This window comes from Streptomyces sp. CB02414 (assembly GCF_001905385.1).
Classification (GTDB): Bacteria; Actinomycetota; Actinomycetes; order Streptomycetales; family Streptomycetaceae; genus Streptomyces.
On record NZ_LIPF01000014.1, the window covers coordinates 1 to 110,840 of the forward strand.

Sequence of the window (110,840 nt, forward strand, 5' to 3'; positions counted from 1 at the left end):
GCCAGACACCAGCCAGCCGTGTCACCAACCTGTCCGGTCAACACACCTAGGGCCTGTCCGGCGGCGTGGCCCGGGCGATCAGCAGGGCCACGTCGTCGGAGTTGTCCGGCTCGTGCAGGGTGCGCAGGAGCAGGTCGCACACCTCTTCCAGCGGGCGGTCCGGGCCCTCCAGCAGCGCGAGGAGCGCGTCCAGCCGCTCGTCCAGCGGATGCCTGCGGGTCTCGACGAGACCGTCGGTGTAGAACACCAGCCGGTCGCCCGGTTCCAGGTCCACGGTGGTGGTCGAGAACGGGACGCCGCCCACCCCCAGCGGCACCCCGGTGGGCAGGTCCAGCAGCTCCGGCGGGCGGCCCGCCCGCAGCCGGACCGGGGGCAGGTGGCCCGCGTTGGCGATCCGGCACTGCCGCAGGTGCGGGTCGTGGACGGCGTAGACGCAGGTGGCGATGGCCTGGTCGAGGCCGGCCGTGGTCCGGTCGAGGTGTTCGAGCAGGAACGCCGGATCGAGGTCGAGGGCGGCCAGGGTGTTGGTCGCGGTGCGCAGCCGCCCCATGGACGCCGCTGCCGCGATGCCGCTGCCCATCACGTCGCCCACCACGAGCGCCGTCTTGCAGCCCTCCAGTTCGATCACGTCGAACCAGTCGCCGCCGACCTCGCTGGTGGCCTCGGCCGGCTGGTAGCGGGAGGCGACCTCCAGCCCGCCCGTCACGGGCGGATGACTGGGCAGCAGGCTGCGCTGGAGGGTGAGGGCGGCGTCGCGGGCGTTCTGGTACCAGCGGGCGTTGTCGATCTGCAGCGCCGCCCGGACCGCCAGCTCCCGGGCGAGCAGCAGGTCGTCCTCGCCGAACGGCAGCGGGTTGCGCATCCGCTTCAGGTCCAGGGCGCCGAGCACCTCGCCCCGCGCGATCAGCGGCACGGCCAGGTAGGAGTGCACGCCCGCCCGGCGCAGCAGCTCTGCCGCCTCGGGGGAGCGGGCGATCCGCGGCAGGTCCTCCTCGGTCACCCGCTCCACCATCACCGGCAGCCCCGTGCGCACGCACTCGGTGACCAGGCGGTCCGGCCCGTACCGGGCGACCTGACCGGGCCGGTCGGCCGCCCGCAGCGCCTCGGGGGCGTCCTGGGCCTGCACGGCCAGCGCGCGGATCACGGCCGGCTCGGCCGGGCCGAGAGTGCTGCGCCGGCCTTTCACCACCGTCTCCAGCAGGTCCACGGCCGCGATGTCCGCGAGGCCGGGCACGGCCACGTCGGCCAGTTCGTGCGCGGTGCGGTCCAGCTCCAGCGTGGTCCCGATCCGGGCCGAGGCGTCCGCCACGGCGGCCAGCCGGCGCCGTGCGGCCTCCGCCTCGACGCCCGCCTCGTACTGCTCGGTGACGTCCGCCACCGACACGGCCACCCCGAGCACGGCACCGACGGCGTCCTCCAGCCGGTACAGCGAGACCGACCAGGTGTGGTGCCGGTCCGGGTCGGCGGGGGTCCGCCCGGTCGCCGCCCGGTCGACCACCGGCCGTCCCGTCTCCAGCACCAGGCGCGCCGCCTCCTCCAGCGGAGCGGCGTCCACCAGCGGCAGCACCTCGCGGACCGTCCGGCCGATGTGCTCCTCGGCCGGCAGGCCGTTCATCCGCTCCAGGGACGGGTTGACCGAGACGTACCGCAGCTCCGTGTCCATGACGGCGAGCCCGATCGGGGACTGCCGGATCACCCGCGTGGACAGCGCCACGTCCTGCTCCAGCCGGCGCACCGTCGACCGGTCGACGGCGAGCCCCAGCGCGTAGACGTCCCCCCGGTCGTCCAGCAGGCGCATGTTGCGGAACTCCACCAGCCGCGTCCCGCCGTCCTTGCGGCGGATGGGGAACGCCCCGGCCCAGCTCCGGCCCGTGCTCATGACGTCGGCGAACAGCTTCACGACCAGGTCCAGGTGGCGCTCGTCGACCATGATGCGGGCGGCGTACTGCCCCAGCGCCTCCGGCGCCGAGTAGCCGAACAGCTCCTCGGCCTGCGGGCTCCACAGTACGATCCGGCCCTCGGTGTCCAGCACCACCGAGGCCACGTTCAGCACGTCGAGCAGACCGCTGGGCCGCACCGGCCCGCGCGACACGGCGTTCCCGTCGAAACCGGCAGACCCGGCTGCACTCATCCCACGCCCCGCCTTCGCCGTTCCACGCGGCACGCCCTGTCGATGCCGACTCCCTTGTTCTACCGCGTTCCACCGTGCACAGGGCCGATTCGCCGAGGCCCGCTGCCGTCTCCTTCCAGCATCACCCGGCGCGGGGGCGACCGCCGCCGGACGGAGTACGGGCGGGGGCAGTTCCGGGCCGGCACCGGGGCCGGAGTTGGTCTGTACATGACTGCGAGGTGCGGACAGACTGTCCGCCGAGTGCGTACCCCCCGCCCCCACCAAGGAGCGCCCGCCCATGCCCCTGCGCGCCCGGCAACGTTGTCTCACCGCCCTCGGCGGACTCGCCGCCCTCACCCTCACCCTCGCCGGTGCCTCCGCACAGGCGGCCCCGGCCGCCGGCACCTGGACCGAGGTGGGCTCCGACCGTGCCGACCCGCTGACCGAGAGCCAGGGCCTGGCCTCCGTCGAGGTCCCGGCCGGCAGCCCGAACCGCTACACCGGCGTCGGCACCATCCCCCTCGGCCTCAGCGCCCGCGGCTGGAACCACGTCGGCGACCCCGACGCCTCCTCCGACGGTCACTACGTCGAGCCGTACCAGCGGGACGACGGGAACACGAAGATGTTCCGCGTGCAGGCACCCGACGGCCGGTGGTCGGAGTACGTGCACACGCTGAGCCCCGGGGAGGCGCGGAACAACTCCTGGTCCGCGATCTCGCCCGACGGCCAGTGGATGCTGTCCGGCGAGTGGGGCACCATGAACCGGCTCCTCGTCTTCCCGACGCCCGGCGTCAACCCGGCCACCTCACCGTCGGCGAACCTGCCGCAGGCGGCCACCGTCCACCTGGACCACGCCGTGCGCGACGTCCAGGGCTGCGACTTCCTCGACGCGACGACGCTGCTCTGCTCCTCCGACGACCCCGAGGGGACCCTCTTCGGCGTCACGAAGCCCCTGCTGCGCATCGACCTGTCCGCCGCCCCGAACGGCACCGCGGACGTCACCGGCCACGTCACCGCCCTGCGGCAGCTGCCGCTGCGCAGCGCCTGCTCCGGCTCCTTCGAGGCGGAGGGCATCGACTACGACCGCCGCACCGGCACCCTGCGCGTGATCGTCGTGTCGCCGGGCTTCTGCGTGCTCACCGACAGCAAGACCTACCGCTTCACCCGGGGCTGACCCGCGCCGGTAGTGCTCGGCCCCGGGTGGTGCTTTTCTGGGGATATGGGCCACGAGTACGGGCCACGAGAGGAGCGATGACGATGGACGGTGAGCGACTGCACCCGGAGTCCGTCTCGGTGGAGCTGAGCGGGTGCAGCAAGGAGGACGCCCGGACCGTGTTCGACGCGCTGTGCGCGTGCTACTCGTCCGACCGGCGCTCGGACGAGGTGCCCCGGGACTACCACGAGGTGCGCCCCACCGTGTGGCTCGGCACGTTCGACGTGGCCGACGCCCACGGCGAGTGCGACCCCGCCCGGCTCGCGGCGTCCGTGGACGCCGACGTGCAGGGCGGCTACTGGGCGATCGAGCGTTTCCGCACCACCCTGGACTCCCTGTTCACCGTGCACGACCTGAGCACGGCCTCCGGGGATCAGGAGCGGGAGCTGCACGTGAGGCTGGAAAGTCACTGACGCGAGCCCGCCGGCGCGGCGGTGTGGTGTGCGCCGCCTCTTTGTGCAACTAGTTGCACAAAGAGGCGGTGGTCCTCTACAACAGAGGCACCACACCGCGCACGGAGGGCCCGATGAGCCGATACCCCCACCTGCTGAGCCCGCTGGACCTGGGCTTCACCACGCTGCCGAACCGGGTCCTGATGGGTTCCATGCACGTCGGTCTCGAAGAGGCTGAGCGCGGCTTCGAGCGCATGGCCGCCTTCTACGCCGCCCGTGCCCGCGGCGGAGTCGGCCTCATCGTCACCGGCGGCATCGCCCCCAACGACGAGGGCCGCCCCTACCCGGGCGGCGCCAAGCTCACCACCGAGGCGGAGGCCGAGCGGCACCGGACCGTCACCGAGGCCGTGCACCGCGAGGGCGGCCGCATCGCCCTGCAGATCCTGCACTTCGGCCGGTACGCCTACCACCCCGACCTCGTCGCCCCGAGCCCCCTCCAGGCCCCGATCAGCCCGCAGGTGCCCCGCGAGCTGACCGACGCCGACATCGAGCGCACCGTCGACGACTACGTCCGCACCGCCCGCCTCGCCCGCGAGGCCGGGTACGACGGCGTCGAGATCATGGGCTCCGAGGGCTACCTCATCAACGAGTTCATCGCCGCGCGCACCAACCACCGCACCGACCGCTGGGGCGGCTCGTACGAGAACCGCATGCGCTTCCCCGTCGAGATCGTCCGCCGGGTGCGCGAGGCGGTCGGCGAGGACTTCATCCTGATCTACCGGCTGTCCATGCTGGACCTGGTCCCCGGCGGCTCCACCCTCGACGAGGTGATCGCCCTCGCCAAGGCCGTCGAGACCGCCGGAGCCACCATCATCAACACCGGCATCGGCTGGCACGAGGCCCGCATCCCCACCATCGCCACCTCCGTGCCGCGCGGCGCCTACACCTGGGTCACCAGGCGCCTCATGGGCGAGGTCACGGTGCCGCTGGTCACCACCAACCGCATCAACACCCCCGAAGTGGCCGAGCAGCTGCTCGCCGAGGGCACCGCCGACATGGTGTCGATGGCCCGCCCGATGCTCGCCGACCCCGACTTCGTCGCCAAGGCCGCGGCCGGCCGCCCCGAGGCGATCAACACCTGCATCGGCTGCAACCAAGCCTGCCTGGACCACACCTTCAGCGGCAAGATCACCTCCTGCCTGGTCAATCCGCGCGCCTGCCACGAGACCGAGCTGGTCCTCACCCCGACCCGGCGACGCAAGCGCGTCGCGGTCGTCGGCGCCGGACCCGCGGGCCTCGCCTGTGCGGTGAGCGCCGCCGAGCGAGGCCACGAGGTCACCCTGTACGACGCCGCGAGCGAGATCGGCGGCCAGCTCAACGTCGCCCGCAAGGTCCCCGGCAAGCAGGAGTTCGACGAGACGCTGCGCTACTTCCGGACGCAGCTGGCGGCGCACGGCGTCGACGTGCGCCTGAACACCCGGGTCGGCGCGGACGACCTGGACGGCCACGACGAGGTCGTCGTCGCCACCGGTGTCACCCCCCGCACCCCCGACATCCCCGGCGTCGGCCACCCGAGCGTCGTCGGCTACCTCGACGTCCTGCGCGACGGCGCCCCCGTCGGCGACCGGGTCGCCATCCTCGGCGCGGGCGGCATCGGCTTCGACGTCGCCGAGTACCTCACCGACGGCGGCGACAAGGCGCACGAGGACCCTCAGACGTACTTCCGCCTCTGGGGCGTCGACACGGAGTACCGGACCGCCGGCGGCCTCGCCGCCCCCGAGCGCCCCGCGCCGCCGCGCACCGTCCACCTTCTCCAGCGCAAGACCACCAAGGTCGGCGCCGGGCTCGGCAAGACTACCGGCTGGATCCACCGCACCGAGCTGAAGCACCGCGGCGTCACCATGGTCCCGGGCGTGCGCTACGACCGGATCGACGACGCCGGACTGCACGTCACCGTCGACGGCGAGTCCACGGTGCTGGAGGTCGACACGGTGGTCCTGTGCACGGGCCAGGAGCCGAGCCGCGGCCTGTACGAGGAGCTGGTCGCCGCCGGCCGCAGCGTCCACCTCATCGGCGGTGCCGACGTGGCCGCCGAACTGGACGCCAAGCGGGCCATCAAGCAGGGCACCGAGATCGCGGCGGCGCTGTAGGCGATGCGGGGGCCGTCCCTAGGATGAGCCCATGTCACTCCCGCACGCGATCCTCACCGCCCTGGTCGAAAAGCCGTCGTCGGGGCTGGAGCTGACCCGCCGGTTCGACCGGTCGATCGGCTACTTCTGGTCGGCCACGCACCAGCAGATCTATCGCGAGCTGGGAAAACTGGAGGCCGACGGCCTGATCCGGGCCGTGCCGGGGCAGCAGCCGGCCCGCGGGCAGAAGAAGTCCTACGAGGTGCTGCCGGCGGGCCGGGAGGAGCTGGCCCGCTGGACCGCGGCCCCGCAGGACCCCAAGCCCCTGCGGGACGCGATGCTGTTGCGGCTGCGGGCGGCGGCCGTGGTCGGCACCACCGGCATCGAGGCGGACCTGCGCCGCCATCTGGAGCTGCACGAGCGGCAGTTGGCCGAGTACGAGGAGATCGAGGAGCGGGACTTCCCGCCGGAGCGGGACAGCACCGAGGACCGGCTGCGGCACCTGGTCCTCCGGGCGGGCATCGACCTGGAGACCTTCTGGACCCAGTGGCTCAGGCACGCGCTGGCAGGTGTCGGCGAACTGCCGGGCGAGGGCGAGCGGGCCTGAGCGCGCACCGGCCCAGAACCGTCCAGGCTCAGAACCGGTACGGCTTCGAGCGCCGGCGCAGGAACCAGGCCGCCGCGATGACTCCGGTGCCGACGAGCGCGCCGCCCGCCACCAGGGTGGCCGTGCCGTAGTCCTGGACGGCCCCGCCGAGACCGCCCAGCACGCCGCGCGACGCGGACGCGGAGGGCGAGGGCGACGGGGAGGCGGAACGGCTCGGCGAAGGAGAGGGCGCCGCCGAGACGATGACGGTCTGGGAGCCGGCGGTGCTGTTGTTGGAGCACATGACGATGACGGTGTAGGTGCCCGGGCTGATCCCCGACCAGCTGGCGCCCTGCCCGGTGCTGTTCCCGGTCAGCGCCACCTGGCGCCCCTGGGCGAAGTCCCCCTGACTGCCGGTGATCAGCGAGGCGGTGCCCCAGCTGCCGTTGAGCTGGGCGCAGGCGGTGGTGGTGACCGACACCGTGGTCCCGGTGGTGCTCACCGAGATGCCCGGGCCCGCGGCGGCGGGCCCGGCGGTCAGGGCGACGGGCAGCGCGGCGGCTGCCACGGTCAGGCCGGAGCGGAGGAGTGGCGAAGAGATGCGCATGTGGACTGCCCTCCGGCGGCACGGTCGGCGGTACGTCCCATGCGCCGCCGCGATCGGAAACGCCCGTGCTGCCTCACGGGAAGCCAACAGCGCGGCGCCCGCGCCCGCATGCGGAGCGCGACCGGCCAGGTGACGCGCTCTCCACCCCTGCGCACGGCCGCACGTCCGTCACCCGCCCGCGCCCGTCGTCACCTCCCGCTCCGCCGAGAAGCCGCCCCAGGTGCCGTCCGGCAGCCTGGCCCGCAACCGCACCCGGTGCGTGACGCCGGACTCCCGCCCCGCGTAGAAGCTGTACTCGGCCCGGTCGCGCGGTGCCTCGTCGCCGTAGACGAGGGACGTCGCCGGACGGCCGTCCAGGTGGACCTGGTACTCCGTCACCACCCCGTCCGTGCGCGGCGGGGTCCAGGTGAGGTCGATGTAGTAGGCCCCGTCGGCGTGACGGGAGGACGCGCGCAGGGCCGTGGGCGCGGTGGCGCGGCCGTCGTCGGAGCCCGGTGTGGTGAGCCGTACGACGGCGCCGGCGGGGGAGACGTTGTCGGCGGCGTCCCGCGCCCGGACCGTGAAGGAGTAGCGGGTGCCCGGACGCAGCCCCGTGACCACGGCCGCCGTCTGTCCGCCGCCGACGCTGTGCACCTTCGCCCCGCCCTGGTACACGTCGTACGACGCCACCGCGCGGTCGTCGGTCGCGGCGGACCAGGTGAGCCGGACCGCCCGGCTGCCCACCGCCCGGCCGCGCGTGTCCCCCGGACGCGTCGGCGCCGAGTCGTCGGTGACCGCGGCGGGGGTGGTCGCCCGCACCTCCCGGCTGGGCGGCCCGAGCCGCCCGTCGGCGTCGCGCGCCCGCACGGTGAAGGCGTAGGCCGTCGAGGGGGTCAGCCGGGTGACGTCCACCATGCGGTCGGCGGCGGGCACCTCCTCGGCCAGTGCGCCGCCGCGGTACACCTCGTACGCCTCGACCCCGTCGACCGCGTTCCACATCACGTGCACCGTCGTCGCGCTGCCCGCGTCGGCGGTGACGCCCGTCGGCGCCCCGGGCAGCGGGCCGTTCTTCCCGCCGTCGTCGCCCGTGCCCCAGCCGCAGGAGGCGACCAGGGCGAGGGTTGTGCAGAGCAGGGCGCAGCGGCGCAGGAGGGGGGAGGGGGCGGCGGGGACGGGGACGTCTCGCACGGGCGCTTCCTCCAGGGGGCTTCGGACGGAGACAGGCCGGGTCGGTCGGGCCGGCTCGGTCGGCGGCGGCATGACTGCAATGGTCCGGACCAATATGGCGTCAGTGACGCGGCCACATCAAGAGGGTGTGCCCCGTCCGGCCCACAAAAGGTGGCAGCGTGAGTGATTCGGGGACAGATGTGGCCGAGTGACCGTCCATGTCCCCCAGGAGAGGCCTCAACGTGCGTGTCCAGTCGCTGACACTGGTCGCGGCCAGCGCCGCCCTGCTCGCCCCCACGACGTTCCCCGACGCTCCGCCTCTGCCCCGGCCCGGCCCCCAGGCCCCGTTCAGCCCCGGTCACCAGCCCCACGGCGGACCGGACCGCGCGGACCGGTCCGCTCGCCGGATGGGGCCGGTGCCGCTGCCGCCGGACGCGCCGGTTCCGGAGGCCGCCGTGCGCCCCGAGTACGAGGCCGCGCCCGGAGCGGGCGCACGGAGCGAGGGACCCGTCCGCGCCGCCGACCTGCTGGCCAAGGTGCGCGACTGCGCCCCCGTCTCCAAGGGCCGCTACCGCAGCGACGCCGGCGCGCCGGCCGACATCCCGGTCTGCGGCGCGAAGGGGGCCGTGTACTGGAAGGCCGACCTGGACGTCGACTGCGACGGCCGGCCCGGCGACCGCTGCAACAGCCGAACCGACCCGCACTTCACACCCGCCACCGCCTACACCCAGTCGGACGGCCGTCCCCTGGACGCCGAACGGCTGCCCTACGTCGTGGTGCCGCAACCCAGCGACATCTGGGACCACCGCGCCGACGACGTCCGGGGCGGATCGGTCGCGGCCGTCGTCCACGGCGACCGGGTCCGTTACGCCGTCGTCGGCGACGTCGGCCCGCGCGAGCTCATCGGCGAGGCCTCCTACGCCGCCGCCGAATCTCTCGGCATCCCCGCCGACCCGCACGCGGGCGGCACCGACTCCGGCGTGACGTACATCGTCTTCAAGGGCAGCGAGGTCGAGCCGATCGAGGACGTGGCCGCCGCCGAGAAAACGGGGGAGCGGCTCGCGCGGGAGTTCGTGGACGGCGGGTGAAGCGCGCGCGTTCCGGCCGCGGGGCGGGGAGCGTGCCCGCCCCGCCGCCCGCCGCACGCGGCGTGCGCTTCCGGGTCACGCCTTCCGGTAGGAGTACGCCTCCGCGGCGGCCGCCTCGACGGCCTCCAGGCCGGCGCCCGTCGAGGCCGTGACGACCGCGGCCACCGCGCCCTCGACGAACGGAGCGTCCACCAGCCGGGTGTTCTCCGGGAGTTCGTCGCCCTCCGCGAGCAGCGCCTTCACCGTGAGCACCGCGCTGCCCAGGTCGGTGAGGACGGCGACCCCGGCGCCCCGGTCCACGGACGCGGCGGCCGCCGAGACCAGCTCGGAGCTGGTGCCGAACTCCCCGGAAGCGGTCCCGCCCGCCGGGGCGACGGGCACGGCGGCGCCGCCGCCCGACAAGGCCTTCGCCAGTTCCGCCACCGAAGCGGCGACCTGTGCGCTGTGCGACACCAGCACGATCCCGACCAGCTTCTCGTCACTCACCGGCCGCCTCCTCCAGTGCGGCGAACAGCAGCGCGGCAGAAGTGGCGCCGGGGTCCTGGTGCCCGATGCTGCGCTCGCCCAGATAGCTCGCCCTGCCCTTGCGGGCCTGTAGCGGAGTGGTCGCCTCGGCCCCCTCCTGCGCCGCCGCGCGGGCCGCGGCGAACGAGTCGCCGAGGGCGTCCACGGCGGGCACCAGCGCATCGATCATGGTCTTGTCGCCCGGCTGGGCGCCGCCCAGCGTCCGGACCGCGTCCACGCCCGCCCGCAACGCCTCGGCCAGCTGCGCCGGGCTCACCTCGGCGCCGTCCCCGAGCGCCTTGCCGCTGCGGCGCAGCAGCGTCCCGTACAGCGGACCCGAGGCGCCGCCGACCGTGGAGATCAGCTGCCGCCCGGCGACGGTGAGGACCGCCCCGGGCGTGCCGGGCGCTTCCTTCTCCAGCGTGGCCGCCACAGCCGTGAAACCCCGCTGAAGGTTGCTGCCGTGGTCGGCGTCGCCGATGGGTGAGTCGAGGGCGGTGAGCCGTTCCGCCTCACGGTCGACCAACGTGGCGGCCGCCGTCATCCAGCGGCGGAAGAAGTCGGCGTCGAGCACAGGATCTCCTTGCCTGGTAGGTACGTACCGGTCCTTTCCCCGTCCACCGTCACATGCCCCACCTCAGACCCGGCGTCCGCACCGGCGCGTCCCACAGTCCGAGCAGCTCCTCGTCGATCTCGCACAGGGTGACCGAGGCGCCCGCCATGTCGAGCGAGGTGACGTAGTTGCCGACGAGGGTGCGGGCGACGGCGACACCGCGCTCGCCGAGCACCCGCTGCACCTCGGCGTTGAAGCCGTACAGCTCCAGCAGCGGCGTGGCGCCCATGCCGTTGACCAGCACCAGCACCGGGTTGCGCGGGCTGAGGTCGGCCAGTACCGCGTCGACGGCGGCCTCGGCGATCTCGCCCGAGGTCATCATCGGGCGCCGCTCCCGGCCGGGCTCCCCGTGGATGCCGACGCCCAGTTCCAGCTCACCGGCCGGCAGGTCGAAGGTGGGGCTGCCCTTGGCGGGCGTGGTGCAGGCACTGAGCGCGACGCCGAAGCTGCGGGAGCTGTCGTTCACCTGACGGGCGATCGCCTCCACCCGCTCCAGCGGCCGGCCCTCGTCCGCCGCGGCCCCGGCGATCTTCTCCACGAACAGCGTCGCCCCCGTGCCGCGCCGCCCGGCCGTGTAGAGGCTGTCCGTCACCGCCACGTCGTCGTCGACCAGCACCTTGGCCACCTGGATGCCCTCGTCCTCGGCCAGTTCGGCGGCCATGTCGAAGTTGAGCACGTCACCGGTGTAGTTCTTGACGACGAACAGCACTCCGGCCCCGCTGTCCACGGCCGCCGCGGCCCGCACCATCTGGTCCGGCACCGGCGAGGTGAACACCTCACCCGGACAGGCCGCCGACAGCATCCCGGGCCCCACGAACCCCCCGTGCAGCGGCTCGTGCCCGGAGCCCCCGCCGGACACCAGGGCCACCTTCCCGGCGACGGGAGCGTCCCGCCGCACGATCACCCGGTTCTCGACGTCCACCGTCAACTCGGGATGGGCGGCCGCCATACCGCGCAGCGCGTCCGCGACCACGGTTTCGGGAACGTTGATCAGCATCTTCATCGGTACCTCCTGGGAAGGACGGCAGACGGCCTCAGTGGTCCTCCCGGAAGTATCGGCCTTGCGGCAGCGAAGGTCACGTGCGAGACCGCCACGGGCGCGCCCCGGTCCCCACGCCCGCCGTCCGCGGTACCCGTGCCGAGTCCCTCTCAGAAAGCTCCCAGGAATCACTCCGAAACCGGTCAAAAGCAGGTGCGACTCTTGCCCCGTTCAGATGGTCGGCAACATGACCGGGGGCCGCTCGTGGCTGCATTCCTCTATAAGACTGGCAAGTTCTCCTTTCGGTGGAGGTGGTGGGTCACCGTCCTGTGGGCGGGGCTGCTCGTGGCGGCAGGGGTTCTCGCCGCCCGCGCCGACGCCGCGCCGCCGAACGACTTCGCCATGCCGGGGACCGAGGCCCAGCAGGCCTACGACCTCCTGGAAGAGCGCTTTCCGGAGGTGAAGGCGGACGGCGCGACGGCACGTGTCGTGTTCAGGTCCGACGACGGCAAGGTGACCGCTCCGGACCGCAAGCGGGCCGTCGAGGACGCCGTTCGGGCGCTCGGCGAGGCGCCGCAGGTGGAGCGGGTGACCGACCCCTTCAGGACGGGATCCGTCAGCGACGACGGGACGACCGCCTACGCGCAGGTGTCGTACGGCGTGACGGTCGGCGAGCTCGCGGACACCTCGCGCGAGGCGCTGACGGACACGGTGGAGGAGGCACGCGCCAGGGGTCTCACGGTCGAGGCCGGCGGCAACGCGGTCTCCGAGGCGCCGACGGGCGGTCATTCCTCGGAGGCCGTCGGGCTCGCGGTGGCCGCCCTGGTGCTGGTCATCACCTTCGGCGCACTGATCGCGGCGGGGCTGCCGCTGCTCACCGCACTGCTCGGCGTCGGCGTCGCGACGTGCGTGATCAAGGTCCTGGCGGCACCGCTCGAACTGGGCGGGACCACGCCCGTACTGGCCTCCATGCTGGGCCTGGCCGTGGGTATCGACTACGCGCTGTTCGTCGTCTCCCGTTACCGCGACGAGCTGGCCCACGGCAGGAGCCGTGAGGACGCCGCCGCGCACGCGGTGGGAACGGCGGGCTCCGCCGTCGTCTTCGCCGGCCTGACCGTGGTGATCGCGCTCGCGGCACTGCCCGTCGTCGGCATCCCGGCACTGTCGCAGATGGGCCTCGCCGCGGCCGGAACCGTCGCGCTGGCCGTGCTGATCGCCGTCACGCTGATTCCCGCCCTGCTCGGCATCGCCGGCAAGCGCGTCCGGCCCGCCCGTGCCCGCGGGAGCCGCGTGCGGGACGGGAAACGCCGTGCGCGGGAGGGAGTGTCCGCCACCGTCGGACCGCGTCCCGGCGTGAGCGCGCGCTGGGCTTGGTTCGTCACCCGGCGCCCGCTCGCGGTGCTGCTCGTCGGCGGTACGGCCCTCATCGCCGTGGCGGTCCCGGCCGCCTCGCTCGAGCTCGGTCTGCCCGGCGACGAGTCCAAGCCGACGTCCACCACCCAGCGTCGCGCCTACGACCTGCTCGCCGACGGCTTCGGCCCCGGTCTCAACGGCCCGCTCACCGCGGTCGTCCGGGCCGACGACGGAGGGGACGCCCAGGCCGCCGCACATGACGCCGCCACCCGGATCCGGGCCACCGACGGCGTCGCCACGGTGTCGCCACCGCGATTCAACGACAGCAAGGACACCGCCGTCCTCACCGTCGTCCCCACCATGGCGCCCGGCAGCGAGGAGACGACCGACCTCGTCCACACCCTGCGCGGCCCCGAGGTGGCGGGCGAGGACGCCGAGGTGCTGATCGCGGGCACGACCGCGATGAACATCGACGTGTCGCAGAAGCTCGCCGAGGCGCTGGTGCCCTACGTCGCCCTCGTCGTCGGTCTGGCGTTCCTGCTGCTGATCGCCGTGTTCCGCTCGATCCTGGTGCCGCTCAAGGCCGCCCTCGGCTTCCTGCTCTCCATCGCCGCCGGGCTCGGTGCGGTGGTCGCGGTCTTCCAGTGGGGCTGGCTGGGCGCGCTGTTCGGGGTCGCGGTGCCCGGCCCCGTGATGTCCATCATGCCGATCTTCATGGTGGGCGTCGTCTTCGGCCTCGCCATGGACTACGAGGTCTTCCTGGTGACGCGGATGCGCGAGGCGTACCTCGAGGACCGGCAGCCCGTACGGGCCGTGGTCAACGGCTTCGAGCACAGCGCCCGGGTCGTGACGGCGGCCGCGATGATCATGATTGCGGTGTTCGCCGGATTCATGGGTTCTGACGAGCAGATGGTCAAGACCATCGGGTTCGGCCTGGCGATCGCGGTCCTCTTCGACGCCTTCGTCGTCCGCATGACGCTGGTCCCCGCGGTGCTCGCCCTGCTCGGCCACCGCGCATGGCGGCTGCCCCGGTGGCTGGACCGCTGGGTACCGCACGTGGACGTCGAGGGCCAGGGCCTGCACGCGCCGGCGCGGCCCGGTGCCGCGCCGGCCGGCACCGTCGTTCCCGCCGAGCCGTACGAGGTGCGCTGACGCCATGAGCCGTACATCCACGACACGGCCGACGACACGGTCGGCACGAGCGACCCGGGCCGAGGGACCCGCTACGAGGCGAGGGACCGGCCCGGACAGGGCGGGAGCCTCACTCAGGCCGGCCGGAGGCGCCGCACGCCACGCGATCGAAGGAGCCCTCGCCGTCACGGCCGCCGTCGCGGTCATGGCGGGCGCCGCGCTTGTGGCGTTGCTCGCCCTAGGCGCCGACGCCGTCGCACCGCTGTCCCGGCTCGTCCCGGCGGTCGTCAGCCTGGCCTTCGGCGGCGGGATCGACCTGTCGGCCGACCTCGCCGCGAAGGGCGACGCCGGAGGCCTGCTCGGCATGTTCGGCGGTGGCGGCGGCATGGGCCTTGGGGTAGCCGGTCAGGTGTCGGCGATGCCGCTGATGCTCACGTTCCTGGGAGCGGCCGTGCTGGGCTGGTCCTTCTTCCGACCGCTGCGCCGCCGCACTCGCCCGGCTCCCGCACTGCTGATCGCCCGCACCGGCGGGGCGCTCGGCGCCGCCGCGGTCGTCGTGCCCGTACTGGCGGCCCTGGCCCGTGGCTCGCTGAGCCTTCCCGAAAGCGTCTCGGAAAGGCTCGGCGAGGGCGGCGGGCCGGGCGGAGGACTCGGCAAGCTGACGGGCGGGGGTGGAATCTCCTCCGTCGACTTCGCCGCGGACGTCGCGCTGACCGGCTTCCTCGCGGTGGTCGAAGCGGCGCTCGTCATCGGCCTCGGCTGCGTGGCGGCACGCCGTACGTCGCTGCCCGGCCCCGTCGCGCTCAGCCGGGCGCGCCTCAAGTGGAATCCGGTCGCCTCGACCCTGACCGGGATCTTCACCGCGCTGTGCACCGCCGCCCTGCTTCTGGCGCTGCTCGCCGGAGGGGCCGCGGCCGCCGGACGCGCTCAGGCCGCGAAGGCCGCCGGAGCGCTGCTCCTGGCCGCCCCGAACCTGATCTCGGCCGTCCTCACCTCCGGGCTGGGTGCGTCCTGGCAGGCCGGTCTGGAGCGCCGGCAGCCCGAGGGCGGCGGCATGATGGGCGGCCTGGGCGGCTTCGGACGCACGGGCGGTGCCGGTGGCCTCGGCGGCGCGACCGGCGCCGGATCCCAGCAGACCGACCTGAGCGGCAAGGCCGTGGCCGGTCTTCCCCTGTGGCTGATCGGCCTGACCGTCCTCATGTGTCTGCTCGTGTACGCCGGACACCGGACCGCCGCCCGCACTCCGTCGCGAACGGCCCGCGAAGAGTCCGACGCCCTCCTCGGCAGGCACCTGGAACTCGCGCTGCGCGCCGGTGTGGCCGTGGGCCTGTGCGTCCTGCTCCTCGGCCTGGTCTCGCAGGTCTCGGTGGGGATCGGCTTCTCCCTCATGGGCAGCGAGATGGGCGGGATGGACGCCGGCCTCGACGGCTCCGTGCGGCTGCCGGCTCTCACCGGCTTCCTCCTCGCGGGCCTCGCCTGCTACGCGGGCAGCAGGCTCCACGCGGTCCGGACGGGTGCGGGCCCGGGCAGGGGCGGCGACCGCACACAGGTTCGTGGGGTTTCCTCGAGGACGACGAGCTCCCGTCCTCGCGAGTGAGACGAGGACACGACCTCCTCCCGGGGCGGGTCCGGCCGGCCCACCGCCGCCGGACCGGCCCCGGTCACCCAGTACAGCGAAGCGGAACGGCCAGCCATGACAACAGACCGGGCAGCACACCGCGGCTCCTCGCCCAAGGGCCGCCTGCTCGTCGTCGACGACGAACCGACCGTCCGCGATCTCCTGCCGGCCGCCCTGCGCTACGCGGGATTCGACGTCGACGTCGCGGCGGACGGGCGAGAGGCCCTGGAGACGGCCGCCCGGCGCCCACCGGACCTGGTGCTCCTGGACGTGATGCTCCCGGACATCGACGGTTTCGAGGTGATCCGCAGGCTGCGCACCCAGCCCCGCAGGGCCGGCCCAGGGCTCGGCGGCGACGTGCCCGTCCTGTTCGTCACCGCCCGGGAGACCCGGCAGGACCGGATCACCGGCCTCACCCTGGGCGGCGACGACTACATCACCAAGCCCTTCGACCTCGAGGAACTGATCGCCCGCATCCACGCCGTGCTGCGCCGTACCAAGGGTGAAGCGTCCGGCTCGCTGACCGTCGGCGATCTCGACCTGGATCCCGACGGCCACCTGGTCACCCGGGCCGGGCAGCCGGTGCGCCTGTCCCCCACCGAATTCCGTCTGCTGCACTTCCTGATGGCCAACGCCGGGCTCACCCTGTCCAAAGCCCAGATCCTCGAGAACGTCTGGCGCTACGACTTCGACGGGGACCCCAGCATCGTCGACACGTACATCAGCTACCTGCGCCGGAAGGTGGAACGGGCCGGCCCCAAACTCATCCACACCGTCCACGGCATCGGGTACGTACTGCGGGGACCGCGGGCATGAAGGCACCACGAACGCTCCGGAAACCGCGCTTGCCGCACGGAGAGGCGCGGCGCGCCCTGGCGCGTGTGTCCCTGCGCACCCGCCTGCTGTGCCTGGCCACCGCCCTGGTCGCGACCGGCCTCCTCGCGGCGGGCCTCGTCGTCAGCATCGCTCTCCACGACTACCTGGAGGGACGTGTCGACGCCCGCCTGCACACCACGGCACAGATCGCCGCCCGCGTCACACCGCCGCCGGGCACGGACCACCCGCAGAACGTGCGCGTGCTGAGCTCCTTCGAGGACACCACCGTCTCGTACGTCGACGACGCGGGCGTCCACCGGAACACCTTCGACTCCACCACCGCCGCTCCAGGGGGCGGGCCGCAGTTGCCCGAACTCGGCCGGCAGGCCGTGCTCGACCGTGCGGGACGGCCCTTCACCGTTCCGGCACGCGAAGGAGACCACACCTGGAGGGTCGTCGCACTGACCCGGCCCGACCAGTCGTTCGTCCCGGCCGGCACACCGACCGGCCGCGGCAGCGTCGTCGTGGCGACGTCACTGGACGAGGTGGACCGCACCGTCCAGAAGACCCGGACCGTCTCCCTGACCGCCGGCGGGGTACTGCTCGGCGTCCTCGCCCTGGCCGGGCTGTTCGCGGTACGTTCCGGCCTGCGGCCGCTGACCCGCATCGAGGAGACCGCCGAGGCCATCACCTCGGGCGACTTCTCGCACCGGATTCCCGAGACGGCCGGTGCGCAGACCGAGGTGGGACGGCTGACCACCTGCCTGAACCGGATGCTCGACCAGATCGACACCGCGTTCCGCGCCCGCGCGGAAGCGGAGTCACGGATGCGGCGTTTCTTCGCGGACGCCAGTCACGAACTGCGCACTCCGCTCGTCGGCATCAAGGGGTACACCGACCTGTACCGCATGGGCGCCTCGCCGACCCGGCGGGAGACCGACCACCTCATGACACGGATCGCCCAGGAGTCCGAGCGGCTGACCCGTCTGGTGGGGGACATGTTCCTCCTGGCGCGCCTGGACGAGGCGGCTCAGGGCCCCGTCACCGGGATCGGCCCGGCACCCGCCTTCCCGCTGGAGTGCGCCCCGATGGACCTGCGCACTCTCGCCGCCGACGCCCTCCACGACGTGCGGGCCCTGGACGCCACCCGCCCCGTCACGCTCACCGGGCCGGGCGGCGGCAGGCCCGCCACGGCCCAGACGCTCGCGGACGAGGAACGCCTGCGGCAGGTCGTCACGAACCTGGTCGGCAACGCCGTCGCACACTCGCCCGGCGGGACACCCGTCCGCATCGGAGTGGGCGTGGAGGACGGGCTCGCCGTGCTGGAGGTGGCCGACCAGGGACCGGGCCTCTCGCCCGAGGAGCGGCGGCGGGTCTTCGAACGGTTCTACCGCGCCGACGCCTCGCGCAGCCGGGCCACCGGAGCCGGTGCCGGACTGGGGCTGTCGATCGTGCGCTCTCTCGTGGCGGCCCACGGCGGCGACGTCCAGGTCGACACCGCCCCGGGCCGGGGGTGCACCTTCAGGGTGCGGCTCGCTCTCCTCGAACAGATGGACTGAGGGCAGACCACGCCGCACCGATACGCTCCGGGTGTGTCTCAGCAACCCGTACCCGACGAGCGCCGCCCGCCAACGACGGGCGCAGGGTGGCCGGCCGCAACCGGGCCGCTCTCGTCATCGCCGCCCGGGAGATCTACGCGGCGCACGGCCTCGGCGCACCGCTGTCCGCGATCGCGCGTCGAGCCGGAGTGGGGCAGGGCGTCCTCCGCCGGTCCCCCCACATGACGAACTCGCAGGCTCCTTCCCCGGACGCCCTGGCCGAGCTCAGGCGCCGCTTCCGCCTGGAGAGGGAGCGGCGCGTGCGCCCCGACGGCACCCGGCAGTACCGCGCCGCCGACGCCGGGTTCGGCTACCACGCCGACGATCCGTACGCGGCGGAGGCGGAGGCGGTGGAGCGCGAGCCCCTGCGGGACCGGGTGGACGTCGCGGTCGTCGGCGGCGGGTTCGGCGGCATCCTGGCGGGCGCGCCGTTGCGCCGGCGGGGCATCGGACGGGTCCGTGTCCTGGAGAAGGGCGGCGACTTCGGCGGGACCTGGCGCCGGGCTGCCGGCCGACGACGTACGGCCCGCCATCCGGGCCGCCATGCTCAACGCCGCGCTCCGTGCGGCGGTCGAGCACCACGCCTACCGGACGGCCGAGCCGGGCACCGATCCCGCGACCGCCCGGGCCGATCTAGCGGCGACCCTGCGCACCGCCCTGGCCGTCACGGCGGCCGGACTGACCTGAACGCCGCGGCGCCGGTGAGCGCGGGAGCGGCCGTCAGCGACCGGCGGGGGGCGGCGCCGCCACGAGGGGGCGCCGGGCGGACAGGAGGCGAGTGGCATCCCGAGCGACGCCGAGCAGCGTCCCCTCCTCGTGCGGGCGGGCCACGATCTGGAGGCCGACGGGTGCGCCTCGCGGGGTGAACCCGGCCGGCAGACTGAGCGCCGGATGCCCGCTGATGTTGAACGCCCAGGTCAGGGCGACACTCATCCGATCACCGGGGCCGTCATGGCCGTGCGGCGGATGCGGGGTGGTGGGCGTGAGGATGAGGTCGGCTTCCTCGAAACACCGGCGCAGTAGCCGGTCGTTGGCGGCGACGCCGGCCACGTCGGTACGGTCGCACGCCCCCGCGCGGAGCGAGGTCCACGCATCGGCGGGGTCGACCAGCGCGAGGCCGGCAGAGCCCGTCAGCGTGATCAGCCGGCCGCGGGCCAGTCGCACAGCCGCCCGACGGGCGACCGCGGTGACCGCGGGGTCGGTGTCCGCATGGCCCAGGTCGGCCGACCAGACCGCGGCGAGCGGGTAGGCCGGACGCCCGGCCGGCTCCGGCGCTTCGCCGACCGCCCGGAGGTAGGCGAGGGCGTCCGCCGGATCGCGGACGAGTACGCCCGGTGAGTTGAGGCCCGCCCGGTCGCGGGAGGGCAGCCGGCCGTTGGTGGGTTTGAACCCGATGACGCCGCACCAGGCGGCGGGTATGCGCACCGATCCGGCGCCGTCGGATCCGCTCGCGAGAGGAACGAGGCCGGCGGCGACCGCGGCCGCCGAGCCCGCCGACGAGCCGCCGGGCGACCACGCCGCGTGGAACGGGTTGAGGGTGGGGCCCCGCCCGGTGTGCCCGTAGGTCTGCCAGCCCTTGCCGGTGCGCGGAACCGCGGTGGCGCCGACCGGTACGCAACCGGCTGCCGCCAGCCTGACGTTCTGCCAGGAGCCGGGACCCTCGCTCGCCTTGACGCCGATCGGCACGCCCGCGAGCGGCAGGCGGTCACCGCGGGCGAGCAGCGCGTCGACGTCGCGGGCCCGGCGGAGGGCTTGCGCACGCCATACCTCGGTGAACGCCCGGACACCGTCGTCGCGTTCCTCGATGCCGGCCAGGGCCGCCGTGACGACGCCGACGGCCGTCACGTCGCCGCGCCGCACCAGCCCGGCGATCTCCACGGCGGACAGGGCCGAGTACGCGTCCGTGCTCATCATCAGTGCGTCAACTCCATGGCCGGAAGTCTTCCGGCCCCGCGAACCGGCGTACAGCGGATATCGGTTGGGTGCGGCTGTCAGACGGGCTGCCAGACCTCGGCCAGTGCCGACGTGGTCAGCACGGCGTCGGGGTGCCCCTGTCCGGCCAGGCGGCCGTCACGGAGCAGGAGGCACGCGTCCGCCGAGCGGGCGGCATGAAGGTCGTGGGTGGCCTGGACGACGGTCACGCCGTCGGCGACCAGTTCCGTCAGCAGCGTCGCGATGCGCTCCCTGGCCTCGGGGTCGAGCCCCGTGGTCGGTTCGTCCAGCAGCAGGAGGTCCGAGTCCTGGGCCAGCCCCTGGGCGACGAGGACGCGTTGGCGCTGACCGCCCGACAGTTCCCCGAGCTGGCGTCCGGCGAGGTCGGCGACGTGCAGCCGGTCGAGCGCCGAGTCCACGCGCGCGCGGTCCTCGCGCGTCAGCCGGCGCCACGGGCCGCGCTCGCCCCAGCGTCCCATCTCCACGGTCTGCCGGACGGTCAGGGGCAGGGCGTCCGCGACGGCACCGCGCTGCGGCACGAAGGCCGGCGGCCGGTCGCCGTCGTGGTGCACGTCTCCCGCTGTCGGCCGGATCACACCGGCCAGGACGCCGAGCAGCGTCGACTTCCCGCTGCCGTTCGGGCCGACGAGGGCCGTGGTGGCCAACGCCGGTATCTCGGCGGTTATTCGGTGGAGCACCGGACGGCCCGGATAGCCGGCGCTCAGCCGACTGAAGCGGACGCGTGTCGTCCGTCGGGTGGGAGGGACCGGCGAAGGGCGCGGTTTGGTGAACATGATTTTCATTGTAGTGTCCTCGCATGGAGTGGTTGACAGCCCCGTTCGAAGTGACGTTCGTCCAGCGCGCCCTGTGGGGCGGCATCCTCGTGTCCGCCATCTGCGCGCCGGCCGGTACCTGGGTGGTGCTCAGGGGGATGGCCTTCCTCGGGGACGCCATGTCCCACGGGCTGCTGCCCGGCGTCGCGCTGGCCGCGCTGCTCGGCGGCAGTCCGCTGGTGGGCGCGGTGGCGAGCGCGGCCGTCATGACGGCGGGCGTCACCGCGCTCGGACGCACGCCGAGGCTGTCCCAGGACACCGGGATCGGGCTGCTGTTCGTGGGCATGCTGTCGCTGGGCGTGATCATCGTCTCGCGCTCGCAGTCCTTCGCCGTGGATCTGACCGGCTTCCTCTTCGGCGACGTCCTCGCCGTCCGGGAACAGGACCTCCTTCTGCTGGGCGCCGCCCTGCTGGTGGCCCTGGCCGTCTCGGTCCTCGGCCACCGCGCCTTCCTCGCCCTCGCGTTCGACCCGCGCAAGGCCCGCACCCTCGGCCTGCGCCCCCGTCTCGCACACGCGGTGCTGCTCGGCCTGCTGGGCATGGCGATCGTCGCCTCGTTCCACATCGTGGGGACCCTGCTGGTCCTGGGACTGCTCATCGCCCCGCCGGCGGCGGCCCTGCCCTGGGCGCGCGGCGTCCGCGGCGTCATGGTCCTGGCCGCGCTCCTCGGCACCGCCGCCACCTTCGGCGGCCTGCTCCTGTCCTGGCACCTGGGCACCGCCGCCGGCGCGACCGTCTCGGCGCTCGCGGTGAGCCTCTTCTTCCTCTCCCACGTCGCGTCCGGCCTCCGCCACCGCCGCGCGCGCCCCGCAGCCGTTCCCGCTCCGGCACCAGTCGACTGAAGGAAAAAAGGAAAAGCAGACGCGATGGCCCTGACCCTCCGAAAGAACACCACCACGCGGGCATCGACCGCACTCGTCCTCACCGCCCTCCTCGCCGCGGGCTGCGCCCAGGGAGCCGACGACACGTCCGCCCCGCCCGGCAACCCGCCGACCGCCACCCCGCACGGATACGTCGAAGGGGCGAAGGAGTCCGCCGAGCAGCAGTCCCGTCTCCTGCTCGGCGACCCCGGCAGCGGCGACACCCGGGTCCTCGACCTCATCACCGGCGGGGTGCACAGGACGGCGGACGTGGCGGGCGCGACCCGGCTGGCCTCCGACGGCCGCTTCGGCTACTTCGACACCCCCCGCGGGACGCACGTGGTCGACACCGGCGCCTGGATGGTCGACCACGGCGACCACGTGCACTACTACCGGGCGGCGATACGCGACGTCGGCGACCTCCCCGTGGGCCCGCACGCCGAGGTCCGCAGCGACGCCACCGTGACCGCGGTGACCGGCCGGGACGGCCGGACCAGGCTGTACGACCGGACGGAGCTGGAGGACGGCGAGGTCCCGGCCGCCCGGACCCTCGACGGGGTGCACTCCGGCCCGGTGGTGCCCTACGGGGAACACCTGCTCGCGTTCACCGGCGACGGCCGCTCCAAGCAGCTCACCGTGTACGACCGCGAGGGCGGGCGCGTCGCCTCGCCGGACGCGGAGTGCGAGGAGCCCCGCGGCGACGCGGTCACCCGGCGCGGACTCGTCCTCGGATGTGCCGACGGCGCCCTGCTCGTCAGCGCGGACGACGGCGCCTTCACCGCGGAGAGGATCCCGTACGGCGAGGAGGTGCCCGCGAAGGAACGGGCCACCGCCTTCCGGCACCGGGCCGGCAGCGACACCCTCACGGCACCGGCCGGCGATCGCGCCGTGTGGGTCCTGGACGTCACCGACCGCACCTGGAAGCGGGTGGAGACCGGGCCGGTCGTCGCCGCCAACACGGCGGGGGAGGGCTCCGCGCTGCTCGTCCTGGAGACCGACGGCGCCCTGCACGGGTACGACATCGCCACGGGCAGGGAGGCTTCCGCCACCGAGCCGCTCCTGGCCACGCCCGGGAAGACCGGCGCCGGCGGACCCGTCGTCGAGGTGGACCGCAGCCGCGCGTACGTCAACGACCCCGCGGGCAAGCGGGTGTACGAGGTCGACTACAACGACGGCCTGCGCATCGCCCGCACCTTCGACCTGGACATCGAGCCCCGCCTGATGACGGAGACCGGCCGATGAGGGGCACCAAGCGCGCCCGGGTCGGCGTCGCCCGGCTGCGCAGCCTGCTGATGGGCCTGCTCGCCCTCACCACGGCGGCGGCCGCCACCGCGTGCGCCACCACCGACGACCGGGCCCGCATCGTCGTGACCACCAACATCCTCGGTGACGTCACCCGGCAGATCGTCGGCGACGAGGCCGAGGTCACCGTCCTGATGAAACCGAACGCGGACCCGCACTCCTTCGGCCTGTCGGCGGTGCAGGCCGCCGAACTGGAGGCCGCCGACCTGGTGGTCTTCAACGGCCTCGGCCTGGAGGAGAACGTACTGCGGCACGTTAACGCCGCCCGCGAGGCCGGCGTGGCCACCTTCGAGGTCGGCGAGGCCGTCGACCCGCTCACCTTCCGCGCGAGCGACGACGGCGGCCCCGCCGACGGGGCCGGACAGCCGGACCCGCACTTCTGGACCGACCCGGACCGGATGCGCAAGGCGGCCGGCCTCATGGCCGACCAGGTGGTGGAGCACGTGGACGGCGTGGACGAGACGGCGATACGCGCCAACGCCGCCCGCTACGACGCACGACTCGCGGAGCTGTCCACCTGGATGGCGGACTCCTTCGACCGCATCCCCGACGACGAGCGCGCCCTGGTCACCAACCACCACGTCTTCGGCTACCTCGCCGAACGCTTCGGCTTCCGCGTCATCGGCGCCGTGATCCCCAGCGGCACGACGCTGGCCTCGCCCAGCTCCTCCGACCTGCGCTCGCTCACCCGGGCCATGGAACGGGCCGGGGTGCGCACCGTGTTCGCCGACTCCTCCCGGCCCAAGCGGCTGGCCGAGGTGCTGCGCACGGAACTGGGCGGCGACGTACGGGTCGTCGAGCTGTACTCGGAGTCGCTGACCGCGAAGGGCGAGGGCGCCGACACCTACCTGCGGATGATGCGCGCCAACACCACCGCCATGACCGACGGCCTGACCGCCTCCCCGGCCGGCGGCTGACTCCGCCTCGCCTTCCCCCTCCACCAGTTTCCGGCCGACCGGCCGGCCCCCTCCCGCATCACACGCCGCCCAGCGCGGCCCGGAAAGGAACACACCGGTGAACAAGTCGATACGCAACAGAACCCTCACGGGGACGGCCCTCGCCCTCGCGGTGTCCACGGTGCTGACCGCCTGCGGCGGCGACGGGGCCTCGTCCTCCTCGTCCGACGCGAAGGCGAAGGACACCGCGAGCGCCACACCCGCCGCCACGGTCACGGACCCGCTGGTGGCCACCTTCGACGGCGGCCTCTACATCCTGGACGGCAAGAGCCTGAAGCTGACCCGGACCATCGAGCTGCCCGGGTTCAACCGGGTCAACCCGGCCGGGGACGACGACCACGTCATCGTCTCCACCGACAGCGGCTTCCGCGTCCTGGACGCGGCGGGCCAGACCCTCACCGACATCGAGTACCCGGGTGCCAAGCCCGGCCACGTCGTACGCCACGCCGGGAAGACGGTGCTCTTCACCGACGGCACCGGCCAGGTCAACGTCTTCGACCCCGCCGACCTCGCCGCCGGCGAGAAGCCGCGGGGCCGCACCTACACCACGGCCGAGGCCCACCACGGCGTCGCCATCGAACTGGCGAACGGCGAGCTGCTCACCACCGTCGGTGACGAGGAGAAGCGCACCGGAGCCCTCGTCCTGGACGAGAACGGCAAGGAGATCGCCCGCAACGAGGACTGCCCCGGCGTGCACGGCGAGGCGGCGGCCGAGGGGGAGGCGATCGCCGTCGGCTGCGAGGACGGAGTACTGCTCTACAAGGACGGCGAGTTCACCAAGGTGGACGCCCCCGACGACTACGGCCGGATCGGCAACCAGGCCGGCAGCGACGCCTCGCCCGTCCTGCTGGGCGACTACAAGACCGACCCGGACGCGGAGCTGGAGCGGCCCACGCGGGTGTCGCTGATCGACACGGAGAAGGCGGAGCTGCGCCTGGTCGACCTCGGCACCAGCTACTCGTTCCGCTCGCTGGCCCGCGGACCGCACGGCGAGGCACTCGTCCTCGGCACCGACGGCGCGATCCACGTCATCGACCCGGTCAGCGGCAAGGTCACCCAGAAGATTCCCGCCGTGGGCGCGTGGCAGGAACCGCTGGACTGGCAGCAGCCGAGGCCCACGCTCTTCGTCCGCGACCACACCGCCTACGTCTCCGAGCCGAGCACGAAGGGCCTGCACGCCATCGACCTGGAGTCGGGCGAGAAGGTCGGGTCCGTGACGCTCCCGAAGGGCACCAACGAACTGTCGGGCGTCGTCGCCGGGCACTGACCCCGCACTCCCGCGCGGCCACCAGCGCGGCGGGCCGCCCGGCCTCCGGGCGACCCGCCCCCGTGCGTAGGGCACACTCGGACGGAGGGGGGCCGTCCCTGCGGATCACTGCGAGGCCCGCATGCTCGATGTGCCGTTCTGGCTCTGGACCGTCTTCGCCGCGACCGTGGTCGTGTCGCTCGTCGTCGACCTCCTGGCCCACCGCAGCGCCCACGTCATCGGGTTCAAGGAGGCGGCGGCCTGGAGCGGACTGTGGGTGGGACTCGCCCTCGTCTTCGGGGCGGTCGTCTTCCTGGTGCTCGGCGGGACGGCGGGGACCGAGTACACCACCGCGTGGCTGCTGGAGAAAAGCCTCTCCGTCGACAACCTCTTCGTCTTCGCCCTGATCTTCGCCTATTTCAAGGTGCCCCGCGAATACCAGCACCGCGTCCTGTTCTTCGGGGTCATCGGCGCCCTGGTGTTCCGCGGCCTCTTCCTGGCCGCGGGTGTCGCCGTGGTCAGCCGGTTCACCGCCGTCCTGTTCGTCTTCGCGGCCATCCTCTTCTACAGCGTGTACAAGATCCTCAAGGGGGAGGAGGAGAGCTTCGACCCGGGCCGGAGCTTCGCCGTCCGCCTGCTGCGCAAGTTCGTCCCCGTGCGGGACGAGTACGCGGGGCAGCATTTCTTCGTCAAGGAGGCGGGGAAGCGGGTGGCGACGCCCCTGCTGGCCGTCGTCGCCGCGATCGAGGCGGCCGACCTGATCTTCGCCGTGGACAGCGTGCCGGCCGTGCTCGCCGTCAGTGACGAGACCTTCATCGTCTACACCAGCAACGCGTTCGCCATCCTCGGCCTCAGGGCCCTGTACTTCATGCTGTCGGGCCTGCTGGACCGCTTCCACTACCTGAGCACGGGCCTGGCCGTCATCCTCGGCTTCATCGGCGTCAAGCTCATCCTCCAGGCGAGCCACGAGATGATCAGCAAGTCCATCCCCGAGATCCCCTCCACGGTGAGCCTGGCCGTGATCGTCGTGGTCCTGACGGTGTCGGTGATCATGAGTTTGCGGCGCCCCCAGGAGTCCCCGTAGTCCCCGTGACGGCCGCGCCGACGTCCCACTGTCCCTTTCGCACATTCGAACGTAAAGTGGGGGCAAAGGCTTTTCAAAGCTCTCGCTGGTGTTGGTGAGAAATCATGACCAGTCACATGCAGAAGACGAAAACCCAGGGCACGAAAACACAGCACACCGATTCGCCGCGCGAGGACGTCTGCCCCCGCTGCGGCCACCACGTGCCCCCGGAGGTCTCGCGCCACAAGACCCTCGGCATCTACGTCCCGGTATGGCACCGGGGCACCTGCCTGAATCCCGACTGCCCCGAGTCCGGCCAGGAGCGGCACCCGTAGCCCGGGGCCGCCGGCTCAGCCGACGGCGGGACCGGTGACGGCCCGGCCCTCGCGGTCGTAGGGCCAGACGTTGGTCCGGCAGCCGTGCAGGCCCTTGATCTGCTGCATCATCACCGGGGCGGGACGCCCCGCCCCGGGGCAGCCCTCGTGGCCGTGGCCGAGGAAGTGCCCGACCTCGTGGTTGATGATCAGCGCGCGATACGACGTCACGTCGTCCGCGTAGTACTGCGTCGCCAGCAGCCACCGCTTGAGGTTGACCATGACGTCCTGACCGACGTTGCAGTTGACCTCGCCGCCGGTGTCCAGACCGTACTGGCCGCATATGTCGTCCACGGTCCCCGCCGTGGCCAGCCGCACCCGGAAGTCGGACGTGCCGCCGGACACCCGACGGAACCCGGTCCGCCCGTCGGCCGTCCAGCCACGCTCGTCGGCGAGGATCCGCTCCACCTCGGCCGCCACCTCCGGCGCCGCGATCCCGATGCCGTCCTCGACCTGCACGACGTAGGTGAGCGTCCGTCCGCTCCCGCCGACCCGGTCACCGCCGCCCTGGGCGGTGACGAACGTCCCGGGGCCCGACGACGGGATGGATCCGGCCTCCACGGAGCCCTCCTCCGTTTCTTCCTCCGTCTCGGCGGCCTCTGGCGCGGACGGCCCGGCCGCGTCCGCGCGGCCGTCGGAGGACGCGGACCGTTCCCCGAGGAACAGGCCGCCGGCGAGCAGCAGCACGACACCGGTCACGAGCCCCGCCCACAGGAGCGGCGGCCCGCCGCCCGGCCTGCGACGGGCCCGGCTTCCGCGGCGGCGGGACGCGCCGGAGGGCGCGGAGGGGTTCGATCGGTGCGCGTTCATGATCACGAAGCGTGCCGGGGCCGTGTGATCGCCCATGGACGGCTTGTGGACCGCTGTGTAACAGCCGTGACCCGCACGCGGGCGTTCGCACGTACATCCGCATACTGAGACCCATGCCGAGGGTCCTGATCATCGAAGACGACCGCGCCGTCCGGGAGGGCGTGCGCCTGGCCCTGCGCCGCCAGGGACACGAGGTCGCCGCCGCGGCGACGGGCGAGGAGGGGCTGGAGCAGCTGCGGGCGTTCCGGCCCGACGCCGTCGTCCTCGACCTGATGCTGCCCGGCATGCCCGGTCTGGAGGTGTGCCGCCGCATCCGCGCGCACGACCAGGTGCCGATCATCATGGCCACCGCCCGCGGCGACGACACGGACATCGTGGTCGGACTGGAGTCCGGAGCCGACGACTACGTGGTCAAGCCGGTCCGCGCCCGCGTACTGGACGCACGCATCCGCGCGGTGCTGCGCCGGGTGGGCGGCGCCGCGGACGACCACGGCACCGCCCGCGTCGAACACCACGGCGACCTGGTCATCGACCGGGCCGGCCTCACCGTCACCCACCAGGGACGGCCGGTCGCCCTCGGCCCCTCCGAACTCCGGCTGCTGCTGACCCTGTCCGCCTCCGCCGGGCAGGTCTTCAGCCGCCAGCAGCTCCTGGAAGCCGTCTGGGAGCACAGCTACCACGGCGACGCGCGACTGGTGGACGCCTGCGTCAAACGCCTGCGGTCCAAGATCGGCGAACCCGCCGGCAGTCCCCGCTACGTCCACACCGTGCGCGGCTTCGGCTACCGCTTCGGGGCCCGATGAGAATGCCTCGCGTGCCGCGCGCGCTGAACGGGCTGCGCGTGCGGCTGGTCGTGGCCTTCACCCTCGTCGCCGTCGTCGCCACCGTGACCACGGGCGCCCTGACCTTCCGCGAGGCGCGCACCGGGGTCCTCCAGCAGAGCCAGGACACGGTGATCGAGGACTTCCGGCACCGCGTCAACACCCTGGTCCCCAACTACCGCTTCCCGCCCGACGAGTCCGACCTCCAGGTGTTCGCCGCCGACGTGTCGCGCGGCGGCCGGTCCCAGAACTGGCGGGTGCTGGTCGCCTACGGGCAGGCGAGCGCGACGTCCGAGACCGGCGACGCGTTCCGCGAACTGTCGCCGGAGATGCGCGAGTCCGTGCGCACCCGCCGGGCCACGGTGTTCCAGCGCGTGACGCGGGACGGCCACTCCGCACTGGTCGTCGGGATGCCCGTCACCTTCGCCGGCGACTACAGCACCGAACGGCCCGCCTCGGGGCTCGAGGTCTACCTCACCGTGCCGCAGCGCGAGGAGCAGGGTTACGTCGACGCGCTGGTCTCCGCCATCGAACGCGCCACCGTGCCCGCCCTGGCCCTGGCCGTCCTGATCGCGCTCCTGGCCGCGCGCGGTGTGCTGCGCCCCGTGCGTGCCCTGCGGCGGGCCACCCGAAGCATCGCCGAGGGCCGCCTCGACACGCGGCTCGCGGTCCAGGGCTCCGACGAACTCGCCGATCTGTCCCGCACCTTCAACGAGACGGCGGCCGCGCTGGAGGGTTCGGTGGCGGAACTGCGGCGCATGGAGGCCGGCGCGCGCCGTTTCGCCGCGGACGTCTCCCACGAGCTGCGCACCCCGCTGGCGGCGATGTCGGCGGTCACGGACGTACTGGACGAGGACGCGGCCGGCCTGGACGAGGACACCGCGACGGCCGTGCGCCTCATCAGCGAGGAGACCACGAAGCTGGCCGGCCTGGTGGACGACCTGATGGAGATCTCCCGGTTCGACGCGGGTGCCGCGGCCCTGCACCTGGACGACATCGACCTCGCCGAGTCCGTTCGGCGCACGCTCGCCGCCCGCGGCTGGCCGGACACCGTACAAACCAGCCTGCCCGGACCGGGCGAGCTGCGCGGCCGGGTCGACCCGCGCCGACTCGACGTCGTCGTCGCCAACCTCGTCGCCAACGCGCTGCGCCACGGCGCCCCGCCCGTCCGCCTGCGCCTGCGCGAGGAGCACGACCCCCGGACGGGCAGGCAGGCGGTCATCGAGGTCCACGACGGCGGGGACGGCATCCCCGAAGACGTCCTGCCGCAGGTCTTCGACCGCTTCTACAAGTCGGACAGCGCCCGCGTCCGGAGCGAGGGCAGCGGCCTCGGACTGGCCATCACCACGGAGAACGTGCGCCTGCACGGCGGCACCGTCCGCGCGGCCAACCACCCGGACGGCGGCGCCGTCTTCACGGTCGTCCTCCCGCTGCGGCCGGAGGGCGCCGGGGACCGTACGACGCACACGGACGAGGAGGACCGGCCATGAACCCCCGACGCAGGCTCGCCCTCACCCTCCTGTGCGCGGCGCTGCTCCCGCTCTCCGCCTGCGGCATCCCCGCGACCGGCGTGGTGGAGGCGGGGGAGCCCGCGACCGGCGTCCGGGACCCGGCCGGGACCCCCGTCCCGACACCGGCACCGTCCGAGGCCGTGCCCGCCGCCGCGGTCCCGCTCTACTTCGTGGCGGACGGCGACCTGGTGGCGGTGACGCGCACGGTGACCGGCGCGGCCGACCTCGGCAGCGCCGTACTCATGCTGTTCAAGGGGCCGGACGCCGAGGAGCGGAGGCGGGGGCTGACGACCGAACTGCCGCCGGCCGCCGAGGCGCCCACCGTCCGCGCCGACGGAGCGGCGGTCGTCGTCCAACTGCCGAAGGGGGCCGGGAGCCTCAGCGAGACGGCCGTCGACCAGCTGGCCTGCACGGTCGCCGTCGCCCGCCTGCGCCAGGACCCGGCCCTCGGCAGCGCGCAGGTGACCGTGGAACAGCCCGGCGGCCGGCTCGCCGGCCGGTCCAGCGACGACTGCCCGGCCGGCATGGCCGACGCGGCCGACAGAACGGAAGGCACCGGCGGAAGCACCCCCGGGGGCTGACCGCACGCCCGAGCGCGCTCACAGGCAACCCGAAAGAACTCGTTCCCCTCCTCCTCCAACGAGGGCCGTCCGCACCGGCGGAGCCCCGGCCCGAGGCATTGAGGAGCGATTCTTGATACGTGCTCGAAGGACATGGGCCGCCGCGGCTGCGGCCCTGACCCTGCTGGGAGTGGCGCCCGCCGCCGCCCACGCCGCACCCCGACCGCCAGGCACCGCCGCCGCCCCCGCGACCCCGGCCGGCACCGCGGACCTCCCGCCCGGCTGGCGGGTCACCGGCACCGGTGACGAGAGAGCCCTCCAGTGGCGCTCCCCGAGGAACGTCCCGCACGGCGACGCCCGGGTGGAGTTCCACGCCGACGGCCGCCTGCTCGGCGTACCGGAACCGGACGACGACGGCCGCACCTTCCGCTTACCCCTGCACGACACCGAACCGGCCGCCCTCGACGGGCTCACGGACCTCCGGGTCCTGGCCGCCGGCCGCCGCCTCGACGAGGAACCCGGCGCCCCGGCCCGCGAGCGCCGCCCCTCCCAGGCGCCCCCGGCGAAACTCCCGCCCCCGCTCCCCGCCGGCAGCGTCGACCCGGGCAGGCCCGGCCGGTTCGCCACGACGACCGGCGAGTACACGCTCGACCCCGTACGGCTGCCCGGCCTTTCCGCGCCGGTCGAGATGCGCGGCCTCGTCGTCGCGCCGAAGGGGGCGGCCGGCAAGCGCCCGCTCGCCCTGTTCCTGCACGGCCGCCACGGCACCTGCTACGTCCCCGGCCAGGGCGAGGAGGCCGTCACGATCGACTGGCCCTGCGCCGACGGCGCCCGGCCCATCCCCAGTCACCGCGGCTACCTCCAGGACCAGAAGCTGCTCGCCTCCCAGGGCTACGTGACCGTCTCGGTCTCCGCCAACGGCATCAACGGCCAGGACGGCGACCTCGACGACGGCGGCGCCCAGGCCCGTTCCTCCCTGGTGCGCTCGCACCTGGCCCGCTGGGCCGACTGGGCCGCCCACTCCGCCACGGCACCCGGACCCGTGCGCCGGGGTCCGAAGGCCGACCTGTCCCGCGTCCTGCTCGTCGGGCACTCGCGCGGCGGCGAAGGCGTCGACCGGGCCGCCATGGACAGCCTCTACCCGCCACCCCCGAGCCAGGACGGCAGCCCCGGCCGCTCCCGCTGGAACATCCGCGGCACCGTACTCATCGGCCCCACCGCCTTCGGCCAGAACCCCGTCCCCGACGTGCCGTCACTGACGATCCTGCCGGGCTGCGACGGTGACGTCGCCGACCTCCAGGGGCAGCTCTACGTCGACGGCACGCGTGGCGTGAGCCGGGGCCGGGCGCTGCACAGCGCGGTCCACATCACGGGCGCGAACCACAACTACTTCAACAGCGAGTGGACGCCCGGCCAGGCCGAGGCGCCCGCCTCCGACGACTTCTGGGACGACCCCGAGGGTCCCGACCCGGTCTGCTCGGTGGGCAGCCCCACCCGCCTCACCGCCGAGCAGCAGCACCGGGCAGGCGCCACCTACATCGCCGCCGCAGCACGGCTGTTCGTCGCCGGTGACGACCGGGTGCGCGAGCTGATCGACGGCACCGGCCGCCGGGCCCCCTCGGCCGACCCGGCACGGGCGCTGACCCACGCGGTCGGCGCCGGCCGCGGCGCCGGACTCCTGCCGGACGACGGGGTGGAGGTGACCGGTGGACGCCTGTGCTCCGCGGTCGACCCCGACCCGGCCGCGGCCTGCCTCGGCGAGGACGCCCGCGGCTCCTCGCCCCACTTCGCGTACTGGCAGCCGGAACGCGAGGTCGGCCGCGGCGCCGTCGCCCTCGACTGGGCCGCACCGGGCACCCCGGCCCGGATCCGCCCCAGGACGCCCGTCTCCCTCAAGGGCGCCGAAAGCCTCGCCCTGCGCGTCATCGTGCCGCCGGGCAGCACCGGCACCCGGCTCGACGTGTCCGTCACCGACACCGACGGCCGGCGCGCCACCCTCGGCGGCGTCCGCGCCGACGGACTGCCGGGCAGCGACCGCACGGCCTCCTACTGGGCGCAGGAACTGCGGGTACCGCTCACCGCCGCCACCCGCAACGGCATCGACCTGCGCCGGATCGCCTCGCTGGAACTGACGCCGCGTTCGTCCTCGGGCCAGGCCTGGCTGATGGACGCCCACGCCTGGCAGCCCGGCACCCCCCGGGTGCGGCCGGCCCCGCTGGCCCGGGTCGACGTCGGCCGGACGACGGTGAAGGAGGGCGACGACGGGGAGCGCACCTACCGCGTCCCGGTGCGCGTATCCGGCAAGGGCGGCGGCACGGTCCACACGTACGTCACCGATCCGGCGACCGGAGAGACCGAGCACCGGCTGGTGAACGTCCGTCCCGGCGGCTCCGGCATCGACGTGACGGTGAAGGTGGCGGGCAACAAGCGGTACGCCTGGGACACCTCGCACGACCTGCTGGTGAAGGCGGTCCGCGGATCGGTCGTCGGCTCCTACGCGGGCGGTGTCACCGTCGAGAACGACGACCCGATGCCGGAGATCACCGTCAGTCCCGTCGCCGACGCGGTCACCGAGGGACAGCCGCTGCGCTGGCGCGTCTCGCTGTCCGAGCCCGCCGACGTCCTCCTCGGCACCGTGCTGCTGCCGGTGCCGGACGACACCCGTCCCGAACTGTCCACCAAGGACGTCGACCCGGACTGGCTGCTGGAGCACGCGTGGGAGGTCCCCGACGGCGAGGTCCCGCTGTCCCGGCTGGAGTACTTCTCGCTGTGGGCGATGGTCCCGCCGGGGGAGACCGACGCCGAGGTGACGGTGCCCACCATCCGCGACGAGGTCACCGAACCCGCCGAGCACATCGGGTGGCAGCCCACCGACGACGAAGGTGAGCCGCAGGGACCGGTGCTGAGCGGTACGGTCCTCGACGCGTCGTAGAAGACCCGGACCGGCCCCGCACGCGGTTCCGGACCCTCCCGTCCGGAGCCGCGTGCGCGTGGCGCAGCTCACGTGTGAGGGCACCGCCGAGCGCGCACGATGACGCCATGCCCGATGACACCACCCTCACCGACCACGACACGGCAGCCCTCCGGGGTGTGCGGATCGCCGACTTCTCCCGCGTCCTCGCCGGACCGTACGCGACGATGCTCCTCGCCGACCTGGGCGCCGACGTCGTCAAGGTGGAACGGCCCGGCACCGGCGACGACACCCGCGCCTGGCGCCCGCCCGCCGACGCCTCCGGCACCTCCACCTACTTCCTGGGCGTCAACCGCAACAAACGGTCCGTCACCCTCGACCTCGCCACCGACGAGGGACGCGACCGGGCCCGCGAACTGATCGCAGGCGCGGACGTCGTGGTGGAGAACTTCCGCCCCGGCACCATGGAGAAGCTCGGCCTCGGCCACGAGGAACTGCGCGCCGCCGACCCGCGGCTCGTCTACTGCTCCGTCACCGGCTTCGGCACCGGAGCCGGCGCCGGGCTGCCCGGCTACGACCTGCTGGTGCAGGCCGTCGGCGGCCTGATGAGCGTCACCGGGGAACCGGACGGCGAACCCACCAAGACGGGCGTCGCCCTCGTCGACGTCATCACCGGCCTGCACGCCACCGTCGGCATCCTCGCCGCTCTGCGCCACCGGGAACGCACCGGCGAGGGCCAGCTCGTCGAGGTCAGCCTGCTCGGCTCGCTGCTGTCGGCGATGGCCAACCAGGCCTCGGGCTACGTCGCCGCGGGCGTCGTACCGGGACGGCTCGGCAACGCCCACCCGAGCATCGCCCCGTACGAGACCTTCAACACCGCCGACCGGCCGATCGCCCTCGCCGTCGGCAACGACCGGCAGTTCGCCGCGCTGGCCGCGCTGCTCGGCGTCCCGGAACTCGCCGACGACGCGAGATTCCGCACCAACCCCGACCGCGTGGCCCACCGTCGTGAACTCCGGTCGCTCCTCCAGGACCGGCTGCGCACCCGCGGCGCCGACCACTGGGCCGGCGTGCTGCCCGCGGCCGGAGTGCCGGCCGGCCCGGTCAACGCCCTCGACGAAGCCTTCGCCTACGCCGGACGGCTGGGCGTCGAGGCCGTCGTGGACGTCGGCGGTGCCCGCCAGGTGGCCCATCCGATCGGTCTCGCCGCCACCCCGGCGCGCTACCGCCTCGCACCACCTGAGCTGGGCGAACACACCGCCGAGGTCTTCCCGGGCGACGGGGGCGCGAGCACCTGACACCGGCCCCGGCGTGGCCGTACGACTGAGCCGGGGGCGCCTGGGTACCCTCCGCCGCATGGCGGTGGACGAGAGGACACAACCGCCGCGCCGGACCCCGGCGCGGCAGCGGACCAACCGCACGCTCGGCCGGGCACTCGCCCGATGGGCGACCACGACCGATCACAAAGTGATCGGCAACCTCTACATGACGACGTCCTTCGGGTTCTTCCTCTTCGGCGGCGTCCTCGCCCTGCTGATGCGCAGTGAGCTGGCCCGCCCCGGGCTCCAGTTGCTCAGTACGCACCAGTACAACCAGCTCTTCACCGTCCACGGCACGATCATGATGCTGCTGTTCGCGACCCCGCTGTTCGCCGGGTTCGCCAACGCGGTCATGCCGTTGCAGATCGGCGCCCCGGACGTGGCCTTCCCCCGGCTCAACGCGCTCTCGTACTGGCTGTACCTGTTCGGCGGCCTGATGGTGGTGGCCGGGTTCCTGACGCCCGGGGGAGCCGCGGCCTTCGGCTGGTTCGCCTACGCGCCGCTGAACAACGAGGTGTTCAGCCCCGGAGCGGGCGGCGACCTGTGGACCATGGGACTGGTCGTGACCGGCGTGTCCACCACGCTCGGCGCGGTCAACTTCATCACCACCATCCTGTGCCTGCGCGCCCCCGGCATGACCATGTTCCGGATGCCGATCTTCACCTGGAACGTGCTGTTCACGTCGATCCTGGTGCTGCCGGCCTTCCCCGTCCTCACCGCCGCGCTGCTCGCGCTGGAGGCCGACCGGAAGTTCGGCGCGCACATCTTCGACGCGGCGAACGGCGGGGCACTGCTGTGGCAGCACCTGTTCTGGTTCTTCGGCCACCCCGAGGTGTACATCGTCGCGCTGCCGTTCTTCGGCATCGTCTCCGAGATCATCCCGGTGTTCAGCCGCAAACCGATCTTCGGCTACGTCAGCCTGGTGGGCGCCACCATCGCCATCACCATGCTGTCCGCGGTGGTGTGGGCCCACCACATGTTCGCCACCGGCGCGGTGCTGCTGCCGTTCTTCTCCCTGATGTCGTTCCTCATCGCGGTGCCGACGGGAGTGAAGTTCTTCAACTGGATCGGCACGATGATGCACGGCTCGCTGTCCTTCGAGACACCCATGCTGTGGTCGTTCGGGTTCCTGATGACCTTCCTGCTCGGCGGCATGAGCGGCGTCCTCATCGCCTCGCCGCCCCTGGACTTCCATCTGACGGACTCGTACTTCATCGTCGCCCACCTGCACTACGTGCTGTTCGGCACGGTCGTCTTCGCGATGTTCGCGGGCTTCTACTTCTGGTGGCCGAAGTTCACCGGCAGACTCCTCGACGAACGCCTCGGGAAGATCCACTTCTGGACGCTCTTCGTCGGCTTCCAGACCACCTTCCTCGTCCAGCACTGGCTCGGCCAGCAGGGCATGCCCCGCCGCTACGCCGACTACCTGGCCGCGGACGGCTTCACCGCGCTGAACACCATCAGCTCCATCGGCGCCTTCCTGCTCGGCCTGTCGACCCTGCCGTTCCTCTACAACGTGTGGCGCACCCGCCAGTACGGCGCGAAGGTGGAGCACGACGACCCCTGGGGCTTCGGGCGTTCCCTCGAATGGGCCACCTCCTGCCCGCCCCCGCGGCACAACTTCACGTCGCTGCCCCGGGTCCGCTCCGAGTCCCCGGCCTTCGACCTGCACCACCCGGCCATCACCCGACGCGACCAGCGGCACGAGCAGAGGAAGCAGTAGCAGAGTGAGGACCGAAGCCCGTCTGTTCACCGGCGTGGCGGCCTTCTTCGCCGTCACCGCCGCCGGCTACGGCTGGTTCTCCCACGAACCGGCCGGCACCGCGGCACTGACCGTCGCCTTCCTGATGGCCTCGCTCGTCGCGTTCTTCCTGCGCGTGCAGTACCGCAAGAAGGGCCTGCGCGCCCAGGACCGCGGGGACGCGGAGGTCCTGGACACCGCGGGCCCGCTCGACTTCTTCCCGCCGCACAGCCCCTGGCCGATCACCACCGCCCTGGGCGCCGTCGTCGTCGCACTCGGCATCGTCTACGGCCTGTGGCTCGCCCTCATCGGCTTCGGCATCCTTACCCTCGCCGTCCTCGGCCTCGTCCTCCAGTACGCCGGCCGGGACGCTCAGCGCTCCAGCTCACCCGGAGAGGAAGGGGACTCCTCCGGGCCCGCCTCCTCGACGTCGACCCGGTCGCCGTAGTACCACTCGCTGAGCGTCGCCCGCAGCCGCCCCACATGCGGTGCCTCGTCGTCGGACGGAACCGGCGCCAGCGGCTCAGGCTCCCGCCGCGACCGCAGCACATGCCGCTCCTCGGTGCCGAGGGGCGCGTGGGTCTCGACGTAGCCCCCCGCGAGCGTCTGCCGCAACTGCCCCGTCTCCGCGCCCTCGTCCAGCCGCTCGCGCTCCCGCTCCTGCAGAGCCAGGCAGACCCGCTTGGTCACCATGAACGCGATCGGCGGCAGCAGCACCAGGGAGATCCGGAACACCCAGGTCAGCAGGTTGAGCGAGATGTCGAAGACATGGGCGATGATGTCGTTGCCGCCCGCCAGGAGGAGCACCGCGTAGAAGCAGATCGCGGCGACGCCCAGCCCGGTCCGCACGGGCTTGTCCCGGGGCCGGTCGCACAGGTGGTGCTCCTGGTGGTCGCCCGTCACCCAGCGCTCGAAGAACGGGTAGGCGTACAGCACCGCGAACAGGGCGGCCGGCAGTACCACCGCGGGCACCAGGACGTTCCACATCACGGTGTGGCCCCAGACCTCCGTCTCGAACGGCGGCATCAGCCGCAGCGACCCCTCCAGGAAACCGACGTACCAGTCCGGCTGCGAGCCGAAGGACACCACGTCGGGCCGGTAGGGGCCGTACGCCCAGATCGGGTTGATCTGCGCCACCGCCCCGAGCACCGTCAGGACGCCGAAGACCATGAAGAACAGGCCCGTGGAGTTCGTCACGAACTGCGGGAACATCGGCTTGCCGACCGCGTTGCGGTTGGTCCGGCCCGGGCCCGCCCACTGGGTGTGCTTGAGGTAGAAGACCAGGATCAGATGGAGCGTCACCAGCGCCAGCAGCACCCCGGGAACGAGCAGGATGTGCACCGAGTACAGCCGCGGCACGATGTCGTCGCCGGGATACTCGCCGCCGAACACGAACATGCTGATGTACGTGCCCACCACCGGGATCGACAGCATGATGCCCTGTGCGATGCGCAGCCCCGTCCCGGACAGCAGGTCGTCGGGGAGCGAGTAGCCGGCGAAGCCCTCGACGAGCGCCAGCAGGAAGAGCGTCACGCCGATCAGCCAGTTGACCTCACGCGGCCGGCGGAACGCCCCGGTGAAGAAGACCCGCAGCAGATGCACTCCGATGGCCGACAGAAACACCAGCGCCGCCCAGTGGTGCGTCTGCCGGATCAGCAGCCCGCCGCGCACGTCGAAGCTGATGTCCACCGTCGAGCGGTACGCCTCCGACATGCTCAGCCCGAGCAGCGGCTCGTACGACCCGTCGTAGACGACCTCCGTCATCGACGGCTTGAAGAACAGGGTCAGCCAGACACCGGTCAGCAGCAGCACGACGAAGCTGTAGAGGGCGATCTCGCCCAGGAGGAACGACCAGTGCTCCGGGAACGCCTTGCGCAACAGCCCCCCGCCCGCGGAGACGGGGAGCCGCCCGTCGGCCCACTGGACGGTGCGTTCGGCCGCGTCGCGGGCCCGCGCACCGGCGCGGGCCCTTCTCCTGTTCAACAGCACGGCGCATGGGTTCCCCGGCGCCCGTGCCGGAAACTACGCCGACGGCGCGTACGGGCTACGTACGGTCACCCTTCGGCTTGCCCCGCTGGTCCGGCGTGCCGTGCGGCGGCGGGGAGAACGGCTGCGGCGAGGTCGCGGGCGACACGGGGGACCCCGTGCGGCCCTGCCCCTGCTCCGGACGCACCGCTCCCGGGTCGCCGGAGGACGGCTCGGCACCGGACCGCAACTGCTCCAGCCGGGCCGTCAGCAGCTCCGTGGCGTGCAGCCGGTCGGCATGCGACCGTTCGTACGCCAGCAGCTCCTCCACCTCCTCCGCGCCCAGCGACCGGATCCGGCTCTCCAGACCGCCGATCGGCAGATGGTCGTAGTCGGGCAACGGCAGGGTGTTGCGAGCGGGGTCGGCCATGGTTCTCACTTCCCTCTGTACGGCTTCCTCGGGGTCAGCGTCCGCCCGGCCCGCCGCTGCCGAACGAGCCGCTGCTGCCCTCGTCCCAGCGGGGCCGCTCCTGCCCGGGGGCGGGGCGGCTGCCCTGGTGACCGAGGTCGTGCGGCAGCGTCCGGTCGTCGCTGCGGGGCATCTCGTCGGGCTCCCGCCGCTCACGCACCTCGCGGACGGGCCCCTCGTCGGGCATGCGGGGCTGCTCCTGCGGGCTCGGCGGCGGCGACTCCTTGCGCTTCTGCCGGCTGCCGAAGGCGAACGCCCCGATCAGCAGGGCCACGACCACGACGGCTGCGACACCGATGCCGATGCCGATGCCGCCGCCGGCGGCCAGGTCCATCCATGCGTTCGTCATGGAGCGCGGGTACCCCCGGTCCACGTCACCAACCTGCTCAGCCCGACCGGGCGGACCGCGTCCGCGAACGGTTGGCCTTCCGGATCGCCGCCAGCAGATCGGCCTTCGACATCCGCGACCGGCCCTCCACCCCGAGCTCCTTGGCGACGCCGTACAGGTGCTCCTTGGAGGCCTTCTCGTCGACGCCCTCACCGCTGCGCCCGCCCTGTCCGCGGGGCCGCCCGGACTGCGGGTCGGAGGGGCCCTTGCGGCCACCCTCCTTGCGCTGCCAGTGATCGCCGACCTTCTCGAACTTGTGCTTGAGCGCCCCGTACGCCACCCGGTGCGCGCGCTCCCCCTCGCCGTACTCCTCCACGGCCGAGTCGTGCGCCTTGATCCAGGTCCGCTGGGCCTCCCGGGGGGAGCGTTCCAGCGTCGACGGCAGTTCCTGTCGTCCCGGCATGTCCTGCACCTCCGCAAGTCGTGGGTGTTCTCGCTGTCACCAGCGTCGGAAGAGCGCACGGGTGCCCGCCGGGCCGGCCGGAAAACGGGCCGGAACCCTTGGCAGCACAGGGCCCGGCGGTTTGCCGCCGCCCGCAGCGGCAACCCGCGCGGTGTGACATCGACGACGACTTCCCAGCAGGAACTGTTCCGCTTTCTCGAGGACCGCTTCGCCTGCGCACAGGCCTGCACCGAGTGCGCGCGGGCCTGCGCCCTGCGGGCGAGCCTCGTGGACCCGGACGGGACCGAGAACCAGGAACTCGTACGACGCAAGGGCATCATGTGCGCGGAGGTCTGCGACGCGACCTGCCGGGTGCTGTCCGAACAGAACCAGGTGGACGAGGCCGCCATCCGCGTCCAGTTGGAATGGTGCCGGCAAGTGTGCCTGGAGAGCGCCCACGTCTTCGACGCCCACCCGGGCGCCGAGGAGAGCGCCGAGGCCTGCCGCGCCTGTGCGCGCGCCTGCGGAGAGTTCCTCGCCACCCTGCGCTGAGACCCCGGAGGCACTCTGGGGCCGCCACGCGCGGGGCGTTAGCCTGCCGGTATGAAGGCCACGCGGGCGGGTGATCCGGCGGGCGGCGACCCGGGGCTGTTCGGTCCCGGCTCGGTGACCTGGCAGGCGCACGGCGACCCGATGATGTGGATCGCCGGGATCCGCGCCCTGTACCTCCAGGCCCTGCACCCGCGCGCCGTGCGCGGCGTCATGCAGAACAGCGACTTCCGGCGCGACGCCTGGGGCCGCCTGATGCGGACCGCGGGCTTCGTCGGCACCACGACGTACGGCACCACGGAGGCCGCTGAGCGGGCCGGGGCCCGCGTCCGGAAGCTCCACCGCATGCTCGGCGCGACCGACCCCGGCACCGGTGAGCGCTACGGCGTCGACGAACCCGCGCTGCTGCTGTGGGTGCACTGCGCCGAGATCGGCTCCTACCTGCACGTCCTGCGCCGCTCCGGCTACCCGCTCACCGACGCCCACGCCGACCGCTACCTCGCCGAACACCGCCACAGCGCCCGCCTGGTCGGCCTCGACCCGGCCGCCGTGCCCGCGAACCGTGCCGAGCTGGCCGCCTACTTCACGCGGGTACGGCCCGAGCTGGCCGCGGGGGAAGAGGCACACGAGGTGGACGACTTCCTGCGCCGCCCGCCCACGCACCCGCTCCTGGTCCCCGCCCGCGCCCTGCTGTGGCGCCGGGTGGCACAACTGGCGTACGACTCCCTACCGACGTACGCGCACGAGCTCTACGGCAGACCGGCCCCCGATCCCGCCACCGTCACCCGGCGGCTGCGCGCCACGGGCACCGCGCTGCGCACGATTCCCGCACGTCTGCGCTGGCAGCTGCCGCCCAAACACATCCTGCGCGCCGTGGCACGGCTCGGACCGGCCGCGCGCCCGGCACCATACAAACTCGGACCATAGACCGCCATACTGGACCCGCCAGGGGAGGGCGCAGCTGACGGGACACAGAACTACGGGGGCGGGCGTAGTGATGGGGGACAGCACGCTGATCCAGGGCCGGTACCGGCTGCTGGAGCGAATCGGGCGCGGCGGCATGGGCGAGGTGTGGCGGGCACGGGACGAGTCGCTGGGGCGGCGCGTCGCCGTCAAGTGCCTCAAACCGCTGGGCGCGCAGCACGACCACGCCTTCACCCGCGTCCTGCGGGAGAGGTTCCGGCGCGAGGCCCGGGTGGCCGCCGCGCTGCAGCACCGCGGGGTGACCGTGGTGCACGACTTCGGGGAGAGCGACGGCGTGCTCTTCCTGGTCATGGAGTTGCTGGAGGGGCGCGACCTGAGCCGGCTGCTGGAGGACAACAAGCACCATCCGCTGCCGGTCGCCGACGTCGTCGACATCGCCGAGCAGGTCGCCGCCGCGCTTGCGTACACCCACGACCAGGGCATCGTGCACCGCGACCTGAAGCCCGCGAACATCGTGCGGCTCGCCGACGGCACCGCGAAGATCTGCGACTTCGGCATCGCCCGGCTCGGCCACGACGTCGGGTTCACCGCCCGGCTGACCGGCACGGGCATCGCCATGGGCACCCCGCACTACATGTCGCCGGAGCAGATCGGCGGCGACGAGGTGGACCGGCGCAGCGACCTGTACTCGCTGGGCTGCGTGCTCTACGAGATCGCCACCGGCGTGCCGCCGTTCGACCTCGACGACGCCTGGGCGATCCTCGTCGGCCACCGCGACACCGAGCCGGAGCCCCCGCGCACCCACCGCGCCGAACTGCCCGCCTACCTGGACCGGGTCATCCTGGACCTGCTGGCGAAGCGGCCGGACCAGCGCCCGGACGACGCCCGGGAACTGGGCCGCCGGATCACCGCCGGCCGCACCTCACCGGCGTACGCCCCGGCCGTGCCGGCGCCCCGGACGCGGACGCCGCAGCCGGTCGGCGGGGGCCGGGCCGCGCTGCCGTCCTGGACCGACGGCATGACCAGCGGCCACAAGGCGACCGCCACCGGCCCGCGCACCACGCCCCCGGACCCCGCTTCCCGCCTGACCGCCGACTGGATCCCCCGCCCCGCGGACGCCGGGACCGCCACGCGCGGCCCCGGCGTACGTCCCGACCCGGCGCCCGAGGCGGCCGCCGCGCTGGCCGGGCGGCACAACGCGGGCCTGAGCCTCGGACGGCTCGGCCGCTGGGAGGAGGCGGGCGAGGTCCACCGCGCGGTGGCCGGGGAACGCGAGCGCCTGCTCGGCCCCGACCATCCCGACACGCTCGCCAGCCGCTACGAGATCGCGTTCACCCTCAGCCGCACCGGCCACCCCGCCGACGCGCTGCGCGCGTACAAACGCGTCGCCGAGGCCCGCATCCGGGTGCTGGGCGCCGACCACGCCGACACGCTCGCCGTACGCCAGGAGATGGCGTACACCCTCGGCCGGCTGGGCCGGCACGCCGACGCCCACCAGGTCTACGCGTCGGTCCTCGCCGCCCGCGAGCGCGTCATGGGCGCCGACCACCCCGACACGCTGCGCTGCCGGCACAACCTGGCCTTCAACCTCGGCCGGCTGGGCCGCCCCGAGGACGCCCACCGGATGGCCCGCGAGGTGGCCGCCGCGCGCGCCCGCGTGCTCGGCGCCGACCACCCGGACACCCTGGTCACCCGCTACGAGGTGGCCTACGAACTCGGCCGCCTGGGCCGCTGGCAGGAGGCCCTCGCCACCTACCGGGAGGTCGCCGCGGCCCGCGAGCGGGCACTCGGCCCGGACCACCCCGACACCCTCGCCGCGCGCTACGAGATCGGCATCAGCCTCGGGCGCCTCGGCCGCAGCGCCGAAGCGCTGGCCCTGTACGAGGGGCTGATCGACGACCGGACCCGCGCCCAGGGGCCCGACCACCCCGAGACCCTGCGCGCCCGCCACGGCCTGGGCGTCAACCTCGGCCGTCTCGGCCGCTGGGAGGAGGCCCTGGCAGAGTCCCGCGAAGTGTGCGCGATCCGCGCCCGCGCCCTCGGCCCGGACCACCCGGACACCCTCGTCAGCCGCCGCGAGATAGCCGTCGCCCTCGGCTGGCTGGGCCGCTGGTCCGCCGCCCTCACCGAGTACCGCGAGGTCGCCACCGCCCGCGAACGCGTCCTGGGCCCCGACCACCCCGACACCCTCGCAGCCCGCGACGACGAGGCCCACTGCCTCGAACAACTGGGCCGCGCGGCCGAGGCCGTCGAGCTGTACCGCAGGGTGGCGGTCCTGCGCAGGTCGGGAGCGGCCCGACCCGGGGCCGCGCACGCGGCCGGCCGCTGACCCGGGCGCCCTGCGGGGGCGCGGGGCGTGTTCGGCCGGGCCTCGGCGGCTGTGTGCGGGGGTGCCCGTGTCGGCGGTCGGGTGGGCGCTTGTCCGGGGCGGGGCCTGGATGTGTGACGGGCGGCGTCCGGGCCGGGTCGGCCCGGACGCCGCCCGCGCGGGTACCGGTCGCGGGGCCGTACCTCTGGCCGCCCGTCGCCGCCCCGTGTTACCAAGAGCCATGACGCCGCCCACGCAGCCCCTGGCCTCCCGCAGCTACGACGCCGTGATCGTCGGCGGTGGGCACAACGGTCTGGTCGCCGCCGCCTATCTGGCCCGCGCAGGGCGCTCCGTGCTGGTGCTGGAGCGGCTGGACCACACTGGCGGGGCAGCCGTGTCCACGCGGCCGTTCGCCGGGGTCGACGCGCGGCTGTCGCGCTACTCGTACCTGGTCAGCCTGCTGCCCAGCAAGATCGTGCGGGACCTGGACCTGGACTTCCGGGTGCGCGGCCGCACCGTCTCCTCGTACACGCCCGTGGAGCGCGACGGCCGGCCCACCGGGCTCCTCGTCGGCGGGGGCGAGCGGCGGACCCGGGAGTCCTTCGCCCGGCTCACCGGCTCGGAGCGGGAGTACGCGGCCTGGCAGCGCTTCTACGGCATGACCGGGCACGTCGCCCGGCGGATCTTCCCCACCCTCACCGAACCGCTGCCCTCCCGGGACGAACTGCGCCGCCGGGTCGACGACGAGGCGGCCTGGCGGGCCCTATTCGAGGAGCCGATCGGCGTCGCGATCGAGGAGCACTTCGCGGACGACCTGGTGCGCGGAGTGGCCCTCACCGACGCCCTGATCGGCACCTTCGCCGACGCCCACGACGCCTCCCTGGCCCAGAACCGCTGCTTCCTCTACCACGTGATCGGCGGCGGCACCGGCGCCTGGGACGTGCCGGTCGGCGGCATGGGGGCCCTCACCGACGCCCTGGCCGGTGCGGCGCGCGCGGCGGGCGCCGTCCTCGCCACCGGGCACGAGGCGGTGCGCGTCGACACCGACGGACGGGCCGCCGAGGTCACCTACCGTTCGGCCGGCGGTGAGGGCGTCGCCGCCGCCCGCCATGTCCTGGTGAACGCCTCCCCGCGGGAGCTGGCCGCGCTCACCGGACAGGCACCGCCGCCGCCCGCCGAGGGCGCCCAGCTCAAGGTCAACATGCTGCTGACCCGCCTCCCGGCCCTGCGCGACCCCGCGGCTGACCCGCGCGAGGCGTTCGCCGGGACCTTCCACATCGCCGAGGGCTACGAGCAGCTGGCCACCGCGTACGCCGGCGCCGCCGCCGGCGAGCCGCCCGCCGCCCCGCCCTCCGAGATCTACTGCCACTCCCTGACCGACCCCACCATCCTCGGCCCGGAGCTCGCGGCCGAGGGCATGCACACCCTCACCCTGTTCGGCCTGCACACCCCCGCCCGCCTGTTCACGCGGGACAACGACGCCGTACGCGACGAACTGCTGAAGTCGACCCTCGCCCAGCTCGACGCCCACCTCGCCGAACCCCTCGCGGACTGCCTGGCCACCGACGCCGACGGGCGGCCCTGTGTCGAGGCCAGGTCGCCGCTGGACCTGGAGCGCGACCTGCGCCTGCCCGGCGGCCACATCTTCCACCAGGGACTGTCCTGGCCCCACGCCCAGGACGGCACCGGCCGCTGGGGCGTGGCGACCGGGCAGCCGAACGTCCTGCTGTGCGGCGCGGGCGCGGTACGCGGCGGCGGGGTCAGCGGGGTGCCGGGGCACAACGCGGCGATGGCGGTGCTGGAGCGGACGACGGGCTGACGGGCGCATGCGCCGCACCGAGCTGGGTACCGCGACATAACGGAAATTCCGTATACGTCACCAGCACGGCAAGGAGCCCGTCATGGCCGACCTCAGCCCCATCGACCTGCAGAAGGCCCTCAACGGCATGGACTACCCGGCGGACAAGAAGTCGCTCGTCGACTGCGCCCGCAAGAACAAGGCCGACGACAAGGTCGTGAGCCGTCTCGACGGCCTGAAGGAGAACAGCTTCGACGGCCCCAACGAGGTGCAGAAGGCCGTCTTCAACGGCTAGCCCGCACCTTCAGTCGGCCGACGCCGTCCACCCCACCGCCTCGATCCGCGCCGCGTCCGCCGGGCGCGCGTCGTGGAACAGGACGTCGCCCGCCGCCTCGGCGCGCAGCCCGTCGACGTACGCCCCGCGGCCCACGTACAGCCGGTCGGTCGAGTACCGCCAGCGCAGCGTGAGTCCGCGGGCGGCCGGGAGGGCGGCGGTCAGCCGGTGCCAGACGCGGCCCGACCAGCCGGTGGCCGAACCCGCCGGGTGCTCCCGCGGCTGCTCACCGCGGCGCGTGGTGGTGAACGGCACCGGCGTCCACGTGGCGCCGCCGTCGGTGGTGGCCTCCAGGACGAGGGCGTCCGACCCGGGCTCGGTGTCCCACCACAGGGAGCAGCGCAGCTCCGCCCCGCCGCCGGACGTGTCCAGCGCGGGCAACGTCAGCGTGGCGGTCGTCGATCCCGCCGTCCCGGAGAACCACGCCGTACGCCCGTGCGCGGGACGGACCGGCACGGCCCGTGCCATGTGGGTGCCGGCCGCGACCCGGGGGGCCGACCCCGAGCGCCAGCCGCGCACCGGGTGCACCGAGTTGCCCAGCACCACCAGGAAGGAGTCGGTGGTCGGGTCCAGTACCAGCGAGGTGCCGGTGAAGCCGGTGTGCCCGGCCGTGCGCGGGGTGGCCATCGCGCCCATGTACCAGTGCTGGTAGAGCTCGAAGCCCAGGCCGTGCTCGTCGCCGGGGAAGTCGGTGTTGAAGTCGGTGAACATCAGCTCCACCGACTCCGGGCGCAGGATGCGCGCCCGGCCGTAGGAACCGCCGTTGAGCAGCGCCCGGCCGAGGACCGCGAGGTCCCATGCGCGGGAGAACACCCCCGCGTGCCCGGCGACACCGCCGAGGCTGAAGGCGTTCTCGTCGTGCACCTCCCCCCACACCAGTCCCCGGTCCAGGCCGGACCAGGGCTTGCGGGCGTCCTCGGTGGCCGCGATCCGCGGTCTCCAGGAGGCGGGCGGGTTGTAGCGGGTGCGGTCCAGGCCGAGCGGAGCGGTGATCTCGTCGCGCAGCAGGACGTCCAGGGTGCGGCCGGTGACCTCCTCCAGCACCAGCTGGAGGGAGATCATGTTCAGGTCGGAGTACAGGTAGGCCGTCCCGGGCGGACTGACCGGCGCCTCGTCGTAGACGAGCCGCACCTTCTCCTCGTACGTGGGCGCGCTGTACAGCGGGATCCATGCACGGAAGCCCGAGGTGTGGGTGAGGAGCTGGCGGACCGTCACGTCCTGTTTCCCGGACCGCCCGAAGCCCGGCAGGTACGAGGCGACCGGCGCCTCCAGCTCCAGCGCACCGCGCTCCAGCTGCTGCACGGCGAGGATCGAGGTGAACAGCTTGGAGATCGACGCGAGGTCGAACACCGTGTCCCGGGCCATCGGGATCTGCTCCCCGGCCGGGAACTCGACACCGGTGTCGGTCGTCTCGTCGTAGGCCCGGTAGCGCACCGCCATCCCGATCGGCTCGTGCAGCGCCACCGTCCCGCCCCGCCCGGCGAGCAGCACGGCGCCCGCGTACCAGGGATGCTCGGGGGAGGGGCCGAGGAACGCCTCGGCGTCGGTGACGAGTTGGCGCAGATGCCCGGCGAGCAGTCCGGCGCGATCGGCGGAGCCGCGCCGCAGCGTGGGGCGACCGCCCCGGTCCGCGACGGCCTCGGCCGGTCCGGCCGCGAACGGGGCGATGGCCAGGGCACCGCCCAGGGCCAGGGCGCCGGTGCCCAGTTGACGCCGAGTGAATCCGTTCGTCGCCTGTCCGGCCATCGAAGAGCCTCCCGCCACCGAAGCTGAAAGTATCTTTCGTGGATCGCCGTGCGGGGTGAAACTTTCCTGTCAGAGGCGGGACATGTCAATGGGGCGTGCGGAGTCGACGGGCCGCTGGACCCGCCCGGCAGAGGGCCGGACGGGTCGCGGGAGGGCGCGGCTCAGCGTTCGCGCACCCGGACGACGCGCAGGTCCGGCGACGACCGGATGTCGCGCTCGCAGAACCGGGACGTCACCCACCGCTCGCCGGAGAACAGCCGGGTCTGGTCGGCGTGGTGCCGCGAGGCGGGGTCGGACGACTGGGAGTAGGCCAGCAGCGTACGGGCCACCGGGCACCGGCTCCCGTCCCAGCCCACGGCCTGGATGTAACTGGAGCCGGTGGTCACCTCCGTGTAACCCCCGCCGACCGGGTCCCACACCGGCTCGATCTTGTTCCAGACGCCCAGCGACTCCGTGCCCCCGCCCACGGCGACGCGCTTGCCGCCACGCACCACGAACTGGTGCTCACCGAGGCGCGAGTCGAGCGGGATGCCCGCCGCCCGCAGCTCGCCGACCGCGTCCGCGAGGGCGGTGGCGAAGCCCGGCGCGCCGGTGTTCAGCGTGTGCGGGGTGCCCACCGGGTCCGCGGGCGAGAACGGCACCTTCCACAGCTGCCCGGCGGGCACCGTCTTCGTCAGCGCCCGCCAGAACCGGTCGAAGAGCAGCGCGCCCCTGCTGCCGGTGTCCATCGTGCGGTCCCAGTCCGCGAGCACCGCACAGGCCTCCCGCACGTCCACGGACCTGCCGTCGGTGTCCGTCGCCGTGCCGCCGGGCAGCGCGGCGCAGGCCCGCGCCGCGTCGGCCGCGGCCAGGTCACCGGCGGGTACCCGGTCGGCGAACTGCTGCCGTTGCAGGTCCGCCACGGTCAGCCCGCCCCGGTCGGCCATCGCCGCCACGTCCTCGATCGCGCCCCGGGTGCGCATCGACCGCTGGGTGCCGACATCGCCGAAGACCCGCTCGTAACCGGTCAGCGGCCGGTCCGCATTGGCCAGCCAGGCGCTGTTGTTGGAGTTCTCCGCGTACGGCGCGTCCTTCAGCGTCGGCATCCGCGAGGGCCCGAAGATCCCGGGCTGTACGGCGTCCCGGTCCCGGCCCAGAGCGCACTCGCCGCGCGAGCCGTCCAGCACCGCGAGCCCCGAGGACGGGTAGGTCACCTTGCCGAGCGCGGTCGAACAGCGGTCGGCCAGCTCGTCGGTGATGCGGGGGAGCACCTGCGACTGGGTGAACAGCGTGCTGCCGCGCGAGTCGGCCGCGATGGTGTTCACCCACGGCAGGCCCTGCGTGCGGCGCAGGGAGTCCAGCACGTCGTCCGCGCCCCGGGCCCGGCTGAAGCCGAGCGCGGTGTCGGCGGCGCGCAGGTTGGCGGCGTTCGGGTCGTTCAGCGCGTACGCCGTCTCCGACGTCCAGGGCAGCGGCAGCGAGGCGCCGAGCAAGGTCACCACCGGGCCGTACCGGGTCCACCACTGGGTCTTCGTCACCGGGGCGCCGTTGCGCACCGGGACGGTGACGGACCGTTTCGTCATCCGTTCGCGGCGTCCGTCGACCAAGTACACCGTCGGATTGGCCGGGTCCAGCGTCAGCCGGTGGAGGTTGAGGGTGACGCCGGTGGCGACCGTGTGGCTCCAGGCGACGTGCGCGTTGTGGCCTATGGAGATCGTGGCGGAACCGAGCAGGGAGCCGCCCGCCACGTTCAGCCGCCCGGGGATCGTCTGCTGCGACTGCCAGAAGCGGCGCCCGCCGTGCCACGGGTAGTGCGGGTTGCCGAGCAGCAGCCCGCGCCCGTTCGCCGTCGTGCGTCCGCTGAAGGCGACGGCGTTGGAGCCCATGTCGGCGTCGTCGGAGGCGAAGAGCTCCCGGGCGGCGTCCGCGATCGCGTCGGCGCCGGCTTCCGGCGCGGGAGCCGTGCTGTCGCCCGGCGGCCGCGCGGCCGTGATGCCGTCCACGGCACGGCCCTGTCCGCCGAGCACGGAGAGGGCGAAGCCGCGCACGGCCACATCCAGGGCGGTGGCCGGCCGCACCCAGGAGGCGTCCCGGCACGCCGGGTCGGTGATCCGGTTCTGCGCCAGCCAGGCGTTGTAACCCGCCGCGAAGCCCCGCATCAGCTCCTTCGACTCCCGGCTGGGACCGCGCGGCGCCGGCTCGGCGAGCAGCTTCTCCACGGTGCCGGCCCGGCGTACGCCCCGGAAGTACAGGTCGCTGGAGAGGTTCGTGCCGGCCGACGAGAGTGAGCGGTCGGACACCGCGTCGGCGCCGAAGTACCGGGAGCGCTCGCCGCGCACGGTCACGAAACCGTCGGCGAGTGTGCAGACCTGGTCCGCGGCCTGCGCCCAGCCCGTGCCGAAGCCGAGGTTCGCGTAGTCCTTGGCGACGATGTGCGGAATGCCGTACTCGGTGTAGCGGATGACGGCGGACAGCCCGCCGTGGGACGGACGTTCGGGCCGGCCGCGGGCGGGTCCGTCGGCGGCGGCCGCGGGCAGTGCGGTCGCCGCGGTCAGCAGCGCGGCGGCCACCGTGACGAGCCGTCTGGAGCGTATGCGCATCGTGCCTCCCTGCGTCTTCGGGGAAGGGGCGGCTGAGCGTACCAGTCGGTATGTGCACGTGTCAGTTGCATGACACAGGACGTCGCGGCGGGGATTCCCGTACCGCGCACACGACTTGACCCGCCCCGCCGACCGGCCGAGGATCGGGCCATGACGCTGACGCCCGGACACGGCAGCACGGTCGACGGGGTGCTGCGGCGCAGTGCCCGGCGCACTCCGGCCCGCGTCGCGGTGGAGTACCGCGACCGCGCCTGGACGTACGACGAGCTCGACACCGCGGTCTCCCGCGCGGCGAGCGTCCTGCTGGCCGAGGGCCTGTCCCCGGGCGACCGCGTCGGCGCCTACGGGCACAACTCCGACGCCTACCTGATCGCCTTCCTGGCCTGCGCCCGCGCGGGCCTGGTGCACGTCCCGGTCAACCAGAACCTGACCGGCGACGACCTCGCCTACATCGTCGGCCAGTCCGGCAGCACGCTCGTCCTCACCGACCCGGACCTGGCCGCCCGGCTCCCCGGGGACGCGCGCACCCTGCCCCTGCGCGACGCCGACGGCTCACTCCTCGCCCGGCTGCCCGAGGCACCCGCGTACGACGGACCCGAGCCGGGCGCCGAGGACCTGGTGCAACTGCTCTACACCTCGGGCACCACCGCCCTGCCCAAGGGCGCGATGATGACCCACCGGGCGCTGGTGCACGAGTACCTGAGCGCCATCACCGCCCTCGACCTCCGCGCCGGCGACCGGCCCGTGCACGCCCTGCCGCTCTACCACTCGGCGCAGATGCACGTCTTCCTGCTGCCCTACCTCGCCGTCGGCGCCACCAACACCGTCCTCGACGCACCCGACGGCGACCGCCTCTTCGACCTGATCGAAGCCGGCCGCGCCGACAGCCTCTTCGCACCGCCCACGGTGTGGATCGGCCTCGCGAACCGCGCCGACTTCGCCACCCGCGACCTCGGCGGCCTGCGCAAGGCCTACTACGGTGCGTCGATCATGCCCGTGCCCGTCCTGGAGCGGTTGCGCGCACGCCTGCCGGACCTGGCGTTCTACAACTGCTTCGGCCAGAGCGAGATCGGCCCCCTCGCCACCGTCCTCGGCCCGGACGAGCACGAGGGCCGGATGGACTCCTGCGGCCGGCCCGTCCTGTTCGTCGACGCCCGGATCGCCGACGAGGACGGCAAGGACGTCCCCGACGGCACCCCCGGCGAAGTCGTCTACCGTTCCCCGCAGCTGTGCCAGGGCTACTGGGACAAGCCCGAGGAGACCGAAGCCGCCTTCCGCGACGGCTGGTTCCGCTCCGGCGACCTCGCCGTCCGGGACGCGGACGGCTACTTCACGATCGTCGACCGGGTCAAGGACGTCATCAACTCCGGCGGCGTGCTGGTCGCCTCCCGCCAGGTCGAGGACGCCCTCTACACCCACGAGGCGGTCGCCGAGGCCGCCGTGATCGGCCTGCCCGACGAGCGGTGGATCGAGGCGGTCACCGCGGTCGTCGTCGTGCGCGGCGAGGTGACGGAGGACGACCTGATCGCCCACGCCCGCGGGAAACTCGCCCCGTTCAAGGCACCCAAGCGGGTGCGCTTCGTGGACGCGCTGCCGCGCAACGCCAGCGGGAAGATCCTGAAGCGGGAGCTACGGGACCGGTTCACCGGCTCCTGACCCCTCGAAAGGCTTCCCACGTGGCCTGTCGGCGGTCCGGGCCGGTCGCTAGGCTGACCGCGGACGACGACACCGGGAGGAGCACGGACGTGGCCGAGAGCACCACCCACCAGCGCCCGCTCATGGGCTGGGACAAGCCGGAACTGGATCTCAGCAACGCGCAGTGGCAGTCCAGCAGCCGAGGCAGGGGGGATGTCCAGATCGCCTTCGTCGAGGGGTTCATCGCCATGCGCAACAGCGGCAGCCCGGAAAGCCCCTCCCTGATCTTCACGCCCGCGGAATGGGGCGCGTTCGTGTCGGGGGCACGGGACGGGGAGTTCGACCTCACCTGAGCCGCCGGGGCTGGGCCGACCGGCCGAACGGGGGTGTCCCGTCCGTCCCCCGGGGGAAGTCGGTCTTCCGGAGGTGAGGCACCCATGAGCACCCTGCCGGTCATCGCGGCGGTCGACGGATCGGACGACAGCCTGCGCGCCCTGGACTGGGCGCTGGAGGCCGCCCACCGGCGCGAGGCACCCCTGCGGGTGGTGCACGTACGCCAGTACGCCGTCTGGGCCCAGACCGACGTCCTGGTCGCGGGCCCCCCGGACACCGGCGACGATCCCGTGCTCGACCAGGCCCGCGCCCACCTGGAGGGGCGGGCCTACGCGGTCTCCACGGAGTACGTCGGCATGGAGGGCGTCCCGGGTGCCGCGCTGCCCGAGCTGGGAGCCGACGCCCAACTGCTCGTGCTCGGCTCCCGGGGCCGCGGCGGCTTCGCCAGCCTGCTGCTCGGCTCCAACGGGATGGCCGCGGCCCGCGACGCCGCCTGCCCCGTCGTCGTGGTGCCGCGCCCCGGGCGCGAGGCGCACGGCGAGGCGCCGGACGAGCCCGGCCCCCGCGTGGTCGTCGGCCTGCACGTGGACAGCCCCGACGACGCCACGCTGTCCTTCGCCTTCACCGAGGCGGCCCTGCTCGGCGCCCGCCTCCAGGTGGTCGCCGCCTACCCGTGGCCGGTGCAGACCTGGGCCGCGGCGGGCCAGATCATGCCCCCGGTGATCGACGAGGTCTCGATCGAGAGCGAGACCCGGGTGCTCGCCGACGGCTTCCTCGCCCCCTACCGGGAACGCCACCCAGACGTCCGGGCCGAAGCGCACGTCGTGCCGGGCGACGCCGCCGGCCACCTCGTCGCCGCCTCCCGCGACGCCGCCCTGGTCGTCGTCGGCCGCCACCGCCGGCGCCTGCTGGCCCCCGCCCGCATGATGGGTTCGGTCACCCACGCCGTCCTGCTGCACGCGGTGTCCCCGATCGCGGTCGTGCCACCGGCTCCGCCGGACGAGGGCTGAGACGGGCGGGAGCGCGAATCAGTGGAGGACCGCCGGTCCGAGCGGGACGGGTCCGGACGGGCCGCCGCCGGTTCAGTGCCCCTCAGTGCCTCGCCGCGCGCGTCGCGGCCGCGCCCCCGGGGACGAGCGCGGGTTGCTGGTGCCCGCGCGGGCGGAGCGTGCCGGACTGCCTCGGGATGGGCTGTCCTGTTGTGGCCGGCCTCCGCGGGGTGAGGGCGGGACCCCGCGCCCGACGTGCCCGGTCGGTGGTGCCCGCGCGGGCGGGGTGCGCCGGAGTGCCTCGGGTCGGGCCCGTCCTGCTGCGGCCGTATGCCGGGAGCCGGGCGTATCCGATCGTCTGCCGGGACGCGGCCGGTAGTGCCTGTGCCACGAGGCCGGACGCACCGCCCTCCCCGTCACGAGCCGTGCCTATCATCGGCCCCATGCAGGACTCGACCAGCACGGACACCCGGATCGCACTCGACCTCGCGCTGACCGTCCGGCACGACGGACACGGCGGGGTCGCCGACGATCTGGCCGACCTCGCCGGGCTCGGCGCGTGGGTCCGCGCCCACTCCGGCACCGTGCCGGACGCCGAACGGTACCGCGCCGACGAGCCGACCCTGGCCGCCGTCCGCGCGGTGCGCGCCGCGGCCCGCGCCCTCTTCGCCCGCGCCGTGCGCCCCGGTGAGCCGAGCCCCGCGGACGCCGCCCGGCTGCTGCCCGTCCCCGAAGCCCTGCGGTGCCTGAACCAGGCGGCGGCGCGCACACCCACCGTCCCGGTGCTGGACTGGGCGGACACCGGCCCCGCCGAGCCGGTGCTGCGCAGGGAAACCGTCGGCGGCCGGCCGGACGACCTCGCCGCGCTGCTCGCCCACGCAGTGATCGGCTTCCTCGCCGGTCCCGACCGGCACCGGCTGCGGGCCTGCCACGCACCGCGCTGCGTGCGCTACTTCCTCAAGGAGCACCCGCGCCAGGAATGGTGCAAGCCGTCCTGCGGCAACCGTGCCCGCGTGGCCCGCCACCACGAACGGCACAAGCGCACCGCGTAGCCCGGACGGGCACCCGCCCGCACGCCGTGCGAAGGGCGTGGCCACGTACCATGGCGGCATGTCGTTCCTCCGCCGCCGCAGCGCCACGCCCGCCGGGCCCGACTTCGACGTACTGGCCATGGACCCGGGCGACTGGCCCGGCAATCTGGGCGCCGGGCTGCTGCCCGCGCCCGACGGCAGCTGCCAGGGCGTCTTCCTGCGCTACGACCTGTTCGGCGGCCGCGGCCCCGCGATGATCATCGGCAACCTGCCGGAGGGCTCCCCGGCCCGCGAGGTCCCCGAGGGCGAGATCCCCTTCGAGGTGGCCCAGCTGCTGCTGGCCCTGGAGAACGACGAGGAGGTCACGGTCGCCGGCGCCGAGGACGTCCCGGTGATGCAGGGCGACAACCTGCTCATCGTGCGCCGCCTCAAGCTCTCCGAGAGCCGGATCTCCTGCGTGCAGTTCGACCGCAGCGACGGCGTCCTGGTGACCATCGCCGCCTGGGACCGCCCCATCACCGACGACCTGTACGCCCTGCTGAAGCCCCTCCCGGCGGAGCTTTTCCAGCAGGGCTGACCCGGGCGGCTACCGCATGGTCGAGAGCGTGACGTCGGCGGCGCGCACGTACCCGACCCGGTGGCCGTACTGGATCTGGTAGTACACGTCCCGCCCGGTCACCACCCGGTGGGAGGCCTCGTCGAAGGTCACCGCGTAGTAGTACTCCCCGGCCACCCGCTCACCCACCACGTACTTCTGGCCCGCGAGCACCCGGTACGGCAGCGGCGACACGGCCTGGGCGGGCACGCCCGCCGGGTAGGCGGCCTTCTCCGGGTACGCCCGCCCGTACACGGGGACGCTGTCCAGCCCCTTCCTCGGAGTGATCACCCGGCCCGAGGCGGGGACCGCCGCCGGACTCTTCCCCGGGTTGCGGAACCACGCCTTCTGCCCCAGGTACCAGATCGCCGTCCAGTCGCCCCACCGGTCGGCCACCGCGTACTGCTGTCCCGTGGAGACCCGGGAGGACAGGTCGTTCACCCCGGTCGTCGGAGTGGTGCCCAGGCCGATGTCCCTGATCAGCGGCGCGTTCACGTCGTGGTCCGAGTACAGCCGGACCGCGCTCGATCCGTGCACCGCGCAGGACTCGCCCCTTGTCTCGCAGCCGGTGTACTCCGGACGGTTGGCGGCGTAGTCGGGGCGGATCGTCACCAGGCCGGACCTCTTGCCGGCGGTCGGCTCGAAGGGGCGGCCGAGCAGCTTGAAGTAGTGCCCCCAGTCCCAGTACGGGCCGGGATCGGTGTGCATGCCCGGGATGGTCGCCGTGGTGGTGCCCGGTACGTTGTCGTGGCCGAGGATGTGCTGCCGGTCCAGCGGGATGTCGTACTTCTTCGCCAGGTACTTCACCAGCCGCGCCGACGACCGGTACATCGCCTCCGTGTACCAGGCGTCCGGCTCCGCGAGGAAACCCTCGTGCTCCAGGCCGATCGACTTGGCGTTGACGTACCAGTTCCCCGCGTGCCAGGCCACGTCCTTCGCCTTCACGTGCTGGGCGATGTGGCCGTCGGTGGAGCGCAGGGTGTAGTTCCAGGAGACGTAGGTGGGATCCTGGACCATGTTGAGGACGCCGTTCCAGGCGCCCTCCGTGTCATGCACGACGATGTAGCGGACGCGCTGTGAGGCGGGCCGGTTCCCCAGGTCGTGGTTGCCGTAGTCGCCGTCCCCGAACTCCTCGTACGGCGCCGGGATCCACTCGCAGGAGACCGACCGCGGGCACTCGGTGCCGGCGGACCTCGCGGCCCGCAGACCCGCGTCGTCCAGCTGGGACACGTCGGCCGCCACGCCGGGGCGGGCGGCCAGGGCGACCCGCTGCCCGGCGTCCGTGGTCCGCCGCTCGCCCGCGCGGATCACCTCGAACACGTCGTCCGCGTACGCCGCCGCGGTCGCCGAGTCCTCGGCGCCCGAGAAGCGCGCCACCGCCCCGTACCAGTCCGCCGGGTCCGCGCTCAGCGGCTCGCCCAGGTCCCGCTGGGCGGCCGCCAGCAGCGCGGCACCGCCGGACACGTTCGCGGCCGGGTCGGTGCGCAGGGCCTCGGGGCTCAGACCGGTCAGCTCGGCCGCCCTCGGCAGGGTGGTGAGCCGCGCCGGCAGGCCGGCGGGCGGGGCGGTCGTCGGCGCGGGGCGCAGCGGGGGGCGGGCGTCGTCGCCGCGCGGGTCCTCGGTGCCCTCACTGTGGTGCGACGCCCCGGCCAGTGCCGTGCGCGCGTCGGTGAGGTGCAGCGGTCCGTAGCCGCCGGTCACGCTCGGCGCGCCGCCGTGCGCGTCCCAGCGGGACTGGAGGTAGGAGACGCCCAGCAGGACGCTCTGCGGCACCTGGTACTCGGCCGCCGCGTCGGCGAAGGCCCGCTGCAGGCGGTCCGGGGCGGGCGGTGCGTCCGGCGACCGGGCGGCGGAGGGCGCGGCGCCGAGCAGCGGCAGCAGCAGGGCCGCGGTGGCCAGGGCGGGCACGACGGGGAATCTGCGCAAAGCGGCCTCCTGTGACGGTCGGACGTGGCGGGGCGTGAGCGACGGACTGTGCGGGGCCGGGCGTGGGTCAGTGGTACCCGGCGGTCGGACGATCCGTCAATCATGCCGCCATGGCGGCGATTTCCCACGTCAGCAGGGGGTCGGGCGAGTTTCGGGGTGGCGGCTCACCGGCCTGGGCGGCGTCAGTGGCGTACACCAATGGCCCCTGTCAGGGGCAGAAGAAATCCGCGGTGCGCCCTCCCGGGAGGGCGCACCGCGGACCGATGCCGCGTCGCTCAGCGGGTGCCGACCGCCGCGCGGACGGCCCTGCGGGCCATCTGGCAGTCGTCGTGCAGCCGGCGCAGCAGCAGCCGCTGCTCCTCGCCGGAGGGCACGGTGCCCGGCTGGGCGGGCACCGGCTGAGCCGGGACCGTGTCCTGCATCGAGCGCTGCACGGCCGTCTCGTAGGTACGGATCTCCCGGGTGAGCACCAGCATCAGGTTCACCAGGAAGGCGTCCCGCGCGGCGGTGCCGCCCGACTGGGCGATCTGGCTGATCTGCCGGCGGGCCACCGGGGCGTCGCCGAGCACCGCCCACAGGGTCGCCAGATCGTAGCCGGGCAGATACCAGCCCGCGTGCTCCCAGTCCACCAGCACCGGACCGGCCGGTGACATGAGGATGTTGGACAGCAGCGCGTCACCGTGGCAGAACTGGCCCATGCCCTGGCGTCCGCTCGCGTGCGCGATACCGTGCAGCAGCTTCTGGAGGTCGCCCAGGTCCCGGTCGGTGAGCAGCCCCAGTTCGTGGTACCGGGAGATCCGGGCCGCGTAGTCCAGCGGGGCGTCGAAGGTGCCGGCCGGCGGCCGCCAGGCGTTGAGCCGGCAGACCGCGCCGAGCGCCGCCCTGATGTCCGCCCGGGGCGGTGACTCCAGGGGGTGCCGCTGCAGTGCCGCCACCCGTCCGGGCATCCGCTCGATCACCAGTGTGCAGTTGTCCGGGTCCGCCGCGATCAGCCTCGGCACCCGCACCGGGGGGCGGTGCCGGACGAACGAGCGGTATGCCCCTATCTCGTGCCGGACGCGCTCCGCCCACGCGGGGGAGTGGTCCAGTAAACACTTGGCGACCGCGGTGCTGCGCCCGGTCGTACCGACCAGGAGCACGGACCGCCCGGTGCGGCGCAGCACCTGCACCGGGGAGAACTCCGGGCAGATCCGGTGCACGGAGGCGATCGCCGTGCGCAACTGGGTGCCCTGCGGGCCGGACAGGTCGATTCTTCCGCTGAGCGGCTGCGTGCCGGGGCCCGCGCCGCGCCGCGCCCTGCCCGCCCCGAGCACCGGGGCCGCCGGACGCGCGGGGGCGAGGTAGGGGCCGCCGCCCGCCGCCGGGCGGGGGTGCAGTGAGCGCTGCGGGGCGGACACGGAGGACGATGCTGCGTACATGGGCGAGACAGATCCCTTCGTGTGCCTGCTGTGCCTGCCTGAAGAGCCGCGCCCGCCCCGCGTGGAGCGGGCGTCTCTTCCGAAAGCCGTCGCGCTGCCCGCCCGGCCGCCCGGAGCCACCCTGGGGAGTGACCCCCGCGGCGACCGGTCGGGGTGGCGCATTCCTACCTGACACCCCGCCGCCCGTGGCACACCATCTGGCGCACCCTGGCGAACGGTGGCGAATAGTCGCCCGGCAACCCGCACGGGGCTACTGTCAACTCAGCCGAGAACCTGGGGGCTTGACGTGAGCAAAGAACCCAACACCCGTCTGTCGGACCTGTTCGGCCTGGCCGGCTGGTCCAAGGGCGAGCTCGCGAGGCTGGTCAACCGGCAGGCGGCGGCCATGGGCCACCCGCAGCTGGCGACCGACACCTCGCGGGTGCGGCGGTGGATCGACATGGGAGAGATCCCGCGCGATCCGGTGCCGCGGGTGCTGGCGGTTCTGTTCACCGAGCGTCTCGGCCGTGTCGTGACCATCGAGGACCTCGGTCTGGTCCGGCACGGGCGCGCGGGGAAACGGCAGGGCGGCGGGAGCGAGGAACATCCCGACGGAGTGCCGTGGGCGCCCGAGCGGACCGCGGCGGTCCTCACCGAATTCACGGGAATGGACCTCATGCTCAACCGACGCGGCTTGGTGGGCGCGGGCGCCGCGCTCGCCGCGGGCTCCGCACTCAGCAGCGCCATGCACGACTGGCTGCACACCGACCCGGCCCTGGCGGCCGACGCACCCGACCTCCACCACCCCCTGCACGCCGACCCCGCCGGGTTCGACCGCTACGAGGCCGCCCCCATCGGGTCGCAGGAAGTGGAGGAACTGGAGCGCTCGGTCGAAGTGTTCCGCGCCTGGGACGCCGCCCGCGGCGGCGGCCTGCAGCGCAAGGCCGTGGTGGGCCAGCTCAACGAGGTGGGCGGCATGCTCGCCTACCACCACCCACCCCACCTCCAGCGGCGTCTGTGGGGGGTCGCCGCCAACCTTGCCGTCCTGGCGGGCTGGATGTCGCACGACGTCGGCCTGGAACCGACGGCCCAGAAGTACTTCGTCATCGCCGCCCACGCCGCGCGCGAGGGCGGCGACCGGCCCCGGGCCGGCGAGGCGCTCTCCCGGGCGGCCCGCCAGATGGTGCACCTGGGCAAGCCCGACGAGGCACTGGACCTGATGAAGCTCGCCCAGTCGGGCTCCGGCGAGCAGGTGCTGCCGCGCACCAAGGCCATGCTCTACACGATCGAGGCCTGGGCGCAGGCTTCCATGGGCAAGGGCCAGGCGATGCGCCGCACGCTGGGGCGGGCCGAGGACCTCTTCGTCTCCTCCGACAAGGCGGACGTGCCGCCGCCGGACTGGATGCAGACGTTCAAGGAGGAGGACCTGTACGGCATGCAGGCCCTGGCCTACCGGACGCTCGCCGAGTTCGAGCCGGGGGCCGCCGCGCACGCCCAGCACTACGCGGACAAGGCCCTGGCCCTCAGGATCGACGGCCGGCAGCGGTCGAAGATCTTCGACTACCTGTCCATGGCCTCCGCCTGCTTCATCGCCGACGACCCCGAACAGGCGGACCGGTACGCGCGCCTGGCCCTGGTGTCGATGGGTTCCAACTCCTCCCAGCGGACCTGGGACCGCCTGCGGCAGATGTACCGGCTCACCGCGCAGTACGCCGGCTACCCGAAGATCCAGGAGCTGCGGGAGGAGATCGAACTGGCGCTGCCCAAGGGGAAGACGTCCAAGGGCAGGGGGAGCGGCGGCAGGACGGCCCAGGCGTAGCGCACGCCGTCTCCGCTTGGTGTCCGCCGCCCCTACTTCGGCGTCACCCGGGCCACCAGCACGCAGGCGTCCTCCCGGCGCAGGGACCCGCCGGTCTCCTCCGACACGATCCGCAGGATGTCTTGCGCCGAGCTCGCTGCGGTCAGCCGGGGGGCCAGGGCGAGGAGGCGTCGCCGCCCCGCCGGCACGAGTCCGCCGGTGTGCAGCAGCAACAGGTCGCCGGCTTCGAGGGTGGTCTCGTCCTGCCAGGCCGGCGCGTGCCCCGTCCCGTCGCGGAACAGCAGCGGGGCGGGGCCGTCGGCGTGCGCCCACGCCAGGGTGCGGCTTTCGGGCCGGTAGCCGCAGAACACGGCGCCGCGCACGGGCGGCAGGACGGTGGACCGCAGCGACCGGGCGAGGCGGTCCGGAAGTCCGGCGGGCCGGACGCCCGCCGCCGCCAGGCCGCGCAGCGCGCCGATCACCATCGCCGGACCGTGGGCCGGGCCGGCGTCGGCGTCGGGGAGTTCGCCGACGCTCAGCAGCGTTTCGTCACCGGCGAGCGGGTACGCGTCGTACCAGACGCCGCACCGGGGCGTGTCCGCCGCGGCGGGCAGGTACCCGGCCGCCAGGTCAAGACCGGGCCGTCCCTGGTCCGGGAATCGCAGGAGGCCGTGCCAGGGCGGCGGCACGGCTTCCCGCGGTTCGGCCGCGGCCGGCGGACGGTGCCGGAACGAGTCACGGGTCTCGCTCACGGCGAGCTGGCTGCGGCGCAGTGCGCTGACGTCCCGCAGGACCGCCCACATCGAGGCGGTGCTGCCGTCGGCGTCGAGCACGGGCTCGCCCATCATGTGCACGGTCCGTACGGTGCCGTCGGGGCGCACGACGCGGAACTCCCCGTCGATGGGCCGGCCGTCGACGAGGCAGCCCGTGACCATCGCGGTCAGTTTCGGCCGGTCCTCGGCGAGGACCAGGGACGGGAACTCGTCGAGGCTGAGGGGGAGGGCGGCGGGGTCGCGGCCGAGGATCTGGAAGAGCTCCCCGGACCACTCGGCCTCGTCCGTCAGCAGGTTCCACTCCGCGCTGCCGACCCTGCTGAGCAGCGAGCCGGGGCGGGGCGCGGTCGCCGGGCCGTCCCTCAACTCGGCCAAGTGCGCGTCGAGGTCGCTGAGCTGATGCAGCGCCAGGTCGTACAGGGCGCGCTGCCAGCGTCCGCGGGGATCCGTTCCGTCGCCCTGACTGCCCCGTCGTACGGCGTCCACGTCGCCCTTGAGCCGCCGCGCCTGCGATATGAGCGCCTCGACCGAGCCGCGTCCCGGTGGCTGGGCGGCTGGGTGGTCCGCGGAGAGATGGGACGACATGACGCACTCCGATGTGCAGACGGTACGAACCAGGGCGGAACCGAGGCCGGCGGAAGGACCGTTACGACTGTTGCACAGCCCGAGAGGCCCCGTAAGGGGTTTGGCAAGACACGATACGGTGGTGCTTCCGGCATATGCCACAGTCTCCCCGGAGTGACTTCGGCACCCGATGGGCGTACGTGTCCCGCCCGCCAAGTCGTAGGAGATCTACGGGACTTGACGGGTGCGCGCCCTCGCCGGAGTTGTCGCCCGCATGTTCGGTGGACCCCTGTTCTAAGGCGCGTCGTACAGCGCGGGCCGGGGTGCCAGACCGACGGGCGTGCGCGACCCCGTCTCCAGCGCCCGCACGCCCGCTTCGGCGACCGCGGACGCCGCGTACCCGTCCCAGGCACCCGGTCCGGTGACCCGTCCCCGCCGGGTGGCGTCGACCCAGTCCTGCACCTCGCGGTCGTAGGCGTCCGCGAACCGCACGAGGTAGTCCTGCGGCACCTCCTCACGGGCACCGCCCGCCGCCGTCACCACCATGGCGTGCGCGTCCCCGATCCGGGCGCTGCCCGCCTCACAGACGGCCTCGCACCGCACCTCGTAGCCGAAGCCGCAGTTGACGAAGATCTCCACGTCGACCAGGGCGCCCCCCTCGGTCTCGAAGAGCACCAACTGCGGGTCGAGCAGTCCCTCGGGCGCTCCCGCCGACGGACGCGGCCGCAGGACGGTCACCGCGGTCAGCTCCTGCCCGAGCAGCCAGCGGGCCGCGTCGATCTCGTGCGTGACGGAACTGGTGACCAGCATCCCGGAGGTGAAGTGCGGCGGGGAGGACACGTTGCGGTGGACGCAGTGCAGCATCAGCGGCCGGCCCAGCCGCCCGCCGTCCAGCAGCGACTTCAGCTGCCGGTACTCCGCGTCGTAGCGCCGCATGAACCCGATTTGCGCCAGCCTGCGGCCCAGCCGTGCCTCCGCCTCCACCACGCGCAGCGCGCCCGCGGAGTCCGGCACCATCGGCTTCTCGCACAGCACCGGCAGCCCTCGCGCGAAGGCGGCCAGCAGAGCCTCCTCGTGCGCCTCGCCGGGCGAGGCGATCAGCACGGCCTCCACGCCCGGCCCGTCCAGCGCGGCCTCGACGTCCGTGTGCACCACGACTCCGTCGATCCCGCCCGCGGCCGCCTTCGCCCGTTCGGCGTCGGGGTCCGCGACGGCGGCGACCCTGGCGCCGCTCACCACCCGGTCGAGGCGCCGTACGTGGTCGGCGCCCATGTGTCCCGCGCCCAGCACCGCCACACCCAGAAGTTCGCTCACGCTCCGCCGGCTCCTTCCCCGTCCGCGGCGCACCCGCGGAGCGCGGGTACGTGTACCGCGAACAGGGTTTCACGGTCGTCAAGAGGGGCGGGGTGCCGCACGCAGGTGCGGGCGTCAGTACCGCAGTACGCCCGCGATGCCCTCCACCTCGCCGAGCGCCCCGTCCGGGACGAAGCGGACGTCCGCGCCGGTCTCCAGGCACTGCTCGACGATCTCGTCCACGATGTCCTCGCGGGCGTCGAGATCGCCGTCGTACGCCGGGAGCAGGTGTTCGCCGTCGTCTCGCATCGTCACTTTGAAGTTCTCCTCGACGGCCAGCAGCCGGACCCGGCCGGTGTGCGCGCTCTCCCACAGCTCGTCGACGCCGGCCGCGAAGTCCTTGCGCCCGCGGGCGGCGTCCAGTTCCCTGGCGACGTCCTCGACGGAGCCGCGCGCCTCGTCGTCGAGTACGGGCGCCACCGCCTGCCACACGGCGTCGGCCGTGCCGTGCGCGAGGCCTCCGTGCGGGACGAGCACCGCGTCCCGCACGGTGTTCCCGGTCTCCTCCAGCACGGACAGCGCGGGCTGCGGGCCGGTGACGTACAGCGGCCGGGGGTGCGCGCGCAGGACCCGGCCCATCTCGGTGTCGGCGTCGCGCAGGAACCGGCGGGTGTTCTCGTCCCGGAAGGTGCTCGGCGAGTCGCCGATCCGCTCCATGCGTTCGGGGTCGAAGTCCAGCGGCGGGCGGTCCATGGGGAATCCGCCGGTGCGGTCCTCGACGACCCTTCCCGCCCCGCCGCTCCACAGGGTGACCCGGTCGGCGGCGACCGACAGCACCCAGAACGGCCGCTCGGCGGCCTGCGCGGCGACGAGGTTGCGGGTCAGGAAGGTGTCCGAGAGGACGACGCGCTCCGGGACGGAACGGGTGAGGGTCCAGACCTGGTGCTCACCCGGCGCTGCGAAGATCGCCAGGCCGTCCTCGGTGTGCGAGAGGTCGACCTCCGCCAGGGCCCGGTCGAGTTCCCGGGACACCTCCATGCGGCGCTCACGGGTGACCGCCGGGTCGTCCTGCAACTGCTTCTTGGCCTCGGCGACCGCGTTGCGCAGCCGGACGGGGTCACCGGCGTTGTCCGGCTCGCGGCGGTGCGTCGGCGTCAGCACGGACACGGCCGGGTAGGGGCGGGGGCGCCGGAGTTCGGCGAGGGCGGCGGGACTCAGATCGTGCTCCATGTCAGCACGATAAGACGGACGGACGTGTGGGGCATTCGGAGCAATCCATCTCATACGCCCAGGCCTCATACGCCCAGGCCTCAAACGTCCGGGCCTCAAACGTCCGGGGCCTCAGTCGTCCCGGCCCTGGGAAGCCTCGCCGCCGCAGGAGCTGCCGTCGGGCGGCAGGGAGCCGTACAGCAGGAAGTCGTCGACCTTGCGGTGCACGCACTCGGAGGACGCGTAGCCCGTGTGCCCCTCGCCCTTGTTGTCGAGGACCACGGCCGAGGGCCCGAGCCGCTCGGCCGTCTCCTCGGTCCAGCGGTACGGCGTGGCCGGGTCGCCACGGGTGCCCACGAGGAGCATCTTCGCGGTGTCGAGGTCCTTCACGTCCTCACGGATGTAGTCGGTGCCCTTGGGGCGGCCGTGGCACATCAGTACCTGGGTGAGCCGGTACCGGCCGAAGACCGGCGACGCCTCCTCGTACCGGGCGCGCAGCCGGCCCAGCGACTCGGCGACCTGGCCGGCGGAGGGCCGGTCGGGGTCGTCCGCGCAGTTGATCGCCATCAGCGCGGCCGGCAGGTTGTCCATCGGGACGTCCTCCGGGTCGGTGAGGCCGGCACCCGCCTTCTCCCCGTTCCCGGCACGCGCCTGCGCACGGACCGGGAAGGTCACGCCGCCGGACACGAAACCCTGCAGGCCGCTGGTGTCGCCGCCCTCCATCAGCTGTGCGAGCGCCCGCTGAAGCGACGGCCACAGCTCCTTGCTGTAGAGGGCCTGGCCCATGGCGCCCACCATGTCCTGACCCGAGAACGGCTCGCCGAACGCCGTCGGCACCGGGTCCGAGTCGAGCGACGCGATGACCTGCTCGACCAGGCGTCGGGCCCGCCGCGTGTCCTGCCCGAACGGACAGGCGATGTCCTCCGCGCACCAGTCGAGGAAGTTCTCCAGCGCCGTCTGCTGTCCTCGCGCTCCGGCCAGGCCCTGCTCGGTCAGCGGTTCCGTCAGGGTGTCCACGCCGTCCAGCACCATCCGCCCGACCTTGTCCGGGAACCTGGCGGCGTAGACCGCGCCCAGCCGGGTCCCGTAGGAGAAGCCGAGGTAGTTGAGCCGGTCGTCGCCGAGCGCCTGGCGCATCACGTCCATGTCGTGCGCGGCCTCGACCGTGCCTATGTGGGGCAGGACCGGGCCGGAGTGCTTCGCGCAGTCGGCCGCCGCCTCCCGCAGCCGCCGCAACACGTCCCGCGGTTCGGTGAGCTTCTCGTCCCCGTCGGTCGCCTCGATGATGTCGACGGTGGCCGGGCCGCAGGTGACCGGTGAGGACCGGCCGACGCCGCGGGGGTCGAAGGTGACCACGTCGTAGCCGTTGGTCAGGTGCATGAAGTCCTTGCCGCCGCCGACGAGTTCGTCGACGCCGGAACCGCCGGGCCCGCCGAAGTTCAGCAGCACCGAGCCGCGCTTGTCACCGGTCGCCCGGTAGCGGGCGAGTGCGAGATCGAGCGTTCTGCCCTTGGGCCGGTCGTAGTCGAGGGGGACGGTGACCTTCCCGCACTGGAGGTCCTCCGGCGCCTCCATGTCCTCGCACGCCGACCACTTGACCTTCTGGTCGTAGAACCGGGACAGGTCGGGCCCGGTGTCCCTCGCGGTCGCGGCGGGCAGTCCCGCGACCAGCAGCGCCAGCCCGAGCGCGCCGGTGACCGCACAGTGCCGGACCGAGGGCCGGGACTCCAGCTTGGCCAGCATCGATGCCTCCCGGGCGCCCCGTCGCGGACCGGTGCTCGGCGCCCTCGCTCACCATAAGCGGGCCCCGGACGGCTCGCCTCCGGACGAGGCCTGTGGGTGCTTTGCCACCAGTTCGACAAAACGGTCACTCGATGGGGTGAAAGGACTATTAGCCATAACTCGGATGGTGCGTCCGCGTTTTAACCGGTGCGGGCGCCTGCCCGTGACCAAGTCTGGAAGGCAGGGAAACTCATGAGAAGGGTTACCCGAAACGGTGTGCTCGCCGTCGCGGCCACCGGCGCGCTGGCCGTGACGATGCCGGCGTACGCCGCGTTCGCGTCCGACGGCGCCGCCGCGGACGGTTCCGCGGCCGGCTCGCCGGGGCTGATCTCGGGCAACACCGTCCAGCTCCCGGTGGACGTCCCGGTGAACGTGTGCGGGAACACGGTGAACGTGGTGGGGCTCCTCAACCCGGCCGCGGGCAACAGCTGCGCCAACACCGGGGCGAACGGTACGGCGGACAAGGGGAAGGAATCCTCCGAGGGGGCCGGTGCGTCGGGAGGCGCGGTCGCCGAGGGCGGCGCCGAGGACTCGCCGGGCGTGCTCTCCGGCAACGGCGTCCAGCTGCCGGTGCACCTTCCGGTGAACGTCAGCGGCAACAGCGTCAACGTCGTCGGCATCGGCAACCCGGCCGTCGGCAACGAGTCGACGAACGGCCCCGGTGACGAGCCCGAGCCCGCCGAGCCCCCCGCACGGCCGGAGCCCGAGCCGTCGGCGCCCGAGAAGGAGCACGCCGAGCCGAAACCGTCCCCGCACGTCGCGGCCCCGCCGAGGGAGTCGGCGTCCCTGGCCCACACCGGTGCGGACCAGGCGCTGCCCGCCCTCGCGGGAGGCGCCGCGCTCGTGCTGGGCGGCGCCGTCCTCTACCGGCGGTTCCGGCCGGGCGCCCGAACCTGACCGACGGTGGCCGGCCGTCCCGGGGGCACGCACGCGGGACGGCCGGGACGCGCCGATGCCGCCGGACTGCCGGGGCGCTGAACGCGGTCGCCCTCCGGCGGCGCTCCTCGGCAGAGCGGCCCGCCCGGCGGCACGGTGCGCGCGCTGCCCGGGGGGCCACCCGGGAAACCGGGGCCGGCAAGGGAAGCCGGGAACCGGCACGGCGCCACAGAACCGGCACGGGAGCCGACTGAGGCCATGCGTGCCGGCTGGCCGGACGGACGGCAAGGCGGTGCCCCGGCGGCGTACCCGACACGAGCAGGTCACCCGGGCCGGGGCCCGCGCGCCCCGCCCTCGCCGCCGCCCGATCCTCCGCTGCCGCTCAGGCCCGCCCCGTGTGGAACCGGCGGTGCAGCGCGTGAATCTCCCCGGTCAGTTCCGGTACCGGGCCGTCCACCGCCACCCCGGGCGCCACCTCCCGCACCGCCAGCGTCCGCACCGGGGGCGCGGGGACGCCCAGCTCCGTCAGCCAGCCACCGAGCTGTTCCGCCGAGGCGACGTACACGATGCGCCCCAGGCCGGCCCACGCGTGGGCGGCGGCGCACATCGGGCAGTGCTCGCCGGACGTGTACACCGTGGCGGCGGCCCGCTCCTCGGGGGTGAGGTGGGCGGCGGACCAGCGCGCGAGCTCGAACTCGGGGTGGCGGGTGCGGTCGCCGGAGGCCACGTGGTTGCGGTCCTCGGCCAGTACCTCGCCGTCCCCGCCGACCAGTACCGACCCGAACGGTTCGTCACCCGCCGCCAGCGCCTCGGCCGCCAGCTCCACGCAGCGACGCAGGTGCGGCAGTTCGACGTCCTTCACAACCATGGGCCCGGCCCTCCTCGGCGATGTGATCCTCACCGGCAGCCTATGCCGCCCCTCTCTTGCTACGGCTAATCGCGAGAGTTACAGTCTCTAACAAGAGCTACCGCCCCTTGCGGTCCGCTCTCGCAGACGCACCCGGAGAACCGAGAGAAGGGGACCGTCATGTCCGCCGCCACCCCGCAGTCGCAGTCGCCCGCCCCGCACACCGTCCTGGGATCGGGCCCCGCCGGCACCGAACTCGCCCGTGAGCTGGTGCGCCGGGGCCACCGCGTCCGGCTCGTCGACCGCAAGGGCGACGGCCCCGCGATCGAGGGCGTCGAGCGGTTCGCCGCCGATGTGAGCACGGTCGAGGGTGCGCGGGCCGCGACAGAGCAAGCCGCCGTGGTGCACCACTGCGTCAACGTCGGCTATCACCTCCAGACCGAGGTGATGCCGCGCGTCCAGGAGGCCGTCCTCGCCGCCGTCGAGGCGACCGGAGCCCGGCTCGTCGTGCTCGACACCCTCTACCCGTACGGCGAGACCGGGGGAGCGGTGATGACCGAGGACAGTCCGTGGCTGGCGACCAGCCGCAAGGGCCGGATGCGCGCCGAGCTCGACGAGCGCTATCTGTCCGCGCACCGGGCCGGCCGGGCCCGCGTCGCCCTCGGTCGCAGCGCCGACTTCGTCGGCCCCGGGGTGCTCAACTCGTCCCTCGGTGCCGCCGTCTTCCCGGGAGCCCTCACGGGAGGCGATGTGGTGGGCATCGGCGACATCGGTCTGCGGCACAGCTACACCGACATCCGGGACGTCGCGGCCGGCCTCGCCACGCTCGGTGACCGGCCCGAGGGCGACGGCCGCGTATGGCACCTGCCCACCGCGCCCGCCGTCAGCACGAGTGAGATCCACACGATGATCGAGAAGCGTGTGGGCCGGCCGCTGAACGTCGTGGTGCTGTCCGAGCCCCGCCCCTTCGGCCCGTTCGACGAACAGTTCATGGCCGAGTACGCGGAGATGTTCTACCAGCACACGGAGCCGCAGATCATGGACTCCACCGCCTTCGAGCGGGCCTTCGGCGCGGTTCCCACGCCGCTCACGGACACCGTGGACGCCACCGTGAGCTGGTACGAACAGTGGCTCGCCGGCCGGTGACGGCGGTCCCGCGGGCAGGTGTCCCGTTCGCTCAGCGCCGGGTGCGGGCCCTCGACCGGTCCAGCGCGGCCACGCCGAGCGCGGCGAGACCGATCTGGATGAGCCACTCGACCCAGTCGACGCCGTCCGTGTCGGCCACGCCGAAGGCCGCCGCGACCCACGAACCGATCAGCGCGGCCACGATGCCGACGAGGATCGTCCACAGGACTCCGATGCGCTGACGGCCCGGGACCACGAGCCGGCCCAGCACGCCGATGACGATTCCGATGACGATGGCACTGATGATGCCGTCTACTTCCATCTCCGCCCCTCCATGTCAAGACCCCCGCAGTAGGGCGTGTGCCCGTTGCGGGCGCGCGTAGTCCGCGGCGCCGGTCGTAGGAGCGTGCGAGGGCCGGCCCGCTGGAGCGGGCCGGCCTTCGGTGTTCCTCCCTCGTGTTCAGGGCCTGCGCATGCTCTTCGCCGCGGTGGCGGCGCACACCGTCCCCAGGGCCAGGGTCAGAGCGCCGATGATGATGTTGTTCCAGATGACGCCGGCGTCCGGGTCGGTGCCGACGATCCACGGCGAGATGATCATCCAGATCCCCATCGCGCACATCGCACCGCTGAGGCCGTACATGCGTTCCGGAGCGCGGGTGAATCCCAGGGCCAGCAGGCCGATGGCGATTCCTATGATCAGGTTGTGGGCCACGAGTGCGGGCTGGCTGGTGGTGAAGTGGAGTATCCACGGGGACACGGCGCAGTACAGGCCGAGCAGGAACACCGGCCCGTCCACGAGTGCCACATCGCGGCCGCCGAGCATGCGAGCGTAACGCTCCTGCATTTCCGGGGCGTCGGGGTGACTGGAGATGTCACCTCGGGGGTGCGAGACGTTGGCCATGATTCGTCTCCTTCGACTGACCGGGCCGTCGGTGCGGTTTCGGTAGCGCCGCACGCGTCCATTCTGCTCTTATTTCTCCCTTATGTGTAGTCGGGGAGCGGCCTGCGGAGGGGGGAGTGTGCGGGCTGGACATGTCCACGCGGATCGCGGGCAGGCGAACGACCGGAGACGTCCGGGACACAGCGACAGCGGAGGTGGCCGCCGCCATGGGTGCGAAGGTGTTGGAACGGTTCCCCGCGGGCTCGCCGCGCGGCTCGTGGCCGGCGGAGGAGTACGCCGCACGCCGGCGTGCCCAGGGTGAGCCCGCGACCGTCGTCATGGACCTGAAGTCGGACGCCTTCCTGGTGGTCGTTCAGGGCCGCGAAGAGAAGTGAGCACGTCCCGGTGACGCGGCCGGCCACCGCTAGGGCCGTGCCAGCGCTGCCAGGTGTGCCCGGCGTACCGGTGCCGTCTGGCCGTGGACCAGCAGGAACATCCCCTCGCGCGCGAGCCGTTGGGCCGGGTCGTCGAGGCTCGTCGCCCGCCCGCCCCCGGCCACCACGGCCGTGGTCGTGGCCGCCCGCATGACGTCGTACGCCCGGGTCCGCAGCGCGAGCCGCTCCTCGACGTGCTCGTGCGGGACGGGATGGTCGGCGAGCGCGTAGGCCCGCGACCTGACCTCGTCGAGTTGTGCCCGCGGCGCCTCGGCCGGCGCGGCCCCGTCCGGAGCGCGGGCGAGCAGGTCCAGTGCCGCCCGGGCCACTCCGAAGACGGCCGGGGAGGTGTTGGTGCTGCGAGGCGTGTCGGTCCGGGCGAGTTCCTCCCGAGGTGCACGCAGCACCACCGCCTCCTCCGGCACCCACAGGCCGTCGAGCCGTACGGACACCGTCCGGGCCGCCGTCAGCGCGGCCAGCCGCATGGGCGGTGACGGCCGCAGCCCCGGCTGCTCGCGGGCGTCGGTGAAGGCGAACACACCTCGTCCGCCTCGGTCGCACCCGCGAGCAGCATCACGTCGTTCAGGCCCCAGCCGGTGTACCAGGGAACGGTGCCGTCGAAGCGCACGCCGTCACGTTCGGCGGCGGCGCGCACCTGCACCCGGGGCTTTCGCGCGCGGGGAGTCCGGGAGCCGCCTTGGTGGCAGCCGTACCGGCGTGTGGTGCTGGGTCTGCACGAACCAGGTGGAGCAGCGGGCGCCGGCCAGGATCTCGGCGACCTCCCGGGCCACCCGGTCCGGGGCCCCGGCGCCGCCGTCGCGCAGCGCGTCGACGGGGACGTCGTGCCCCCGGGTCACATCGAGGCGGTCCGCGCGGCCGGGCTGACGGGGTGAGGAGTCCGGTCGGCGAGCCGGCGGGCCTCGGCGACGAGGGCGTCCCGGAGCGAGGGGTGCGGCACGGGAATGTATTTCGGTACCTGAAATGTTGGCTATTACATCCACACACATCCACACACATCCACACTGTCGACGTCTTCCAACCGCCAGCGAGGCACCCGTGAACCACCCCGCCCCCGAGCAGCCCGCCGACGCCGTCGCCCGGCTGCGCGCCACCTTCCGCACCGGCCGTACCAAGCCCGTCGAGTGGCGCACCGGCCAGCTGCGCCGGCTGCGCGCCCTGCTCACGGAGAACGGCCCGGACCTGGAGGCGGCCCTCCACGCCGACCTCGGCAAGAGCGCCGCCGAGGCCCAGCGCACGGAGATCGGCTTCACCGTCCGCGAGATCGACCACACCCTCGGTCACCTCGACGACTGGCTGCGCCCCGAGCCCGCCCCGGTCCCGGCCCACCTCGGCGCCGACGCCACCGCCTGGACGCAGTACGACCCCCTCGGCGTCGTCCTCGTCATCGCGCCCTGGAACTACCCGGCCCAGTTGCTGCTCGCCCCGCTCGTCGGCGCGCTGGCCGCGGGCAACGCGGTGGTCGCCAAGCCCAGCGAGCTGGCCCCGGCGACCTCCGCCGCGCTGGCCCGCCTGCTGCCGCGTTACCTGGACACCGACGCGGTGGCCGTCGTCGAGGGCGGCGTTCCCGAGACCACGGCTCTGCTCGCCGAGCGCTTCGACCACATCTTCTACACCGGCAACGGCACGGTCGGCCGCATCGTCATGCGTGCCGCCGCCGAGCACCTCACCCCGGTCACCCTCGAACTCGGCGGCAAGTCCCCGGCGTTCGTCGACCGCGACGCCGACCTCGACGCCGTCGCCGCACGGCTGGCCGCCGGCAAGTTCCTCAACGCGGGCCAGACCTGCGTGGCGCCCGACTACGTGCTGACCGACCCCGAGACCGCCGCCGCCCTGGAGCCGGCGCTGGTCCGTGCCGTCGAGGCGCTGTACGGGAGCGAGCCGGCGCGGTCCGGGGAGTACGCGCGGATCGTCAACGAGCGCCACTTCGACCGGCTGACCGGCCTCCTGGACTCCGGCCGGGTGGTCGTCGGCGGCGGCAGCGACCGGTCGCGGAAGTACATCGCGCCGACCGTGCTCGCCGACGTCGCGCCCGACGCGCTGGTGATGCGGGAGGAGATCTTCGGCCCGATCCTGCCGGTCGTCACCGTGTCCGGACTCGACGAGGCGATCGATTTCGTCAACGACCGCGACAAGCCGCTGGCCCTCTACGTCTTCAGCGAGTCCGACGGGACGCGCGAGCGGTTCGCCGCCGAGACCTCCTCCGGCGGTCTCGGCCACGGGCTGCCGCTGGCCCATCTCACCATTTCCGACCTGCCGTTCGGCGGTGTGGGGGAGAGCGGCATGGGCAACTATCACGGGCGGTACTCCATCGAGACCTTCAGTCACCGCAAGGCGGTCCTGAAGAAGCCGCTGGGCTGACCGGTCCGATGACTCGCGTTCAACCCGGCCGAGAACCGGCCGGGTTGGACTGGTCTAAACCCTTGACTGGTACAGACCAACGCGGTTGAGTGTGCCTCCAACACCCCCCACCACGGCCGCCCCCGACGCCGTGGCCGGTCCGGCCGGCGCGCGCCCAGGGCTCCGCTTCTCCCTTCCCTGGTACGGGAGCGGCCGTGCTCCGCCGAAGGAGGCAGCCGTGTCGAGGCGCCGTATATCCGCCGTGGTCACCGCACTCGCCCTCGCGGGAGCCGTCCCCGCCTTCCTGCCCGCCACCGAGGCGTCCGCCGCCTCCTGTTCCAGTTACCCCGCCTGGTCGGCCGACGCGAACTACGACACCGGCGACATCGTCCGCTACACGGACGGCAAGGCGTACATCGCCGAGCACGCCAACCCGGGCTACGACCCGCTGATCAGCACCTGGTACTGGGAGCCGTACGCCTGCGACGGCGGCTCCGAGACGCCGGTCGGCAACTTCGTGGTGACCGAGGCGCAGTTCAACCAGATGTTCCCGGGCAGGAACTCGTTCTACAGCTACAGCGGCCTCACCGCCGCGCTCAGCGCCTACCCGGGCTTCGCCAACACCGGCAGCGACACGGTGAAGAAGCAGGAGGCAGCCGCCTTCCTCGCCAACGTCAGCCACGAGACCGGCGGACTCGTGCACATCGTCGAGCAGAACACCGCCAACTACCCGCACTACTGCGACTGGAACCAGCCCTACGGCTGCCCGGCCGGCCAGGCCGCCTACTACGGGCGGGGCCCCATCCAGCTCAGCTGGAACTTCAACTACAAGGCGGCGGGCGACGCCCTCGGCATCGACCTGCTGAACAACCCCTGGCTGGTGCAGAACGACTCGGCCGTCGCCTGGAAGACCGCCCTGTGGTACTGGAACACCCAGTCCGGGCCCGGCAGCATGACCGGGCACAACGCCATGGTCAACGGTGCCGGCTTCGGTCAGACGATCCGCTCCATCAACGGCTCCCTGGAGTGCGACGGCAAGAACCCCGCGCAGGTCCAGAGCCGCGTCAGCAAGTACCAGCAGTTCAGCCAGATCCTCGGTGTCTCACCGGGCGGCAATCTGTACTGCTGACCCTCGCCGGGGGTGTGCGACACTCCGCCGATGACCTCGGAAACGATCACCGCGGAGTCCGCCGGCACCTGGCACCTCGGCGACCTGCCCGTCCGCCGCGTCGGCCTCGGCGCGATGCGGCTGACGGGCAGCGCCGCCTTCCACTTCGGCACCCCGAGCGACCGCGACCGCTCCCTCGCCGTCCTGCGCCGGGCGGTCGAACTCGGCGTCAACCACATCGACACCGCCGCGTTCTACTTCTCGTCCCTGCGCTCCGCCAACGAGCTGATCAACAGCGCGCTGGCACCGTACGCCGACGACTTGGTGATCGCGGTCAAGGTCGGCCCGTACCGGGAGTGGTCGGGGGCGTGGGGCACCTCCGCCCGTCCCGAGGACCTGCGCGCCCACGTCGAGGAGAACCTGCGTCAACTGGGCCGCGACCACCTCGACGTCGTCTACCTGCGCCGCATGCGGCAGGAGTCGATCGCCGACCACTTCGGCGCCCTCGCCGAACTGCGCGCGGCGGGCCTGATCCGTCACCTCGGCGTCTCCGGCGTGGAGCCGCGCCACCTCGCCGAGGCGCAGGCCATCGCGCCCGTGGTCTGCGTGCAGAACCGGTACGGCCTCGGCTTCCACGACCCCGCCACCGACGAACTGCTCGCCCGGTGCCGCGAACAGGGCATCGCCTTCGTGCCGTTCTACGCCCTCGCGGGCGAGGCCGGCCCGCGCGGCGCCGGAGCCGATCACGAGGAGGAGGTCCGCGAGGTCGCCCGGGTGCACGGCGCGAGCCCCGCGCAGGTCCGGATCGCCTGGACCTTGCAGCAGGGCCCGAACGTCCTCGCCATCCCCGGCACCGGCGACCCCGGGCACCTCGCCGAGAACGTCGCCGCGGGCGCCCTCCGGCTCACCGACGAGGAACTCGCGCGGCTCGACGCCGCCCGGACCGGCTGAGTTCCCAGGGGCTGTCGTTCGGACCATGCCGCAGACGCGGGGGCCGGCACGCACTCGCCCACTGCCTGAAGGGCGTGGGGGGTGCCCCCAGCCGCGTTGTCGCCGGCTGCCACGACTGCGCCCCGGCGCCCTCCTCCGCCTGGCAGCCGCACGCACCAGACCCCGCTCACCGGCACTGACCAGCACCGTCTTTTCCCTGCGGCCCGATCCGAAGCACAGCCCCTAGACGATCCAGGCGCCGTCCCGCATGATGTGCCGCCCCTTCAGCTCGCGCTCCTCGTGCCACGCCTGGACCGCGTACGGCCGCACCCGGAACCAGGCGTACGACGCGCTGTCCCCGCGCGGGTCCCAGCCGGTCTTCGCGGCGAACGCGTCCGCCGCCGAGGGCGCCTCCCGCAGGCCGAACGTCTCCGCCTCGCCGTCGATCAGCACGACGTCCCGGGTGTGCCCGAACGCCAGCCGGACCCGGCCCCCGCCCCGCAGGTTGCGGCCGGTCGGGTTGGTGCGCCGGGTGCACAGCCAGACCGACTCCTCGTGCCACACGAACCACAGCGGGACCAGGCACGGCACGCCGTCGGCGTCCGCCGTGGCCACCCAGATGTCCAGTTCGCGTTCCAGGCGGTCGAGCACGTCCTGCCGGCGCTGCCCCGGATCGCGCGGCGGTGCGGTGATCTTCATGGCCGTGACGGTAAGGGAACGGGCCGTGCCCGCGCCTCGGGCCCGGGACGGTCCTGCCCCTCGTACCCGAGGCCTAGGCCCTGTCGTCAAATTCCCGCCTGCCCGGCGACGCCTGGCACGCACGCTCGCCGCGTTGCCGAATCGCCCACGTGGCTCCGCCACGAGGACGCTCCGGCGCCTTGCGATCGCACGCACCAGACGCCGCCGGGCCCGCCCTCCGGGCGGACGACGGGAATTTGACGACAGGGCCTAGGACCGAGGACTGGCGTCCGATGGGTTTTACGTATAACCTCTCCGGTCAATCGCCGTCCCGAAAGGTCCCGATGCCGCACATCGCCCTGGTCGCCCTCGTCGTCGACGACTACGACGAGGCGATCCGCTTCTACACCGAGGCCCTCGGATTCCGTCTCGCCGAGGACTCCGCCCGGCCCGACGGCTCCCGCTGGGTGGTCGTCGAGCCCGGTACGGGGAGCGGCGGCACCGCTCTGCTGCTGGCCCGGGCCAAGGGTGAGCGGCAGCGGGCCCGGGTCGGCGACCAGACGGGTGGACGCGTCGGGTTCTTCCTGTACACCGACGACTTCGCCCGCGACCACGCCCGGATGGCGGCCGCCGGCGTGACCTTCCTGGAGGAGCCCCGGCACGAGCCCTACGGCTCGGTCGCCGTCTTCCAGGACCTGTACGGCAACCGCTGGGACCTGCTCCAGCCCGCCGCCTGACCGTCCCCGCCTATCGCTCACCGACCCGCCGAGGAACAACCACTCATGTCATCTACGCGCATAGACGCCGAAACCCTCCGCCGCCTCCCCAAGGCGGTCCTGCACGACCACCTCGACGGCGGCCTGCGCCCCGCGACCGTCGTGGAACTGGCCGGGTCCGTCGGCCACACCCTGCCCACCACCGATCCCGACGAACTGGCCGCCTGGTACTACGAGGCCGCCAACTCCGGGGACCTGGTGCGCTACATCGCGACCTTCGAGCACACCCTCGCCGTGATGCAGAGCCGCGAGGGCCTGCTGCGCACCGCCGAGGAGTACGTCCTCGACCTCGCCGCCGACGGCGTCGTCTACGGCGAGGTCCGCTACGCCCCCGAGCTGATGCTGAAGGGCGGCCTCACCCTCGCCGAGGTCGTCGAGACCGTCCAGGAGGGGCTGGCGGCCGGCATGGCCAAGGCGGCGGCGGCCGGTACGCCGGTGCGTGTCGGCACCCTGCTGTGCGGCATGCGGATGTTCGACCGCACCCGGGAGACCGCCGACCTCGCGGTCGCCTTCCGGGACGCGGGCGTCGTCGGCTTCGACATCGCGGGCGCCGAGGACGGCTTCCCGCCCGCCGACCACCTCGACGCCTTCGAGCACCTGCGCCGCGAGAACGTGCCGTTCACCATCCACGCCGGCGAGGCGCACGGACTGCCCAGCATCCACCAGGCCCTCCAGGTGTGCGGTGCCCAGCGCATCGGCCACGGCGTGCGCATCACCGACGACATCCCCGACCTGGCGGCCGGCAAGCTCGGCCGGCTCGCCGGCTGGGTCCGCGACCGCCGGATCGCCCTGGAGATGTGCCCGACCTCCAACCTCCAGACCGGCGCCGCGACCTCGATCGCCGAGCACCCGATCACGGCGCTCAAGGACCTCGGCTTCCGCGTCACCCTCAACACCGACAACCGGCTCGTCTCCGGCACGACGATGACCCGCGAGATGTCCCTGCTGGTCGAGCAGGCGGGCTGGACGGTGGAAGACCTGCGCACGGTCACGGTGAACGCGCTGAAGAGCGCCTTCATCCCCTTCGACGAGCGCAAGGCCCTCATCGAGGACGTGGTCCTGCCGGGCTACGCCTCGGCGCTCTGAACGAGCCCGCGCACATAGGCGGCCTGTCCGGCGTGCTGGAGATCGTCGGACAGGACGCTGACCAGGCGCGCGCCGAGCGTGACCGGCGGGTCCCAGTTCTCGTCCACGATCCGCTCCAGGTCCTTGGCGGCCAGGGAGCGCAGGGCCCCGAGCGTCTGCTCGTGCACCGCGTCGTAGTACCCGGTCAGCAGGCCGGCGGAGTCGACCCGGACCTTCCCGACCTGCGCCGGGCTGTGCCCGTACCCGGTGTCTTCGCGGGGCAGCCCCAGGCCGAAGCGTTTCTCCCAGTCCCCGGCGAGCCACACCTGTTCGAGCCCGAAGGCGTCGGCGACGTGGTCGTCCTGGACCCGGGTGAGGTGCCAGACCAGCCAGGCGACGGAGTTGGCGTCGTCGGCCGGGCGGGCGTTCAGGCCGTCGGGGCCCAGGCCCTCGACGGCGGCGTGGACTTCTTCCTGGATGCGGCCGTAGGCCTCGATGAGGATGTCCTTCGCATGCATGCGTCCACCATCGCGCAGTCCGCCTTCAGCCGCTCGCCGTTTCCAGCAGCGCCATGAGCGCCCGCGCCGCCGGGCTGGTGGCCTGGACGGGCGGCAGCAGGGCGATGGTCTCGTACGCGCTCTCGTCGCCGTCCTTGAGGGGCAGCGAGGTGAGGGAGGCCCGCTTGTGCCGGAAGTGGCGCGGCACGACCGCGATGCCGAGGTTCTCGTCGAGCAGGTCGAGCAGACCGTGGACGTCGTTCACCTCCAGCGCGACGGTCCGCCGCACTCCGGCCGCGGCGAAGGCGGTGTCGGTGACGCGGCGCGGGCCCCAGTCGGGGTGGAAGTCGACGAACACCTCGTCGGCGAGGTCCCGCGGGGCCAGCACCGCGCCGTGCGCCGCCAGTCGGTGCCCGGGGTGGCAGAGCACCGTCATCGGCTCGCCGGCCAGCGACACGGACCGCAGCTGGTCCGTGTCCTCCTGCGTCCGGTAGGCGAAGGCGAGGTCGAGCCGACCGGCCGCGACCTCCTCCGCCAGCTCGCCCGAGCCCGCCTGCCGCAGCCGGATCTCCACGTCCGGGTGCTCCCGGCGGAACGCGGCCAGCAGCGCCGCCACCGGCACCCCGGCGATGCACTGCTCCGTCCCCAGGGACAGCGTGCCGCGCAGCACGCCCTGCACCGCCGCGACGGCCTCGTGCGCCGACCGCACCTGTGCGAGGATCCGCTCGGCCTCGCCCAGCAGCGCCCGCCCGGCCTCCGTCAGCGTCACCCGGCGGGTCGTGCGCACGAACAGCGGCGCCCTCAGCTCCCGCTCCAGCGCCCGGATGGACGCCGACAGGCCGGACTGGGACACCAGCAGCCGTTCGGCCGCGCGGGTGAAGTGCTGGTCCTCGGCGACCGCCACGAAGTGCTGGAGATGACGCAGTTCCATGACTCAGAAGCGTAGCCGCACAATCCCATCGGATTCTTCTGTTGGACCACTGTCCGCAGGTCACGCCAGAGTGGGACGCGGTTCCGCACAAGCCCGTACCTCCCATACCTCCCGTACCTCGGGTGCCAACCCCTCTGGAGTCGCGTTGTACACCGCACACCCCGACCGCTACGCGGACATGCCCTACCGGCGCACCGGACGCAGCGGCCTGAAGCTCCCCGCGCTCTCGCTCGGCCTGTGGCACAACTTCGGCCCGGACCGCCCCGTCGAGACCCAGCGCGCCATCCTGCGCCGCGCCTTCGACCTCGGCGTCACCCACTTCGACCTCGCCAACAACTACGGCCCGCCGCCCGGCTCCGCCGAGTCCGCCCTCGGTGAGGCGCTGAAAGCCGACTTCGCGCCGTACCGCGACGAGCTGGTCGTGTCCACCAAGGCCGGGTATCTGATGTGGCCCGGCCCGTACGGCGAGTGGGGTTCGCGCAAGTACCTGCTCGCCTCCCTCGACCAGAGCCTGTCCCGCATGGGCCTGGAGTACGTCGACATCTTCTACTCGCACCGCCCCGACCCGGAGACTCCCCTGGAGGAGACGATGGGCGCCCTGCACACGGCGGTGCAGCAGGGCAAGGCGCTGTACGTGGGCGTCTCCAACTACTCGCCGGAGCAGACCCGTGAGGCCGCCCGCATCCTCGCCGGGCTGGGCACTCCGCTGCTGATCCACCAGCCGCGCTACTCCATGCTCGACCGCCGCCCCGAGACCAGCGGCCTCCTCGACGCCCTCGACGAGCTGGAGACCGGCTCCATCGCCTACTCCCCGCTGGAGCAGGGCCTGCTGACCGGCCGCTACCTCGACGGCATCCCCGAGGACTCGCGCGCCGCGAGCGACAGCCCCTTCCTCGACTCGGAGGCGGTCACCGGGGAGCTGGTCGGCAGGCTGCGCGCTCTGAACGACATCGCGGGGTCCCGCGGGCAGTCCCTGGCCCAGATGGCGCTGGCCTGGGTCCTGCGCGAGGGCCGGGTCACCTCCGCCCTGGTCGGCGCGAGCAGCCCGCAGCAGCTGGAGGACAGCGTGGCGGCCGTGCGGAACCTGGACTTCGGGGCCGACGAACTGGCCCGGATCGACGAGATCGTCACGAAGTAGAGGACCGGCAGGGAACACGACGTAGAGAACCGGCAGGGAAGCGGACGCGATCCCGGAGGCGGCGGCCCGCCTCCGGGATCCTCGGTATGCCCGGCGGACCGGGGCCCTCCGGTACCGCCGCCCTGCCCACACCCCGCGACGCGCTGTTTCGGCCACCGGCGGCCGTGAATATGCCAGGAGACTGGCCGGAAATTCATGGTGACAGTGGTTCAGTAGTGAACATACTCACCTACAGGGCGTCTCACCGCACGCGACGGCGCCCTCACGCACAGCACACGAGCCGCACGGACGTCACGCCCGACCGGCAGGCGGACTGCGCGACGGGGGAGGGGAGCAGTGCACGACGAGTTCCTGTGCCATGTCACCGCCTACGGTGTCTGTGACGGCCGGCGCATCGGAGTACCGCTGGGGACCTACCGGGCCCCGACCCTCGCCCTCGCCCTGTGGTGGCTGCGCGACCGGGCCTCCTGGATCGCCGAGCGGCTCGACCCGCAGCCCGACACCCCCCACTTACCGCGCGGCGCCCTGACTCCGGTCGCCGACGACGCACCCGACGTGCCGCGCGTGCTGCGCACCTGGTGTGCCGACGACGTCCAGCAGGAACTGGTCGCCGACGAGCTGGCCGCGGGGCGCCTGGTGCGCATCGCCACCAGCGACGACACCACCGAATACGAGCTGATGGCCGAGTCTGTGGACGCCCTGCGCATGCAGCGGGCCGCTCCGCCCCTCGTCGTACCCGTCGCCTGAGCCGCCCGCGCCCGAGCGTCCGTCCTAGGGTCCCGCCGGAACCCCGTCGCGCCGTCGGCCCGCCCACCGCGCCAGCAGTGCCCCGGCGAATCCGGTGACCAGCCCCCACGCCAGGGCGAGACCGACCGCGGCCCACAGCCGGGGGCGCAGGAACAGCTGTCCGGACAGCCCACCGCCCAGGTCGCCGACGCCGAGCACCGACAGGCCGTAGTGCGCGGAGATCCGGCCGACCAGGCCGATCATGAGGACCGTGAGCGCCAGCGCGACGGCCATGTGCACGGCGTGCAGCCAGGCGGGCATCCCGGCCGGGGAGCGGCACGCGAGAACGAATCCGGCCGCCAGGAGCAGGACCGCCGCGACGACCAGCAGCCACCACCACCGCCCGTCGTGCTCGGTGAGCGTCCCCAGGTTCAGGGCGGAGACGTCCGGCGTGCGCAGCACCTCGTCCAGCACGTGCGGCATCGGCAGCCCGAACGGCCCTTCCACGCGCCCGTCCCACGTGGCACCGAGGCCGACCGTGAGCGCGAGCCACGCCAGGTTCGGCAGGCCGAGCAGCAGGACCGCGAAGGTGTCCGCCGGGTGCCCCCTCGTCCCGGCGACGACCAGCCCCACCACGGCGCCGACGACGACGTACGCGAGCAGCAGCGCCACCATCGCGTACGCCGCCGGCCGCACCGAGGTGTGCAGGCGCAGCAGCCGCCCGGGCAGCGGTGCCCCGCGCGAGACCAGCAGGGCCAGCACGAGCACACCGGCCAGCCACAGCAGCCCGAAGAGGACGGTCAGCGGCACGTCCGTGGTGAAGCCGACCCTCGGAGCGATCCCGAAGAGGTCGCCGAGGTCGTCGAGAATGCCCTCGCCGAGGGACACCTCGAAGGTCTGGCGGGCCGCGAAGGCGAGCCCCAGCAGGGCGAGCAGCCACAGAACGGCGATCCGGCCGGCCCAGCCGGCCAGCTCCGTCGCACCGGCGACCGCCCGGTGCCGCAACGGCCGCAGGAAGCCCCGGGCGACGACCAGCGCGCCGGTCAGTGTCACGGACAGCGGCAGCACGGTCAGGCCCGCGTCGGTCTCGGCGAACCCTCCCGCGTCGCCGGACACTTCCAGCGCCCCGCCCACGGCCGTGACGACGGTCGCCGTGACGACCCGGGGGAAGGCGTTGTCGGGCAGGTCCGCGGCGCCGGCCGCCCACAGCCCCAGCGCGGCCACGACCCACATGGCGACCAGCCCGGTCACCACGGTGACCAGGGCCTGCGGCCAGCCATGACGGGCGACCGCCGATCCGGAGGTGCCGGGTGGGGTTCGCGAACTCACGCTGCCACGCTAAGCAGCCCCGGCCCGGGGCGCGCGCCGACAGGACCGTCCGCGTCCGCCGGACACGCGGATGCGCGGATGCGCGGATGCGCGAGCGGACCGCGCCGCCGGCCGACCGGTCCACGTACCGCCCGTCGCCAGCCGGTCCACGTGCCGCCCAGCCCGTGTGCGCCCGCGCGGCGGATGCACGGACGCACGGATGTACGGACACGCGGATGCACGGATGCACAAGCTCCCCCGTCGGCCGCCCCGTCCACGTACCGCCCAGCCCACACGGGCGCCCACGGGTTCCGCGCGCCGGTCCGGCCTGCCCGCGCTCCGAGGAATCACTCGGCGCGATGGCGCTCAGCCCGTCCGGACGACGACGGCGTAGTCGCCCAGGCCCAGCAGCCGGTCGGGCGGTACCTCGCCCCGGGTCGTGAAGAGCGCGAGGAGGCGCCCCGTCTCCGTGTCGAAGGCCACGTCCAGCACCGTGCCCCGCTCGGTGCCGGCCTCGGTCAGGACCCGGCGGCCCAGCAGGTCGTGGCAGGGCGGGGCGGTGCCCACCGCGTCGGCGGGACCGGCCCGGACGCCCCCCGGGCCGATCGCGTGCACCGCGTCCCAGGGGAGCGCCGTCTCCCCGCGGAAGCGGCCGCCCCGCAGCCGGACGTGGCTCACCGCCCCGGACGCGGCGTCGACGGTCAGGCACGTCACGGTGCCGAGCGGTCCGGCCCGGTCCGGCACCGTCACCGGCAGTCCCCGCACCTCGGTGAACAGCATCACGGCAGGGAGCCCTTCCAGCGGCCGGGCACACCGCCGACCAGGGCGGTCAGACCGGAGAGGTCGTCGGCGACGTGCCGGGCGGCCTCCCCGGGCAGGACGAGGGACCGGCCGGCGACCCTGAGCGACTCACCGCGCGGCACGTACACCCGCCGCCGGTGCCGGGTGTGCCCCGGAACGAACCGTCTGCTCGCCGCCACCCGGAAGCCGACGACCCGCCCCCCGGTTCCGCCCTCCACCACGACGTCGAGCACGGTGCCGAGCTCGTCACCGGCCTCCGTGAGGACCCGCGCCCCCAGCACCCGGGCCCGCAGCGTCTGCTGGTGCGCCGTCATGGCCGCGGCGCTCACCAGGCCCCGCCGGTCGCGGATCATCACCGCGTCGTGCCCCAGCGCGTACACCGACGGCCAGGGCAGGCCCTCCTTCAGCGGCCCCGACAACAGTCCCCGTCCGGTCAGGGTGAAACCGGTGATCCGGCTCGCGTCGGCGTCGCATACGGTGTCCTTGACGTGGGCGACGGCATCGCCGCCGAGGGTGACCACCGGCCGGGTGGTGAGGCTTCGTGCGGCCATCAGTTCGTTCATCGCGCACCCTTCCCGCACCCTCTCCCGTGCCTTCGGGTTCCCCGCGCCACTGTGACGATGCCCGCAGTACGAGGACACGGGGAGTGCGACGCCGGACCCGGGGTACGAGGGCAGGTGCAGACACGTCCGGCCAGTCCGGCTTCCGAGAGAGAAACGCATGACCGAGTACCTGGACGGGGCAGTGATACCGACTGGTTTCGACGTACCCGTTGAACCGCTGAGGCGGGCGGCACACTACTCCGGTGAACCGGGGTGCATAGCGCAGGCACGTTCCTTCGCCTCGCTCTTCCTCGACCAGCTCAGGACCGAGTGGTGCGCCACCGTCGGCCCGCGGGCCGACGGCGCGGTGCTGCTCGTGGTGAGCGAGCTGGTCACCAACGCCGACCGCCACAGCAAGGGGCCGTACGTCCTGGAGCTGGAGGGCACACCCGCCTCGGTGGCCGTCACCGTCTACGACAGCAGCGGTGCGGTGCCCGAGCGCTACCCCCGCGATCCCGAGCGCGTCGGCCGGCACGGTCTGGAGATCGTCCACGCCCTGGCCGAGGCGGTCGTCGTCGAACGCGTACCGGTCGGCAAGCGGGTCACCGCCCAGGTGCCGCTCACCGAGGCCTGAGCGCTCCCTCGCGCAGGTCTCAGGCGCAGCCCAGCTCGCCGAGCATGCCCTCGCGCAGCCGGGTGATGATCCGCTTGATCAGCCGGGACACGTGCATCTGCGAGCAGCCGAGCTGTTCGCCGATCTCGGCCTGGGTGGCCTCCTCGACGAACCGCATGTGGATGATCTGCCGGTCGCGCTCACTGAGCTCGGCCATCAGCGGGGCGAGCGAGTGGAAGTCCTCGACGAGCCGCAGCCCGTCCTCCTCGACACCGATGAAGTCGGCCAGCACCGATTCGCCGCTCTCGGGCCCGTCGCCGGTCAGTGCCGCGTCCAGCGAGGAGGAGTTGTAGCCGTTGGAGGCGATCTGGCCCTCGATCACCTCGTTCTCACCGATGTTCATCAGCGTGGCGAGCTCGGCGACGGTGGGCTCGCGGTCCAGGCGCGAGGACAGCTCCTCGCGGGCCTTGGCGAGCTCGACGCGCAGCTCCTGGAGCCGCCGCGGCACGTGCACCGCCCACGAGGTGTCCCGGAAGAAGCGCTTGATCTCACCGACGATGTACGGCACGGCGAAGGAGGTGAACTCGACCTCGCGGGTCAGCTCGAACCGGTCGATGGCCTTGATCAGGCCGATCATGCCGACCTGGACGATGTCGTCCATGTCGTCCCCGCGACCGCGGAAGCGGCCGGCGGCGAACCGCACGAGCGACATGTTCATCTCGATCAGCGTGTTGCGCGCGTACTGGTAGTCGTGCGTGCCCTCTTCGAGTTCCGACAGCCGCTGGAAGAACTGGCGCGACAACTGCCGTGCGTCACGCGGAGCCACGGTGCGGGGGTCCACGACACCCGGCAGTGTCCCGTCACCCGTCCCGCTCCCGGTGGTCTCCTCGACGACCTGTGCCTTGGGCCGGATCACGGCGGTCTCCATTACCTCTCCCACGAAAGTCACGGTTCGGCGTCTCCCTAGGTTTTTCCCGCGCTTGCGGGTACCCGGGTCGCTGCGGCACATGCCTCTCGTTTTCACGGGTGGCGGAAAGCGGGTGCCGCGGCGCCTTCGCGGAGTGCTGCGTCCAGTCCTCAGGGTAGTCCCGCGCACCGCGACCGGCACCCGGAGATTTCCCTCTGGGCTGAACGCCGCCCCCTTTCCCCGCCCCGCCGGGCTCCTAGGCTGAGGAGGTGACCAGCCACGTGCCGAACGAAGCCCGCGTCATTCCCATCCGACCCCGGGCCCAGCGCCCACAGGCCCGCCCCGCCGCCCCGCCCGCAGCCCCGCCCCTCGCCCCGGAACGACGGCGCCCCGCCGCCCGGGAGCCCCTGTGGCGCGATCTGGTCGGTGACATCCTGCGGCGTGAACGCCTCGCCCAGGAACGCACCCTGAAGGAGGTCGCGGAGTCCGCCCGCATCTCCATGCCGTACCTCTCCGAGGTGGAGCGCGGCCGCAAGGAGGCCTCCTCGGAGGTGCTGGCCGCCGCCGCGGGCGCCCTCGGACTGGGCCTCGGCGACCTGCTGGCGCGGGCCCAGGGAGAGCTGGTCCGCCTCGCCTCCCGGCACACCGGTGCCGGCCGGGGTCCCGGCGCGTCCGGTGCCCGCTTCGACGGGATGTGCCTGGCGGCCTGACCGCCGTACGGAGCGGCGCCCCGCGGACCGCGAGGCGCCGCCCCGGTGTTCACACCCGCGCCAGCCGCCGGCTGAGCACCTCGTCGGCCAGCCCGTACGCCACGGCCTCCTCGGCGGTGAACACCTTGTCGCGGTCCATGTCCGCGCGCAGCGTCGCCACGTCGTGGTGGGTGTGCCGGGCCAGCACCTCCTCGACCTGCGAGCGGATCCGGACCATCTCCTTGGCCTGCAGCGCCAGGTCGGAGACCGTGCCCTGCCGCCCGCCACTGGCCGGCTGGCCGAGCAGCACCCGCGCGTGCTCCAGCACGAACCGCCGCCCCGGGTCCCCGCCGGCCAGCAGCACGGCAGCCGTGGAGGCCGCCTGCCCGACGCAGAACGTGGAGATCGGCGCCTGGACGAACGTCATCGTGTCGTAGATCGCCATCAGCGACGTGAACGAGCCGCCGGGGGAGTTGATGTAGACCGCGACCTCGCTCTCCGGGGCCGACGACTCCAGGTGGAGCAGCTGCGCGATGACGACGTTGGCCACGCCGTCGTCGATCTCGGTGCCCAGGAAGATGATCCGCTCCGACAGCAGCCGGCTGAACACGTCGTAGGACCGCTCGCCCTGCGGGGTCCGCTCGACGACGTTCGGAATCGTGTAGCTCCCCATGTCACAGCCCCATCCGTCGCCGCGGGGCGGCCGGGCGCACGTCCGCGAGGGACTGGACGACCCGGTCCACCATGCCGTACTCCCTGGCCTCCTCGGCCGTGAACCAGCGGTCCCGGTCGCCGTCCCGGGAGATCGTCTCCGGGCTCTGCCCGGTGTGCTCGGCGGTGATCCGCTCGATGGTCCGCTTGGTGAACTCCAGGTTGTCGGCCTGGATCTCGATGTCGGCGGTGGTGCCGCCGATGCCCGCCGACGGCTGGTGCATCATCACGCGCGCGTTCGGCAGGGCGTAGCGCTTGCCCGCCGTCCCGACGCTCAGCAGGAACTGCCCCATGCTGGCGGCGAACCCCATGGCGAGCGTGGAGACGTCGTTGGGGATCAGCCGCATCGTGTCGTAGATGGCGAGCCCCGCGTGCACGGACCCTCCCGGGCTGTTGACGCACAGCGTGATGTCGGCGCGCGGGTCCTCCGTGGAGAGGATGAGCAGCTGGGCGCAGACCCGGTTCGCGGAGACCTCGTCGACCTGCGTGCCCAGCAGCACGATCCGCTGCGCCAGCAGCTGCGCGGCCAGGTGGTCGTCGAACCGGGAGGGAGGGGTGTCCCCCTCCTCCGCGCGGGGCAGTGCGGCCGGGGCGAGGCCGGCGATGAGTGGAGACATCGGTGCTCCTTGTCGGGTCGTCGGGTGAGTCGTACGCGGCCGGTGGCGCCGCGCTCTCTCCACTCTTGGCCCGCCGCGGCCCCGGGAAGGCCCTTCTCTGCCCGCGGCAGATCTGCCACGGGCAGAGCGTCCGGGCGGTGGGCGAAGACGGGGGCCCACGAGCGATGAGTTCTCCGGCTTCCGCCGGTCGACAGTGGTGACCGTGTTCCGCGACCGGGAGGTACTCATGAACACCGACGGCTTCACCACGTGTCTCTGGTTCGACGGCCGGGCGGAGGAGGCAGCCCACTTCTACGTCTCCCTCTTCAAGAACTCCGGCATCGGCGCCGTCACCCGCTACCCCGAGGGGGCCCACCAGCCCGCCGGCACGGTGCTCACCGTCGACTTCACGGCCAACGGCCAGCGGTTCGTCGCCCTCAACGGCGGCCCGGAGTTCCGGTTCAACGAGGCGATCTCCTTCCAGATCACCTGCGACGACCAGGAGGAGGTCGACCACTACTGGGCCAGGCTCACCGAGGAGGGCGGCGAGGAGGGACCCTGCGGCTGGGTCAAGGACCGCTTCGGCGTCTCCTGGCAGGTCGTCCCGGGCCGGCTCGAGGAGATGTTCCGCGACCCCGACCCCGCGAAGGCCGCACGGGCCAACCAGGCCATGATGTCGATGCGCAAGCTCGACATCGCCGAACTGGAGAAGGCGTACGCCGGGGAGTGACCGTCATGCGAACTGAAGGAACCCCCTGCTGGGCGGACGCGATGTTCGCCGACGTCGAGGGAGCCAAGCGTTTCTACGGTGAGGTCCTCGGCTGGACCTTCGGCGTGTCGTCGTCCGAGTACGGCGACTACACCCAGTGCTACGCGGACGGCAAGGCGGTCGCCGCCGTGGTGCCGCCGGTGCCCGGCCAGGAGGACCAGTCGCAGTGGTGTCTCTACTTCGCCTCCCGGGACGCGACGGCGACCGCCGCGCGGATCCGTGAGGCGGGCGGCGAGGTGGTGATGGAGCCGATGCGGGTCGGCGACTTCGGCACCATGTGCCTGGCCCGCGACCCGGGCGGCGTCGTGTTCGGTCTCTGGCAGGGCGGCGCCCATGAGGGGTTCGAGGCCGTCGCCGAGCCCGGCGCGTACTGCTGGGCCGAGGTCTTCACCCGGGAGCCGGGCAAGTCGGACGCCTTCTTCCCCGCGGTCTTCGGGTACCGGGCGAAGCAGATGGAGGACGACGGAGTCGACTTCCGCCTCTTCGACCTGGGCGAGGAGCCCGTGCTCGGCCGCATGGCCGTGACGGACGACTTCCCGCCCGAGGTGCCGTCGTACATCAACGTCTACTTCACCGTCCCCGACTGCGACGAGGCCGTGGCCCGCGCGACGGAACTCGGCGGCACCCTCCGTTTCGGTCCGATGAGCACCCCCTTCGGGCGGTACGCGACACTGAGCGACCCGCAGGGCGCCGACTTCTCGGTGATCGACACCACGCGGACCGAGGGAGAGATGCCGAAGATCACCGACGTCTCCTGAACGCCCTCCCGTGACCCGGTCCGGACGCCCCGCCGCCCCATGGCATGATCGGGCGCATGCTTGAACGTGTGGTGGCCGCGTGCGACGGGGCTTCGAAGGGAAACCCGGGCCCGGCCGGCTGGGCCTGGGTGGTGGCGGACGCGTCGGAGACGCCGGTGCGGTGGGAGGCCGGGCCGCTGGGCCGGGCCACCAACAACATCGCCGAACTCACGGCGCTGGAGCGCCTGCTGGCCTCGACCGACCCCGGCGTGCCCCTCGAGGTCCGCATGGACTCGCAGTACGCCATGAAGGCCGTCACCACCTGGCTGCCCGGCTGGAAGCGCAACGGCTGGAAGACGGCCGCCGGCAAGCCGGTCGCCAACCAGGAGCTGGTCGTGCGCATCGACGAGCTGCTCGACGGCCGCTCGGTCGACTTCCGCTACGTCCCCGCCCACCAGGTCGACGGCGACCGGCTCAACGACTTCGCCGACCGCGCCGCCAGCCAGGCGGCGGTCGTCCAGGAGCCCGCGGGCAGCGGACTCGGCTCCCCCGAGCCGCCGCCCGCACCGGACGTCCCGGCGAAGAAGGCACCGCGCCGGGGGTCCACCGCCCGCAAGGGCGGCTCCTCCGCACGGACCATCAAGGCGAAGTTCCCCGGACGCTGCCTGTGCGGCCGTTCGTACGCGGCCGGCGAGTCCATCGCCAAGAACGACCAGGGCTGGGGCCACCCGGAGTGCCGCACGGCCGCGGCCGGCTAGGGGATCGACCCGCAGCGTTGTTCACGCGACAGCGGCCCACTTCTCTGTACTCTGCGTAGCGATATGTCCGATTTGAGTGCATTCCGGGGGTGAATGTGAAGGTCGCCTGCGTCGGCGGCGGGCCCGCCGGCCTGTATCTGTCGATCCTGCTGAAGCTGCAGGACCCGTCCCACGAGATCACCGTCCACGAGCGCAGCCCCGAGGGTTCCACCTACGGCTGGGGCGTGACCTACTGGCGGGCACTGCTCGACCGGCTCCACGAGCACGACCCCGAGTCCGCGCGCGCCGTCGAGGAGCACTCCGCACGCTGGCGCGACGGCGTCGCCCACGTGGGCGACCGGACCGCCCGGCACCGCGGCGACGAGGGCTTCGGCATCGGCCGCCACCGGCTCCTGGAGATCCTCGCCGCCCGCGCCCGCTCGCTGGGCGTGCGCCTGGAGCACGAGCACGAGGTCGGCGCCGACCGCCTGCCGGGCGCCGACCTCGTCGTGGCGGCCGACGGCGTGGGCAGCGCCGTGCGCACCCGGCACGCCGGCCACTTCGGCACCGAGGTCCGGGCCGGGCGCAACCACTACATCTGGCTCGGCACCACCAAGGTCTTCGACGCGTTCACCTTCGCTTTCACCGACACCCCGCACGGCTGGATCTGGGCGTACGGCTACGGCTACGGCCCCGAGGGCAGCACCTGCGTCGTCGAGTGCGCCCCCGAGACCTGGACCGGGCTGGGCCTGGACCGGGCCGACGAGGCCGAAGGACTCGTCCTGCTGGAGAAGCTGTTCGCCGACGTCCTGGACGGCCACCCGCTCACCGGCCGGTCCGCGTCCGGCCCCGGCGCCTCGTGGCTGACCTTCCGCACCCTCACCAACCGCACCTGGTCCCGCGGCAACCTGGTCCTGCTCGGCGACGCCGCCCACACCACGCACTACTCCATCGGCGCCGGAACGACGCTCGCCCTGGAGGACGCCATGGCCCTGGCCCACGCACTGCGCGAGCCCGTCCCCCTCCCGGACGCGCTCTCCCGCTACGAACGGGAACGCAAGGCGGCCCTGCTGCCGGTGCAGAGCGCGGCCCGCTACAGCGCCCGGTGGTACGAGAACCTGCCCCGCTACATCGGGCTGCCCCCGCAGGAGATGTTCGCGCTGCTCGGCCAGCGCCACTCGCCCCTGCTGCCGTACGTCCCGCCCCGGCTGTACCACCGGATCGACCGCGCGGCCGGACACTCGCAGGCGCTGCGGCGTCTCAAACGCAAGCTGGGACCCCTGATCGCGCGGACGGTGCAGGCGCGCAGCCTCGCCACCCGCGCCGGATGACAGACTGGCGGGCATGGACGAGCGCACATTCGAAAGGTCCCACCAGCACGCCTCGGTGATCGGTCTCGGCACCTGGCAACTCGGCGCCGACTGGGGAGACGTGGACGACAAGGAAGCCCTGACGGTGCTGGAGACGGCGGCCGAATCCGGGGTGACCTTCTTCGACACCGCCGACGTCTACGGAGACGGACGCAGCGAGGAGACCATCGCCACGTTCCTGCGCGGCCGGCCCGACCTGCACGTGCTGGTCGCCACCAAGATGGGCCGCCGGGTCGAGCAGATCCCGCAGAATTACGTCCTCGACAACTTCCGCCAGTGGAACGACCGTTCGCGCCGCAACCTCGGCGTCGACGTCATCGACCTGGTGCAGCTCCACTGCCCGCCCACCCCCGTCTACTCCAGCGACGAGGTGTTCGACGCCCTGGACACCCTGGTCGAGGAGGAGCGCGTCGCCGCGTACGGCGTCAGCGTGGAGACCTGCGAGGAGGCGCTGACCGCCATCGCCCGGCCGAACGTGGCCAGCGTGCAGATCATCCTCAACCCGTTCCGGATGAAGCCGCTGCGCGAGGTCCTGCCGGCCGCCCGCGAGGCCGGCGTCGGCATCATCGCCCGGGTGCCGCTCGCTTCCGGCCTGCTGTCCGGCAAGTACACCCGGGACACGGTCTTCGCCGCCAACGACCACCGCAACTTCAACCGGCACGGCGAGGCCTTCGACCAGGGCGAGACCTTCTCCGGCGTCGACTTCGCCACCGGCGTGGAGGCCGCGGCGGAGTTCGCCGCGCTCGCCCCCGAGGGGTACACCCCGGCCCAGCTGGCGCTGCGCTGGATCGTCCAGCAGCCCGGAGTGACCACCGTGATCCCCGGCGCCCGCTCGCCCGAGCAGGCGCGCGCCAACACGGACGCCGCCCGGCTGCCGGAACTGTCCGAGGAGACCCTCGCGGCGATCCGCGACCTCTACGACCGCCGGATCAAGGACCAGGTCGAGGGCCGCTGGTAGCCGGCACCGGGCTCACGGCACCAGGAGCAGCTCGCGTTCCCGCTCCTGGTCGCCGGAGGCCGCGCCCTCGTCGCGGGTGCTGAAGGCCTGCGTCAGGGTCCGGCTCGCCGCCTCGACGGCCTGGGGCGTGCCCTGGACGGTGACCGTCACCGGCGCGGACAGCGGGGCGCCCGCCTCCCGGGTCTCCGTGGACGCCTTCGGGGCGTCCGGGGAGTCGAAGGTCGCGGTGCGCACCGTCGCCCGGTCGTCGGCCGGCATGGCGTCGGGCGCCCCGAAGACACCCTCCAGTGCGCGCACGACCGCCCGCGCGTCGTCCACGCCGCCGCCGCTGAGCGTCACGGTGAGCTGAGTGTCGGACATCCTTCGCCATCCTCCCGGGCAGCCTGCTTCGGTCCCGGCCCGTGTAACCGCCCCCCCGGTCGCTCAAACCGTGCGGCGCGGCGCCGACAGGGCGCCTGTCGGCGGGGAACCCGGGAAGAGGGAAGAGGACTCAAGGCCACGGCATCGGGAGGAAACGTGACGGACGCGGCTGACGGGCCGGTGCGGCGCCGGGGGCGCAACGAGACCGAGGAGGAGCGGGCGGACCGGATGTGGACGGAGCTGATCCAGGAGGTCCGCGTCGCGCAGATGGGCGTGCAGATCCTGTTCGGCTTCCTGCTCACCGTCGTGTTCCAGCCCAAGTACGACGACCTGTCGGACACGGACCAGATGATCTACCTGATCACGGTCGTCCTCGGCGCCGTGACGACCGGCGCCCTGATCGGGCCGGTCTCCCTGCACCGCCTCGTCTCGGGGCGGCGCGTGAAGCCCCAGGCGGTGCGGTGGGCGTCCCGGCTGACCATCCTGGGCCTGGTGTTGCTGCTCGCCACGACGGCCTGCTCGCTGCTGCTGATCCTGCGCGTCGCGACCCACGACGGCTTCGTCCCCTACCTCGTGGCCGGCGTCGTCTTCTGGTACCTGCTGTGCTGGTTCGGTATCCCGCTGTGGACCAGGTACCGCCACACGTCCCGCTGAGGGCGGACGGTCAGCCCCCGGCCATGAGCTCCGCGAGGAAGTCGTCGACGCACACTTCCTCCTGCCCGGGCCCCACCACCTCGTACGTCTCACGCAGGAAGGCCTCGACCGCCGCCGCCCACACGAACACCACGGCGCGGTGGCGGTCCCCGTCCGGCCGGGCGTCGCCGAGCAGTTCGACGCGCAACTCGTCCCACATGCCCCGCGACTCGGGCCGCAGCCGCACGTCGCCCACGCCGACCGGACGGGTCAGTCCGTCGCCCACCATCTCCCGGTCCAGCGTCCACCGGGCGAGCACACGGCCGTCGTGGCTGAACACCATGGTGAGCGCGAACGGGTCCGCGGCGTCGTAGCCGAGGTGGGCGAGGACCGGGCAGCGCTCGGCGTCACCCGCCTGCAGCTGCACGACCAGCGTCTTGCGCACGAGGGGGTTCACGACAGCGGCCTCCAGGGGAACGGACGTAGAGCCCTCTAGTACCCCGCACGCCCGCAAGATGCTCAGTCGGACGGGTGATTCGTCGGCGCCCGGATCCCAGGGCCGGACGTCAGGAGCCGCCCAGCGCCTCCCGCAGCGCGGGCAGCAGGGTCTTCTCCGACCAGTCCAGGAAGGCGGGCTGGGTCTCGCCGCCGATCTGCACCAGGGCGATCTCGGTGAACCCGGCCTCGGCGTAGGGGCGTACGGCCTCCACGAAGGCGTCCGGGTCGTCGCCGCACGGGATCGACTCGGCGACGTCGTCGGGGGTGACGAACTGGGTGGCCGCCTCGAAGGAATCCGGGTGCGGCAGTTCCGAGTTGACCTTCCAGCCGCTGCCGAACCAGCGGAACTGCGCGTGGGCCCGCTTGATCGCCGTGTCCCGGTCGCGGTCGAAGGACACCGGCAGCTGACCCACGCGCGGCTTGCCGCGGCCGCCGTGGCGGTCGAAGGAGTCCAGCAGCCCCGGCTTCGGCTCGGTGGCGATCACCAGGTCGGCGTGCTCGCCCGCGAGCTTGCAGGAGCGTTCCCCGGAGACGGCGACGCCGATGGGCGGCGGGCTGTCCGGCACGTCCCACAGCCGGGCCGACTCCACGTCGAAGTGCGTGCCGCGGTGGTTCACGTGGCCGCCCTCGAACAGCGCCCGGATGATCTCCACGGCCTCCTGGAGCATCTCGTGCCGCACGTCGACCGACGGCCAGCCGCCGCCCACCACGTGCTCGTTGAGGTTCTCGCCCGACCCCAGCCCCAGCCGGAACCGGCCCTCGGACAGCAACTGCATCGTCGCCGCCTTCTGCGCCACCACCGCCGGGTGGTAGCGGAACGTCGGGCACGTCACGTACGTCATCATCGGGATGCGGGAGGTCGCCTGCGCCGCCGCGCCCAGCACACTCCACGCGTACGGCGAGTGGCCCTGCGCGCGCAGCCACGGGAAGTAGTGGTCCGAGGTCACCGAGAAGTCGAACCCCACCTCCTCGGCACGCACCAGGTGGCCGACGAGCTCACGGGGGCCGGCCTGCTCGGTCATCATCGTGTATCCGATTTGCACCATAACCGGCGAGTCCCCGGCCGGACGGAGCGAAAACGGCCCCACCGGTCACGCGCGCCGGTCCGCGCCCTCCCGGAACGTGGCGAGGACGGTGGCCAGCGCCTTCTCGTTCGCCGCGGCATCCCAGTCGTCCGCCGGTGCCGTCCAGCGCAGCGAGAAGCTGCGGCCCGCGCCCAGGAGGAATCCACGGCCGAAGGTGCGCACCCGATCACCGTCGTCGCGGGCGACCCACTCCATGTCGGCGGCCTCGCGGCCCCGGTAGGTCGTCGCCCGGATCTCGCCGATCCGGCGGTACTCGCCGTCCGACCGCCGGAGCCCGGGTTCCACGTCGTCGCGCCACACGGCCACCGGATCCGCGCCCGCGCGCTCGCTGTAGGTGACCGCGAGGGTGCGCGGGTCACCGGCCGCGCCGAAGACGACCCGGTACGCCCCGTCCGGCACCCGGGAGGTGTCCAGCCGGCGCCAGCCCTCGGGGAGGGCCACCGAGAAGCCCTCCGGGGCGTCGTAGCGGCGGAATCCGGCCGGCACGGAGCCGTCGGGACGGGAGGGCGACGCCGAGGGCGAGGGCGGCGGGGACGCGCTCGTCGGGGACGCGGGGGAGGAGGGCGCCGACCCACCGGCGGGCGGCGCGGCGGGGGACGGGGGGCGCCGGCCGGACCCGGTGGCGGCGTCGCCGCCGGTTCCGGGCAGCCCATGGGTGGCGGCCAGTACGGCGACCGTGACGGTGACGACGGCCAGGGCGGTGCCGGCCGCCATCGTCCGCCGGCTCCACTCCCGGCTCACCTGCCGGGCGGCGGCGCACGCGCCCCGCAGCCGGGGCCGGGGCACTTCGCGCCCGGCCGCGTCGGGGTCCTGCGTCAGGACCCGGGTCAGGGCCGCCCGGACCACCGGGCGGGTCAGCCGCGCCCGGGAGTCCTTGCGCAGCAGCCCCTGCACGGCCTGCGCGAGCGGACCGGCGCGCACCGGGGTGCGCAGCGGCAGCCGGTCCACGCCCCGCAGCGTCGTCTCGGGCCGGCCCCGGTCACGGAACGGCGGACGTCCCTCGACCATCGCGTAGAGGATCGCGCCCAGCGACCACAGATCGGCCGCGGGCCCGATCCGCTCGTCGCGGGCCTGCTCGGGCGAGGCGTACGAGGGTGCGCCCAGGCGCGGGGCGAGGGTGGCGCCGGCCAGTCCGAAGCCGGTGACGACGACCGAGCCCTCCTCGCGCACGAACACCTGCCCCGGGCTGAGTTCGCCGTGCGTGACGCCCTGGCCGTGCGCCGTCTCCAGCACGGCCAGCATTTCCAGCCCGATGCGCGCCGCCCGTACGTAGTTGAACGTGCCGTGGCGCTCCAGGAGTTCCCCGAGCGGCACACCGTCGACCCACTCGGTCACCGTCCACAGATCACCGTCCGTCACCACCGCGTCGACCACCTCGGCGACCCGCCCGGGGCACAGTGCCTGCACGGTCTCGCAGGTACGGACCACCCGCCCGGCGGTCCGGCGCGCCGCCTCGCCGGTCCGGTCCTCCTCCGGCAGAGCCGTCTGCGCGATCAGGCACGGGCGGCCCGTGCGGGCGTCCTCCCCGGACCAGGAGACGCGGTTCGTCTCCCGGTGGACGACCTCGAGCAGGCGGTACCGTCCGGCGATCAACTCGTGTGTGGAGACGCGCGCCCTGCCCATGGCCATCCCTCGTTCGCACCGCCGGCTCTCGGCTTGACCAGAGGTACGGTGAGCGGGCCGGGCCGCGTTCAACGAATGCCAGGTAACCCCCGGTAAGTACGAAAGTGGCGCGGAAGACCCGTCAGCGCAGCCCGAAGCGGTCCGCCCAGCCCGTCATGTCGGCGGCCGTGGCGTTCCCGCCGCAGACCACCAGTCCGATCCGGGCACTGTCCCCGACCCGCTCCACCACCCGCCGGGCCGCGGGCAGCAGGCACCCCGCGGCCGGCTCGGTCCACACCTTCCCGTGCTCGGCGAGCGCCAGCGAACCCTCGACCGCCTCCCGGTCCGGCACCACGAACACCTCGGTGACCAGCGCCGACACATGCTCGTACGTCAGCTGCGAGACGGCCGGGGCGCTGAGCGTCGTGACGATCGACGACAGGGGCACGGACCGCGGGCCGCCCGCCGCCAGCGCCTGCGACATGGCCTCGGCACCCTCCGTCTCCACGCCCCAGACCCGCACGCCCGGCCGCCGTGCCCGCAGCGCCGCCGCCACCCCCGCGATCAGCCCGCCGCCCCCGATGCTCACGAGGACGTCGGTGAGCTCCCCGGCGTCCTCGGCGAACTCCAGCCCCACCGTGCCCTGCCCGGCGACCACCACGGGGTCGTCGAAGGGGTGCACCAGGGTGAGCCCCTCCTCGCGCAGCCGGGACACGAGGGCGAAGGCGCTGTCCATGCCGTCGGTGAGCCGCACCAGCGCGCCCGCCTCCTCGGCGGTCTCCACGGAACGGGCCGGTGCCGTACGCGGCATGACCACCGTGGCCTTCACGTCGAGCGCGGCGGCCATGACCGCCACCGCGATGCCGTGGTTGCCGCCGCTGACCGCGACGACCCCGGCGGCCCGCTCGGCCCCGGTCAGCGACAGCAGCTTCGCCGTCGCGCCGCGCGCCTTGAACGAGCCGGTGCGCTGGAGCAGCTCCAGCTTCGCGGTCACCGGCGCCCCGAGCAGCGCGGACAGTCCGGGGCTGGGCACGGTCGGGGTGCGTACGACGTGTCCGGCGATCCGCTCGGCCGCGGCTTCGATGTCCGTGATCCCGATCAAGGCACTCTTCCTTCCGAACCCGGGCGCCCGTCCGCGCCCCTTGGCACCCTTTCGCGCGGGGTGCCCAAGGTCAACACGGTTCCGGGCGTCTCCAGGTCTCGGCCGGGCTGCCTCAGTGTTGCTGCGTCTTCTGCGGCGTCGCCTCGCTCGGCCGTACGACGACGAAGCCCTCGCCCTGGAGCACCAGCTGCACGGCTTCGCCGGAGCCGCCGCGCAGCATGGAGCCGATGGACTGCGAGCGGTGCAGCGAGGTCTCCAGCCCCGCGGACCAGCCGACGATCGCGTCCGTGTCGACGTACACGGGGTACTGGGGCGAGACCGGGATCACCAGCGGGCTGCCCTCGCAGATCAGGCCCAGCCTGCCCTGCCCGGTGAACACGCTGTTGAACAGCCCGCCGCCGGCGATGCCGGAGCCCTTGACGGTGGAGATGCGGTACGACAACGACACGTCGAAGCAGAGCACGTTGCGGCCGTTGACGGTGAACTCGTCGCCGGGCTCGACGTCCACGACGAAGCAGTTCTGCGCCTCGTGCGCGAACCAGGCCTCGCCCTGGCCGCGGACCGCCATCAGGGGCAGGCCCTCCCCGGTGACCGCGCGCTTGAGCATGCCGCCCACGCCCTGGCCCTTGCGCTCGAACTGGAGGTTGCCGCGGTAGGCGACCATCGCGCCCTGCCGCGCCAGCATCTCGCCGTTGACCGTGTAACGGATGCACTTGGAGTTCTCGACGGTCATGCCCGGCGCGGTGGCGGGCTGGACCATGTGCTCGCTGGAAAAGAGGTCACCCTTCATACGCGCATCCTGGCCCGGAGTGCTCCGTTCCGCCAAGATCGGGCGGCGGCTCGCTCCGCTCAGCCGCCGAAGAGCTGGGTCCAGTAGGTGCCCGCCCGGCCGCCGCCGGCGAGGCCGATCCCGATGTGGGTGAAGTCGGCCTTGAGGATGTTGGCCCGGTGACCGGGACTGTTCATCCAGCCCTCCACGACGTCGGCGGGGGAGCGCTGGCCGCAGGCTATGTTCTCGCCGACCGTGCGCCGGGCGGCGCCCGCGGCGGCGGCCCGGTCCCAGGGCTTGCCGCCGTCCGGATCGGTGTGGGAGTAGAAGTCCCGGGCCACCATGTCGGCGCTGTGCGCCTGGGCGGCGGCGGTTAGCCGCGGGTCGACGGCCAGCGCCGCCAGACCGGCCCGGACCCGCTCCCGGTTGGTGAGGTCCACGACCTCGGCCGTCGTGCGGGCCAGACCGTCCGGGGTGAGCGGCACCGCCCACAGCACCGCCCAGTACGTGTCGCCCGAGGGGCCGCCGGCCGCGTACGCCCACCCGGTGTGCGTGAAGGCGGCCTCGTGCAGCGTGCGCCGGGCCCGCTCGGCGCGCAGGCAGTACGTGACGAACTCGGCGGGCGTGCGCGGGCCGGAGACCAGGTGCTCGCCCACGGTGAGGTACGCGTATCCCGCGGAGACGACGCGCTGGTGCACCGAGACGCCGTCCCGGGTCTCGACGCTCAGCGCGCCGGCGGCGGCCATGGCGGCCGCGTGCGCCCGGGCCGCCGAGACCAGGCGGGCGTCGGCGGAGACGGGCCGGGAACCGTCCGCCGACCGCGCGGAGTTGACCAGCGCCAGGAATCCGTCGGAGTCGTCGGCCGGTGTCGCTCCGTCCGCCTCGTCGACGACGTCCACCCCGAAGTCCCGGGCGAGACCCGCGAGTCCGTCGGCGTATCCCTGCCCCAGGGCGCGCAGCTTCCAGCCCTCCCCGCGCCGGTAGAACTCCACGAGCAGCAGCACGGTCTCCCGCCGGGGGCGGGCGGGCGTGAACCGCGCCAGCGCGCGCCCCCGCGCGTCGGTGACATGGAGCGTGGGGGAGGGGAGCGCGTCGAGGCCGGTACCGGGGTCGGAGGGGCTCACCGCGACCGTCACGCGGGTGGCGCCCGGGCGCAGCCGCGCCGGATCGACGGTGAGCGTGCCGTCCCGCAGGAGCGCGCCAGGGACCCGCGGCTGGTTGTAGAAGACGAAGTCGCCGTCCCCGGCCACCTTGCCGCCGTCGTCCGTGACGAGCGCCGACACGTCGAAGGCGCCGGGCACCCGCACGCTCACGGGGCCGTCCGGCAGGGGGATGTTGCCCCCGGGCACCAGCTCGGTCATCCGCCGCCCTCCCTCCCGGTCGGTGCGCCCACGGGTGTCGGCTGCCGGGTCAACGTCCGCCGTGGACCAGGGGTTCCCGGAGCCAGGGGCCCTCGCGGCCCGGTCAGTCCGAACCCGCGGTCTCCGGGGTGATCAGACCCTGCCGGTAGGCGACCGCCACCGCCTCCGTGCGGCTCGCCGCCTCCAGTTTCGCGAGGATGTTGGAGACGTGGACGCTCGCCGTCTTGGCGGTGATGAACAGCTCCTCGCCGATCCGGCGGTTGCTGCGCCCCAGGGCGAGCAGCCGCAGCACGTCCCGCTCGCGGGCGGTCAGCGACGCGGCCCGGTCCCCGGTGTCCGCCGGCCGGGCACGGCGCAGCAGGTCGTCCAGCCGCTCGCGCAGCGGCGTGGCGCCGAGCCGGCCGGCCTCCCGGAGCGCGAGGCCGGCCTCCTCGGCCGCCTCCGCACGGCGGCCGGCCGCCAGCAGTGCCTCGGCCAGCCGCAGCCGGCACCGGGCCCGTTCGTACACGTCGCCGTGCGCGAAGCCGGCCACCGCCCGCTGCCAGGCCGCCGGGTCGGGCCCGGAGTCGAGCCGGGTCCACTCCGCCTCCGCGCGGGCCAGCCACGCCTGTCCCTCCAGGCCCTGCGGCCGGTCGTCCTCGCCCCTGCCGGCGGACCGGCGGGCCTGCTCCAGGAGTTCCGCCGCCGTGTCCGTCCAGCGGCGGACTCCCGCCTCGTCGCCGGTCGCGCGCAGCCCGACGACGGTGTCCGCGACCGCGGACAGTGCGAGCGCGGCGAGGCGGACGGTGACAGCCGGCGGCGTGCCCGCGTCGTCGGTGAGCGTCGCGACGGTGGACCGCGCCCACCGCACGGCGCCCTCCGCGTCCGCGCGCAGTGCGGCGGCGTCGGTCAGCACGATGCCCGCGACCAGCGTGACCATCCAGTCGAACGGCCCCTCCAGCAGGGCACGGGCGCGGTCGGCGGCCCCGAGGTCGCCGCGCGCCAGCGCCACGTACAGGCCGGGCGCGACGGTGTGGGCGCCCGCGGCGGGCGAGGGGCCGGCGTCGTCCTGAGCGGCCTCGCGCAGGCACTCGTCCCAGTGACCCAGTGTGTACAGCACCAGCAGCCGCAGATACCGCATCTCGCGCGGATAGGGCGAGGACAGCAGCCCCGAACGGCGGGCCCGCTCCAGCCCCTCGGCCGCCCAGCTCAGGCAGTCCGCCGGGGCGCCGGCCTCGAAGCAGCCGATGGCCAGGTTGAACAACGCGCGCAGCTCCACCGGCGCGTTCCCCGCCCGGCGCGCCAGCTCCCTCGCCTCCAGCAGCCGTTCCCGGCCGCGCGAGGTGGCCCGGTTGTCGTCCTCGAGACCGATCACCGAGATCAGGAGGTCCGCCCGGGCGTCCGCGACCCCCAACTCCTCGGCGACGCGCAGGGCCCGGCGGCCCACCCGCAGCGCTGTCTCGGTCTCCCCGACCTGACGGGCCGCCATGACGTGTGTCGCCGCCGCCCACACCCACGTCGGCGACGGCGGTTCGGCGGGGATCAGGGCGAACGCCTCGCTGCTGTGGGCGAACGCGGCCGACAGGTTGTCGACGCGCAGGAGGTTCCCGGCGAGCGTGTAGCGGACGCGGGCGGCGAGTTCCAGGTCCGCGTCCTGCCCGAGACCGGCCAGCGCGGACCGGGTGAGGGAGACCGCCCGGTGCAGGTCCCCGGCGTGCGCGGCGGCCGCCGAGGCACGCAGGGTGAGCGTCACGGCGTCGGGCCCGGCGGGCCGTGCGCTCGCGTCGACCGCCGGCCACAGGTCGAGGGCCGTCTCCAGGTGCCGCAGCTCCTCGGCGGGCGCCCCGATGTGCTGGGCGTGGTCCGCGGCCTCCAGGGACGCGGCGAGCGCCTGAGGCAGGTCGTGGCTCTCCCGGTAGTGGTGCGCGCGCTCGGCGGCGCTGTCGGACCGGCGGTCCGGACCGCCGAGCAGCCGGGCGAACGCGCCGTGCAGCCGGGCCCGCTCCCCGGGCAGCAGGTCGGCGTAGACGGCCTCACGCGCGAGGGCGTGCCGGAAGGAGTAGGTGTCGCCGTCGCCGGAGACGAGCAACTGCCGCCCCAGGGCCTCGCGCAGTGCCGACTCCAGTTCCTCCTCGGGCAGCCCGACGGCGTCCCGCAGCAGTGTGTGCCCCACCCTGCGCCCGGCGACGGCGGCGGTGCGCAGTACCTGCTGGGCGGTCTCCGACAGCTGCTCGAACCGGATGAGCAGGACGTCGGCCAGACCGCTGGGCACGCCCCGGGCGGGCGCGTCCGTGGCCGCGACCAGCTCCTCGGCGTAGAAGGCGTTGCCCTCGGCGCGTTCGACGATCCGGTGCACGGTCGTCTCCGGCAGCGGTCGCTCGCCGAGCGAACGCACCAGCCGGGCCACGTCGTCGTCGGGCAGCGGGCGCAGCTCCAGCCGCTCCACGGCCGGCAGCCGCACCAGCTCGGCGAGCAGGGGCCGCAGCGGGTGGCGGCGGTGCAGGTCGTCCGCCCGGTACGAGGCCAGCAGCGCGAGGCGGTGACCGGGCGCCCCGCCCGTCGGCCGTTGCAGGACTCCCCGGCTGAGCAGGAACCTCAGCAGGTCCCGGGAGGACTGGTCGGCCCAGTGCAGGTCCTCCAGGACCAGCAGCAGCGGGGCGACGGCGGTCAGCTCGGTGAGCAGCGCGGCGACGCCCTCGAACAGGCGCAGGCGCGAACGGGTGGTGCCACCGCCGTCCGCCTCGTCGGGGCCGCCGCCGAGCAGCCGGCCGGCCACCGGGTGGGCGGCCAGCACGGCGGCGAACCGCTCGTCGGCCGCCAGCACGCCGAGGATCTCGGTGAACGGCAGATACGGCAGGCCGACGTCGCCCAGGTCGACGCAGTGCCCGGTGAGCACGGTCGTCCCGGCCGCGGCGGCCCGGCCGGCGACCTCGTCCAGGGTCCGGGTCTTGCCGACCCCGGCGTCCCCGGCGATCAGCACCGCGCGGGCCTCCCCGGCGCGGGCGCGCTCCAGCACGCCGGTGAGACGCGCGAGTTCGTCCTCGCGGCCGACGAGCGGGCTGGTGAAAGAGGTCTGCGGCACGCGTCCATCCTGGCACGCGGGTCCGACAGCGCCCCGGGGTCCTCGCTCAGGCAGCGGGGCGGCCGCGGCGGGGGCCCAGCACGCAGAACTCGTTGCCCTCGGGGTCGGCCAGCACCACCCACGGCTGCTCGCCCTGCCCGACGTCGGCGCGGCGCGCGCCCATGCGCAGCAGCCGGGCCACCTCGGCCTCCTGGTCGTCGGGCCGGAAGTCGAGGTGCAGCCGGTTCTTCACCGTCTTGCCCTCCGGCACCGGCACGAAGAGCAGGCCGGGCAGCCGGTCCGGGGCGGGACGGATCTCGTACTCGTCGGGGGCGTCGTTCACCACGACCCAGCCGAGCGCCTCGGTCCACCAGCGGCCGAGCGCCACGGGATCGGCCGCGTCGACGTTCACCTGCTCCCACTCCAGAGTCATGAGGACAGCGTAGGGAACACTGGCCCCATGGACGACGTGACCGCGACACAGGGAGGGACCCGGATGACGCGCCCGATCACGGCAGGGGTGGACGGTTCGGAGGAGAGCCTGGCCGCGCTGGACTGGGCGGCCAGGGAGGCGGTCCGGCGCGGGGCGCCGCTGCACGTCGTGCACGCCTGGCGAGTGCAGGCACTGGACGGCGCGGGGGACCGGGACGCGCAGGAGCGGTGGGTGCGCGACGCGGTCGCCGAGTCCGTCGGGACCGTCACCGAACGGCATCCGGAGCTGACCGTGTCCACCGAGGTCCGCGAGGCCGACGACGCGGTCGCCGCGCTGCTCGCCGCCGGAGCCGGCGCCGAGACGCTGGTGCTCGGCTCGCGCGGCCACGGGGCGGTCGTCGGGTTCCTGCTCGGCTCCGTCGGCCGGCAGGTGATCGCCGAGGCCGCCCGGCCGGTGGTCCTCGTACGGTCCGGGGACGGTGCCGCCGCCGAGGCGGCGGGCCGCGAGGTCGTCGTGGGTCAGCAGGGGGAGCCGGAGGACAGCGCCGACGTGATCGGGTTCGCCTTCGAGGCCGCCGCCGCGCGCGGCGCCACCGTGCGCGCCGTGCGGGCCTGGACGCTGCCGACGGTGTTCACCTACAGCCCGGGCTCGATGGCGCTCGCCGACGAGGCGGGTGGCCTGGAGCAGTACGAGCGCAAGGCGCTCGGCGAGGCGCTGGCACCGTGGCGCGAACGCTTCCCCGACGTGCCCGTGATCGAGCACGTGGAGATGGGCAGCGCCGGTCAGGTGCTGCTGTCGGTGGCCGGCGGCGCCCAGCTGATGGTCGTCGGCCGCCGCGCCCGCCGTACGGCCGTCGGCGCCCGCGTCGGCTCCGTGGCGCACGGCGTGCTGCACCACGCCGAGTGCCCGGTGGCGGTGGTCCCGCACGCCTGAGGGCGCCAAAGGCGCGGTACGCCGCTCAGTCCGCCGTCGGCTGAAGCGTCTCGCGCGCCCTGGGCAGGATGTTGGCGATGTAGTCCGCGACGGCGGTGTCCAGCCCGATGTCGTGCTGGGCCCGCTCGGACAGGTACCAGCGGTGCTCCAGCAGCTCGTGGTAGATCTCCGCCGGGTCCATCGCGCCGCGCAGCTCCACCGGTACGGCGCGCACGGTGGGCCGGAACACCTCGCGCACCCAGCGGTGGGCGAGGACCTCCGGGCGGGCACCCAGGGGGTCGCCCGGGGCGTAGTCGTCCTGGGTGGCCATCCAGCTCTCCAGGTCGTTCAGCAGCCGCCGGGCCTGGTTCTCCTCGGCGTCCAGGCCGGTCAGGCGCAGCAGCTGGCGCTGGTGGTGGCCGGCGTCGACGACCTTGGGCACGAACGTGACCGTGTCGCCGTTGGAGGCGTGCTCGATCTGCATCTCGGCCACGTCGAAGCCGAGGTCGTTGAGCCGGCGGATCCGGCGTTCGATGTAGTGGTACTTGCCCGCCGGGTAGACGGAGGTGCGCGTCAGCTCCTCCCACAGGCTCCGGTAGCGGGCGCAGATCTCGGTGCCGAAGTCGATGGGGTCGACGGAGGGGTGCAGTGCTCCCGACGCCTCCAGGTCGAGGAGTTCCCCGCTGATGTTCACCCGCGCGAGGTCGAGGTCGTAGTCGCGCTGCCCGTCGCTGAGCCGCTGGTGCAGCTCCCCGGTCTCGGCGTCCACCAGGTACGCGGCGTAGGCCCCCGCGTCGCGGCGGAAGAGGGTGTTGGACAACGAGCAGTCGCCCCAGGCGAACCCGGCGAGGTGCAGCCGCACGAGGAGTACCGCGAGGGCGTCCATCAGGCGGTGCATGGTCGCCGGGCGCAGTGTCGTCTCGAACATCGACCGGTAGGGCATCGAGCCGCCCAGGTGCCGGGTGATCAGTACCGGTTCCAGCGGATCGCCCGAGGCGTCGGTACGGCCCGTGACCACGCCCAGCGCGTCGACCGCGGGAATGGCCAGGCGGTCCAGGTCGCGCAGCAGCTGGTACTCGCGCAGCGCGGGGCGTTCGGCCAGCTCCTTGACGGCGACGACCTCGTCCCCGGCTCGGGCGTAGCGGACGACGTGCCGGGAGATGCCGCGCGGCAGCGGCACGAGGTACTCCTCGGGCCACTCCTCCAGCGGCGTCTGCCAGGGCAGTTCGAGCAGGAGCGCGGGGTGCTCCGGGTTGGTGGCGCTGATCTGCAAGGCCATGCCCCGACTCTAGAACGCCCGTTCCCGGGCCTGGCGCGCGGCTTCCTTCACCAGACCCCGGTGGACCGGGCCGTGCCCGGGGAGCAGGACGTCGGCGTCCAGTTCCGCGATGACGTCGAGGGAGGCCAGGGCGCCCGCCCGGTCGTGGTGGAACATGCCGGGCAGCAGCTGGGGTCCGCAGATCCGGGACGTGGCGTGCGCGCTCACCAGCGCGTCGCCGGAGATCACCACGCCGGCGCCCGGGAGGTGGTAGACGCAGTGCCCGTCCGTGTGCCCGGGCGTGTGCACCGGTACCGGCCGGCCGGGCAGGTCGAGGGCGCCGTCGGCGGGGAAGGGCTCGGGCGAGGCGACGGGGTGACGTTCGGTGCCGCCGGAGCGCAGGACGTGCACCGTCCAGGGCAGCACCCCCGGCCGCCAGGCGTTGCGCAGCACGGCGGCGACGGACACCTGCTGGAGGAAGTCCCGGCGGGCGTGCGGCACTTCGGCCGGGTGGAGCAGGACCGGCGTGCCGTGCGCGGCGCGCAGGTACTCGGCCGAGCCGAGGTGGTCGTTGTGGGCGTGGGTGATCAGCACGGCCGCCACCGCATCGGGTGAACTGCCCACGGCGGCCAGGGAGTCCAGCAGTGTCCTGCGGTCGCCGGGGTAGCCGGTGTCGACCAGGGTCACCGCGTCGCCGTCCGTGAGGATTACCCAGTTGGTGTGGCCGCCGTGCACCAGATGGGTGCCGTCGGCGACCTGCCGTACGTCCGGTCGCATGGTTCTCCCGCGTCGAGGTGGCTGCCCGTCGGGCGACAGCCAACCAGACGCGGCGGCCGGGAAGGGCGCACGACCCTCGGAGTACGACCCCTCGGCCCACGACCCTCAGCGCACGCCGTGCGGCCGGAACTGGACGCTGATGCGCGGCCCGGCGGCGCGGGTGCTCTTGGGCACGCAGTGCTCCCAGGTGCGCTGGCAGGAGCCGCCCATCACGATCAGGTCGCCGTGGCCGAGCGGCCGGCGCACCGTGGCGCCGCCCCCGCCCGCCGGGCGCAGCAGGAGATCACGGGGCGCGCCGACCGAGAGGATCGCGACCATCGTGTCCTGGCGTGCGCCCCGGCCGATCCGGTCCCCGTGCCAGGCGACGCTGTCCCGGCCGTCGCGGTAGTGGCACAGTCCGGCCGTGGTGAAGGGCTCGCCCAGTTCTCCGGCGTAGTGCGCCGTCAGCGCCGCGCGCGCCTCGGTCAGCAGCGGGTGCGGAAGCCGGTCGCCCGCGCCGTAGAAGGCGAGCAGCCGGGGCACGTCCACCACCTGGTCGTACATGGCCCGCCGCTCGGCACGCCACGGGACCTCGGCGGCCAGGTGCTCGAAGAGTGCGTCGGCGCCGCTCAGCCAGCCCGGGAGGAGGTCGATCCAGGCGCCGGAGCCCAGCTCGGTGCGGCGCAGACCGTCGAGCGGGCCCAGCCGGACCTCGTCGGTCTGGTCGAAGAGCGAACTCTGGAGGTGCGTGGTCATGGAGCCAGCGTACTCCGTATTCGAAAATGCGTTCTACTCCTGCGGGGTCCGGTGTCGCACCCCTTTCGATACGACGGTGTATCCGATACGTTCACGCATCGAACGGAGGGCGAGGGGTGTGGTGGTGAGGACGACGGGGCGGATGACCAGGCGGCGCGAGCGCACCCGCGCGAACCTCCTGGACGCCGCGTTCGAGGTGTTCGCCGCCAAGGGGTTCGGGCGGGTGTCGATCGAGGAGGTGTGCGAGGCCGCCGGGTACAGCAGGGGCGCCTTCTACTCCAACTTCGACAGCCTCGACGAGCTGTTCTTCGCGCTCTACCGGCAACGCGCCGACCTGATCGCCGAGCAGGTGTCCGGCGCCCTCGCCTCCGACGGCCCCGGCCTGGACGTGCCGGCCGCCGTGGAGCGGGTCACCGAGGTGCTGCTCCTCGACCGGGACTGGCTCCTGGTCAAGACGGACTTCCTGGTGCACGCCGCCCGCGACCTCGACGTGGCCCACGCCCTGCTGGAGCACCGGGCACGGCTGAGGCGGGCGATCGCGGACCGGCTCGCCCGGGCCCGCGGGCACACCCCGCTGCCCGCCGCGCTGGGTGACGCCGAGGGCGCCGCGCACGCCGTGGTCGCCGCGTACGACGGAGTCACCACCCAGCTGCTGCTGGACCGGGACGTCGAACACGCCCGGGTCTGGCTGGGGCAGCTGCTCACCGCGCTGCTCATCGACGGCAGCACCAGTCAATGACGGAACAGGAAGGGACGGTCGCCATGGATGCCGACGTCATCGTGGTCGGAGCGGGACTGGCGGGTCTGGTCGCGGCGCACGAGCTGACCAGCCGGGGCAGGAGGGTCGCCCTCGTCGACCAGGAGAACGCGGCCAACCTCGGCGGGCAGGCCTTCTGGTCCTTCGGCGGCCTCTTCCTCGTCGACTCCCCGGAGCAGCGCCGCCTCGGCGTCAAGGACTCCGCCGACCTCGCCTGGAGCGACTGGCAGGGCAGCGCCGGCTTCGACCGGACCGGGGACGAGGACTCCTGGGCGGTGCGCTGGGCGCGCGCGTACGTCGAGTGGGCGGCGGGGGAGAAGCGCTCCTGGCTCGCCGGACACGGCATCACCTTCCTGCCCACCGTCGGCTGGGCCGAGCGCGGCGACCTCAGGGCGGGCGGGCACGGCAACTCGGTACCGCGCTTCCACATCGCCTGGGGCACCGGCACCGGAGTCGTCGAGCCGTTCGTGCGGTACGCGAAGCAGGCCGCGCGCGACGGGCTGCTCACCTTCCACCACCGCCACCGGGTCGACCACCTGGTGGTCGAGGACGGCACGGCACACGGCGTGCGGGGCACCGTCCTCGCCGAGGACCGCTCACCGCGCGGCGTCGCCTCCAACCGTGACACCGTCGGCGAGTTCGAACTCACCGCCCGCGCCGTGATCGTCACCTCCGGCGGCATCGGCGGCGACCACGACGTAGTCCGCCGCCACTGGCCCGAGCGCCTCGGCACCCCGCCCGCCGAGATGGTCACCGGCGTCCCCGCCTACGTCGACGGGCGGATGCTCGACATCAGCGCCGAGGCGGGCGCACGCCTGGTCAACCGCGACCGGATGTGGCACTACACCGAGGGCGTGCGCAACTGGGACCCCATCTGGCCCGGCCACGGCATCCGCATCCTGCCGGGCCCGTCTTCCATGTGGTTCGACGCCCTCGGCCGCCAGCTGCCCGAACCCTGCCTGCCCGGCTACGACACCCTCGGCACCCTGCGGCACCTGCGCACCGCCGACGGCCTCGCGGACCACGGCCACTCCTGGTTCATCCTCACCCAGAAGATCATCGAGAAGGAGTTCGCGCTCTCCGGCTCCGAGCAGAACCCCGACATCACCGCCAAGGACCGCGCCCGCTTCCTGCGCGAGCGCGTCCTAGGCAAGGGCGCGCCCGGCCCGGTGGACGCCTTCCTGCGCGAGGGCGCCGACTTCGTGAGCGCGCCGAACCTGGAGCAGCTCGTCGACCGGATGAACGGACTCACCGACAAGCCGCTCCTGGACGCCGCCTCGATCCGGCGCCAGATAGAGGCCCGCGACCTCCAGATGGCCAACCCCTACGCCAAGGACGCCCAGGTCCAGGGCATCCGCAACGCCCGCCGCTACATCGGCGACCGCCTCGGCCGGGTCGCCGCCCCGCACCGCATCCTCGACCCGGCGGCGGGCCCGCTGATCGGCGTCAAGCTGCACGTCCTCACCCGCAAGACCCTCGGCGGCATCCAGACCGACCTCGACTCCCGCGCCCTCGGCGCCGACGGCACGCCCGTCGAGGGCCTGTACGCGGCCGGCGAGGTGGCCGGCTTCGGCGGGGGAGGGGTGCACGGGTACAACGCGCTGGAGGGCACCTTCCTCGGCGGCTGCCTGTTCTCCGGACGTGCGGCGGGCCGGGCCGCGGCACGGCAGACGGCCTGAGCGGACAGCGCGCGCCTCACCGGCCGCTCCGGCTCCTCACATCCCGTCGAGGAGCCGGAGCAGCACGGACGCGTGGCTCTCCGCAGGCGACTTGGACGCCGTCAGCAGCGTCACGTCGCCCTCGCCCGCCAGCTCCCGCACGTGATCGAGGAGCTCCGCCGCCTCGGGCGCGGCCAGCTCGGCCTCGTACCGCTCGGCGAACTCCTCGTACGAGCCCTCGCCCGCGTGGTACCAGCGGCGCAACCCGGTCGACGGGGTCAGCCCCTTGGGCCACTCGTCCACGTGTGCCGCGTCCTTGGCCACGCCCCGCGGCCACAGCCGGTCGACCAGGACCCGTACGCCGTCGTCCGGCTCGGGCGGATCGCAGACGCGGCGCACCCGCACGCTCATGGCCACTCCCCTCTCGACGGCAGTGCTGCCGCGAGCCTACGTCCGGCGTCCACGGGGCGCCGGGGACGGGTGGGCCGTTCGGGAACGGCCCGAGTCCCCGCCGTGCCCCGCGGGTACTCCGTGGCTCCGACGGCACCTGGTGGGCGGACCGGCCCGTGCGGGTGTGGGCGGCCCGGCGGCTGCACGACTACGCGCACCTGCCGCACGACAAGGGCCCCGGCGTCCACCCCTGGGTGCTCACCGGCCGCGAGGCGGGCCGCGGTCCGGACAACGAGCCGCTGGTGGCCGACGCCCGGCCGCTGAAGAAGCCGCCGGGCCGGGGGCCCGGATTCAGCCGGACCTCCTGCGCACCGCCTCGCGGCGCTTGAGCGCCCGGCGCTCCAGCTCACTGGTCCCGCCCCACACGCCGATGGACTGCCCGGTGTCGAGCGCCCATCGCAGACACTGCTCCCGCACCGGACACGTCCGGCAGACCGCCTTCGCCTGCTCGGTCTGCAGAGCGGCCGGTCCGGTGGTGCCGATCGGGAAGAACAGGTCGGGGTCCTCCGTGCGGCACGCGGCGTGCTCTCGCCAGTCGTCCATCAATGTCACCTGCGATCGGTATCGTTGGCGCCCTCGGATTGCCTTGCTCCGCTTCGGGTGGCCTGTCGATGCGCGGTGAAACCGGCGCCGTGCCTGCGATCGCGCCCCGCCTACGCCCGCAGCGCCTCGGCCGCCGCCGACGCCACCGCTTCGGCCAGCGTGGCCAGCGCGGGGGAGTCGAGCCTCCACTGCTGCCAGTACAGCGGGGTGTCCACCGGAAGTCCGGGGATGAACTCCACCAGCCGTCCGGACCGCAGCAGCGGCAGTGCCTGCGGCTCGGGCACCATGCCCCAGCCCAGACCCGCGGCGACCGCCTCGACGAATCCTTCCGAGGTCGGCACGTAGTGCCGCGCGGCACTCGCGCCGCCGTGACCGAGCCGCCGGGCGAAGCCGTCCTGGAAATCGTCCCGCCGGTCGAACACCATCACCGGCGCCTCGGCGATCCGCTCGCGCACCGGCCCGTCCAGGTGCCGGGCGGCGAAGTCGGGGGCGGCGCAGGGGAGATACCGCATCCGCCCCAGGTACCGGACGGTGCAGCCGGGGACCGGGTCGGCCGACGAGGTCACCGCGGCCATGACCACGCCCTCCCGCAGCAGGGTCGCCGTGTGGTCCTCGTCCTCGCGGCGCAGCTCGAAGCAGAGCCGGGGCTCTTGGGGAACCCGCGTCAGCGCGCCCAGGAACCAGGTCGCGAGCGAGTCGGCGTTCACGGCCACCGGGATCCGGGTCGGCTCCCCGGCCACGCTCAGCCCGAGTTCGGCGTACGCGTCCCGCTCCAGCCGGGCCACCTGGCGGGCGAGGCGCACCAGCACCGCCCCGGATTCCGTCGGCCGCACCGGCTTGGTGCGCAGCAGCAGCACCCGGCCGGTGCGCTGCTCCAGTGCCTTCACCCGCTGGCTGACCGCGGACGGCGTCACGTGCAGCGCCGCCGCGGCCGCGTCGAAGGTGCCCTCGTCCACCACGGCCAGCAGGGTGCGCACCTGGTCCAGGGGAAGGTCCGCGAAGGCCGGCATGCTCGGTCCCGTCATCACGAGCGCTAAGGATACGTAAGAATCTTTAGCTGTACGTCCTGTGATCGTCCGCTTAGCGTCGGAGCATGACCAACGCCCTCACCGCCGCGGCCGCCGGCTTCGGCACCGGCCTCTCGCTCATCGTCGCCATCGGCGCCCAGAACGCCTTCGTCCTGCGCCAGGGCGTCCGCCGCGACGCGGTCCTCGCCGTGGTCGGCATCTGCGCGCTGTCCGACGCGCTGCTCATCGCCCTGGGCGTGGGCGGGGTCGGCGCGGTGGTGGTGGCCTGGCCGGCCGCCCTGACCGTGGTCGGCTGGGTCGGTGGCGCCTTCCTCCTCTGCTACGGCGCCCTGGCCGCCCGGCGCGTGTTCCGGCCGGCCGGCGCGCTGCGGGCGGAGGGCGACGCGGCCGGCTCGCGCCGCCGGGCGGTCCTCACCTGTCTGGCGCTGACCTGGCTCAACCCGCACGTGTACCTGGACACCGTGTTCCTGCTGGGCTCGGTCGCCGCCGACCAGGGGTCGCTGCGCTGGACCTTCGGCCTGGGCGCCGCGGTCGCCAGCCTGTGCTGGTTCGCCGCGCTCGGCTTCGGCGCCCGCTACCTGGGTCGCTTCCTGGCCCGCCCCGCGGCCTGGCGGGTGCTCGACGGGCTGGTCGCCGCCACCATGATCGTCCTCGGCGTCACGCTCATCGCCGGGGCCTGAACGCGCCCGGAGCGGCAACGCGGGGTCCTCGGGCTCGAACGGGGCTGCGATAGTAAGCGCGCAGCCTGAAAGATGTATCGAGCACGTAGGAAGCGCGTGGACACCAGCGAGAGCAGTACCGAACCAGGGTCGAAGGACCCCGCCCCCGACGGGGCAGCGCGGCGCGGCCTGCGCCGCTGGGCCATGGACACCCGGCCGCTGCGCCGCCCGGCCTACCGCAGGCTGTGGTCGTCGACCATCGTCACGGCGGTCGGCAGCCAGCTCACCGCCGTCGCCGTGCCCAAGCAGATCTACGACATCACCGGCTCCTCGGCGTGGGTCGGCGCCGCGAGCCTCGCGGGTCTGCTGCCGCTGGTCGTGTTCGCGCTGTGGGGCGGCGCGGTCGCCGACACCATGGACCGCCGCAAACTGCTGCTGATCACCAACAGCGGTATCGCCGTGACCTCGGTGCTGTTCTGGCTCCAGGCGGTCACCGGCCTGGAGTCGGTGGCCGCCCTCATGCTGCTGCTCGCGCTCCAGCAGGCCTTCTGGGGCCTGAACGCACCGGCTCGCAACGCCTCCATCGCCCGCCTGGTCCCCGAGGACGAACTCCCCGCCGCCAACGCGCTCGGCTCGACCGTCATGCAGACCGGGCAGGTGGTCGGCCCGCTCCTCGCCGGCGTCCTCATCCCGGTGATCGGCCTGCCCGAGCTGTACCTGATCGACGCCCTGGCCCTGTGCGTCACGGTGTGGGCGGTCCACAAACTGCCCGCCCTGCCGCCGCTCAAGGGCACGGCGGTCCGGCGCGCCGGTGTGCGGGAGGTGGTGGCGGGCTTCCGGTACATCGCCGGGCACAAGGTGCTGCTGCTCTCCTTCCTGGCCGACATCGTCGCCATGGTCCTCGGCATGCCCCGCGCGCTGTTCCCGCAGCTCGCCTCCGAGACGTACGCCGGATACGGCGAGGGGTTCGCCCTCGGTCTGCTGTTCGCGGCGATACCCGTCGGCGCGGTGGCCGGCGGGCTGTTCTCCGGCACCTTCTCCCGGGCCCGCCGGCACGGCTGGATGGTGATCGGCTCGGTCGTGGTCTGGGGCGCCGCCGTCACCGGCTTCGGGCTGAGCTCGAGCCTGTGGCTCGCGGTGGCGTTCCTGGCGGTGGCCGGCGTCGCGGACATGGTCTCCATGGT

General features: G+C 73.5%; 107 protein-coding genes and 2 pseudogenes (1 of these 109 running past the window's edge). 59 read left to right on the forward strand and 50 right to left on the reverse strand.

Going from position 1 to position 110,840, the window contains the following annotated elements; genetic code table 11:
* Positions 1–46 precede the first annotated feature (46 nt).
* Positions 47–2,131, reverse strand: a complete 2,085-nt coding sequence (locus AMK11_RS34170) for a SpoIIE family protein phosphatase (protein ID WP_073732015.1) — start codon at positions 2,129–2,131, stop codon at positions 47–49.
* Positions 2,132–2,408: 277 nt separating this feature from the next.
* Between AMK11_RS34170 and AMK11_RS34175 the strand changes: the two genes are divergently transcribed.
* From AMK11_RS34175 to AMK11_RS34190, 4 genes are all read left to right on the forward strand, one after another.
* A complete protein-coding gene (locus tag AMK11_RS34175) occupies positions 2,409–3,284 on the forward strand; it encodes a hypothetical protein (protein ID WP_073732016.1) in 876 nt (291 codons plus the stop codon).
* Between the two features lie 83 nt (positions 3,285–3,367).
* Positions 3,368–3,736, forward strand: coding sequence for a hypothetical protein (locus tag AMK11_RS34180; protein ID WP_073732133.1), 369 nt, complete (start codon positions 3,368–3,370; stop codon positions 3,734–3,736).
* Positions 3,737–3,849: 113 nt separating this feature from the next.
* On the forward strand, positions 3,850–5,865 hold the full coding sequence (locus tag AMK11_RS34185; RefSeq protein WP_073732017.1) for an NADPH-dependent 2,4-dienoyl-CoA reductase: 2,016 nt from the start codon (positions 3,850–3,852) through the stop codon (positions 5,863–5,865).
* A gap of 31 nt (positions 5,866–5,896) precedes the next feature.
* A complete protein-coding gene (locus AMK11_RS34190; RefSeq protein ID WP_073732018.1) occupies positions 5,897–6,451 on the forward strand; it encodes a PadR family transcriptional regulator in 555 nt (184 codons plus the stop codon).
* Between the two features lie 28 nt (positions 6,452–6,479).
* Here the strand turns inward: AMK11_RS34190 and AMK11_RS34195 are convergent, their stop codons facing one another.
* Both AMK11_RS34195 and AMK11_RS34200 read right to left on the reverse strand, forming a co-directional pair.
* The gene (locus tag AMK11_RS34195) at positions 6,480–7,037 is read right to left on the reverse strand and encodes a hypothetical protein (RefSeq protein ID WP_073732019.1); all 558 of its coding nucleotides are present in this window, start codon (positions 7,035–7,037) and stop codon (positions 6,480–6,482) included.
* A 168-nt stretch (positions 7,038–7,205) separates the two neighbouring features.
* Positions 7,206–8,204: a fibronectin type III domain-containing protein gene (locus AMK11_RS34200; RefSeq protein ID WP_073732020.1), complete on the reverse strand. Its 999-nt coding sequence runs from the start codon at positions 8,202–8,204 to the stop codon at positions 7,206–7,208.
* A 221-nt stretch (positions 8,205–8,425) separates the two neighbouring features.
* Here AMK11_RS34200 and AMK11_RS34205 point away from each other — a divergent pair, with 221 nt between their 5' ends.
* Positions 8,426–9,271 (forward strand): glycoside hydrolase family 75 protein, encoded by an 846-nt coding sequence (locus AMK11_RS34205; protein WP_073732021.1) that lies wholly within the window; start codon positions 8,426–8,428, stop codon positions 9,269–9,271.
* 75 nt (positions 9,272–9,346) lie between these two features.
* Here the strand turns inward: AMK11_RS34205 and AMK11_RS34210 are convergent, their stop codons facing one another.
* The 3 genes from AMK11_RS34210 to dhaK are packed head-to-tail and all read right to left on the reverse strand — an operon-like array spanning position 9,347 to position 11,391.
* Positions 9,347–9,757: a PTS-dependent dihydroxyacetone kinase phosphotransferase subunit DhaM gene (locus tag AMK11_RS34210; RefSeq protein WP_073732022.1), complete on the reverse strand. Its 411-nt coding sequence runs from the start codon at positions 9,755–9,757 to the stop codon at positions 9,347–9,349.
* A complete protein-coding gene (gene dhaL, locus AMK11_RS34215; RefSeq protein ID WP_073732023.1) occupies positions 9,750–10,349 on the reverse strand; it encodes a dihydroxyacetone kinase subunit DhaL in 600 nt (199 codons plus the stop codon). The genes AMK11_RS34210 and dhaL overlap by 8 nt, the downstream gene beginning before the upstream one ends.
* 49 nt (positions 10,350–10,398) lie before the next feature.
* Positions 10,399–11,391 carry a dihydroxyacetone kinase subunit DhaK gene (gene dhaK, locus AMK11_RS34220; RefSeq protein ID WP_073732024.1) on the reverse strand — a complete coding sequence of 331 codons (993 nt, stop codon included), beginning with the start codon at positions 11,389–11,391 and terminating at the stop codon, positions 10,399–10,401.
* A gap of 240 nt (positions 11,392–11,631) precedes the next feature.
* Here dhaK and AMK11_RS34225 point away from each other — a divergent pair, with 240 nt between their 5' ends.
* The 6 genes and pseudogenes from AMK11_RS34225 (at position 11,632) to AMK11_RS38290 (ending at position 18,570) form a co-directional block, all read left to right on the forward strand.
* A complete protein-coding gene (locus tag AMK11_RS34225; RefSeq protein ID WP_079187875.1) occupies positions 11,632–13,872 on the forward strand; it encodes an MMPL family transporter in 2,241 nt (746 codons plus the stop codon).
* A 145-nt stretch (positions 13,873–14,017) separates the two neighbouring features.
* Complete coding sequence (locus AMK11_RS34230) at positions 14,018–15,448, forward strand: streptophobe family protein (RefSeq protein ID WP_274535692.1); 1,431 nt, start codon at positions 14,018–14,020, stop codon at positions 15,446–15,448.
* 96 nt (positions 15,449–15,544) lie between these two features.
* Positions 15,545–16,285: a response regulator transcription factor gene (locus AMK11_RS34235; RefSeq protein ID WP_073732026.1), complete on the forward strand. Its 741-nt coding sequence runs from the start codon at positions 15,545–15,547 to the stop codon at positions 16,283–16,285.
* A gap of 29 nt (positions 16,286–16,314) precedes the next feature.
* A complete protein-coding gene (locus AMK11_RS34240; RefSeq protein WP_241847145.1) occupies positions 16,315–17,844 on the forward strand; it encodes a sensor histidine kinase in 1,530 nt (509 codons plus the stop codon).
* A gap of 221 nt (positions 17,845–18,065) precedes the next feature.
* Positions 18,066–18,428, forward strand: a pseudogene (locus AMK11_RS38285) (NAD(P)-binding protein); the annotation flags it as partial.
* Positions 18,343–18,570, forward strand: coding sequence for a hypothetical protein (locus AMK11_RS38290; protein WP_241847150.1), 228 nt, complete (start codon positions 18,343–18,345; stop codon positions 18,568–18,570). The pseudogene AMK11_RS38285 and the gene AMK11_RS38290, both read left to right, overlap by 86 nt.
* Positions 18,571–18,603: 33 nt before the next feature.
* Here the strand turns inward: AMK11_RS38290 and AMK11_RS34255 are convergent, their stop codons facing one another.
* Positions 18,604–19,797 carry an amidase family protein gene (locus tag AMK11_RS34255; RefSeq protein ID WP_073732028.1) on the reverse strand — a complete coding sequence of 398 codons (1,194 nt, stop codon included), beginning with the start codon at positions 19,795–19,797 and terminating at the stop codon, positions 18,604–18,606.
* A gap of 77 nt (positions 19,798–19,874) precedes the next feature.
* On the reverse strand, positions 19,875–20,618 hold the full coding sequence (gene aztA, locus AMK11_RS34260) for a zinc ABC transporter ATP-binding protein AztA (RefSeq protein WP_073732029.1): 744 nt from the start codon (positions 20,616–20,618) through the stop codon (positions 19,875–19,877).
* A 14-nt stretch (positions 20,619–20,632) separates the two neighbouring features.
* On the opposite strand from aztA, the gene aztB reads away from it, so the two are divergent.
* The 6 genes from aztB (at position 20,633) to AMK11_RS34290 (ending at position 26,410) form a co-directional block, all read left to right on the forward strand.
* Positions 20,633–21,490, forward strand: coding sequence for a zinc ABC transporter permease AztB (aztB, locus tag AMK11_RS34265; RefSeq protein ID WP_073732030.1), 858 nt, complete (start codon positions 20,633–20,635; stop codon positions 21,488–21,490).
* Between the two features lie 24 nt (positions 21,491–21,514).
* Positions 21,515–22,750 (forward strand): hypothetical protein, encoded by a 1,236-nt coding sequence (locus AMK11_RS34270; protein WP_073732031.1) that lies wholly within the window; start codon positions 21,515–21,517, stop codon positions 22,748–22,750.
* Positions 22,747–23,727, forward strand: coding sequence for a zinc ABC transporter substrate-binding protein AztC (aztC, locus tag AMK11_RS34275; RefSeq protein ID WP_073732032.1), 981 nt, complete (start codon positions 22,747–22,749; stop codon positions 23,725–23,727). Before AMK11_RS34270 ends, aztC begins: the two co-directional genes overlap by 4 nt.
* A gap of 97 nt (positions 23,728–23,824) precedes the next feature.
* Positions 23,825–25,033 (forward strand): zinc metallochaperone AztD, encoded by a 1,209-nt coding sequence (aztD, locus tag AMK11_RS34280; RefSeq protein ID WP_073732033.1) that lies wholly within the window; start codon positions 23,825–23,827, stop codon positions 25,031–25,033.
* A 121-nt stretch (positions 25,034–25,154) separates the two neighbouring features.
* Positions 25,155–26,096: a TerC family protein gene (locus AMK11_RS34285; protein ID WP_073732034.1), complete on the forward strand. Its 942-nt coding sequence runs from the start codon at positions 25,155–25,157 to the stop codon at positions 26,094–26,096.
* 116 nt (positions 26,097–26,212) lie between these two features.
* Positions 26,213–26,410, forward strand: a complete 198-nt coding sequence (locus AMK11_RS34290) for a hypothetical protein (protein ID WP_073732035.1) — start codon at positions 26,213–26,215, stop codon at positions 26,408–26,410.
* Positions 26,411–26,425: 15 nt separating this feature from the next.
* On the opposite strand, the gene AMK11_RS34295 is transcribed toward AMK11_RS34290, so the two are convergent.
* Complete coding sequence (locus AMK11_RS34295; protein ID WP_073732134.1) at positions 26,426–27,259, reverse strand: DUF3152 domain-containing protein; 834 nt, start codon at positions 27,257–27,259, stop codon at positions 26,426–26,428.
* A gap of 113 nt (positions 27,260–27,372) precedes the next feature.
* On the opposite strand from AMK11_RS34295, the gene AMK11_RS34300 reads away from it, so the two are divergent.
* The 7 genes from AMK11_RS34300 (at position 27,373) to ctaF (ending at position 36,570) form a co-directional block, all read left to right on the forward strand.
* The gene (locus tag AMK11_RS34300) at positions 27,373–28,062 is read left to right on the forward strand and encodes a response regulator transcription factor (RefSeq protein WP_073732036.1); all 690 of its coding nucleotides are present in this window, start codon (positions 27,373–27,375) and stop codon (positions 28,060–28,062) included.
* 11 nt (positions 28,063–28,073) lie between these two features.
* On the forward strand, positions 28,074–29,570 hold the full coding sequence (locus tag AMK11_RS34305) for a sensor histidine kinase (protein WP_383584188.1): 1,497 nt from the start codon (positions 28,074–28,076) through the stop codon (positions 29,568–29,570).
* Entirely contained in the window at positions 29,567–30,172 is a 606-nt protein-coding gene (locus tag AMK11_RS34310) for a GerMN domain-containing protein (protein ID WP_073732038.1), read from the forward strand. The genes AMK11_RS34305 and AMK11_RS34310 overlap by 4 nt, the downstream gene beginning before the upstream one ends.
* 112 nt (positions 30,173–30,284) lie before the next feature.
* The gene (locus AMK11_RS34315) at positions 30,285–33,083 is read left to right on the forward strand and encodes a hypothetical protein (RefSeq protein WP_073732039.1); all 2,799 of its coding nucleotides are present in this window, start codon (positions 30,285–30,287) and stop codon (positions 33,081–33,083) included.
* 107 nt (positions 33,084–33,190) lie between these two features.
* Positions 33,191–34,360 (forward strand): CaiB/BaiF CoA transferase family protein, encoded by a 1,170-nt coding sequence (locus tag AMK11_RS34320; RefSeq protein WP_073732040.1) that lies wholly within the window; start codon positions 33,191–33,193, stop codon positions 34,358–34,360.
* 58 nt (positions 34,361–34,418) lie between these two features.
* A complete protein-coding gene (gene ctaD / locus AMK11_RS34325; RefSeq protein WP_443333933.1) occupies positions 34,419–36,104 on the forward strand; it encodes an aa3-type cytochrome oxidase subunit I in 1,686 nt (561 codons plus the stop codon).
* A 4-nt stretch (positions 36,105–36,108) separates the two neighbouring features.
* Positions 36,109–36,570, forward strand: a complete 462-nt coding sequence (gene ctaF / locus AMK11_RS34330) for an aa3-type cytochrome oxidase subunit IV (protein ID WP_073732042.1) — start codon at positions 36,109–36,111, stop codon at positions 36,568–36,570.
* Here ctaF and qcrB read toward each other — a convergent pair.
* Genes qcrB through AMK11_RS34350 form a run of 4 tightly spaced genes read right to left on the reverse strand, consistent with a single transcriptional unit; the run spans position 36,495 to position 39,347 of the window.
* Positions 36,495–38,111, reverse strand: coding sequence for a cytochrome bc1 complex cytochrome b subunit (qcrB, locus tag AMK11_RS34335; RefSeq protein WP_073732043.1), 1,617 nt, complete (start codon positions 38,109–38,111; stop codon positions 36,495–36,497). The genes ctaF and qcrB overlap by 76 nt on opposite strands.
* Positions 38,112–38,166: 55 nt before the next feature.
* Positions 38,167–38,517 carry a hypothetical protein gene (locus AMK11_RS34340; RefSeq protein ID WP_073732044.1) on the reverse strand — a complete coding sequence of 117 codons (351 nt, stop codon included), beginning with the start codon at positions 38,515–38,517 and terminating at the stop codon, positions 38,167–38,169.
* A 34-nt stretch (positions 38,518–38,551) separates the two neighbouring features.
* A complete protein-coding gene (locus AMK11_RS34345) occupies positions 38,552–38,905 on the reverse strand; it encodes a DUF6479 family protein (RefSeq protein WP_073732135.1) in 354 nt (117 codons plus the stop codon).
* 37 nt (positions 38,906–38,942) lie between these two features.
* Positions 38,943–39,347: a ChaB family protein gene (locus AMK11_RS34350; RefSeq protein WP_073732045.1), complete on the reverse strand. Its 405-nt coding sequence runs from the start codon at positions 39,345–39,347 to the stop codon at positions 38,943–38,945.
* Between the two features lie 153 nt (positions 39,348–39,500).
* On the opposite strand from AMK11_RS34350, the gene AMK11_RS34355 reads away from it, so the two are divergent.
* The 5 genes from AMK11_RS34355 to AMK11_RS34375 all read left to right on the forward strand — a co-directional run bounded on the left by AMK11_RS34355 (position 39,501) and on the right by AMK11_RS34375 (position 45,200).
* On the forward strand, positions 39,501–39,878 hold the full coding sequence (locus AMK11_RS34355) for a four-helix bundle copper-binding protein (protein WP_073732046.1): 378 nt from the start codon (positions 39,501–39,503) through the stop codon (positions 39,876–39,878).
* Positions 39,879–39,929: 51 nt separating this feature from the next.
* Positions 39,930–40,802 (forward strand): oxygenase MpaB family protein, encoded by an 873-nt coding sequence (locus tag AMK11_RS34360; protein ID WP_073732047.1) that lies wholly within the window; start codon positions 39,930–39,932, stop codon positions 40,800–40,802.
* Between the two features lie 70 nt (positions 40,803–40,872).
* Positions 40,873–43,128 (forward strand): serine/threonine-protein kinase, encoded by a 2,256-nt coding sequence (locus tag AMK11_RS34365; protein ID WP_073732048.1) that lies wholly within the window; start codon positions 40,873–40,875, stop codon positions 43,126–43,128.
* Between the two features lie 220 nt (positions 43,129–43,348).
* The gene (locus tag AMK11_RS34370; protein ID WP_073732049.1) at positions 43,349–44,926 is read left to right on the forward strand and encodes a phytoene desaturase family protein; all 1,578 of its coding nucleotides are present in this window, start codon (positions 43,349–43,351) and stop codon (positions 44,924–44,926) included.
* Between the two features lie 82 nt (positions 44,927–45,008).
* Positions 45,009–45,200 (forward strand): DUF2795 domain-containing protein, encoded by a 192-nt coding sequence (locus tag AMK11_RS34375; protein ID WP_061446259.1) that lies wholly within the window; start codon positions 45,009–45,011, stop codon positions 45,198–45,200.
* A 9-nt stretch (positions 45,201–45,209) separates the two neighbouring features.
* Here the strand turns inward: AMK11_RS34375 and AMK11_RS34380 are convergent, their stop codons facing one another.
* Both AMK11_RS34380 and AMK11_RS34385 read right to left on the reverse strand, forming a co-directional pair.
* Positions 45,210–46,985 carry a serine hydrolase domain-containing protein gene (locus AMK11_RS34380; RefSeq protein ID WP_073732050.1) on the reverse strand — a complete coding sequence of 592 codons (1,776 nt, stop codon included), beginning with the start codon at positions 46,983–46,985 and terminating at the stop codon, positions 45,210–45,212.
* A 161-nt stretch (positions 46,986–47,146) separates the two neighbouring features.
* The gene (locus AMK11_RS34385; protein WP_073732051.1) at positions 47,147–49,564 is read right to left on the reverse strand and encodes a penicillin acylase family protein; all 2,418 of its coding nucleotides are present in this window, start codon (positions 49,562–49,564) and stop codon (positions 47,147–47,149) included.
* A 150-nt stretch (positions 49,565–49,714) separates the two neighbouring features.
* Here AMK11_RS34385 and AMK11_RS34390 point away from each other — a divergent pair, with 150 nt between their 5' ends.
* The 5 genes from AMK11_RS34390 (at position 49,715) to AMK11_RS34410 (ending at position 54,129) form a co-directional block, all read left to right on the forward strand.
* Complete coding sequence (locus tag AMK11_RS34390) at positions 49,715–51,220, forward strand: acyl-CoA synthetase (RefSeq protein WP_107429773.1); 1,506 nt, start codon at positions 49,715–49,717, stop codon at positions 51,218–51,220.
* Between the two features lie 89 nt (positions 51,221–51,309).
* Complete coding sequence (locus AMK11_RS34395; protein WP_073732137.1) at positions 51,310–51,552, forward strand: DUF397 domain-containing protein; 243 nt, start codon at positions 51,310–51,312, stop codon at positions 51,550–51,552.
* Positions 51,553–51,636: 84 nt separating this feature from the next.
* The gene (locus AMK11_RS34400) at positions 51,637–52,542 is read left to right on the forward strand and encodes a universal stress protein (protein WP_073732052.1); all 906 of its coding nucleotides are present in this window, start codon (positions 51,637–51,639) and stop codon (positions 52,540–52,542) included.
* A 422-nt stretch (positions 52,543–52,964) separates the two neighbouring features.
* Complete coding sequence (locus AMK11_RS34405; protein WP_198941532.1) at positions 52,965–53,573, forward strand: CGNR zinc finger domain-containing protein; 609 nt, start codon at positions 52,965–52,967, stop codon at positions 53,571–53,573.
* A 58-nt stretch (positions 53,574–53,631) separates the two neighbouring features.
* A complete protein-coding gene (locus AMK11_RS34410) occupies positions 53,632–54,129 on the forward strand; it encodes a hypothetical protein (RefSeq protein WP_031021076.1) in 498 nt (165 codons plus the stop codon).
* Between the two features lie 9 nt (positions 54,130–54,138).
* Here AMK11_RS34410 and AMK11_RS34415 read toward each other — a convergent pair whose 3' ends face one another.
* Positions 54,139–56,073, reverse strand: coding sequence for an N-acetylmuramoyl-L-alanine amidase (locus tag AMK11_RS34415; protein ID WP_073732054.1), 1,935 nt, complete (start codon positions 56,071–56,073; stop codon positions 54,139–54,141).
* 275 nt (positions 56,074–56,348) lie between these two features.
* Positions 56,349–57,491 carry an aminoglycoside phosphotransferase family protein gene (locus tag AMK11_RS34420; RefSeq protein ID WP_073732055.1) on the reverse strand — a complete coding sequence of 381 codons (1,143 nt, stop codon included), beginning with the start codon at positions 57,489–57,491 and terminating at the stop codon, positions 56,349–56,351.
* Between the two features lie 286 nt (positions 57,492–57,777).
* Between AMK11_RS34420 and AMK11_RS34425 the strand changes: the two genes are divergently transcribed.
* A complete protein-coding gene (locus AMK11_RS34425) occupies positions 57,778–59,289 on the forward strand; it encodes a DNA-binding protein NsdB (protein ID WP_073732056.1) in 1,512 nt (503 codons plus the stop codon).
* Positions 59,290–59,321: 32 nt separating this feature from the next.
* Here the strand turns inward: AMK11_RS34425 and AMK11_RS34430 are convergent, their stop codons facing one another.
* The 4 genes from AMK11_RS34430 to AMK11_RS34445 form a co-directional block, all read right to left on the reverse strand.
* Complete coding sequence (locus AMK11_RS34430; RefSeq protein ID WP_073732057.1) at positions 59,322–60,626, reverse strand: PP2C family protein-serine/threonine phosphatase; 1,305 nt, start codon at positions 60,624–60,626, stop codon at positions 59,322–59,324.
* Positions 60,627–60,899: 273 nt separating this feature from the next.
* On the reverse strand, positions 60,900–61,919 hold the full coding sequence (locus tag AMK11_RS34435; RefSeq protein WP_073732058.1) for a Gfo/Idh/MocA family protein: 1,020 nt from the start codon (positions 61,917–61,919) through the stop codon (positions 60,900–60,902).
* 114 nt (positions 61,920–62,033) lie between these two features.
* Positions 62,034–63,128: a baeRF3 domain-containing protein gene (locus AMK11_RS34440; protein ID WP_073732059.1), complete on the reverse strand. Its 1,095-nt coding sequence runs from the start codon at positions 63,126–63,128 to the stop codon at positions 62,034–62,036.
* Between the two features lie 111 nt (positions 63,129–63,239).
* A complete protein-coding gene (locus AMK11_RS34445; RefSeq protein ID WP_073732060.1) occupies positions 63,240–64,850 on the reverse strand; it encodes an alpha/beta hydrolase in 1,611 nt (536 codons plus the stop codon).
* A 231-nt stretch (positions 64,851–65,081) separates the two neighbouring features.
* Between AMK11_RS34445 and AMK11_RS34450 the strand changes: the two genes are divergently transcribed.
* On the forward strand, positions 65,082–65,786 hold the full coding sequence (locus AMK11_RS34450; protein ID WP_079187880.1) for a chaplin: 705 nt from the start codon (positions 65,082–65,084) through the stop codon (positions 65,784–65,786).
* Between the two features lie 361 nt (positions 65,787–66,147).
* On the opposite strand, the gene AMK11_RS34455 is transcribed toward AMK11_RS34450, so the two are convergent.
* Positions 66,148–66,633: a nucleoside deaminase gene (locus AMK11_RS34455; RefSeq protein WP_073732062.1), complete on the reverse strand. Its 486-nt coding sequence runs from the start codon at positions 66,631–66,633 to the stop codon at positions 66,148–66,150.
* 159 nt (positions 66,634–66,792) lie between these two features.
* Between AMK11_RS34455 and AMK11_RS34460 the strand changes: the two genes are divergently transcribed.
* Entirely contained in the window at positions 66,793–67,758 is a 966-nt protein-coding gene (locus AMK11_RS34460; protein WP_073732063.1) for an SDR family oxidoreductase, read from the forward strand.
* A gap of 31 nt (positions 67,759–67,789) precedes the next feature.
* Here AMK11_RS34460 and AMK11_RS34465 read toward each other — a convergent pair whose 3' ends face one another.
* Positions 67,790–68,059 (reverse strand): GlsB/YeaQ/YmgE family stress response membrane protein, encoded by a 270-nt coding sequence (locus tag AMK11_RS34465; RefSeq protein WP_073732064.1) that lies wholly within the window; start codon positions 68,057–68,059, stop codon positions 67,790–67,792.
* A gap of 138 nt (positions 68,060–68,197) precedes the next feature.
* Positions 68,198–68,638, reverse strand: coding sequence for an SPW repeat protein (locus AMK11_RS34470; protein WP_073732065.1), 441 nt, complete (start codon positions 68,636–68,638; stop codon positions 68,198–68,200).
* A gap of 206 nt (positions 68,639–68,844) precedes the next feature.
* Here AMK11_RS34470 and AMK11_RS38295 point away from each other — a divergent pair, with 206 nt between their 5' ends.
* A complete protein-coding gene (locus tag AMK11_RS38295; RefSeq protein WP_198941533.1) occupies positions 68,845–69,012 on the forward strand; it encodes a hypothetical protein in 168 nt (55 codons plus the stop codon).
* A gap of 29 nt (positions 69,013–69,041) precedes the next feature.
* Here the strand turns inward: AMK11_RS38295 and AMK11_RS34480 are convergent, their stop codons facing one another.
* Together AMK11_RS34480 and AMK11_RS39300 are read right to left on the reverse strand one after the other, a co-directional pair.
* Entirely contained in the window at positions 69,042–69,590 is a 549-nt protein-coding gene (locus tag AMK11_RS34480) for a hypothetical protein (protein ID WP_383584234.1), read from the reverse strand.
* Between the two features lie 93 nt (positions 69,591–69,683).
* Complete coding sequence (locus AMK11_RS39300) at positions 69,684–69,908, reverse strand: hypothetical protein (protein WP_383584237.1); 225 nt, start codon at positions 69,906–69,908, stop codon at positions 69,684–69,686.
* A gap of 199 nt (positions 69,909–70,107) precedes the next feature.
* On the opposite strand from AMK11_RS39300, the gene AMK11_RS34485 reads away from it, so the two are divergent.
* The 3 genes from AMK11_RS34485 to AMK11_RS34495 all read left to right on the forward strand — a co-directional run bounded on the left by AMK11_RS34485 (position 70,108) and on the right by AMK11_RS34495 (position 73,468).
* Complete coding sequence (locus AMK11_RS34485; RefSeq protein ID WP_073732067.1) at positions 70,108–71,430, forward strand: aldehyde dehydrogenase family protein; 1,323 nt, start codon at positions 70,108–70,110, stop codon at positions 71,428–71,430.
* A gap of 217 nt (positions 71,431–71,647) precedes the next feature.
* A complete protein-coding gene (locus AMK11_RS34490) occupies positions 71,648–72,538 on the forward strand; it encodes a glycoside hydrolase family 19 protein (protein ID WP_073732068.1) in 891 nt (296 codons plus the stop codon).
* A gap of 30 nt (positions 72,539–72,568) precedes the next feature.
* On the forward strand, positions 72,569–73,468 hold the full coding sequence (locus tag AMK11_RS34495; RefSeq protein ID WP_198941534.1) for an aldo/keto reductase: 900 nt from the start codon (positions 72,569–72,571) through the stop codon (positions 73,466–73,468).
* Positions 73,469–73,690: 222 nt separating this feature from the next.
* Here AMK11_RS34495 and AMK11_RS34500 read toward each other — a convergent pair whose 3' ends face one another.
* Positions 73,691–74,146 (reverse strand): pyridoxamine 5'-phosphate oxidase family protein, encoded by a 456-nt coding sequence (locus AMK11_RS34500; RefSeq protein ID WP_073732070.1) that lies wholly within the window; start codon positions 74,144–74,146, stop codon positions 73,691–73,693.
* A gap of 323 nt (positions 74,147–74,469) precedes the next feature.
* On the opposite strand from AMK11_RS34500, the gene AMK11_RS34505 reads away from it, so the two are divergent.
* Together AMK11_RS34505 and AMK11_RS34510 are read left to right on the forward strand one after the other, a co-directional pair.
* Positions 74,470–74,862, forward strand: a complete 393-nt coding sequence (locus AMK11_RS34505; RefSeq protein WP_073732071.1) for a VOC family protein — start codon at positions 74,470–74,472, stop codon at positions 74,860–74,862.
* Between the two features lie 45 nt (positions 74,863–74,907).
* Positions 74,908–75,987, forward strand: a complete 1,080-nt coding sequence (locus tag AMK11_RS34510) for an adenosine deaminase (protein WP_073732072.1) — start codon at positions 74,908–74,910, stop codon at positions 75,985–75,987.
* On the opposite strand, the gene AMK11_RS34515 is transcribed toward AMK11_RS34510, so the two are convergent.
* The gene (locus AMK11_RS34515; RefSeq protein WP_073732073.1) at positions 75,969–76,484 is read right to left on the reverse strand and encodes a mycothiol transferase; all 516 of its coding nucleotides are present in this window, start codon (positions 76,482–76,484) and stop codon (positions 75,969–75,971) included. The genes AMK11_RS34510 and AMK11_RS34515 overlap by 19 nt on opposite strands.
* 25 nt (positions 76,485–76,509) lie before the next feature.
* The gene (locus AMK11_RS34520; RefSeq protein ID WP_073732074.1) at positions 76,510–77,394 is read right to left on the reverse strand and encodes a LysR substrate-binding domain-containing protein; all 885 of its coding nucleotides are present in this window, start codon (positions 77,392–77,394) and stop codon (positions 76,510–76,512) included.
* 145 nt (positions 77,395–77,539) lie between these two features.
* Here AMK11_RS34520 and mgrA point away from each other — a divergent pair, with 145 nt between their 5' ends.
* Positions 77,540–78,532, forward strand: coding sequence for an L-glyceraldehyde 3-phosphate reductase (gene mgrA, locus AMK11_RS34525; RefSeq protein WP_073732075.1), 993 nt, complete (start codon positions 77,540–77,542; stop codon positions 78,530–78,532).
* Positions 78,533–78,868: 336 nt separating this feature from the next.
* Positions 78,869–79,279 (forward strand): hypothetical protein, encoded by a 411-nt coding sequence (locus AMK11_RS34530; RefSeq protein ID WP_073732076.1) that lies wholly within the window; start codon positions 78,869–78,871, stop codon positions 79,277–79,279.
* 24 nt (positions 79,280–79,303) lie between these two features.
* On the opposite strand, the gene AMK11_RS34535 is transcribed toward AMK11_RS34530, so the two are convergent.
* The 3 genes from AMK11_RS34535 to AMK11_RS34545 form a co-directional block, all read right to left on the reverse strand.
* The gene (locus tag AMK11_RS34535; RefSeq protein WP_198941535.1) at positions 79,304–80,587 is read right to left on the reverse strand and encodes a streptophobe family protein; all 1,284 of its coding nucleotides are present in this window, start codon (positions 80,585–80,587) and stop codon (positions 79,304–79,306) included.
* A 345-nt stretch (positions 80,588–80,932) separates the two neighbouring features.
* On the reverse strand, positions 80,933–81,349 hold the full coding sequence (locus AMK11_RS34540) for a PRC-barrel domain-containing protein (RefSeq protein ID WP_073732078.1): 417 nt from the start codon (positions 81,347–81,349) through the stop codon (positions 80,933–80,935).
* The gene (locus tag AMK11_RS34545) at positions 81,346–81,930 is read right to left on the reverse strand and encodes a PRC-barrel domain-containing protein (protein ID WP_073732079.1); all 585 of its coding nucleotides are present in this window, start codon (positions 81,928–81,930) and stop codon (positions 81,346–81,348) included. Before AMK11_RS34545 ends, AMK11_RS34540 begins: the two co-directional genes overlap by 4 nt.
* Positions 81,931–82,087: 157 nt before the next feature.
* On the opposite strand from AMK11_RS34545, the gene AMK11_RS34550 reads away from it, so the two are divergent.
* The gene (locus AMK11_RS34550) at positions 82,088–82,543 is read left to right on the forward strand and encodes an ATP-binding protein (RefSeq protein ID WP_073732080.1); all 456 of its coding nucleotides are present in this window, start codon (positions 82,088–82,090) and stop codon (positions 82,541–82,543) included.
* 19 nt (positions 82,544–82,562) lie between these two features.
* Here AMK11_RS34550 and AMK11_RS34555 read toward each other — a convergent pair whose 3' ends face one another.
* Positions 82,563–83,450 carry an RNA polymerase sigma factor SigF gene (locus AMK11_RS34555; RefSeq protein ID WP_073732081.1) on the reverse strand — a complete coding sequence of 296 codons (888 nt, stop codon included), beginning with the start codon at positions 83,448–83,450 and terminating at the stop codon, positions 82,563–82,565.
* Between the two features lie 248 nt (positions 83,451–83,698).
* On the opposite strand from AMK11_RS34555, the gene AMK11_RS34560 reads away from it, so the two are divergent.
* Positions 83,699–84,139, forward strand: a complete 441-nt coding sequence (locus AMK11_RS34560; protein ID WP_073732082.1) for a helix-turn-helix domain-containing protein — start codon at positions 83,699–83,701, stop codon at positions 84,137–84,139.
* Positions 84,140–84,188: 49 nt separating this feature from the next.
* Here AMK11_RS34560 and AMK11_RS34565 read toward each other — a convergent pair whose 3' ends face one another.
* Both AMK11_RS34565 and AMK11_RS34570 read right to left on the reverse strand, forming a co-directional pair.
* Entirely contained in the window at positions 84,189–84,791 is a 603-nt protein-coding gene (locus tag AMK11_RS34565) for a ClpP family protease (protein ID WP_073732083.1), read from the reverse strand.
* A gap of 1 nt (position 84,792) precedes the next feature.
* A complete protein-coding gene (locus AMK11_RS34570; RefSeq protein ID WP_073732084.1) occupies positions 84,793–85,446 on the reverse strand; it encodes an ATP-dependent Clp protease proteolytic subunit in 654 nt (217 codons plus the stop codon).
* A gap of 226 nt (positions 85,447–85,672) precedes the next feature.
* Between AMK11_RS34570 and AMK11_RS34575 the strand changes: the two genes are divergently transcribed.
* The 5 genes from AMK11_RS34575 (at position 85,673) to AMK11_RS34595 (ending at position 89,996) form a co-directional block, all read left to right on the forward strand.
* Positions 85,673–86,155 carry a VOC family protein gene (locus AMK11_RS34575; RefSeq protein WP_073732138.1) on the forward strand — a complete coding sequence of 161 codons (483 nt, stop codon included), beginning with the start codon at positions 85,673–85,675 and terminating at the stop codon, positions 86,153–86,155.
* A gap of 5 nt (positions 86,156–86,160) precedes the next feature.
* A complete protein-coding gene (locus AMK11_RS34580; RefSeq protein WP_073732139.1) occupies positions 86,161–86,952 on the forward strand; it encodes a VOC family protein in 792 nt (263 codons plus the stop codon).
* A gap of 44 nt (positions 86,953–86,996) precedes the next feature.
* Entirely contained in the window at positions 86,997–87,689 is a 693-nt protein-coding gene (locus AMK11_RS34585; RefSeq protein WP_073732085.1) for a ribonuclease H family protein, read from the forward strand.
* An 89-nt stretch (positions 87,690–87,778) separates the two neighbouring features.
* Positions 87,779–88,999 (forward strand): FAD-dependent monooxygenase, encoded by a 1,221-nt coding sequence (locus AMK11_RS34590; RefSeq protein WP_073732086.1) that lies wholly within the window; start codon positions 87,779–87,781, stop codon positions 88,997–88,999.
* Between the two features lie 13 nt (positions 89,000–89,012).
* On the forward strand, positions 89,013–89,996 hold the full coding sequence (locus AMK11_RS34595) for an aldo/keto reductase (RefSeq protein ID WP_073732087.1): 984 nt from the start codon (positions 89,013–89,015) through the stop codon (positions 89,994–89,996).
* Between the two features lie 12 nt (positions 89,997–90,008).
* Here the strand turns inward: AMK11_RS34595 and AMK11_RS34600 are convergent, their stop codons facing one another.
* Positions 90,009–90,356 carry a hypothetical protein gene (locus AMK11_RS34600; protein ID WP_073732088.1) on the reverse strand — a complete coding sequence of 116 codons (348 nt, stop codon included), beginning with the start codon at positions 90,354–90,356 and terminating at the stop codon, positions 90,009–90,011.
* Positions 90,357–90,512: 156 nt separating this feature from the next.
* Between AMK11_RS34600 and AMK11_RS34605 the strand changes: the two genes are divergently transcribed.
* Entirely contained in the window at positions 90,513–91,010 is a 498-nt protein-coding gene (locus AMK11_RS34605; protein ID WP_073732089.1) for a DUF6328 family protein, read from the forward strand.
* A gap of 10 nt (positions 91,011–91,020) precedes the next feature.
* On the opposite strand, the gene AMK11_RS34610 is transcribed toward AMK11_RS34605, so the two are convergent.
* The 8 genes from AMK11_RS34610 to AMK11_RS34645 form a co-directional block, all read right to left on the reverse strand.
* On the reverse strand, positions 91,021–91,446 hold the full coding sequence (locus AMK11_RS34610) for an SsgA family sporulation/cell division regulator (RefSeq protein ID WP_073732090.1): 426 nt from the start codon (positions 91,444–91,446) through the stop codon (positions 91,021–91,023).
* Between the two features lie 109 nt (positions 91,447–91,555).
* Positions 91,556–92,533: an LLM class F420-dependent oxidoreductase gene (locus AMK11_RS34615; protein WP_073732091.1), complete on the reverse strand. Its 978-nt coding sequence runs from the start codon at positions 92,531–92,533 to the stop codon at positions 91,556–91,558.
* 45 nt (positions 92,534–92,578) lie between these two features.
* Entirely contained in the window at positions 92,579–94,201 is a 1,623-nt protein-coding gene (locus AMK11_RS34620) for a serine/threonine-protein kinase (RefSeq protein ID WP_073732092.1), read from the reverse strand.
* 115 nt (positions 94,202–94,316) lie between these two features.
* Complete coding sequence (locus AMK11_RS34625) at positions 94,317–95,276, reverse strand: threonine/serine dehydratase (RefSeq protein WP_073732093.1); 960 nt, start codon at positions 95,274–95,276, stop codon at positions 94,317–94,319.
* Between the two features lie 112 nt (positions 95,277–95,388).
* A complete protein-coding gene (locus AMK11_RS34630; protein WP_073732094.1) occupies positions 95,389–96,066 on the reverse strand; it encodes an AIM24 family protein in 678 nt (225 codons plus the stop codon).
* A 59-nt stretch (positions 96,067–96,125) separates the two neighbouring features.
* The gene (locus AMK11_RS34635) at positions 96,126–97,406 is read right to left on the reverse strand and encodes a CAP domain-containing protein (RefSeq protein WP_073732095.1); all 1,281 of its coding nucleotides are present in this window, start codon (positions 97,404–97,406) and stop codon (positions 96,126–96,128) included.
* Positions 97,407–97,509: 103 nt separating this feature from the next.
* Positions 97,510–100,467 carry an ATP-binding protein gene (locus AMK11_RS34640; protein ID WP_073732096.1) on the reverse strand — a complete coding sequence of 986 codons (2,958 nt, stop codon included), beginning with the start codon at positions 100,465–100,467 and terminating at the stop codon, positions 97,510–97,512.
* A gap of 46 nt (positions 100,468–100,513) precedes the next feature.
* The gene (locus AMK11_RS34645; protein WP_073732097.1) at positions 100,514–100,879 is read right to left on the reverse strand and encodes a VOC family protein; all 366 of its coding nucleotides are present in this window, start codon (positions 100,877–100,879) and stop codon (positions 100,514–100,516) included.
* A gap of 63 nt (positions 100,880–100,942) precedes the next feature.
* Here AMK11_RS34645 and AMK11_RS34650 point away from each other — a divergent pair, with 63 nt between their 5' ends.
* Positions 100,943–101,812, forward strand: a complete 870-nt coding sequence (locus tag AMK11_RS34650) for a universal stress protein (protein ID WP_073732140.1) — start codon at positions 100,943–100,945, stop codon at positions 101,810–101,812.
* 25 nt (positions 101,813–101,837) lie between these two features.
* Here AMK11_RS34650 and AMK11_RS34655 read toward each other — a convergent pair whose 3' ends face one another.
* The 3 genes from AMK11_RS34655 to AMK11_RS34665 all read right to left on the reverse strand — a co-directional run bounded on the left by AMK11_RS34655 (position 101,838) and on the right by AMK11_RS34665 (position 104,561).
* Positions 101,838–103,070 carry a DUF4032 domain-containing protein gene (locus AMK11_RS34655; RefSeq protein ID WP_073732098.1) on the reverse strand — a complete coding sequence of 411 codons (1,233 nt, stop codon included), beginning with the start codon at positions 103,068–103,070 and terminating at the stop codon, positions 101,838–101,840.
* A gap of 9 nt (positions 103,071–103,079) precedes the next feature.
* Positions 103,080–103,826 (reverse strand): MBL fold metallo-hydrolase, encoded by a 747-nt coding sequence (locus AMK11_RS34660; protein WP_073732099.1) that lies wholly within the window; start codon positions 103,824–103,826, stop codon positions 103,080–103,082.
* 105 nt (positions 103,827–103,931) lie between these two features.
* A complete protein-coding gene (locus tag AMK11_RS34665; protein WP_073732100.1) occupies positions 103,932–104,561 on the reverse strand; it encodes an alpha-ketoglutarate-dependent dioxygenase AlkB in 630 nt (209 codons plus the stop codon).
* 142 nt (positions 104,562–104,703) lie between these two features.
* On the opposite strand from AMK11_RS34665, the gene AMK11_RS34670 reads away from it, so the two are divergent.
* Positions 104,704–105,300, forward strand: a complete 597-nt coding sequence (locus tag AMK11_RS34670) for a TetR/AcrR family transcriptional regulator (protein WP_073732101.1) — start codon at positions 104,704–104,706, stop codon at positions 105,298–105,300.
* Between the two features lie 23 nt (positions 105,301–105,323).
* Positions 105,324–106,997, forward strand: coding sequence for an FAD-binding dehydrogenase (locus AMK11_RS34675; RefSeq protein ID WP_073732102.1), 1,674 nt, complete (start codon positions 105,324–105,326; stop codon positions 106,995–106,997).
* A 36-nt stretch (positions 106,998–107,033) separates the two neighbouring features.
* Here AMK11_RS34675 and AMK11_RS34680 read toward each other — a convergent pair whose 3' ends face one another.
* Positions 107,034–107,387 (reverse strand): DUF488 domain-containing protein, encoded by a 354-nt coding sequence (locus tag AMK11_RS34680; protein WP_073732103.1) that lies wholly within the window; start codon positions 107,385–107,387, stop codon positions 107,034–107,036.
* A gap of 137 nt (positions 107,388–107,524) precedes the next feature.
* Here AMK11_RS34680 and AMK11_RS38300 point away from each other — a divergent pair.
* Positions 107,525–107,689: pseudogene (locus AMK11_RS38300) on the forward strand (DUF6098 family protein); the annotation flags it as partial.
* A gap of 28 nt (positions 107,690–107,717) precedes the next feature.
* Here the strand turns inward: AMK11_RS38300 and AMK11_RS34685 are convergent.
* Both AMK11_RS34685 and AMK11_RS34690 read right to left on the reverse strand, forming a co-directional pair.
* A complete protein-coding gene (locus tag AMK11_RS34685) occupies positions 107,718–107,969 on the reverse strand; it encodes a WhiB family transcriptional regulator (RefSeq protein ID WP_073732104.1) in 252 nt (83 codons plus the stop codon).
* A 110-nt stretch (positions 107,970–108,079) separates the two neighbouring features.
* Positions 108,080–108,994, reverse strand: a complete 915-nt coding sequence (locus AMK11_RS34690; RefSeq protein ID WP_241847149.1) for a LysR family transcriptional regulator ArgP — start codon at positions 108,992–108,994, stop codon at positions 108,080–108,082.
* Positions 108,995–109,062: 68 nt separating this feature from the next.
* Between AMK11_RS34690 and AMK11_RS34695 the strand changes: the two genes are divergently transcribed.
* A complete protein-coding gene (locus AMK11_RS34695) occupies positions 109,063–109,677 on the forward strand; it encodes a LysE/ArgO family amino acid transporter (RefSeq protein ID WP_073732106.1) in 615 nt (204 codons plus the stop codon).
* A gap of 96 nt (positions 109,678–109,773) precedes the next feature.
* Positions 109,774–110,840, forward strand: partial view of an MFS transporter gene (locus AMK11_RS34700; RefSeq protein ID WP_073732107.1) — the 5' portion only. It continues 232 nt past the right edge of the window; the window shows 1,067 of its 1,299 coding nt (coding positions 1–1,067); its start codon is at positions 109,774–109,776; the stop codon falls past the right edge of the window.

Bases quoted from the DNA above. Each gene is read 5' to 3' on its own strand.
- AMK11_RS34170 (WP_073732015.1), bottom strand. From the start codon at position 2,131: ATGAGTGCAGCCGGGTCTGCCGGTTTCGACGGGAACGCCGTGTCGCGC.
- AMK11_RS34175 (WP_073732016.1), top strand. From the start codon at position 2,409: ATGCCCCTGCGCGCCCGGCAACGTTGTCTCACCGCCCTCGGCGGACTC.
- AMK11_RS34180 (WP_073732133.1), top strand. From the start codon at position 3,368: ATGGACGGTGAGCGACTGCACCCGGAGTCCGTCTCGGTGGAGCTGAGC.
- AMK11_RS34185 (WP_073732017.1), top strand. From the start codon at position 3,850: ATGAGCCGATACCCCCACCTGCTGAGCCCGCTGGACCTGGGCTTCACC.
- AMK11_RS34190 (WP_073732018.1), top strand. From the start codon at position 5,897: ATGTCACTCCCGCACGCGATCCTCACCGCCCTGGTCGAAAAGCCGTCG.
- AMK11_RS34195 (WP_073732019.1), bottom strand. From the start codon at position 7,037: ATGCGCATCTCTTCGCCACTCCTCCGCTCCGGCCTGACCGTGGCAGCC.
- dhaK (WP_073732024.1), bottom strand. From the start codon at position 11,391: ATGAAGATGCTGATCAACGTTCCCGAAACCGTGGTCGCGGACGCGCTG.
- AMK11_RS34235 (WP_073732026.1), top strand. From the start codon at position 15,545: ATGACAACAGACCGGGCAGCACACCGCGGCTCCTCGCCCAAGGGCCGC.
- AMK11_RS34255 (WP_073732028.1), bottom strand. From the start codon at position 19,797: ATGATGAGCACGGACGCGTACTCGGCCCTGTCCGCCGTGGAGATCGCC.
- aztA (WP_073732029.1), bottom strand. From the start codon at position 20,618: ATGAAAATCATGTTCACCAAACCGCGCCCTTCGCCGGTCCCTCCCACC.
- aztB (WP_073732030.1), top strand. From the start codon at position 20,633: ATGGAGTGGTTGACAGCCCCGTTCGAAGTGACGTTCGTCCAGCGCGCC.
- AMK11_RS34270 (WP_073732031.1), top strand. From the start codon at position 21,515: ATGGCCCTGACCCTCCGAAAGAACACCACCACGCGGGCATCGACCGCA.
- aztC (WP_073732032.1), top strand. From the start codon at position 22,747: ATGAGGGGCACCAAGCGCGCCCGGGTCGGCGTCGCCCGGCTGCGCAGC.
- AMK11_RS34285 (WP_073732034.1), top strand. From the start codon at position 25,155: ATGCTCGATGTGCCGTTCTGGCTCTGGACCGTCTTCGCCGCGACCGTG.
- AMK11_RS34290 (WP_073732035.1), top strand. From the start codon at position 26,213: ATGCAGAAGACGAAAACCCAGGGCACGAAAACACAGCACACCGATTCG.
- AMK11_RS34295 (WP_073732134.1), bottom strand. From the start codon at position 27,259: ATGAACGCGCACCGATCGAACCCCTCCGCGCCCTCCGGCGCGTCCCGC.
- AMK11_RS34300 (WP_073732036.1), top strand. From the start codon at position 27,373: ATGCCGAGGGTCCTGATCATCGAAGACGACCGCGCCGTCCGGGAGGGC.
- AMK11_RS34310 (WP_073732038.1), top strand. From the start codon at position 29,567: ATGAACCCCCGACGCAGGCTCGCCCTCACCCTCCTGTGCGCGGCGCTG.
- AMK11_RS34320 (WP_073732040.1), top strand. From the start codon at position 33,191: ATGCCCGATGACACCACCCTCACCGACCACGACACGGCAGCCCTCCGG.
- ctaD (WP_443333933.1), top strand. From the start codon at position 34,419: ATGGCGGTGGACGAGAGGACACAACCGCCGCGCCGGACCCCGGCGCGG.
- AMK11_RS34340 (WP_073732044.1), bottom strand. From the start codon at position 38,517: ATGGCCGACCCCGCTCGCAACACCCTGCCGTTGCCCGACTACGACCAT.
- AMK11_RS34345 (WP_073732135.1), bottom strand. From the start codon at position 38,905: ATGACGAACGCATGGATGGACCTGGCCGCCGGCGGCGGCATCGGCATC.
- AMK11_RS34350 (WP_073732045.1), bottom strand. From the start codon at position 39,347: ATGCCGGGACGACAGGAACTGCCGTCGACGCTGGAACGCTCCCCCCGG.
- AMK11_RS34360 (WP_073732047.1), top strand. From the start codon at position 39,930: ATGAAGGCCACGCGGGCGGGTGATCCGGCGGGCGGCGACCCGGGGCTG.
- AMK11_RS34365 (WP_073732048.1), top strand. From the start codon at position 40,873: ATGGGGGACAGCACGCTGATCCAGGGCCGGTACCGGCTGCTGGAGCGA.
- AMK11_RS34370 (WP_073732049.1), top strand. From the start codon at position 43,349: ATGACGCCGCCCACGCAGCCCCTGGCCTCCCGCAGCTACGACGCCGTG.
- AMK11_RS34375 (WP_061446259.1), top strand. From the start codon at position 45,009: ATGGCCGACCTCAGCCCCATCGACCTGCAGAAGGCCCTCAACGGCATG.
- AMK11_RS34380 (WP_073732050.1), bottom strand. From the start codon at position 46,985: ATGGCCGGACAGGCGACGAACGGATTCACTCGGCGTCAACTGGGCACC.
- AMK11_RS34385 (WP_073732051.1), bottom strand. From the start codon at position 49,564: ATGCGCATACGCTCCAGACGGCTCGTCACGGTGGCCGCCGCGCTGCTG.
- AMK11_RS34390 (WP_107429773.1), top strand. From the start codon at position 49,715: ATGACGCTGACGCCCGGACACGGCAGCACGGTCGACGGGGTGCTGCGG.
- AMK11_RS34400 (WP_073732052.1), top strand. From the start codon at position 51,637: ATGAGCACCCTGCCGGTCATCGCGGCGGTCGACGGATCGGACGACAGC.
- AMK11_RS34405 (WP_198941532.1), top strand. From the start codon at position 52,965: ATGCAGGACTCGACCAGCACGGACACCCGGATCGCACTCGACCTCGCG.
- AMK11_RS34410 (WP_031021076.1), top strand. From the start codon at position 53,632: ATGTCGTTCCTCCGCCGCCGCAGCGCCACGCCCGCCGGGCCCGACTTC.
- AMK11_RS34420 (WP_073732055.1), bottom strand. From the start codon at position 57,491: ATGTACGCAGCATCGTCCTCCGTGTCCGCCCCGCAGCGCTCACTGCAC.
- AMK11_RS34430 (WP_073732057.1), bottom strand. From the start codon at position 60,626: ATGTCGTCCCATCTCTCCGCGGACCACCCAGCCGCCCAGCCACCGGGA.
- AMK11_RS34440 (WP_073732059.1), bottom strand. From the start codon at position 63,128: ATGGAGCACGATCTGAGTCCCGCCGCCCTCGCCGAACTCCGGCGCCCC.
- AMK11_RS34445 (WP_073732060.1), bottom strand. From the start codon at position 64,850: ATGCTGGCCAAGCTGGAGTCCCGGCCCTCGGTCCGGCACTGTGCGGTC.
- AMK11_RS34450 (WP_079187880.1), top strand. From the start codon at position 65,082: ATGAGAAGGGTTACCCGAAACGGTGTGCTCGCCGTCGCGGCCACCGGC.
- AMK11_RS34455 (WP_073732062.1), bottom strand. From the start codon at position 66,633: ATGGTTGTGAAGGACGTCGAACTGCCGCACCTGCGTCGCTGCGTGGAG.
- AMK11_RS34460 (WP_073732063.1), top strand. From the start codon at position 66,793: ATGTCCGCCGCCACCCCGCAGTCGCAGTCGCCCGCCCCGCACACCGTC.
- AMK11_RS34465 (WP_073732064.1), bottom strand. From the start codon at position 68,059: ATGGAAGTAGACGGCATCATCAGTGCCATCGTCATCGGAATCGTCATC.
- AMK11_RS34470 (WP_073732065.1), bottom strand. From the start codon at position 68,638: ATGGCCAACGTCTCGCACCCCCGAGGTGACATCTCCAGTCACCCCGAC.
- AMK11_RS38295 (WP_198941533.1), top strand. From the start codon at position 68,845: ATGGGTGCGAAGGTGTTGGAACGGTTCCCCGCGGGCTCGCCGCGCGGC.
- AMK11_RS34495 (WP_198941534.1), top strand. From the start codon at position 72,569: ATGACCTCGGAAACGATCACCGCGGAGTCCGCCGGCACCTGGCACCTC.
- AMK11_RS34500 (WP_073732070.1), bottom strand. From the start codon at position 74,146: ATGAAGATCACCGCACCGCCGCGCGATCCGGGGCAGCGCCGGCAGGAC.
- AMK11_RS34505 (WP_073732071.1), top strand. From the start codon at position 74,470: ATGCCGCACATCGCCCTGGTCGCCCTCGTCGTCGACGACTACGACGAG.
- AMK11_RS34510 (WP_073732072.1), top strand. From the start codon at position 74,908: ATGTCATCTACGCGCATAGACGCCGAAACCCTCCGCCGCCTCCCCAAG.
- AMK11_RS34515 (WP_073732073.1), bottom strand. From the start codon at position 76,484: ATGCATGCGAAGGACATCCTCATCGAGGCCTACGGCCGCATCCAGGAA.
- AMK11_RS34520 (WP_073732074.1), bottom strand. From the start codon at position 77,394: ATGGAACTGCGTCATCTCCAGCACTTCGTGGCGGTCGCCGAGGACCAG.
- AMK11_RS34545 (WP_073732079.1), bottom strand. From the start codon at position 81,930: ATGAACGAACTGATGGCCGCACGAAGCCTCACCACCCGGCCGGTGGTC.
- AMK11_RS34550 (WP_073732080.1), top strand. From the start codon at position 82,088: ATGACCGAGTACCTGGACGGGGCAGTGATACCGACTGGTTTCGACGTA.
- AMK11_RS34555 (WP_073732081.1), bottom strand. From the start codon at position 83,450: ATGGAGACCGCCGTGATCCGGCCCAAGGCACAGGTCGTCGAGGAGACC.
- AMK11_RS34565 (WP_073732083.1), bottom strand. From the start codon at position 84,791: ATGGGGAGCTACACGATTCCGAACGTCGTCGAGCGGACCCCGCAGGGC.
- AMK11_RS34570 (WP_073732084.1), bottom strand. From the start codon at position 85,446: ATGTCTCCACTCATCGCCGGCCTCGCCCCGGCCGCACTGCCCCGCGCG.
- AMK11_RS34575 (WP_073732138.1), top strand. From the start codon at position 85,673: ATGAACACCGACGGCTTCACCACGTGTCTCTGGTTCGACGGCCGGGCG.
- AMK11_RS34580 (WP_073732139.1), top strand. From the start codon at position 86,161: ATGCGAACTGAAGGAACCCCCTGCTGGGCGGACGCGATGTTCGCCGAC.
- AMK11_RS34585 (WP_073732085.1), top strand. From the start codon at position 86,997: ATGATCGGGCGCATGCTTGAACGTGTGGTGGCCGCGTGCGACGGGGCT.
- AMK11_RS34595 (WP_073732087.1), top strand. From the start codon at position 89,013: ATGGACGAGCGCACATTCGAAAGGTCCCACCAGCACGCCTCGGTGATC.
- AMK11_RS34600 (WP_073732088.1), bottom strand. From the start codon at position 90,356: ATGTCCGACACTCAGCTCACCGTGACGCTCAGCGGCGGCGGCGTGGAC.
- AMK11_RS34615 (WP_073732091.1), bottom strand. From the start codon at position 92,533: ATGGTGCAAATCGGATACACGATGATGACCGAGCAGGCCGGCCCCCGT.
- AMK11_RS34620 (WP_073732092.1), bottom strand. From the start codon at position 94,201: ATGGCCATGGGCAGGGCGCGCGTCTCCACACACGAGTTGATCGCCGGA.
- AMK11_RS34630 (WP_073732094.1), bottom strand. From the start codon at position 96,066: ATGAAGGGTGACCTCTTTTCCAGCGAGCACATGGTCCAGCCCGCCACC.
- AMK11_RS34635 (WP_073732095.1), bottom strand. From the start codon at position 97,406: ATGACCGAGCTGGTGCCCGGGGGCAACATCCCCCTGCCGGACGGCCCC.
- AMK11_RS34645 (WP_073732097.1), bottom strand. From the start codon at position 100,879: ATGACTCTGGAGTGGGAGCAGGTGAACGTCGACGCGGCCGATCCCGTG.
- AMK11_RS34650 (WP_073732140.1), top strand. From the start codon at position 100,943: ATGACGCGCCCGATCACGGCAGGGGTGGACGGTTCGGAGGAGAGCCTG.
- AMK11_RS34655 (WP_073732098.1), bottom strand. From the start codon at position 103,070: ATGGCCTTGCAGATCAGCGCCACCAACCCGGAGCACCCCGCGCTCCTG.
- AMK11_RS34660 (WP_073732099.1), bottom strand. From the start codon at position 103,826: ATGCGACCGGACGTACGGCAGGTCGCCGACGGCACCCATCTGGTGCAC.
- AMK11_RS34665 (WP_073732100.1), bottom strand. From the start codon at position 104,561: ATGACCACGCACCTCCAGAGTTCGCTCTTCGACCAGACCGACGAGGTC.
- AMK11_RS34670 (WP_073732101.1), top strand. From the start codon at position 104,704: ATGACCAGGCGGCGCGAGCGCACCCGCGCGAACCTCCTGGACGCCGCG.
- AMK11_RS34675 (WP_073732102.1), top strand. From the start codon at position 105,324: ATGGATGCCGACGTCATCGTGGTCGGAGCGGGACTGGCGGGTCTGGTC.
- AMK11_RS34680 (WP_073732103.1), bottom strand. From the start codon at position 107,387: ATGAGCGTGCGGGTGCGCCGCGTCTGCGATCCGCCCGAGCCGGACGAC.
- AMK11_RS34685 (WP_073732104.1), bottom strand. From the start codon at position 107,969: ATGGACGACTGGCGAGAGCACGCCGCGTGCCGCACGGAGGACCCCGAC.
- AMK11_RS34690 (WP_241847149.1), bottom strand. From the start codon at position 108,994: ATGACGGGACCGAGCATGCCGGCCTTCGCGGACCTTCCCCTGGACCAG.
- AMK11_RS34695 (WP_073732106.1), top strand. From the start codon at position 109,063: ATGACCAACGCCCTCACCGCCGCGGCCGCCGGCTTCGGCACCGGCCTC.